General features: G+C 62.2%; 95 protein-coding genes and 1 other RNA gene (2 of these 96 only partly in view). 40 read left to right on the forward strand and 56 right to left on the reverse strand.

Annotated elements, in window-relative coordinates; translation table 11 throughout:
- From ACYAF3_RS02710 to ACYAF3_RS02765, 12 genes are all read right to left on the reverse strand, one after another.
- A protein-coding gene (locus ACYAF3_RS02710; protein ID WP_003085934.1) for an ABC transporter permease crosses the window boundary here: on the reverse strand, nucleotides 1-650 show its 5' portion. The gene continues 40 nt to the left of window position 1, outside the view; 650 of the gene's 690 nt are visible here — the first part of the coding sequence; the start codon lies at nucleotides 648-650; the stop codon falls past the left edge of the window.
- Between the two features lie 118 nt (nucleotides 651-768).
- Nucleotides 769-1,548, reverse strand: a complete 780-nt coding sequence (locus ACYAF3_RS02715) for an ABC transporter substrate-binding protein (protein ID WP_003085932.1) — start codon at nucleotides 1,546-1,548, stop codon at nucleotides 769-771.
- Between the two features lie 540 nt (nucleotides 1,549-2,088).
- A complete protein-coding gene (gene acs / locus ACYAF3_RS02720) occupies nucleotides 2,089-4,044 on the reverse strand; it encodes an acetate--CoA ligase (protein ID WP_003110260.1) in 1,956 nt (651 codons plus the stop codon).
- Between the two features lie 181 nt (nucleotides 4,045-4,225).
- Nucleotides 4,226-5,509, reverse strand: a complete 1,284-nt coding sequence (gene dctM / locus ACYAF3_RS02725) for a C4-dicarboxylate TRAP transporter large permease protein DctM (protein ID WP_003085927.1) — start codon at nucleotides 5,507-5,509, stop codon at nucleotides 4,226-4,228.
- Nucleotides 5,506-6,144, reverse strand: a complete 639-nt coding sequence (locus tag ACYAF3_RS02730) for a TRAP transporter small permease (RefSeq protein ID WP_003114245.1) — start codon at nucleotides 6,142-6,144, stop codon at nucleotides 5,506-5,508. The genes dctM and ACYAF3_RS02730 overlap by 4 nt, the downstream gene beginning before the upstream one ends.
- A gap of 48 nt (nucleotides 6,145-6,192) precedes the next feature.
- The gene (locus tag ACYAF3_RS02735) at nucleotides 6,193-7,188 is read right to left on the reverse strand and encodes a TRAP transporter substrate-binding protein (RefSeq protein WP_003114244.1); all 996 of its coding nucleotides are present in this window, start codon (nucleotides 7,186-7,188) and stop codon (nucleotides 6,193-6,195) included.
- 113 nt (nucleotides 7,189-7,301) lie between these two features.
- Nucleotides 7,302-8,129 (reverse strand): HpcH/HpaI aldolase/citrate lyase family protein, encoded by an 828-nt coding sequence (locus tag ACYAF3_RS02740; protein WP_003123245.1) that lies wholly within the window; start codon nucleotides 8,127-8,129, stop codon nucleotides 7,302-7,304.
- A gap of 10 nt (nucleotides 8,130-8,139) precedes the next feature.
- Nucleotides 8,140-9,342, reverse strand: a complete 1,203-nt coding sequence (locus ACYAF3_RS02745) for a CaiB/BaiF CoA transferase family protein (protein WP_016561592.1) — start codon at nucleotides 9,340-9,342, stop codon at nucleotides 8,140-8,142.
- A gap of 55 nt (nucleotides 9,343-9,397) precedes the next feature.
- On the reverse strand, nucleotides 9,398-10,750 hold the full coding sequence (locus ACYAF3_RS02750; protein WP_023083148.1) for an MmgE/PrpD family protein: 1,353 nt from the start codon (nucleotides 10,748-10,750) through the stop codon (nucleotides 9,398-9,400).
- Between the two features lie 38 nt (nucleotides 10,751-10,788).
- The gene (locus tag ACYAF3_RS02755; protein WP_003085915.1) at nucleotides 10,789-11,169 is read right to left on the reverse strand and encodes a VOC family protein; all 381 of its coding nucleotides are present in this window, start codon (nucleotides 11,167-11,169) and stop codon (nucleotides 10,789-10,791) included.
- Between the two features lie 14 nt (nucleotides 11,170-11,183).
- Nucleotides 11,184-12,344, reverse strand: a complete 1,161-nt coding sequence (locus ACYAF3_RS02760) for an acyl-CoA dehydrogenase family protein (RefSeq protein WP_003085913.1) — start codon at nucleotides 12,342-12,344, stop codon at nucleotides 11,184-11,186.
- A gap of 45 nt (nucleotides 12,345-12,389) precedes the next feature.
- A complete protein-coding gene (locus tag ACYAF3_RS02765) occupies nucleotides 12,390-13,217 on the reverse strand; it encodes an HTD2 family dehydratase (RefSeq protein ID WP_003085910.1) in 828 nt (275 codons plus the stop codon).
- Between the two features lie 116 nt (nucleotides 13,218-13,333).
- Between ACYAF3_RS02765 and ACYAF3_RS02770 the strand changes: the two genes are divergently transcribed.
- The gene (locus ACYAF3_RS02770) at nucleotides 13,334-14,230 is read left to right on the forward strand and encodes a LysR family transcriptional regulator (RefSeq protein WP_003145630.1); all 897 of its coding nucleotides are present in this window, start codon (nucleotides 13,334-13,336) and stop codon (nucleotides 14,228-14,230) included.
- Between the two features lie 133 nt (nucleotides 14,231-14,363).
- On the opposite strand, the gene ACYAF3_RS02775 is transcribed toward ACYAF3_RS02770, so the two are convergent.
- The gene (locus ACYAF3_RS02775; protein ID WP_003085907.1) at nucleotides 14,364-15,308 is read right to left on the reverse strand and encodes a LysR family transcriptional regulator; all 945 of its coding nucleotides are present in this window, start codon (nucleotides 15,306-15,308) and stop codon (nucleotides 14,364-14,366) included.
- A gap of 219 nt (nucleotides 15,309-15,527) precedes the next feature.
- Between ACYAF3_RS02775 and ACYAF3_RS02780 the strand changes: the two genes are divergently transcribed.
- Both ACYAF3_RS02780 and ACYAF3_RS02785 read left to right on the forward strand, forming a co-directional pair.
- Entirely contained in the window at nucleotides 15,528-17,723 is a 2,196-nt protein-coding gene (locus ACYAF3_RS02780; RefSeq protein ID WP_003105982.1) for an FUSC family protein, read from the forward strand.
- A gap of 268 nt (nucleotides 17,724-17,991) precedes the next feature.
- Entirely contained in the window at nucleotides 17,992-18,258 is a 267-nt protein-coding gene (locus ACYAF3_RS02785; RefSeq protein ID WP_003085904.1) for a DUF2790 domain-containing protein, read from the forward strand.
- A 217-nt stretch (nucleotides 18,259-18,475) separates the two neighbouring features.
- On the opposite strand, the gene ACYAF3_RS02790 is transcribed toward ACYAF3_RS02785, so the two are convergent.
- The gene (locus ACYAF3_RS02790; RefSeq protein WP_003105980.1) at nucleotides 18,476-20,035 is read right to left on the reverse strand and encodes a sigma-54-dependent phenylalanine hydroxylase transcriptional regulator PhhR; all 1,560 of its coding nucleotides are present in this window, start codon (nucleotides 20,033-20,035) and stop codon (nucleotides 18,476-18,478) included.
- Nucleotides 20,036-20,318: 283 nt separating this feature from the next.
- Here ACYAF3_RS02790 and phhA point away from each other — a divergent pair, with 283 nt between their 5' ends.
- From phhA to pbpG, 4 genes are all read left to right on the forward strand, one after another.
- Nucleotides 20,319-21,107 (forward strand): phenylalanine 4-monooxygenase, encoded by a 789-nt coding sequence (gene phhA / locus ACYAF3_RS02795; RefSeq protein WP_003105977.1) that lies wholly within the window; start codon nucleotides 20,319-20,321, stop codon nucleotides 21,105-21,107.
- A gap of 104 nt (nucleotides 21,108-21,211) precedes the next feature.
- Nucleotides 21,212-21,568: a 4a-hydroxytetrahydrobiopterin dehydratase gene (locus ACYAF3_RS02800; RefSeq protein ID WP_003085898.1), complete on the forward strand. Its 357-nt coding sequence runs from the start codon at nucleotides 21,212-21,214 to the stop codon at nucleotides 21,566-21,568.
- Nucleotides 21,565-22,764: an amino acid aminotransferase gene (locus tag ACYAF3_RS02805; protein WP_003105975.1), complete on the forward strand. Its 1,200-nt coding sequence runs from the start codon at nucleotides 21,565-21,567 to the stop codon at nucleotides 22,762-22,764. The genes ACYAF3_RS02800 and ACYAF3_RS02805 overlap by 4 nt, the downstream gene beginning before the upstream one ends.
- A gap of 313 nt (nucleotides 22,765-23,077) precedes the next feature.
- On the forward strand, nucleotides 23,078-24,016 hold the full coding sequence (gene pbpG / locus ACYAF3_RS02810; RefSeq protein WP_128669597.1) for a D-alanyl-D-alanine endopeptidase: 939 nt from the start codon (nucleotides 23,078-23,080) through the stop codon (nucleotides 24,014-24,016).
- A 22-nt stretch (nucleotides 24,017-24,038) separates the two neighbouring features.
- Here the strand turns inward: pbpG and arfB are convergent, their stop codons facing one another.
- The 4 genes from arfB to hppD all read right to left on the reverse strand — a co-directional run bounded on the left by arfB (nucleotide 24,039) and on the right by hppD (nucleotide 27,898).
- A complete protein-coding gene (gene arfB, locus ACYAF3_RS02815) occupies nucleotides 24,039-24,452 on the reverse strand; it encodes an alternative ribosome rescue aminoacyl-tRNA hydrolase ArfB (protein WP_003105972.1) in 414 nt (137 codons plus the stop codon).
- Between the two features lie 120 nt (nucleotides 24,453-24,572).
- Nucleotides 24,573-24,956, reverse strand: coding sequence for a lysozyme inhibitor (locus tag ACYAF3_RS02820; protein ID WP_003085889.1), 384 nt, complete (start codon nucleotides 24,954-24,956; stop codon nucleotides 24,573-24,575).
- 152 nt (nucleotides 24,957-25,108) lie between these two features.
- Nucleotides 25,109-26,527: an amino acid permease gene (locus tag ACYAF3_RS02825; protein ID WP_105579286.1), complete on the reverse strand. Its 1,419-nt coding sequence runs from the start codon at nucleotides 26,525-26,527 to the stop codon at nucleotides 25,109-25,111.
- Nucleotides 26,528-26,824: 297 nt separating this feature from the next.
- A complete protein-coding gene (gene hppD, locus ACYAF3_RS02830) occupies nucleotides 26,825-27,898 on the reverse strand; it encodes a 4-hydroxyphenylpyruvate dioxygenase (RefSeq protein ID WP_003106569.1) in 1,074 nt (357 codons plus the stop codon).
- A gap of 321 nt (nucleotides 27,899-28,219) precedes the next feature.
- On the opposite strand from hppD, the gene ACYAF3_RS02835 reads away from it, so the two are divergent.
- From ACYAF3_RS02835 to ACYAF3_RS02845, 3 genes are all read left to right on the forward strand, one after another.
- Nucleotides 28,220-29,008: an AraC family transcriptional regulator gene (locus ACYAF3_RS02835; protein ID WP_003106570.1), complete on the forward strand. Its 789-nt coding sequence runs from the start codon at nucleotides 28,220-28,222 to the stop codon at nucleotides 29,006-29,008.
- Between the two features lie 83 nt (nucleotides 29,009-29,091).
- Entirely contained in the window at nucleotides 29,092-29,265 is a 174-nt protein-coding gene (locus ACYAF3_RS02840) for a DUF1427 family protein (RefSeq protein WP_003106572.1), read from the forward strand.
- Nucleotides 29,266-29,290: 25 nt separating this feature from the next.
- Entirely contained in the window at nucleotides 29,291-30,250 is a 960-nt protein-coding gene (locus ACYAF3_RS02845; protein WP_003106575.1) for a quinone oxidoreductase family protein, read from the forward strand.
- A gap of 50 nt (nucleotides 30,251-30,300) precedes the next feature.
- Here ACYAF3_RS02845 and ACYAF3_RS02850 read toward each other — a convergent pair whose 3' ends face one another.
- From ACYAF3_RS02850 to ACYAF3_RS02880, 7 genes are all read right to left on the reverse strand, one after another.
- A complete protein-coding gene (locus ACYAF3_RS02850; RefSeq protein ID WP_003106577.1) occupies nucleotides 30,301-31,083 on the reverse strand; it encodes a TenA family transcriptional regulator in 783 nt (260 codons plus the stop codon).
- A 74-nt stretch (nucleotides 31,084-31,157) separates the two neighbouring features.
- Nucleotides 31,158-33,614 carry an EAL domain-containing protein gene (locus ACYAF3_RS02855; protein ID WP_014834094.1) on the reverse strand — a complete coding sequence of 819 codons (2,457 nt, stop codon included), beginning with the start codon at nucleotides 33,612-33,614 and terminating at the stop codon, nucleotides 31,158-31,160.
- Between the two features lie 294 nt (nucleotides 33,615-33,908).
- A complete protein-coding gene (locus ACYAF3_RS02860) occupies nucleotides 33,909-35,699 on the reverse strand; it encodes an ABC transporter ATP-binding protein (protein ID WP_003106581.1) in 1,791 nt (596 codons plus the stop codon).
- Nucleotides 35,692-36,294, reverse strand: coding sequence for a DsbA family protein (locus ACYAF3_RS02865; RefSeq protein ID WP_003140842.1), 603 nt, complete (start codon nucleotides 36,292-36,294; stop codon nucleotides 35,692-35,694). The genes ACYAF3_RS02860 and ACYAF3_RS02865 overlap by 8 nt, the downstream gene beginning before the upstream one ends.
- A gap of 39 nt (nucleotides 36,295-36,333) precedes the next feature.
- Nucleotides 36,334-37,272 carry an oxygen-dependent tRNA uridine(34) hydroxylase TrhO gene (gene trhO / locus ACYAF3_RS02870; protein WP_003085861.1) on the reverse strand — a complete coding sequence of 313 codons (939 nt, stop codon included), beginning with the start codon at nucleotides 37,270-37,272 and terminating at the stop codon, nucleotides 36,334-36,336.
- A 164-nt stretch (nucleotides 37,273-37,436) separates the two neighbouring features.
- Complete coding sequence (locus ACYAF3_RS02875) at nucleotides 37,437-37,742, reverse strand: BolA family protein (protein WP_003114234.1); 306 nt, start codon at nucleotides 37,740-37,742, stop codon at nucleotides 37,437-37,439.
- A gap of 13 nt (nucleotides 37,743-37,755) precedes the next feature.
- Nucleotides 37,756-38,304: a DUF2059 domain-containing protein gene (locus ACYAF3_RS02880; protein ID WP_003120754.1), complete on the reverse strand. Its 549-nt coding sequence runs from the start codon at nucleotides 38,302-38,304 to the stop codon at nucleotides 37,756-37,758.
- Between the two features lie 167 nt (nucleotides 38,305-38,471).
- Here ACYAF3_RS02880 and ACYAF3_RS02885 point away from each other — a divergent pair, with 167 nt between their 5' ends.
- The 5 genes from ACYAF3_RS02885 to ACYAF3_RS02905 all read left to right on the forward strand — a co-directional run bounded on the left by ACYAF3_RS02885 (nucleotide 38,472) and on the right by ACYAF3_RS02905 (nucleotide 44,218).
- Nucleotides 38,472-39,491, forward strand: coding sequence for a DUF2804 domain-containing protein (locus ACYAF3_RS02885; RefSeq protein ID WP_003114233.1), 1,020 nt, complete (start codon nucleotides 38,472-38,474; stop codon nucleotides 39,489-39,491).
- Between the two features lie 128 nt (nucleotides 39,492-39,619).
- Entirely contained in the window at nucleotides 39,620-41,014 is a 1,395-nt protein-coding gene (locus ACYAF3_RS02890; protein WP_003085854.1) for a class II fumarate hydratase, read from the forward strand.
- Nucleotides 41,007-41,630: an NAD(P)H-dependent oxidoreductase gene (locus ACYAF3_RS02895; RefSeq protein WP_003114232.1), complete on the forward strand. Its 624-nt coding sequence runs from the start codon at nucleotides 41,007-41,009 to the stop codon at nucleotides 41,628-41,630. The genes ACYAF3_RS02890 and ACYAF3_RS02895 overlap by 8 nt, the downstream gene beginning before the upstream one ends.
- Nucleotides 41,631-41,909: 279 nt before the next feature.
- Nucleotides 41,910-43,079 (forward strand): chitin-binding protein CbpD, encoded by a 1,170-nt coding sequence (gene cbpD, locus ACYAF3_RS02900; protein ID WP_003114231.1) that lies wholly within the window; start codon nucleotides 41,910-41,912, stop codon nucleotides 43,077-43,079.
- Nucleotides 43,080-43,255: 176 nt separating this feature from the next.
- Nucleotides 43,256-44,218, forward strand: coding sequence for a threonine dehydratase (locus ACYAF3_RS02905; protein ID WP_003114230.1), 963 nt, complete (start codon nucleotides 43,256-43,258; stop codon nucleotides 44,216-44,218).
- A 10-nt stretch (nucleotides 44,219-44,228) separates the two neighbouring features.
- Here the strand turns inward: ACYAF3_RS02905 and ACYAF3_RS02910 are convergent, their stop codons facing one another.
- From ACYAF3_RS02910 to ACYAF3_RS02920, 3 genes are all read right to left on the reverse strand, one after another.
- Nucleotides 44,229-44,648, reverse strand: a complete 420-nt coding sequence (locus ACYAF3_RS02910) for an MAPEG family protein (protein WP_003085846.1) — start codon at nucleotides 44,646-44,648, stop codon at nucleotides 44,229-44,231.
- A 253-nt stretch (nucleotides 44,649-44,901) separates the two neighbouring features.
- Entirely contained in the window at nucleotides 44,902-45,852 is a 951-nt protein-coding gene (trxB, locus tag ACYAF3_RS02915) for a thioredoxin-disulfide reductase (protein WP_105579287.1), read from the reverse strand.
- Nucleotides 45,853-45,985: 133 nt separating this feature from the next.
- Entirely contained in the window at nucleotides 45,986-46,585 is a 600-nt protein-coding gene (locus ACYAF3_RS02920; RefSeq protein WP_003085842.1) for a peroxiredoxin, read from the reverse strand.
- A 184-nt stretch (nucleotides 46,586-46,769) separates the two neighbouring features.
- Between ACYAF3_RS02920 and ACYAF3_RS02925 the strand changes: the two genes are divergently transcribed.
- From ACYAF3_RS02925 to ACYAF3_RS02950, 6 genes are all read left to right on the forward strand, one after another.
- Entirely contained in the window at nucleotides 46,770-48,725 is a 1,956-nt protein-coding gene (locus ACYAF3_RS02925) for a sensor domain-containing diguanylate cyclase (protein ID WP_003115193.1), read from the forward strand.
- 84 nt (nucleotides 48,726-48,809) lie between these two features.
- Nucleotides 48,810-49,550, forward strand: a complete 741-nt coding sequence (gene cysZ, locus ACYAF3_RS02930; protein WP_003116482.1) for a sulfate transporter CysZ — start codon at nucleotides 48,810-48,812, stop codon at nucleotides 49,548-49,550.
- Between the two features lie 377 nt (nucleotides 49,551-49,927).
- Nucleotides 49,928-51,940 (forward strand): ceramidase CerN, encoded by a 2,013-nt coding sequence (cerN, locus tag ACYAF3_RS02935; protein ID WP_003120759.1) that lies wholly within the window; start codon nucleotides 49,928-49,930, stop codon nucleotides 51,938-51,940.
- Between the two features lie 340 nt (nucleotides 51,941-52,280).
- Nucleotides 52,281-54,473 carry a phosphocholine-specific phospholipase C gene (locus tag ACYAF3_RS02940; protein ID WP_105579289.1) on the forward strand — a complete coding sequence of 731 codons (2,193 nt, stop codon included), beginning with the start codon at nucleotides 52,281-52,283 and terminating at the stop codon, nucleotides 54,471-54,473.
- A gap of 17 nt (nucleotides 54,474-54,490) precedes the next feature.
- Nucleotides 54,491-55,114 carry a phospholipase C accessory protein PlcR gene (gene plcR, locus ACYAF3_RS02945; protein ID WP_003122996.1) on the forward strand — a complete coding sequence of 208 codons (624 nt, stop codon included), beginning with the start codon at nucleotides 54,491-54,493 and terminating at the stop codon, nucleotides 55,112-55,114.
- A gap of 87 nt (nucleotides 55,115-55,201) precedes the next feature.
- Nucleotides 55,202-56,422 carry a glycosyltransferase family 4 protein gene (locus ACYAF3_RS02950; protein ID WP_003116486.1) on the forward strand — a complete coding sequence of 407 codons (1,221 nt, stop codon included), beginning with the start codon at nucleotides 55,202-55,204 and terminating at the stop codon, nucleotides 56,420-56,422.
- 3 nt (nucleotides 56,423-56,425) lie between these two features.
- Here ACYAF3_RS02950 and ACYAF3_RS02955 read toward each other — a convergent pair whose 3' ends face one another.
- The 5 genes from ACYAF3_RS02955 to ACYAF3_RS02975 all read right to left on the reverse strand — a co-directional run bounded on the left by ACYAF3_RS02955 (nucleotide 56,426) and on the right by ACYAF3_RS02975 (nucleotide 60,643).
- Nucleotides 56,426-57,385 (reverse strand): DegV family protein, encoded by a 960-nt coding sequence (locus tag ACYAF3_RS02955; protein ID WP_014603213.1) that lies wholly within the window; start codon nucleotides 57,383-57,385, stop codon nucleotides 56,426-56,428.
- Between the two features lie 190 nt (nucleotides 57,386-57,575).
- Nucleotides 57,576-58,688 carry an NADH:flavin oxidoreductase gene (locus ACYAF3_RS02960; RefSeq protein ID WP_003120762.1) on the reverse strand — a complete coding sequence of 371 codons (1,113 nt, stop codon included), beginning with the start codon at nucleotides 58,686-58,688 and terminating at the stop codon, nucleotides 57,576-57,578.
- A gap of 40 nt (nucleotides 58,689-58,728) precedes the next feature.
- Nucleotides 58,729-59,319: a TetR/AcrR family transcriptional regulator gene (locus ACYAF3_RS02965; RefSeq protein ID WP_003085819.1), complete on the reverse strand. Its 591-nt coding sequence runs from the start codon at nucleotides 59,317-59,319 to the stop codon at nucleotides 58,729-58,731.
- A gap of 150 nt (nucleotides 59,320-59,469) precedes the next feature.
- Nucleotides 59,470-59,952, reverse strand: coding sequence for a glutathione peroxidase (locus ACYAF3_RS02970; RefSeq protein ID WP_003109429.1), 483 nt, complete (start codon nucleotides 59,950-59,952; stop codon nucleotides 59,470-59,472).
- Nucleotides 59,953-60,157: 205 nt separating this feature from the next.
- Nucleotides 60,158-60,643: an FKBP-type peptidyl-prolyl cis-trans isomerase gene (locus tag ACYAF3_RS02975; protein ID WP_003085816.1), complete on the reverse strand. Its 486-nt coding sequence runs from the start codon at nucleotides 60,641-60,643 to the stop codon at nucleotides 60,158-60,160.
- Here ACYAF3_RS02975 and ACYAF3_RS02980 point away from each other — a divergent pair.
- From ACYAF3_RS02980 to ACYAF3_RS02995, 4 genes are all read left to right on the forward strand, one after another.
- Nucleotides 60,612-60,950, forward strand: coding sequence for a DUF3565 domain-containing protein (locus ACYAF3_RS02980; protein ID WP_003109430.1), 339 nt, complete (start codon nucleotides 60,612-60,614; stop codon nucleotides 60,948-60,950). The genes ACYAF3_RS02975 and ACYAF3_RS02980 overlap by 32 nt on opposite strands.
- Nucleotides 60,950-62,134, forward strand: coding sequence for an acetate kinase (locus tag ACYAF3_RS02985; RefSeq protein ID WP_003085814.1), 1,185 nt, complete (start codon nucleotides 60,950-60,952; stop codon nucleotides 62,132-62,134). Before ACYAF3_RS02980 ends, ACYAF3_RS02985 begins: the two co-directional genes overlap by 1 nt.
- 62 nt (nucleotides 62,135-62,196) lie before the next feature.
- A complete protein-coding gene (gene pta / locus ACYAF3_RS02990; protein ID WP_031756444.1) occupies nucleotides 62,197-64,311 on the forward strand; it encodes a phosphate acetyltransferase in 2,115 nt (704 codons plus the stop codon).
- Between the two features lie 126 nt (nucleotides 64,312-64,437).
- Complete coding sequence (locus ACYAF3_RS02995; RefSeq protein WP_003085811.1) at nucleotides 64,438-65,352, forward strand: acyltransferase; 915 nt, start codon at nucleotides 64,438-64,440, stop codon at nucleotides 65,350-65,352.
- A gap of 69 nt (nucleotides 65,353-65,421) precedes the next feature.
- On the opposite strand, the gene ACYAF3_RS03000 is transcribed toward ACYAF3_RS02995, so the two are convergent.
- The 3 genes from ACYAF3_RS03000 to oruR form a co-directional block, all read right to left on the reverse strand.
- Entirely contained in the window at nucleotides 65,422-66,135 is a 714-nt protein-coding gene (locus tag ACYAF3_RS03000; protein ID WP_031756441.1) for a YiaD family glycine zipper/OmpA-like lipoprotein, read from the reverse strand.
- 105 nt (nucleotides 66,136-66,240) lie between these two features.
- Nucleotides 66,241-66,882: an MBL fold metallo-hydrolase gene (locus ACYAF3_RS03005; RefSeq protein WP_003085806.1), complete on the reverse strand. Its 642-nt coding sequence runs from the start codon at nucleotides 66,880-66,882 to the stop codon at nucleotides 66,241-66,243.
- Nucleotides 66,883-66,983: 101 nt separating this feature from the next.
- Entirely contained in the window at nucleotides 66,984-68,003 is a 1,020-nt protein-coding gene (gene oruR / locus ACYAF3_RS03010; protein ID WP_003114220.1) for an ornithine utilization transcriptional regulator OruR, read from the reverse strand.
- Nucleotides 68,004-68,127: 124 nt separating this feature from the next.
- On the opposite strand from oruR, the gene ACYAF3_RS03015 reads away from it, so the two are divergent.
- Nucleotides 68,128-68,961 (forward strand): metal-dependent hydrolase, encoded by an 834-nt coding sequence (locus ACYAF3_RS03015; protein ID WP_003109433.1) that lies wholly within the window; start codon nucleotides 68,128-68,130, stop codon nucleotides 68,959-68,961.
- Between the two features lie 134 nt (nucleotides 68,962-69,095).
- On the opposite strand, the gene ACYAF3_RS03020 is transcribed toward ACYAF3_RS03015, so the two are convergent.
- Nucleotides 69,096-70,037 (reverse strand): alpha/beta fold hydrolase, encoded by a 942-nt coding sequence (locus tag ACYAF3_RS03020; protein WP_003085798.1) that lies wholly within the window; start codon nucleotides 70,035-70,037, stop codon nucleotides 69,096-69,098.
- 108 nt (nucleotides 70,038-70,145) lie between these two features.
- Entirely contained in the window at nucleotides 70,146-70,829 is a 684-nt protein-coding gene (locus tag ACYAF3_RS03025; RefSeq protein ID WP_105579291.1) for a TetR/AcrR family transcriptional regulator, read from the reverse strand.
- 87 nt (nucleotides 70,830-70,916) lie between these two features.
- On the opposite strand from ACYAF3_RS03025, the gene ACYAF3_RS03030 reads away from it, so the two are divergent.
- From ACYAF3_RS03030 to ACYAF3_RS03045, 4 genes are all read left to right on the forward strand, one after another.
- On the forward strand, nucleotides 70,917-71,795 hold the full coding sequence (locus tag ACYAF3_RS03030; protein WP_031756440.1) for a hypothetical protein: 879 nt from the start codon (nucleotides 70,917-70,919) through the stop codon (nucleotides 71,793-71,795).
- Nucleotides 71,796-71,856: 61 nt separating this feature from the next.
- Nucleotides 71,857-72,209: a transfer-messenger RNA gene (ssrA, locus tag ACYAF3_RS03035) on the forward strand.
- Nucleotides 72,210-72,453: 244 nt separating this feature from the next.
- On the forward strand, nucleotides 72,454-72,702 hold the full coding sequence (locus ACYAF3_RS03040; protein ID WP_031756437.1) for a helix-turn-helix transcriptional regulator: 249 nt from the start codon (nucleotides 72,454-72,456) through the stop codon (nucleotides 72,700-72,702).
- Nucleotides 72,699-74,204: a YfjI family protein gene (locus ACYAF3_RS03045; protein ID WP_031756435.1), complete on the forward strand. Its 1,506-nt coding sequence runs from the start codon at nucleotides 72,699-72,701 to the stop codon at nucleotides 74,202-74,204. Before ACYAF3_RS03040 ends, ACYAF3_RS03045 begins: the two co-directional genes overlap by 4 nt.
- A gap of 1,045 nt (nucleotides 74,205-75,249) precedes the next feature.
- Here the strand turns inward: ACYAF3_RS03045 and ACYAF3_RS03050 are convergent.
- Both ACYAF3_RS03050 and ACYAF3_RS03055 read right to left on the reverse strand, forming a co-directional pair.
- Nucleotides 75,250-76,413 (reverse strand): hypothetical protein, encoded by a 1,164-nt coding sequence (locus ACYAF3_RS03050; RefSeq protein WP_124124544.1) that lies wholly within the window; start codon nucleotides 76,411-76,413, stop codon nucleotides 75,250-75,252.
- 431 nt (nucleotides 76,414-76,844) lie between these two features.
- Nucleotides 76,845-78,059, reverse strand: coding sequence for a hypothetical protein (locus ACYAF3_RS03055; RefSeq protein WP_124124547.1), 1,215 nt, complete (start codon nucleotides 78,057-78,059; stop codon nucleotides 76,845-76,847).
- A 1,099-nt stretch (nucleotides 78,060-79,158) separates the two neighbouring features.
- Between ACYAF3_RS03055 and ACYAF3_RS03060 the strand changes: the two genes are divergently transcribed.
- Entirely contained in the window at nucleotides 79,159-79,503 is a 345-nt protein-coding gene (locus ACYAF3_RS03060; RefSeq protein WP_031756434.1) for a hypothetical protein, read from the forward strand.
- 171 nt (nucleotides 79,504-79,674) lie between these two features.
- Nucleotides 79,675-80,652: a hypothetical protein gene (locus ACYAF3_RS03065; protein WP_126624925.1), complete on the forward strand. Its 978-nt coding sequence runs from the start codon at nucleotides 79,675-79,677 to the stop codon at nucleotides 80,650-80,652.
- 3 nt (nucleotides 80,653-80,655) lie between these two features.
- On the opposite strand, the gene ACYAF3_RS03070 is transcribed toward ACYAF3_RS03065, so the two are convergent.
- Both ACYAF3_RS03070 and ACYAF3_RS03075 read right to left on the reverse strand, forming a co-directional pair.
- Nucleotides 80,656-81,270: a recombinase family protein gene (locus ACYAF3_RS03070; protein WP_031756431.1), complete on the reverse strand. Its 615-nt coding sequence runs from the start codon at nucleotides 81,268-81,270 to the stop codon at nucleotides 80,656-80,658.
- Between the two features lie 168 nt (nucleotides 81,271-81,438).
- Nucleotides 81,439-82,260: a hypothetical protein gene (locus tag ACYAF3_RS03075; protein WP_031756430.1), complete on the reverse strand. Its 822-nt coding sequence runs from the start codon at nucleotides 82,258-82,260 to the stop codon at nucleotides 81,439-81,441.
- A 140-nt stretch (nucleotides 82,261-82,400) separates the two neighbouring features.
- Here ACYAF3_RS03075 and ACYAF3_RS03080 point away from each other — a divergent pair, with 140 nt between their 5' ends.
- From ACYAF3_RS03080 to ACYAF3_RS03095, 4 genes are all read left to right on the forward strand, one after another.
- Complete coding sequence (locus tag ACYAF3_RS03080) at nucleotides 82,401-82,766, forward strand: hypothetical protein (protein WP_071557662.1); 366 nt, start codon at nucleotides 82,401-82,403, stop codon at nucleotides 82,764-82,766.
- Nucleotides 82,767-83,205: 439 nt separating this feature from the next.
- Nucleotides 83,206-84,411 (forward strand): Arm DNA-binding domain-containing protein, encoded by a 1,206-nt coding sequence (locus ACYAF3_RS03085; protein ID WP_023129095.1) that lies wholly within the window; start codon nucleotides 83,206-83,208, stop codon nucleotides 84,409-84,411.
- 56 nt (nucleotides 84,412-84,467) lie between these two features.
- Nucleotides 84,468-85,526, forward strand: a complete 1,059-nt coding sequence (locus ACYAF3_RS03090) for a ParA family protein (protein ID WP_023129096.1) — start codon at nucleotides 84,468-84,470, stop codon at nucleotides 85,524-85,526.
- A 252-nt stretch (nucleotides 85,527-85,778) separates the two neighbouring features.
- Nucleotides 85,779-86,324 (forward strand): hypothetical protein, encoded by a 546-nt coding sequence (locus ACYAF3_RS03095; protein WP_003158113.1) that lies wholly within the window; start codon nucleotides 85,779-85,781, stop codon nucleotides 86,322-86,324.
- Here ACYAF3_RS03095 and ACYAF3_RS03100 read toward each other — a convergent pair.
- Nucleotides 86,251-87,195: a phage integrase gene (locus tag ACYAF3_RS03100; protein ID WP_425048777.1), complete on the reverse strand. Its 945-nt coding sequence runs from the start codon at nucleotides 87,193-87,195 to the stop codon at nucleotides 86,251-86,253. The genes ACYAF3_RS03095 and ACYAF3_RS03100 overlap by 74 nt on opposite strands.
- Nucleotides 87,196-87,247: 52 nt before the next feature.
- Here ACYAF3_RS03100 and ACYAF3_RS03105 point away from each other — a divergent pair.
- A protein-coding gene (locus tag ACYAF3_RS03105) for an IS3 family transposase (protein ID WP_125728783.1) occupies nucleotides 87,248-88,386 on the forward strand; the annotation gives its coding sequence in 2 pieces (ribosomal slippage) (nucleotides 87,248-87,497 and nucleotides 87,497-88,386; 1,140 coding nt in all).
- 26 nt (nucleotides 88,387-88,412) lie between these two features.
- Here the strand turns inward: ACYAF3_RS03105 and ACYAF3_RS03110 are convergent.
- On the reverse strand, nucleotides 88,413-88,601 hold the full coding sequence (locus ACYAF3_RS03110; protein WP_123789325.1) for a plasmid mobilization protein: 189 nt from the start codon (nucleotides 88,599-88,601) through the stop codon (nucleotides 88,413-88,415).
- Between the two features lie 440 nt (nucleotides 88,602-89,041).
- Here ACYAF3_RS03110 and ACYAF3_RS03115 point away from each other — a divergent pair, with 440 nt between their 5' ends.
- From ACYAF3_RS03115 to ACYAF3_RS03125, 3 genes are all read left to right on the forward strand, one after another.
- On the forward strand, nucleotides 89,042-89,527 hold the full coding sequence (locus ACYAF3_RS03115) for a hypothetical protein (RefSeq protein ID WP_016851939.1): 486 nt from the start codon (nucleotides 89,042-89,044) through the stop codon (nucleotides 89,525-89,527).
- A gap of 42 nt (nucleotides 89,528-89,569) precedes the next feature.
- On the forward strand, nucleotides 89,570-90,175 hold the full coding sequence (locus ACYAF3_RS03120) for an MbcA/ParS/Xre antitoxin family protein (RefSeq protein ID WP_031756422.1): 606 nt from the start codon (nucleotides 89,570-89,572) through the stop codon (nucleotides 90,173-90,175).
- Between the two features lie 255 nt (nucleotides 90,176-90,430).
- Nucleotides 90,431-91,492, forward strand: a complete 1,062-nt coding sequence (locus ACYAF3_RS03125) for a type IV toxin-antitoxin system AbiEi family antitoxin (protein ID WP_003158572.1) — start codon at nucleotides 90,431-90,433, stop codon at nucleotides 91,490-91,492.
- Nucleotides 91,493-91,715: 223 nt separating this feature from the next.
- On the opposite strand, the gene ACYAF3_RS03130 is transcribed toward ACYAF3_RS03125, so the two are convergent.
- From ACYAF3_RS03130 to ACYAF3_RS03185, 12 genes are all read right to left on the reverse strand, one after another.
- On the reverse strand, nucleotides 91,716-93,524 hold the full coding sequence (locus ACYAF3_RS03130) for a hypothetical protein (RefSeq protein WP_023082742.1): 1,809 nt from the start codon (nucleotides 93,522-93,524) through the stop codon (nucleotides 91,716-91,718).
- Nucleotides 93,524-95,980: an AAA family ATPase gene (locus tag ACYAF3_RS03135; RefSeq protein ID WP_031756420.1), complete on the reverse strand. Its 2,457-nt coding sequence runs from the start codon at nucleotides 95,978-95,980 to the stop codon at nucleotides 93,524-93,526. Before ACYAF3_RS03135 ends, ACYAF3_RS03130 begins: the two co-directional genes overlap by 1 nt.
- Nucleotides 95,980-97,470 (reverse strand): hypothetical protein, encoded by a 1,491-nt coding sequence (locus tag ACYAF3_RS03140; protein WP_003158575.1) that lies wholly within the window; start codon nucleotides 97,468-97,470, stop codon nucleotides 95,980-95,982. The genes ACYAF3_RS03135 and ACYAF3_RS03140 overlap by 1 nt, the downstream gene beginning before the upstream one ends.
- Nucleotides 97,454-100,846 carry a DEAD/DEAH box helicase gene (locus tag ACYAF3_RS03145; protein ID WP_031756418.1) on the reverse strand — a complete coding sequence of 1,131 codons (3,393 nt, stop codon included), beginning with the start codon at nucleotides 100,844-100,846 and terminating at the stop codon, nucleotides 97,454-97,456. The genes ACYAF3_RS03140 and ACYAF3_RS03145 overlap by 17 nt, the downstream gene beginning before the upstream one ends.
- A gap of 6 nt (nucleotides 100,847-100,852) precedes the next feature.
- Entirely contained in the window at nucleotides 100,853-102,256 is a 1,404-nt protein-coding gene (locus ACYAF3_RS03150; protein WP_003158577.1) for a protein kinase domain-containing protein, read from the reverse strand.
- Nucleotides 102,257-102,261: 5 nt separating this feature from the next.
- Nucleotides 102,262-102,954, reverse strand: coding sequence for a PP2C family serine/threonine-protein phosphatase (locus ACYAF3_RS03155; protein ID WP_031756416.1), 693 nt, complete (start codon nucleotides 102,952-102,954; stop codon nucleotides 102,262-102,264).
- Nucleotides 102,954-103,625 carry a vWA domain-containing protein gene (locus ACYAF3_RS03160; protein ID WP_003158579.1) on the reverse strand — a complete coding sequence of 224 codons (672 nt, stop codon included), beginning with the start codon at nucleotides 103,623-103,625 and terminating at the stop codon, nucleotides 102,954-102,956. Before ACYAF3_RS03160 ends, ACYAF3_RS03155 begins: the two co-directional genes overlap by 1 nt.
- 134 nt (nucleotides 103,626-103,759) lie before the next feature.
- Complete coding sequence (locus tag ACYAF3_RS03165) at nucleotides 103,760-104,122, reverse strand: DarT ssDNA thymidine ADP-ribosyltransferase family protein (protein WP_071536664.1); 363 nt, start codon at nucleotides 104,120-104,122, stop codon at nucleotides 103,760-103,762.
- 191 nt (nucleotides 104,123-104,313) lie between these two features.
- Nucleotides 104,314-110,649, reverse strand: coding sequence for a DEAD/DEAH box helicase (locus tag ACYAF3_RS03170; RefSeq protein ID WP_031756414.1), 6,336 nt, complete (start codon nucleotides 110,647-110,649; stop codon nucleotides 104,314-104,316).
- A complete protein-coding gene (locus tag ACYAF3_RS03175; protein WP_128669589.1) occupies nucleotides 110,642-113,977 on the reverse strand; it encodes an STY4851/ECs_5259 family protein in 3,336 nt (1,111 codons plus the stop codon). The genes ACYAF3_RS03170 and ACYAF3_RS03175 overlap by 8 nt, the downstream gene beginning before the upstream one ends.
- Nucleotides 113,978-114,028: 51 nt before the next feature.
- Nucleotides 114,029-114,361 carry a hypothetical protein gene (locus tag ACYAF3_RS03180; protein WP_003158582.1) on the reverse strand — a complete coding sequence of 111 codons (333 nt, stop codon included), beginning with the start codon at nucleotides 114,359-114,361 and terminating at the stop codon, nucleotides 114,029-114,031.
- 20 nt (nucleotides 114,362-114,381) lie between these two features.
- On the reverse strand, nucleotides 114,382-114,784 hold the end of the coding sequence (locus ACYAF3_RS03185) for an AAA family ATPase (RefSeq protein WP_003158583.1). The gene runs 1,427 nt beyond the window's last position; the window shows 403 of its 1,830 coding nt (coding positions 1,428-1,830); the start codon falls outside the window, past its right edge; its stop codon occupies nucleotides 114,382-114,384.

Consider the following 114,784-nt stretch of genomic DNA (forward strand, 5'->3'; position numbering starts at 1 on the left):
TCGAGCAGGCGCAGCAACAGCAGCGACACGCTGGTCACCAGCAGGTACAGGCCGGCCACGGCGAGGTAGTAGGTGAACGGCTCGCGGGTCGCATCGGAGGCCTGCTTGGCCTTGAACATCATGTCCTGCAGGCCGACCACGGAAATCAGCGCGGTGGCCTTGACCAGCACCAGCCAGTTGTTGGTGAAGCCGGGGATCGCCAGGCGGATCATCTGCGGCACCTGGATGCGGAAGAACACCTGGCGGTGGCTCATGCCATAGGCGTAGCCGGCCTCGCCCTGGCCCTTGGGAATCGCCATGAAGGCGCCGCGGAAGGTTTCCGAGAGATAGGCGCCGAAGATGAAGCCGAGGGTGCCGACGCCGGACACGAAGGGATTCAGGTCGATGTAGTCGTCGTAGCCGAGTTGCGGGGCGACCCAGTTCAGCAGGCCCTGGCCGCCGTAGAAGATCAGCAGGATCAGCACCAGGTCGGGGATGCCGCGCACTACCGTGGCGTACAGGTCGCCGCACCAGGCCAGCCAGCGCACCGGCGACAGGCGGAAGGCCGCGCCCAGCAGGCCGAGGACGATGGCCAGGAGCATGGAAAGCAGGGCCAGCTGGAGAGTCAGCCAGGCGCCATCGACGATGGTCGCACCGTAGCCAGTGATCATCAAAACGGTACCTCTATGCAGCTAATGCAGCGCTAAAGCAGTGGCGTCCAGTCAATAAAAAAGTGGCACAAACAGCGCGAGGCGTCGCGGACGTTTGTGCCACCTCTGACGGATAGCGTCAGTTCGAACCGTAGACGTCGAAGCTGAAGTACTTGTCCTGGATCTGCTTGTACTTGCCGTTGGCGCGCAGCGCGTCGATGGCCGCGTTGAACTTGCCGGCCAGCTCGCTATCGCCCTTGCGCACGGCGATGCCGACGCCTTCGCCGAAGTACTTGGCATCGGTCAGTTGCGGACCGACGAAGGCGTAGCCCTTGCCGGCATCGGTCTTGAGGAAGCCGTCCTCGAGGTTCACCGAGTCGGCGACCACCGCGTCGAGGCGACCGGCCACCAGGTCCATGTTGGCTTCCTGCTGGGAGTTGTAGCGCACCACTTCGACGCCGGCCGGGGTCAGTTCGGCGGAGGCGTAGCGGTCGGCGGTACTGCCACGCAGCACGCCGGCCTTCTTGCCCTTCAGGTCGGCCTTGGGATCGTTGAGGCTGGCGCCTTCCTTCATCACGAAGCGCGCCGGGGTGTTGTAGTACTTGTTGGTGAAGTCGACCGAACGCTTGCGCTCGTCGGTGATGGTCATCGACGAGAGGATCGCATCGATCTTGCGCACCTTGAGTGCCGGGATCAGGCCGTCGAACTCCTGCTCGACCCACTTGCACTGCACCTTCATCTCTTCGCAGAGGGCATTGCCGATATCCACGTCGAAGCCTGCCAACTGGCCGTCCGGGGTCTTCAGCGAGAACGGCGGGTAGGCCGCCTCGATGCCGATGCGCACCGGCTTGTCGGCGGCGAAAGTGGGCAGGGAGAGCACGGACAGCGCCAGGGCGCCGAGAAGTGCGAGCTTCTTCATCTGGAACTCCTTCGAAGGGGATGGCATCGATTGGCAGGAGAAATAGAACCTTGCCCAGGCTGCCGACGGATATGCGTGATCACCGGCTCTTGCGCATGGCGCCTTCTCGTGGACAGGGCGCCAGCTGGGGTGAGCGGCATTCTAGCGACAGGCCGAAAGTGGTTATTTCTTCAATGCGACAACTAATTATAAAAGCACCGAAGAGGGCATTCGGCGATATTGACAGGCAGCGACATTTGTGCCCGGAAAGCGCGAAGTGTAATCAATGAGTAAAGCAAATCTCAAGCCATAAATTGCCAATTCCTTCTCCTTCAATGGCTTGGCCGCTACGACTCACCTCGACTGCTACCCCGTGTCGCACCTTGGCTGTGCGTGGCGTTTCCTCTCGCCCCAATTATGCGCAGGCGCGCATCACCGAAGTGTTACCGCCGCCCCATTCCCGGCGCGAGCCCATTCGAAACGCCCTCCTCCTCGGCCCGCGCCAAATGAAAGACCCCGCGCGGCTCGCACCGCGCGGGGTCGTTTCGGATCAGGCGGAAGTCAGGCGGCCTGCATCGAGCGATGGGTCTCGATCAGGTGCTGGACCACGCCCGGGTCGGCAAGGGTGGAGATGTCGCCGAGGGTGTCGTACTCGGCCGCGGCGATCTTGCGCAGGATGCGCCGCATGATCTTGCCCGAACGGGTCTTCGGCAGTCCCGGCGCCCACTGGATCACATCCGGCGTGGCGATCGGACCGATCTCGCGGCGAACCCATTGCTTCAGCTCCTGGCGCAGCGCCTCGCTCGGCTCGACCCCGGAGTTGAGGGTGACGTAGACATAGATGCCCTGCCCCTTGATGTCGTGCTGCATGCCGACCACCGCCGCCTCGGCGACCTTCGGGTGGGCGACCATCGCGCTTTCCACCTCGGCGGTGCCCATGCGGTGGCCGGAGACGTTGAGCACGTCGTCGACCCGCCCGGTGATCCAGTAGTAGCCGTCCTCGTCGCGGCGCGCGCCGTCGCCGGTGAAGTACATGCCCTTGAAGGTCTTGAAGTAGGTGTCGACGAAGCGGTCATGGTCGCCGAACAGGGTCCGCGCCTGGCCCGGCCAGGAGTCGAGGATCACCAGGTTGCCCTCGGCGGCGCCCTCGATCAGGTTGCCGAGGTTGTCCACCAGCGCCGGGACCACGCCGAAGAACGGCTTGGCCGCGGAGCCCGGCTTCATCGCATGGGCGCCCGGCAACGGGGTCATCAGGCAGGCGCCGGTCTCGGTCTGCCACCAGGTGTCGACGATCGGGCAGCGCGACTGGCCGACGGTCTCGTAGTACCACTGCCAGGCTTCCGGGTTGATCGGCTCGCCCACCGAACCGAGCAGACGCAGGCTGGAACCGTCGGCACCGGCCACCGCCGCCTTGCCTTCGGCCATCATCGCGCGGATCGCGGTCGGCGCGGTGTAGAGGATGTTGACCTTGTGCTTGTCGATGATTTTCGCCACGCGGGTCACGTCGGGGTAGTTCGGCACGCCCTCGAACAGAATGGTGGTGGCGCCGTTGGCCAACGGGCCATAGACGATGTAGGTGTGGCCGGTGACCCAGCCGATGTCGGCGGTGCACCAGTAGACTTCGCCCGGACGGTAGTCGAAGACCCGCTCGTGGGTCAGCGAGGCGTACACCAGGTAGCCGCCGGTGGTATGCAGCACGCCCTTCGGCTTGCCGGTGGAGCCGGAGGTGTAGAGGATGAACAGCGGGTCCTCGGCGCCCATTTCCTTGGGTGCGCAAGTGCTGCCGGCAACCTTCATCAGGTCGTCGTACCAGACGTCGCGGTGCTGGTTCCACTTGATCTCCGCACCGGTACGCTTGCAGACGATGATCTTCTGCACGCTGGAGGTTTCCGGGTTGGTCAGGGCGTCGTCGACATTGGCCTTCAGCGGAGTGCGCTTGCCGCCGCGCACGCCTTCGTCGGCGGTGATCACCACCTTCGACTTGCAATCGATGATGCGCCCGGCCAGGGCCTCGGGGGAGAAGCCGCCGAAGACCACCGAGTGGATCGCGCCGATGCGGGTGCAGGCGAGCATGGCGACCACGGCCTCGGGGATCATCGGCATGTAGATGGTCACTACGTCGCCGCGGTGCACGTCCTGCCCGCGCAGGGCGTTGGCGAACTTGCAGACCTGCTCGTGGAGCTGGCGGTAGGTGATTTCCTGGTGGTCGGCGGGATCGTCGCCTTCCCAGATGATCGCCACCTGGTCGCCGCGTTCGGCGAGGTGACGGTCGAGGCAGTTGTGCGACACGTTGAGGGTGCCGTCGGCGAACCACTTGATGTCCACGTGATGGTCGTCGAAGGAGGTCTGCTTGACCTTCTCGAACGGCTTGATCCAGTCGATCCGCTGGGCCTGCTCGCGCCAGAAGCCGTCGGGGTTGACGACGGACTGCTGGTACATCGTCTTGTAGGTGGCTTCGTCGGTGAAGGTCCGTGCCACCGCTTCCGGGTGCACGGGGTACAGGGATGCCGCAGACATGGCTTTAACCTCGGTACGTGAGTGTTGTTTTTGTTGTGCCCAGTTGTAGCGAGCGCACACCCCACGAACCATACGACCATGGTCTTACCACTGCGCGACAGCGCCGATAGTAGCTATAAGCCGCGCCGATCGTAGCCTTGCGCCAGCGGCGGAGCGCGTCCCGCGCCCCGCCGCCGCGACCTCAACTCATGCCCAGCAGGCCCGGCAGCCACAGCGAGATCAACGGCACGTAGGTCACCAGGATCAGGAACAGCAGCAGGATCATCAGCCACGGCAGCGCCGCGCGGATGGTCGCCCCCAGCGGCATGCCGGTGACCGCCGAAGTGACGAACAGGTTGAGGCCGACCGGCGGGTGTACCAGGCCGATCTCCATGTTCACCACCATGACGATGCCCAGGTGGATCGGGTCGATGCCCAGCTTCATGGCGATGGGGAAGAAGATCGGCGCCAGGATCAGCACGATCGCCGAGGGCTCCATGAAGCTGCCGGCGACCAGCAGCACCACGTTGACCATCAGCAGGAAGCCGATCGGGGTCAGGCCTTCCTGCACCACCCATTCGGTGATCTGCTGGGGGATCTGCTCGGTGGTCAACACGTGGGCGAAGAGCATGGCATTGGCGATGATGAACATCAGCATGATGCTCAGCCGCCCCGACTCCAGCAGCACCTTGGGACAGTCGCGCAGGCGCATGTCCTTGTACACGAACAGCGCGACGAAGGCCGAATACACCGCCGCCACCGCCGCCGCCTCGGTGGGGGTGAACAGCCCGGAATAGATGCCGCCGAGGATGATCACCAGCAGCAACAGGCCCCAGCCTGCACGGCGTGCGGCGGCCAGCCACTCGCGGAAGCTGGCGCGCGGCTGCGCCGGCAGCTTCTTGACCCGCGCGACGATGTAGATCACCACCATCAGGATCACCCCGAGCAACAACCCCGGAACCACCCCGGCGACGAACAGCTTGCCCACCGAGGTCTCGGTGGCGGCGGCGTAGACCACCATCACGATCGATGGCGGGATGAGGATGCCCAGGGTCCCGGCATTGCAGATGATCCCCGCGCCGAAGGCGCGCGGATAGCCGGAGCGGACCATGCCGGCCACGGCGATCGAGCCGACCGCCGCCACTGTCGCCGGCGACGAACCGGACAGCGCGGCGAACAGCATGCAGGCAAGCACCGCAGCGATCGCCAGGCCGCCGCGGATATGCCCGACGCAGGCATTGGCGAAGTCGATCAGGCGCCGCGCCACGCCACCGGTGGTCATGAACGCGCCGGAGAGCAGGAAGAACGGGATCGCCAGCAGGGTGTAGGCCTCGGAGGTCTCGAACAGCTTGATCGCCAGCGAGCGCACCGAATCCGGGCTGAACAGCAGGATCGTCAGGGCGCCGGACAGCCCCAGGGAGATGGCGATGGGCACGCCGATGAACATGAACAGGAACAGCAGCAGGAACAGGATCAGCACGGTCATGGACGGTTCTCCCCGGCCTCTTCGCCGGCCAGTTTGGAGGCCTCGGCGGCCTCGTCGGCGAGGCCCAGCCCGAGCTGGCGACCGCGCAACAGGTTGACGAGGATTTCCAGGTAGCGCAGCAGCACCAGGCCGAAGCCGACCGGCACCACCACCGCGATGTAGGCCTGGAGGATGCCGAAGTGGTCGAGGTCCTCGGCGCCGATGCCGGCGACGAACAGGGTCTTCACCCAGTCGTAGCTGGCGACCATGAACAGCCCGGCGTAGCCCAGGCAGCAGAGGCAGGCGAGTATCCCGATCAGGCGCTGCAAGGGACGCGGCGCCAGGCGCACCAGGGCATCCACCCCGAGGTGGCCGGCGGTGCGTACGCCGTAGGCGATGCCGAGGAAGATCAGCCAGCCGAACAGCGCCTTGGTCAGCGCGTTGCTCCAGGACATATCCTGGGCTACCCCGAGGATCGCGTCGCCCATCGAGTACAGCGGAGCCCGCAGTGTCGGCAGGCGGTCGCCGAGGTCGTAGAACAGGGTGAAGACGTTGGTCATCACCACATAGAGGAAGGTCACCAGCGTCATCGCCGCCAGCAGGAAGGCGATAGCGCCCTCCTCGAAGCGGTTCCAGACGCGCACGAGTCGATTCATCGCAGCGTTCTCCACAATGCCCCGCCCGGCCGGGCGGGGCCGGACGGGTCAATCGGGACGGTTGGAAGCTTCGGCGGCCTGGAGCAGATCGGCACCGACATTGCCGCGGAATTTCTGCCATACCGGCTGCATCGCCTGGCGCCAGTCGGCGCGCTGCTGCGGGCTCAGGGTATGGATCTCGCTGGCGCCACTGGCGAGGATGCGCTGGCGGGCGTCGCGGTTGAGGCGCTCGGCCTCGAGGTTCACCTGCACGGTGACCTCGTCCATGATCCGCTGCAGTTCTTCGCGGATGTCCGCCGGAAGGCCGTTCCAGAACTTCGCGTTGGTGATCACCATGTAGTCCACCAAGCCGTGGTTGGACTCGGTGAAATACTTCTGTACCTCGTTGACCTTCTGGCTCTCGTAGTTCGACCAGGTGTTCTCGGTGCCATTCACCACGCCGGTCTGCAAGCCCTGGTAGACCTCGGCGAAGGACATCTTCCGGGAGATCGCGCGGAGCTGGCGGAACTGCTCGTTGAGCACGTCGGACGCCTGCACGCGGAATTTCAGCCCGCGCGCGTCTTCCGGCTCCAGCAACGGGCGATTGGCGGAGAGCTGCTTCATCCCGTTGTGCCAGTAGGCCAGGCCGAGGATGCCCTTGCCCTGCATGCTGGTCAGCAAGGCGCGCCCCTGCGGGCTGCGCTGGAAGCGGTCGACTGCCTGGATGTCGTCGAAGAGGAACGGCAGGTCGAAGATCTGCACCTTGCGCGTGTACTGCTCGAACTTGGCCAGGGACGGCGCCAGCATCTGCACGTCGCCCAGCAGCAGCGCCTCCATTTCCTTGCCGTCGCCGAACAGCGACGAGTTGGGATAGACGTCTACCTCGACCCGGCCGCCCAGGCGCTGTTCGACGAGTTTCTTGAACAGCAGCGCGCCCTGGCCTTTGGGCGTGTTTTCCGCGACCACGTGGGAGAACTTGATGACGATCGGCTGCGCGGCATTCGCCAGGCAGGAGCCACCGATCGCCAGGGCGCACAACAGCGCCCGTACCATCGTCTTGAACATTTCGTGACCTCAGATTGTTGTTGTGCTTTCGAGGTATCGACGAGCCTGACGCAGCCGGCGCGTTCGGAGAATTCGCCATTGCTCAAGCCCGCGTTCGCGTCTGTCGAACGCGTTCAGCCACCCTCCCCGGCCCGCTCCAGCAGGCGTCGTGCGCGCCCCAGCACCGGCGCGTCGACCATCTCGCCGTCGACCACGAAGACGCCGGCACCGGAGGCGCCGGCCTCTGCCACCCGACGCGCCCACTCCAGTTCCGCGGGACTCGGCATCAATGTCTGGTGGATCGGCTCGACCTGGCTCGGATGGATGCACAGCAACCCGCCGAAGCCCATGTCGCGAGCGAAGCGCACTGCCTCGACCAGTCCGGCACGGTTCTGGATCGCCGGATAGACGCCGTCCAGCGGCGGCGCCAGGCCTGCCAGGCGCGATTGCAGGAGCAGTGCGTAACGGGCGTGACCGAGAATCTGTTCGGCTGCGTTGCTGCCGCTGTTGAGATCGAGGTCCAAGGCCAGGTCGAGGCTGCCGAAGGACAGCCGCTCGACCCCCGCGGCGGCGGCGATCTCGCCCAGCGCGGCAAGGCCGCGGGCACTCTCGACGATGGGCCAGACCGGCTTGCCGCTGGCCACGGCGGCGTGGCGCACCTGGGCGGCGCTCTCCACTTTCGGCAGGAGCAGGCCGATCACTCCGGCGTGGTCGCGGCACAGCGCCAGGTCGTCGGCATGCCCGGGATGCTCCGCCGCGTTGATCCGCACCAGCACCCGGGCTTCCGGCGTATCGACGAGGAAACGCCGGAGATTGGCCCGCGCCTCGACCTTCAGCCCCTCCTCCACCGCATCCTCGAGGTCGACGATGACCCGGTCGGCGCCGCTGGCAAGGGCCTTGGGGATCCGCTCCGGGCGGGTCGCCGGGACGAACAGCGCGCTGCGCACGATCTGTCGGTTCATGTCCGCCTCCTCATACCGTTCCGGTCGCGCGCAGGCGCTGGATATCGGCCGCGGTACAGCCCAGTTCGGCAAGCAGCGCGTCGCTGTCGCCGCCCAGCGCCGGCACCGCATCCATGCGCGGAACGAAGGCGCTGCTGCTGGCCGGCGGCAACAACGCCGGCAGGCGCCCGGCCGGGCTGTCGATGGAGGTCCAGCGTTGCCGCGCCTGTAACTGCGGGTGCGCCCAGACCCCGGCCATGTCGTTGACGTGGGCGCTGGCGATCTGCGCCTGTTCCAGGCGCGCCACCACCTCGGCGGCCGGCAAGGCGGCGAAGGCTTCGACGATCAGCGCACGCAGCTCTTCGCGGTTGGCCGAGCGCTTGAAGTTCGCCGAGAAGCGTTCGTCGTCGGCCAGCTCCGGGCGGCGCAGGACCTTGTCGCAGAAGGCCCGCCACTCGCGCTCGTTCTGCAGGCCGAGCATCACTGTGCCGCCGTCGCCGGCGGGGAATGGCCCATAGGGGTAGATGGTCGAGTGCGAAGCGCCGGCGCGCGGCGGCGGCGGCGCGTCCTGGTAGGCGTAGTACATCGGGTAGCCCATCCACTCCACCAGGCTCTCCAGCATCGACACGTCGATGCGGCTGCCCTCGCCGGTGCGCTCGCGCAGCAGCAGGGCCGAAAGGATGCTGCTGTAGGCGTACATGCCGGCGGCGATATCGGCGATCGAACAGCCGGCCTTGGCCATCTCGTTCGGCCCGGCGCCGCCGGTCACCGAAAGGAAGCCGCCCTCGCTCTGGATCAGCAGGTCGTAGGCCTTCTTCTTCTCGTAGGGACCGCCTTCGCCGTAGCCGGAGATATCGCAGACGATCAGTCGCGGGAAGCGCTCGCGCAACGCCTCGTAGGACAGGCCCAGGCGCGCGGCGGCGCCCGGCGCGAGGTTCTGCACCAGCACGTCGGCGCCGGCCAGCAGCTTCTCCAGCAACGGCAGCGCCTCGGCCTGCTTGAGATCGAGGCTGAGGCTCTGCTTGGAACGATTGGTCCAGACGAAGTGCGACGACAGGCCGTTGACCCGCTCGTCGTAACCGCGGGCGAAATCGCCGACGCCGGGGCGTTCGATCTTGATCACCCGCGCGCCGAGATCGGCCAGTTGGCGGGTGCAGAAGGGCGCGGCGATGGCGTGCTCCAGGCTGACCACGGTGATGCCGTCAAGCGGGCGCGGCTGGTGGGATTGCGTCATGGGTCGGACTCCCTGCCCTCGTCCGTCGAAGACGAGGTGCGGCTGGTTCGGTTGATCAGATCAGGGGCGTTACGGAAGGCGCCTGACGCAGGCCCCAGGCGCGCTGGATAAGGATCTCCGCCTCGGCGCCGGTGGCCGCGCCGGAAAACGCCAGCAGGCGGCGGAACTTGTCGGCCAGCTCGTCGCGGCTGAGGGTATTGCCGGGATCGCCCTTGGGTTCGTCGATGGCGGCGGTATGGCGCCGCCCCTGGCGATCGAGTACTTCGACCCGCCCGAGCCAGCGCTGCGGATAGTCGGCATCGACATCCGGGTCCAGGCGCATCTCGACCCGCTCGCGGAACGCTGCGACCCGCGGGTCGCTCAGCGCATGCCGATGGAACTCGCCGAGGCCGGCCTTGCCGTACACGGCGATCAGGCCCAGCACGGTGCCCATGGAGAACTTCGCCTGGTGCACGGTCTGCGGCTCGACCACCCGGCCGAGCACGTCGATGGCGCCCTGGTGGACCCGCGCGGTGACCGCGGCGATCTGCGAGTGATCGAGCCCTTCGCGCTGCATCAGCGCCAGCAGCGCGTCGGCCGCGGGATGGGTATGGCGGCACGAGGCGTGGAACTTGAACGAGGTTTCCAGCAACGCCCAGCGGCTGCCGAGGCGATCCACCAGGCGCTCGGGGTCGGCGTCGCTGGACATCCCGGCGGCCATCCCCTGCTCGCCTTCGAGGATGTGTCGCGCGCCGCTCAGGCCGTCGGCGGTGAGATAGGCGGCGAGCAGCCCGTCGGCGGCGGCCTTGGCGGTATGCAACTGCTTGGAATCGGCGGCGTCGCGGAGGAACTCCCAGAGCCCGGCGGCCTGGGTTCCGGCGCTGCCGAGCAGGTCGACGAAGCGCTCGCGGTCGAAGTCCATCAGCTTGCCCACCGCCACTGCCGCGGCGAGGGTGCCGACCGTGGCAGTGGTATGGAACACCCGGTAGTGGGAACGGCCGAGGAATTCGCCGATGCGGATGCCGGCCTCGTAGCCGGCCACCGCCGCGAGGATCAGCTCGGCGCCGCTGCGGCCGAGGTCCTGGGCCGCGGCCAGGGCAGCAGGGAAGACCACCGCCGCGGGGTGCAGCACCGAGCTGTTGTGCAGGTCGTCCTGCTCCACCACGTGGGAAGCCGCGCCGTTCACCAGGGCGGCGAAATACGGCGAGCTGCGCCGCCGGCTGGGCAGGATCTGCGCGCTACCGTCGGCCGGGCCCATGCGTTCGGCGTAGCGCTCGAACAATGGGATCGGATGCTGGCCCTTGCCGGCCAGCGCCGAGCCGAGCCAGTCGAGGAACAATTCTTCCATCCGCGCCAACACCGCCGGCGGCAGGTCCTGGTAGCGCAGGCCGGCGAGAAAGCCGGCGAGTTGCTGGGTGTAGTCGGTCATGACCAACGCTCTCTTGTAGTTGTCCCGAGGCACGCGGCCTACAGCGGGTTGCTCAGTTCGATCAGGTTCAGGTCGGGGTCGCGCAGGTACAGCGAGAGGATCGGCCCGCCGGCGCCGGTGCGCTGCACCGGGCCCTCGAGGATTTCCACGGCCTGCTGGCGCAGTTGCTCGGCCACCGCCTCGAGTGGCGTGGCGACGATGAAACAGAGGTCGGCGGACCCTGGCGTAGGTCGCTCGGCCTTGGGTTCGAATTCGCCCCCGGCCTGGTGCAGGTTGATCTTCTGCGCACCGAAGGCGAGGGCCTTGCGACCCGCGCCGAAGGTAACGGCGCGCATGCCCAGCACGCGGGTGTAGAAATCGATGCTGGCGTCGATGTCGCGGACGGTGAGCACCAGGTGGTCGAGACGGTCGATCTGCATGGGCGGCTCCCGCTTCAGAACGAGCGCGGCAGTTCGAGCAGGTGCTCGGCCACGTAGGACAGGATCAGGTTGGTGGAGATCGGCGCCACCTGGTACAGGCGGGTCTCGCGGAACTTGCGCTCGACGTCGTACTCGCAGGCGAAGCCGAAGCCGCCGTGGGTCTGCAGGCAGGCGTTGGCCGCCTCCCAGGAAGCTTTCGCCGCCAGGTACTTGGCCATGTTCGCGCTGGCCCCGGCGTTGAGCCCGGCGTCGTACTCCTGGCAGGCGCGCCAGCGCATCAGGTCGGCGGCCTCCACTTCGATGTGCGCCTCGGCGATGGGGAACTGCACGCCCTGGTTCTGCCCTATCGGCCGGCCGAAGACCACGCGGTCGCGGGCATAGTGGCTGGCCTTGTCGATGAACCAGCGGCCGTCGCCGATGCATTCGGCGGCGATCAGGGTGCGCTCGGCATTGAGGCCGTCGAGGATGTAGCGGAAGCCCTTGCCTTCCTCGCCGATCAGGCTATCGGCGGGGATCTCCAGGTTGTCGAAGAACAGCTCGTTGGTCTCGTGGTTGACCATGTTGGCGATCGGCTGCACGGTCAGGCCCTTGCCGATGGCCTCGCGCAGGTCGACGAGGAAGATCGACATGCCTTCGGACTTGCGCTTCACCTCGGCCAGCGGCGTGGTGCGCGCCAGCAGGATCATCAGGTCGGAGTGCTGGATCCGCGAGATCCACACCTTCTGCCCGTTGATCACATAGCGGTCGCCCTTGCGCACGGCGGTGGTCTTGATCTTGGTGGTATCGGTGCCGGTGGTCGGCTCGGTCACCCCCATCGACTGCAGGCGCAGCTCGCCGCTGGCCAGCTTCGGCAGGTAGAAGCGCTTCTGCGCCTCGCTGCCGTTACGCAGCAACGTGAACATGTTGTACATCTGCCCGTGCACGGTGCCGGAGTTGCCGCCGCAGCGGTTGACTTCCTCCAGGATCACCGAGGCCTCGGCCAGGCCCAGACCGGAACCGCCGTACTCCTCCGGGATCATCGCCGAGAGCCAGCCGGCGTCGGTCAGGGCCTTGACGAAGGCCTCGGGAAAACCGCGCTGCTCATCGATGCGGCGCCAGTAGGCGGCGTCGAATTCGGCGCAGAGGGCACGTACGCCCTCGCGGATCGCGTTCAGCTCTTCGCTGTTCGGATTCATCGGTGACTCCTCGATTCTTGTCGTTGGATGGGCGCTGGGGCCCTTTCAGTCGAATTCCACGTCGCCGCGCTGGGCCAGGCCGGCGCCATTGCCGACCCATACCTCGGCCTTGCCGGCAGCGAGCAGGCGGCCGCCGACCTCGAACGGCTCGGGACAGATCAGCGGGCGCAGGCCGCGATAGGCGAAGCGACGCAGGCGCGCCTGCGGATTGGCCCGGCAGAACGCGCGCAGGGCCAGGGTGGCGATCAGCGGACCGTGCACCACCAGGCCCGGATAGCCTTCGGCATCGGTGACATAGGGCCAGTCGTAGTGAATGCGGTGGCCGTTGAAAGTCACCGCCGAGTAGCGGAACAGCAACACCGGATCGGGCTCCAGCGCCTCGCGCCAGTCGCCCTCGGGCAAGGCCTCGGTACCGCCGAGCTTGGGCGGGGTCGGTTCGCGGTAGACGATGTCGTGCTCTTCGCTCAGCGCCAGTTGGCCGTCCTGGCGGTAGTCGTGGCGCAGGGTGACGAACAGCAGCGCGCCGCTGCGACCGTGCTTCTCCTCGACCCGGAGGATGGTCGAGGTGCGGCTGGCCTCGCCGCCGACCCGCAGCGGCTGGTGGAACTCCAGGCGCCCGCCGGCCCACATGCGGTTGCGATCGTCCGCCGGTGGCAGGAAACCGCCGCGCGCCGGGTGGCCGTCGACGCCGAGGCCGGCGGCCTCCACCGGGTCCTGGAAGAACGCCCAGTGCCAGAGCGGCGGCAGCGCTTCGCCGTGGGCCGGGGTCGGCTCGCCGAAGGTGGCGGCGATGCGCTTGACCAGGTTGCGGCTCAATTGATCGTGGGTTTCTTCCTGGCGACCGATCCAGGGGGCGAAAGCGGACTCACTCATGCGTGGCTTCCCATGACCTAGGGGGTGATGGGAGGAGAATGATAGGATGCTAGCGTTTTGAGAATTTGCAATTACGCAATGGCGCGTTCGGATTTGCCGAACGCCATGGAGTGCCCATGCATTTCGATCTCGCCGACCTGCGCCTGTTCATCCATATCGCCGAGTCGCCCAGCCTGACCCAGGGCGCGCGCCGCGCCTTCCTTTCCCCGGCCGCCGCCAGCGCGCGGGTCAAGGCGCTCGAAGGCCAGCTTGGCAGCCGCCTGCTGTACCGCGACAGCCGCGGCGTCGAACTGACCCCGGCGGGCCAGCGTCTGCTACAGCACGCGCGGCTGATCATGCGCCAGGTGGAATACCTGAAGAGCGAGTTCACCGAGTACGGCAGCGACGCCGCCGGGCATATCCGCATCTTCGCCAATACCACCGCGGTCACCGAATTCCTTCCGGAAATCCTCGCCGGCTTCCTCGCCGCTCGTCCCGGGGTCACCGTCGACCTGCAGGAACGCCTCAGCCGCGACATTGTCCGCGGCGTGCTGGACGGCTCCACCGACCTCGGCATCATCGCCGGGCCGGTGGCGGCCACCGGCCTGCAGGTCCTGCATTTCAGCACCGACCGCCTGGTGATGGCGGTGCCCCAGGGCCATCCGCTGGCCGGACAGGCCAGGGTACGCCTACGCGACACCCTGCAATTCCAGCATATCGGCCTGCCCGAGGGCACCACCCTGCACGCCTTCCTGTACGAACGGGTGGAGCAGATGGGCGAGCAGCTATCGCTGCGCATCCAGGTCTCCAGCTTCGAGGCGATCTGCCGGATGATCGAGGGCGGCGTCGGCATCGGCGTGATCCCGCAGTCCGCCGCGCGCCGCCACAGCCGGACGATGAAGCTGGCGACCATCGAACTCGACGAGCCCTGGGCGATCCGCGAGCGCAGCCTGCTGGTACGCGACCTGGAAGCACTGCCGAGTTGCCTGCGGGCGTTGATCGAGGAGTTGCAGAGGGTGGGAGACAGCCTATAGGGCGGATAACGCCCCTGGCGTTATCCGCGGGGCTCCGGAGAATCGGCGGACAACCGCCAGGCGGTTATCCGCCCTACGACTCCCGACAAGCCGGGGTGCGATCGTCGCGAAGGGCGCCGCCCACCACTCCCGCTCAGTTCGCCAACCCACCGCTCTCCGCCAGGCTGCGCTCGTCCGCGGCGAGCATCGCCGGCATGTGCTCGCGGAGGAACTCGACCCAGGTGCGGATCTTCGCATCCAGGTACTGCCGCGAGGGGTAGAGGGCGTAGACGTTGAGATGGAACAGGCTATAGCGCGGCAACACCCGCACCAGGCTGCCGTCCTTCAGGCCGTTGACCGCCGCGTACACCGGCAGCGCGCCGATACCCATGCCGGAGACCACCGCCTCGGTCATGGCGTCGGCGGTGTTGACCTGGAAATGCGTCTGGTTGATGCAGGCCAGTTCCTGGCCGTCGGGACCGTCGAACAGCCAGCGGTCCAGCGACATCACCGAGTTCACCAGGCGCAGGCAACGGTGCGCGGACAGCTCCGCCGGCAGCTTGGGGAAGCCATGCGCGGCAATGTAGCCCGGCGAGGCGCAGAGGATGCTGTAGGTCTGGCCGATGCACTTGGAGACGAAACCGGAGTCCGGCAGCTCGGGGGCGATCACCACGGAAATGTCGTAGCCCTCGTCGAGAATGTCGGTGATCCGGTTGGCCAGGGTCAGGTCGAAGCCAACCTCCGGGTAGGTCTCGCAATATTGCGAGATGGCCTTGATCAGGTAGTGCTGGCCGATGCCGGTCATCGCGTGGACCTTCAGCGTGCCCGACGGCCGCGCATGGGCGTCGCCCGCCTCGGCCTCGGCCTCCTCGATGTAGGCGAGTATCTGCTGGGCGCGCATCAGGTAGCGCTGCCCGGCTTCGGTCAGCGCGATGCGCCGGGTGGTGCGATGCAGCAGGCGGGTCTGCAGGTGGGCCTCCAGCTTGGCCACCGCACGGGAGACATAGGCGGTCGTCAGGTCCAGGCGCTGGGCGGCGGCAGTGAAACTGCCGGTCTCCGCGACGCTGACGAACGCGCGCATATTGAACAGGATATCCATCACGGCCCTCTAGGCTCTGACGCTTATGGCGCGTCTCTTTTCCACGCAACCCGGAGGACACCCCAAGGCGGCGCAGATTCTGTCACGAGTCAACCCACCTATTATTGCCTTTTGTGACAAAAATTTTTCACCTATCCGAGCTCTTATCCGCAAGCGCGGGCGCTCCTAGAATTCCCAGCCGTTTCGGCCTCCCCTCGCCGTCGTTCAGGATTCGCAGCAGTGCCCCGCGCCACCCGGAAAGGTCTCCCCCTGGTTCCACCGGCTCCCCTCGCGTTTTTTCCCAGCCCCGACGAATTGCGCCGCGCCCTGCTCGAATGGGCGCGTAGCGACGGCGTCGCCTGGGTCTTCGTGTTCAAGGCCCTGCTCACCGCCAGCCTCGCCCTGTGGCTGGCCTATCGCCTGGAACTGCCGCAGCCGAGCACGGTGCTGGTGACGGTCTTCATCGTCATGCAGACGCAGAGCGGGCAGGTCCTGGCCAAGAGCTTCTACCGCATCGTCGGAACCCTGATCGGCCTCAGCGTGATGGTCACTCTGATCGCCCTGTTCGCCCAGGAGCGCGTGCTGTTCCTCGCCTGCCTGGCGCTCTGGGTCGGCCTGTGCACCGCCGGCGCCGCGCGCTACCGCGATTTCCGCGGCTACGCCTGCGTACTCGCCGGCTACACCGCGACCATGATCGGGATTCCAGCCACCGCGCACCCGGAAGGCGCCTTCATGGCGGCGCTGTGGCGGGTCCTGGAAATATCCCTGGGCATCCTCTGCACCGGTACCGTCAGCGCCATCTTCCTGCCGCAGACCAGCGGCGCCGCCCTGCGCAACACACTCTACGGGCGCTTCCGCGACTTCGCCGGGTTCGCCGCCGAAGGCCTGCAGGGCAGCCTCGACGGCGAGCGCTTCGGCGAGCTCAGCGCGCGCTTCGTCGCCCAGTCCGTGGGCCTGGAAAACCTGCGCAGCGCCACTACTTTCGAAGATCCGCACATGCGCCTGCGCAGCGGCCGGCTGATTCGCCTGAACAACGAATTCATGGTCATGACCAGTCGCTTCCACGGCCTCCACCGCCTGCTCGAACGCCTGCGCGGGCGCGGGGCGCAGAATGTCCTGGAGGTCCTGGCGCCCTGCCTGGCGGAGCTTGCCGGGCTGCTCGCGCCGATTCGCGAACGGACGCCCACCGACGCCGACGCCGCGCGCCTGGCCGAACGCATCGAGGCCTACAAGCCGGAACTGATGCAGAACATCCGCCAGGCCCGCCAGCGCCTGGTGGAGCAGCGCCCCGGCGAGAACGACCTGCTGGATTTCAACACCGCTGCCGAACTGGCCTTCCGTTTCACCGACGACCTGCACAACTACGCCCTGACCCACGCTTCCCTGGCCGAACACCACCATGCCCGCGAGCAATGGAAGGAAAGCTTCGTCGCCCGCGCCAACCCGGTCGCCGCGCTGGTCGCCGGAGCGCGCAGCGCGCTGATGATCGGCCTGCTCGGCACGTTCTGGATCCAGACCTCCTGGCCCCACGGCGGCACCTTCGCCCTCACCGCGGTACTGATCTCGGCGCTCTCCTCGACCTCGCCGAATCCCGGCCGGTTGTCGCTGCAACTCACCCTCGGGACCCTCGCCGGGGCCTGCACCGGGCTGTTCGTGCTGCTCTACCTGCTACCCCACGTGGACGGTTTCCCGATGCTGCTCTGCTGCCTGCTGCCGGTCTTCGCGGTCGGCGCCCTGCTGCTCTGGCGGCCGCAGTGGAACGGCTACGGCGTCGGCCTACTGGTGTGGTTCTGCTTCGCCTCGCTGCCGGCCAACATGGCGCGCTACGACGCCCTGGCCTTCTTCAACGAATACCTGGCACTACTCTTGTCGATGGTCCTCGCCACGGTCGCCGCCATGGTGATCCTGCCGCCGAACCGGCCGTGGATGTGGAAGCGCCTGGAGCACGACCTGCGCGAGCGGGTGGTGTTCGCCATCAGCGGCAAGAGCAAGGGCCTGGTCTCCGGTTTCGAAAGCGGCACCCGCGACCTGCTGAACCAGGCCTACACCTTCTCCGCCGGCCGCCCGGACGTGCAACGCCGGTTGCTGGGCTGGATGTTCCTGGTGCTGGAGGTCGGCCAGGCGATCATCGAGCTGCGCCTCGAACAGCAACGCCTGCCCCAGGAGCCCTGCTACGCCGAACGCACCGCCTGGCGCCGGGCGATCCGCCTGATGGGCCGGGCGCTGATCCGGCTGTTCCTGCAACCCGGGCCGAGCAACCGCCAGCGCGCCCTGCACGCGGTGAACCAGGCGATCATGGCGGTACGGGCGGCGCCGGAGCCGCGCGCACCGCAGTTCGATACCTCGCCGCTGCGACGGGTGCTCAGCTACCTGCACTTCATTCGCAGCGCCCTGCTCGACCCGCAATCGCCCCTGGGCCAGGAAAGAAACCCGTGAGCCGGTCGCAAAGCCGCGGCGCAGAAGGCCACAGGGATATTGTTACCGATCCGTACAAGGTTCTTGTCTTGACTGAGTCTATATGTCGCAGCCTATCCCAACTTACAATAAACCCAACAGCCGAAGTTAACTCCCGTTGAACTTCGACTCCGCAACTTGATTGCAGACTTACTTACCCAGCCTTGTTTATCGAGTTGCCCCGGTGACCTGTCCGCCTGTCTTCCGACGGCAGATCGTACCCACTCAGAAACTACTCAGGTAAATAGTAATGAAGGCTTTCGCCCTGATGGCCCTGTTCGCCTGCTCGCCGCTGGTGATGGCGGCTGGCGCCCAGGATCAACCTGCCAGCCAGCAGGAAAACGCTGTTGAAGAATATGCCTATGGCATGCAACTGGATGTGGCTCGCGTTATATCTTCAACCGACACTTCCAATGCCTGCGGCATCGTTCCCGCACGCATGACCTACGAAGATTCGAACGGCCAGAAACATACCGTCGAATATCAGGTCTGGGGCAACGGCTGCACTGGCGGCTAAACTCTGCTCGACCTCCGGGTCGACCTCCGAAGGATCGCGCCACGAGGGGCAGCTCGCCCATCCGGCGCGATCATTGTGTACTCGGCGGCGACAATCCCGCCCCTCGGCGAACATCCTGGCCGTCCTCCCCACGCCTCATCGTGCTGCCGCCCTTTCACAAGGGCCGACGCCTCCACCGTTTCTTTCCCAGCCTGCAACAAACCGGCAAGCATGCCGCTCAGCCCTCGCCTTGCCCCACGCCATGCTGGCGCAGCTTGTTCGCCGCCGTGGTATGCGAAACGCCGAGGCGCTTGCCCAACTGGCGGCTGCTCGGATGTTCGCGGAACAGGCGCTCCAGCACCGCCTTCTCGAAGCGCCCGACGATGGCGTCGAGGTCTCCTTCCAGGGAAAAATCCCCCAGCGGCTGCGGCGCGCCGTAGTCCGGCAGGCGGATGTGCTCGGCCTTGACCGTTCCCCCTTCGCACAGCGAAACCGCCTGGAACAGCACGTTTTCCAATTGCCGCACATTGCCCGGCCAGTGGTAGCGTTCGAGACGTTCCAGCGCCTGCGCGGAAAGCTTCGGCAGGCCGCAGCCGATCTGCCGGCTGGCCTGGTCGAGGAAATGCTCGGCGAGCGGCGCCAGGCCATCCAGGCACTCGCGCAGCGGCGGGATGTGCAGCGAGAGCACATTGAGACGGTGATAGAGGTCCTGGCGGAATTCGCCCTTGGCGCAGAGTTCGGACAGGTCTACCTGGGTGGCGCAGATCACCCGCACGTCCAGGTACACCTCCTCGTCGCTGCCGACCCGGCGGAAACAGCCGTCCTGCAGGAAGCGCAACAGCTTGGCCTGCAGGCGCGGGCTCATCTCGCCGACGCCGTCGAGGAACAGCGTGCCGCCGGCGGTAAGCTCCAGCAGGCCGAGCTTGCCCTCCGGGCGGGCGCCCTCGAAGGCTCCCGGACCATAGCCGAACAGCTCGGTCTCGGCCATGGATTCCGGCAGGCCGGCGCAGTTCAACGCCATGAACGGCGACTGCCCGCGCGGGCTGGCCAGGTGGCAGGCGCGCGCCAGCAGCTCCTTGCCGGTGCCGGTCTCGCCCTCGATCAGCAGCGGCGCGTCCAGCGGCGCCATGCGCCGCGCCTCGCGGACCACCGCGGCCATTACCCGCGAACTCTGGAAGATACTGTCGAAGCCACGCAGCTCCTGCTTGCGCACATGGTAGATGCGCTCGCCGACGCGATCCGCGCGATGCAGGGTCAGCACCGCTCCAGCCAGCGCCTCGCTCTCGTCGTGCTCGGATTGCAGCGGCGCGATGTCGGCGAGGAACACGTCGCCCTTCACCTTCACCCGCAGCCCGTTGATCCGCGCCTTGTTGGCGCGCACCAGTTCGGGCAGGTCGAGGTCCTCCACATAGCGCGACAGCGGAATCCCCGGCACCTCGTCGACGCGCACGCCGAGCAACTGCGCGGCGGCACGGTTGGCGGCGACGATCTGCCCGCCCATGTCCACCGAGAGCACCGGGAAGTCCAGGGCGGCGAGCAGCGCGTTGAGTTCCAGGTGCCGGCGCTCGCTGGGCATCAGGCCGACGCGCTTGACCCCGAAGACCCCCGGCACCGCCTCCAGCTTGGGCCGCAACGACTGCAACTGGAGGTTGATCATGTTCGGACAGAGCAGGTAGATGGCGTTGCCCTGGTCGCCGCCGACTTCGCCGCGATTGACGTTGATGCCGTAGTCGACCAGCAGGTTGAGGATGTCGCGGAGGATGCCTACACGGTTCTGGCAGTGCACTTTGATACGCATGGCGTGGCCCGGTGTTGTCGTTCTGATGGGCTCGCGGCCGGTTTTTTAACTCCCGGCCGGAAATTTCCGTCAAGAATATGTGACAGTTAGACTCACCAGCAACAATGCCTGACCCAATGAACAGGCGACCCAGGCCAATTCGTAAGGAAAACTTTACGAAAACGCCGATTCCTCCCCGTTGCCCGGTCCCTATCCGGGGCTGCACGGACCGTCCCGACGCGGTATCGATAAGGCAACGACAACAACAAAGACCCCGCGGCCACAAGCCGCTCATGGAGTCCGTATGAAAACGACGCAGTACGTGGCCCGCCAGCCCGACGACAACGGTTTCATCCACTATCCGGAAACCGAGCACCAGGTCTGGAATACCCTGATCACCCGGCAACTGAAGGTGATCGAAGGCCGCGCCTGTCAGGAATACCTCGACGGCATCGAACAGCTCGGCCTGCCCCACGACCGGATCCCCCAGCTCGACGAGATCAACAGGGTTCTCCAGGCCACCACCGGCTGGCGCGTGGCGCGGGTTCCGGCGCTGATTCCGTTCCAGACCTTCTTCGAACTGCTGGCCAGCCAGCAATTCCCCGTCGCCACCTTCATCCGCACCCCGGAAGAACTGGACTACCTGCAGGAGCCGGACATCTTCCACGAGATCTTCGGCCACTGCCCACTGCTGACCAACCCCTGGTTCGCCGAGTTCACCCATACCTACGGCAAGCTCGGCCTCAAGGCGAGCAAGGAGGAACGCGTGTTCCTCGCCCGCCTGTACTGGATGACCATCGAGTTCGGCCTGGTCGAGACCGACCAGGGCAAGCGCATCTACGGCGGCGGCATCCTCTCCTCGCCGAAGGAGACCGTCTACAGCCTCTCCGACGAGCCGCTGCACCAGGCCTTCAATCCGCTGGAGGCGATGCGCACGCCCTACCGCATCGACATCCTGCAACCGCTCTATTTCGTCCTGCCCGACCTCAAGCGCCTGTTCCAACTGGCCCAGGAAGACATCATGGCGCTGGTCCACGAGGCCATGCGCCTGGGCCTGCACGCGCCGCTGTTCCCGCCCAAGCAGGCGGCCTGACGAGAAACGCCGCCGCCGCGGCTGACCCCGCGGCGGCCTTGTACTATGGTGGACGGGCACGGCCCGTCCGCCGCTCCCACATGCGACAACCAAGGACTCCCACCATGACCGCACTCACCCAAGCCCATTGCGAAGCCTGCCGCGCAGACGCCCCGCACGTCAGCGACGAAGAACTGCCCGTGCTGCTGCGGCAGATCCCGGATTGGAACATCGAAGTCCGCGACGGCATCATGCAGCTAGAGAAGGTCTACCTGTTCAAGAACTTCAAGCATGCCCTGGCCTTCACCAATGCCGTCGGCGAGATATCCGAGGCCGAAGGCCACCATCCGGGCCTGCTGACCGAGTGGGGCAAAGTCACCGTGACCTGGTGGAGCCACTCGATCAAGGGCCTGCACCGCAACGATTTCATCATGGCGGCGCGCACCGATGAGGTAGCGAAAACCGCCGAGGGGCGCAAATGAGTCATTTCGCCAAGGTCGCCCGCGTACCGGGCGACCCGATCCTGGGCCTGCTCGACGCCTACCGCAACGATCCGCGCGCGGACAAGCTGGACCTCGGCGTCGGTGTCTACAAGGATGCCCAGGGCCTGACCCCGATCCTGCGCTCGGTGAAACTCGCCGAGCAGCGCCTGGTCGAGCAGGAAACCACCAAGAGCTACGTCGGCGGCCACGGCGATGCGCTGTTCGCCGCGCGCCTGGCGGAACTGGCGCTCGGCGCCGCCTCGCCGCTGTTGCTGGAGCAACGCGCCGACGCCACCCAGACGCCCGGCGGCACCGGCGCCTTGCGCCTGGCCGGCGACTTCATCGCCCATTGCCTGCCCGGCCGCGGCATCTGGCTGAGCGACCCGACCTGGCCGATCCACGAGACCCTGTTCGCCGCCGCCGGCCTGAAGGTTTCCCACTACCCCTACGTCAGCGCCGACAACCGCCTGGATGTCGAGGCGATGCTTGCTGGCCTGGAGCGCATTCCCCAGGGAGACGTGGTGCTGCTGCATGCCTGCTGCCACAACCCGACCGGTTTCGACCTGAGCCACGACGACTGGCGCAGGGTGCTCGACGTGGTGCGTCGCCGCGAGCTGCTGCCGCTGATCGACTTCGCCTACCAGGGCTTCGGCGACGGTCTCGAGGAAGACGCCTGGGCGGTACGCCTGTTCGCCGGCGAACTGCCGGAGGTGCTGATCACCAGTTCCTGCTCGAAGAACTTCGGCCTGTACCGCGACCGCGTCGGTGCGCTGATCGTCTGCGCGCAGAACGCCGAGAAGCTCACCGACCTGCGTAGCCAACTGGCCTTCCTCGCCCGAAACCTCTGGTCGACCCCGCCGGCGCATGGCGCCGAGGTGGTCGCGGCGATCCTCGGCGACAGCGAGTTGAAGGGACTCTGGCAGGAAGAGGTCGAAGGCATGCGCTCGCGCATCGCCAGCCTGCGCATCGGCCTGGTCGAAGCCCTGGCGCCGCACGGCCTGGCCGAGCGCTTCGCCCATGTCGGCGCGCAACGCGGGATGTTTTCCTATACCGGACTGAGCCCGCAGCAGGTCGCTCGGCTGCGCGACGAGCACGCCGTTTACCTGGTCTCCAGCGGCCGGGCCAACGTCGCCGGTCTCGACGCGCGCCGCCTCGACCGCCTGGCGCAAGCCATCGCCCAGGTCTGCGCGGACTGAACCCTCACGGTTACCCTGAGCCGGCTGTGATGGCCGGCTTTTTTTCGCCCCAGCGAATGCCGCGCACTCCCGCCGAGGCGGCGGATAACCGCGTTGCGGTTATTCGCCCTACCGCACCACGACCTTGTGGGCGTAGGGCGAATAACGCCACAGGCGTTATCCGCCGAACCTCTCTGAACCGGGCCAACCATAAGTCAGCACTTTCAAAGCCCTACGTGCTTTTCCTACAAAAGAGCATAAAATGCTCAATTATGGGCACCAGTTCACACTGCGCCCCACGGCCCCCACTTTCTCGTCTTAGTGAGCAACGCACGTGAGAAACCGTCTCCTGTCACTGGTCACCCTGTTCCTGTCCCTCAGCGTTGCCACCGCGGTATCCGCCTCCCCGCCGCCCAAGGCCGGGCTGCCGCTGCAACAGGAGCTGGCGTCGGGCAGCGCGCTGGTTACCGACCAGAACACCGGCAAGGTGCTCTACTCGCGCAACCCCGACCTGGTGGTGCCGATCGCCTCGATCACCAAGCTGATGACCGCCATGGTCGTGCTCGACTCGAAACTGCCGCTGGACGAGGTACTGCCGATCGCCATCAGCGAGACCAGCGAAATGCGCGGGGTGTTTTCCCGGGTGCGGGTCGGCAGCCAGATCAGCCGCCGGGACATGCTCCTGCTCGCCCTGATGTCCTCGGAGAACCGCGCCGCCGCCAGCCTCGCGCAGAACTATCCGGGCGGCAAGAACGCCTTCGTCAAGGCGATGAACGCCAAGGCTCACGCCCTGGGAATGAAGAACACCCGCTACGTCGAGCCGACCGGGCTGTCGCTGCACAACGTCTCCACCGCTCGCGACCTCACCCGCCTGCTGGTGGCCAGCCGGCAATATCCGCTGCTCAGTCAGTGGAGCACCACTCCGGAGAAGACCGTGGCCTTCCGCCACCCCAACTACACCCTGGGCTTCCGCAACACCAACCACCTGATCAACAACAAGACCTGGAACATCCAGTTGACCAAGACCGGCTTCACCAACGAAGCAGGCCACTGCCTGGTGATGCGCACCACGATCAACCGCAATCCGGTCAATCTGGTGGTGCTGGACGCCTTCGGCAAGTACACCCACTTCGCCGACGCCACGCGCCTGCGACGCTGGCTGGAAACCGGCCAGGTCACTGCGATCCCGGCCGCGGCCAAGGCCTATCGCCTGCAACGCGACCGCGACCGCGAGCGCGGCCTCGGCCAGCCGGTGGCCCAGGCCGTACGCTGATCCGTCGCGAAGACCGGCCGGCTCAGAAATCCACCTTGCCGCGCCCGGCCTTCACCGCGCCGCGCTTGGCCTTGCCGTCCAGCCGGCGCTTCTGCGAGCCGCGCGTAGGCTTGGTCGGGCGCCGCGCCTTCTGCACCTTGGCCACGCTGCGGATCAACTCCGCCAGGCGCTCCAGGGCATCCTCGCGGTTCTGCTCCTGGGTCCGGTACTGCTGGGCCTTGATCACCACCACGCCGTCGCCGCTGATGCGCTGGTCGTTCAGTGCCAGCAGACGCTCCTTGTAGAACGGCGGCAACGAGGAGGCCTGGATGTCGAAGCGCAGGTGCACCGCGCTGGAGACCTTGTTGACGTTCTGCCCGCCGGCGCCCTGGGCGCGAATGGCATTCAGCTCGATCTCATGGTCGGGCAGGTGGACGGCATTGGAGATGATCAGCATGGGGCGGCACGGTGGACCAACGGGCTGCCAGCATAACCCCTTTGCCGAGCGGAAAAGCAGGCCAAAAGAAACCCGGCCGCGGCCGGGTTCCTTCATTTCGGCTAAGGCGCCAGGTCGAACTCAACGCTCCTTGCAGGCGACCCCGTCGGTGGGCTCGCCGCCCTTCCAGTCGCCGTAGAGGGTGGCTTCCTCGCCCTTGGTCCACCAGATGTACTGGCCGGCGGCGTACTTGGCGCCGGAGGCGGAAATCACATTGCTGAAGACCAGCGTCGAGTTGTCGCTGACCGGCACCACGGCAAGGCTGTTGTCGCCCTTGTTCAGGTACTGCACGGTGAACTTGCGACCGTTCTCGCACTTGTAGTCGACGCTGCGGGTATCCAGCTTGGCATCCCCCGGCAGGGCCAGGTAATCGACCTGGGCGGTCTGCTTGTCGTCGTCGCTGCCGCCGCAGGCGACCAGGACCACGGGAACGGCAGCCAGAAGCAGCCAGAGCGCTTTTTTCATGGAAATCCCTCTAACGAGAAAAAATGGCGCTGCCACTGTAGGAATTCGGCACCTGCCGCGTCAACGACAGGCGCCCCTAGAAAAAGCCTTGTGGGCCGCCGGGACACGCAAAGGAGCGCTCCCCTCTCCTCTGCGCGCCGGCGCCCCATCGATCACTCGGTGACCGGCTTCACCCGCAGGCCCGGCGTCGGCCGCGGGGCTCCCTTGAGTCGGTAGCAGGCCCACATCACCAGCAGCCAGACCGGGATGGCATAGACCGAGACCTGGATGCCGGGGATCAGCAACATGACGCCGAGGATGAACACCACGAAGGCCATGCACAGGTAGTTGCCGTACGGATACCAGAACGCGCGGAAGTGCGTGCGGGTGCCCTGGCGGTCCATCTGCGCGCGGAACTTCAGGTGCGCCATGCTGATCATCGCCCAGTTGATCACCAGCGCCGCCACCACCAGCGACATCAGCAGCTCCAGCGCCTGGTGCGGGATCACATAGTTCACCACCACCGCGAGGAAGGTCACCAGCGCCGATACCACCAGGGCGCGTACCGGTACGCCGCGCTTGTCGACCCTGACCAGCGCGCGCGGGGCATCGCCCTGCTCGGCCAGGCCGAGAAGCATGCGGCCGTTGCAATAGGTGCCGCTGTTGTACACCGACAGTGCGGCGGTGAGCACCACGAAGTTCAGCAGGTGCGCGGCGGTGCCGCTGCCGATCATCGAGAAGATCTGCACGAACGGGCTGCCGCTGTAGGCATCGCCGGAAGCGTTGAGGGTCTGCAGCAGGCTGTCCCAGGGCGTCAGCGAGAGCAGCACGATCAGGGCGCCGATGTAGAAGATCAGGATGCGATAGATCACCTGGTTGATCGCCTTCGGGATCACCGTCCTCGGCTTGTCCGCCTCGGCCGCGGTGAAGCCGAGCATTTCCAGGCCACCGAAGGAGAACATGATGATCGCCATGGCCATCACCAGTCCGCTCACTCCGTTGGGGAAGAAACCGCCGTGTGCCCAGAGGTTGCTCACCGAAGCCTGCGGACCGCCGCTGCCGCTGAACAGCAGGTAGCAGCCGAGCAGGATCATGCCGATGATCGCCACCACCTTGATGATCGCGAACCAGAACTCGGCTTCGCCGAAGGCCTTGACGTTGGCCAGGTTGATCGCGTTGACGACGACGAAGAACAACGCCGCCGTGGCCCAGGTCGGCACCTCCGGCCACCAGTAGTGGATGTACTTGCCGACCGCGGTCAGTTCCGACATCCCGACCAGGATGTACAGCACCCAGCAGTTCCAGCCGGAGAGGAAGCCGGCGAAGCCGCCCCAGTACTTGTGCGCGAAGTGGCTGAAGGAGCCGGCGACCGGCTCCTCGACGATCATCTCGCCGAGCTGGCGCATGATCATGAAAGCGATGAAGCCGGCGATGGCGTAGCCGAGGATCATCGACGGGCCCGCCGACTTGAGCACCCCGGCCGAGCCGAGGAACAGGCCGGTGCCGATGGCGCCGCCGAGGGCGATCAACTGGATGTGACGATTCTTCAGGCCGCGCTTGAGCTCGCCCGAATGCGGATGTTGGCCGTCCATTGAATTATCTCACGCAAGTGGAAATTTATTGTTGTCGGAGGCGAAACGGGGCCGTGCGGCTCAGGCGGCAGGCGCACGGCGGGCGCCATGCGGGGCGCGTGGCGGCGGGCGGTCGGCTGGGCGGAGGGAGGACTCACGGATCATGCGTCACCTGTTTGTTGTTGTACGTGACGTGAATGGGCCGCCAGGCTCGTGGCTCGGCGGTGCGGGCAAGGCTGGCGCGATCGGCGCCGCTGGAACGGAAACGCGGAGCGCAAGGAAAACCGCCAGCCCCGGAAGAGGCTGGCGGCAGCGGGATCAGATCACGCCGCGGCGAATCTGGTCTTCCTCGATGGACTCGAACAGGGCCTTGAAATTGCCCTCGCCGAAGCCCTGGTTGCCCTTGCGCTGGATGATCTCGAAGAAGATCGGGCCGATCACCGTGTCGGTGAAGATCTGCAGCAGGATGCCGTCGTCGCCCGGGGCGCCGTCGATCAGCAGGTTCAGTTCGCGCAGTTGCTCGAGCGGCTCGCCATGCCCGGCGACGCGGGTGTCGACCTTCTCGTAGTAGGTGTCCGGGGTCGACATGAACTTCACGCCGTTGTCGCGCAGCTTGCGCACGGTGGCATAGATGTCGTCGGTGGTCAGGGCGATGTGCTGGATGCCTTCGCCATGGTATTCGCGGATGAATTCCTCGATCTGCGAGGTATCGTCGGCCGACTCGTTGATCGGGATGCGGATCTTCCCGCAAGGTGCGGTCATGGCGCGGGAGAACAGGCCGGTGAGCTTGCCTTCGATGTCGAAGTAGCGAATCTCGCGGAAGTTGGCGATGCGCTCGTAGAAACCGGACCAGACGTCCATCTGGCCGCGCTTGACGTTGTGGGTCAGGTGGTCGATGTAGGTCAGGCCGACCGAGTTGTCGTTGGCGCTGCGGCCTTCGATGAACTCGAAGTCGACGTCATAGATGCTGCGGTCGCCGTAGCGGTCGACAAGATATAGCAGCGAACCGCCGATGCCTTCCAGGGAAGGGATGTTCAGCTCGCCGAAGTTGGCGTGGCTGCCCACCAGCTTGGCGCCCTGGGATTCGGCGTAGGCGGCGGCCTGGGAAGCGTTCTTCACCCGGAAGGCCATGGCGCAGGCGCTCGGGCCGTGCTTGAGGGCGAATTCATGGACATGCCCGGTCGGGCTGCCGTTGAGCACGATGTTGATATCGTTCTGCTGGAACAGGAAGACTTCCTTGGAACGATGCTTGGCGGTTTCGGTGAAGCCCATCATGTTGAACAGCTGGCGCAGCTGCTCGATGCCCTTGGCGTCGGGGGCGGTGAACTCGACGAATTCGAATCCGTCGGTACCGATGGGATTGTGCTGTTCGATCTTGGCCACGGCGTTCATCCGGCCTCCTCGTTGTTCTTGTTGAATGGACCGCCGCCGGTCCAGGCGGCCGACGACATGGGAGATGCCTTCATCTCACCCCGTGGCGGCGCGGCGGACAAGCCGTCGGCAGGGCCCGGCACAGGGCCTGGCGCAGGGTTTCTGGCAACTATTCCTTACGCGCCGGCGGCATGCATGGCGAACGCCCGGTCTTCGTAAAGTTATCTTTACAGTGCGGTGCGAAAAGCTGCCAGCAGCGCTGTCACGGCTGCGCTGAAAGCCGGCGCTGCATGATCGGCGTCAAGCGGTTAACCTGCGTCTTTCCTCCGCGACGGCATTCCCATGGCACGACCCGCCCCACCCGACCTGAGCGACAGCCGCCGGCCCCTGCGCGGCGTTGCCCGCAGCTATCCTGCCGGGCACCGCGTCGATGCCCACGAGCACGCCTGGGGCCAGGTGCTCTATGCGGTGTCCGGGATGATGTGGCTGGAGACGCCCGACGAGGCCCTGCCGGTCCCGCCGCAACGGGCGGTCTGGTTGCCTCCGGGCCTGCGCCATGCGGTGCGGGTCGCCTCCGAGTTGCAGATGCGCAACATCTACCTGAGCCCGGAACTCTCCCGCGGCCTGGAGGACCGCACCCTGGTGCTGGTGGTCGGCCCGCTGCTGCGCGAGCTGATCGTCAGCCTGGTGGAGCAGGAACGGCAGAGCGACCCCGACTACTATCGGGCGCTGGCCGATCTCGCCGTGCTCGAACTCGGCCGCGCGCGCCGTTCCAGCCTCCGCGTACCGCTGCCGGACGCCTCCGACAGGCGCCTGCTCGCGCTGTGCCAGGCGGTGATGGCCAATCCCTCCCTGGACATCGGCCTGGAGCGCCTGGCTGAAGACGCCGGGGCCAGCGTGCGGACCCTCTCGCGCCTGTTCCAGCGCAGCCTGGGCATGGGCTTTGCCGACTGGCGGCGGCAGGTGCAGCTGGCGACCGCCGCCGCCGCACTGATCGATGGCCGTCCGGTGGCAGGCATCGCCCATGCCCTGGGATATACGCCGAGCGCCTTCAGCGACATGTTCCGCCGCGAGCTGGGCGTCTCTCCCACCGAGTACAGGGCCGAGCATCACCAGCCGTTCCAGCCTTGACCGGTATTCGATAGCTATTGGCCGATAGATGTTTTTTCGGCCAACTAGACTGGCACCATCGTTCACCGTCCCTGTCAGCCGCCATGAACTACCTGATCTCCCTCGGCATCGGCCTGCTGGTCGGCGCGCTCTACGCCGTCCTCGACTTCCGCTCGCCGGCGCCCCCCGCCATCGCCCTGGTCGGCCTGCTTGGCATGCAGCTCGGCGAACAGCTTTTCCCCCTTGGCCGCGACCTGCTGCAGCAGTGGCTGCACTGATCGCCGCGACGACACGGAGCCCCCGATGAAAGCACTGCAATTCGACCGTACCGGCGACCTCGCCGCCCTCGAGCTGGTGGACATGCCCGACCCGCTTCCCGCCGCCGATGAGGTGCGGGTGGAAATCCGCGCCGCCGGGCTGAATCCGAGCGACGTGAAGAACGTCCTCGGCCGCTTCCCCTATACCACCCTGCCCCGGGTACCGGGCCGCGACTTCGCCGGGGTGGTGGTGGAGGGACCGAAGGCTCTGCTCGGCCAGGCGGTCTGGGGCACCGGGCGGGAGCCGGGATTCTTCCGCGACGGTAGCCACGCGCAGTTCCTGACCCTGCCGGCCGCCGGCGTCGCGCTCAAGCCGGAAAGCCTGAGCTTCGCCCAGGCCGCCAGTTGCGGGGTGCCCTACAGCACCGCCTGGGACGCCCTGCAACGCAGCCAGGTCAAGGCCGGCACCCGGCTCCTGGTAATCGGCGCCAACGGCGCGGTCGGCAAGGCCGCGCTGGCGCTGGCCAAGGCCCTGGGGGCCGAAGCGATCGGCGCGGTGCGGCGCGAGGAGCAACGCCAGGCGCTGGAAACGCAGGGCATCGCCGCGCTGCTGCTGGGCGAGCCGGCCGAACTGGCGGCACAGGTGGAAGGGATCTTCCCCGGCGGGGCCGAGGTGATCTTCGATACGACCGGTTTCTGGCTCGAGGCGGCGGTCCCGGCGCTGGCCGCCTTCGGTCGCCTGGCGATCATCGCCGCACCGGCCGACGGCCATGTGCGCCTACCCGCATTGAACCTGTACCGCCGCGGTGGCTCGGTGGTGGGGATCAACTCGCTGCTCTATGGCGTGGAAGCCTGCGCAGGCTTCCTCGACGCCTTCGGCAAGCTGTTCGACCAGGGCCGCCTGCCGCTGCCGGACGGGCTGCGGGAAGTCCCGCTGGAGCAGGGCGTTGAGCAGTACCGGGCAGTGAACGAAGGCACCTGCGAGAAGATCATCCTGGTGCCTTGAGGACCAGCGGAATCCCGGCAGAACACGCCGGGATTCCGCTGCGCGCAAGACTACTCCGCGCCGACCGCGAGCTTGCGGGCGCTGCGCGCCTCCTCCAGCTGCATGCAGCGCTCGAGGAACAGGTACATGTAGTCGTAGCTCTTGCAGATCGCGTCGCGCAGTTGCCGGCGCAGCTCGGCGCTGGGATTGGTGCCGGCCAGGGTGCAGATGATCTCCAGCGCCTCCCAGGGGTGGGCATCGTCGTACTGGGCGTGGAGCTTGAGCCACTTCATGGCGCGCTTGCGGCCTTCCTTGGGGAAGGCGTTTTCGTAGACGCCGTTCGAACAGACCAGCGCCGACCACTCGCCGGTGACGCCTTCGATGGCGTAGTTGGTGGCGGCCATGGCCACCGCCAGTGAGTCGCTGGCGCAGGTGTGCCAGCACCAGTGGCTGAGCGCGTGCAGTTCGGCCGGCACGTCTTGCGCCTGGATCTCGGCCAGGCTCACGCCGTGGGCCTCGGCCCAGTGCAGCCAGTAGTCGGCGTGGTTGAGTTCGACCCGAATGTTGCGCATCAGCCAGCGGCGCGCCATGTCTTCGCCGGGATGGCGGGCGAAACGGGTCTTCAGCAGGTTCTGCGACATGTACAAGGGGAACTGCTCGACCACCGGCCAGCCGCCGATCAGGTACAGGCGCATCAACGCCGGGCTCAGCTCGGCGTCGCGCATGCGCCGGTACAGCTCGTGACCGGAAACCCGGTCCTTGCTCGCCTGGCAGTCGACGATCAGTTGCTGCGCCCACTGCGGATAGCTTCCCGCCTCCTGCAAGGGGCCCGTACGGTCAAAGAACTCGCTCACACCCGTCTCCCTTCTCTTCTTGTCGGCAACGGCCTCATAGCAGCGAAACTACTCTTTCTTCGCCCCGCGGTCACCTACCGGAGGTTCTGTCCCAGGCTCGGCCACAGGCCCTGGGCATCCACTCCAGCCCCCGGAGGCTGGCGACTGAACGGCAGGGGCGCGCCGATGGCCAGGCCCTGGGCATAGTCGATGCCGATCTCGCGCAGCGCCTCCATCACTTCGACGGTCTCGACGAACTCCGCGATGGTACGTTTGCCCATTACGTGGCCGATATGGTTGATCACCTGGACCATGGCGCGATCGATGGGATCCTCGAGCATGTCCTTGACGAAGCTGCCATCGATCTTCAGGTAATCCACCGGCAGGTGCTTGAGGTAGATGAAGGACGACATGCCGGCGCAGAAATCGTCCAGGGAGAAACGACAACCGGTGTCCTTGAGTTCGTTGATGAAGCGGATGGCGCTGGCCAGGTTGGCAACCGCCACGGTTTCGGTGACCTCGAAGCAGATCGTCTGCGGCGGAATGCGGTAACGGGCGAACAGCTCGGTGAGGAACTGCAGGAACGACTCGTCGCCGATGGTCGCGCCGGAGAGGTTGATGGCGCAGGTGCCGATCGGCTCGGCGCGAGGGTCCTGGGCGCGCTCGACAAGGGTGCGGAAGGCATTCTCCACCACCCAGCGATCGATCAGCGTCATCAGGCCGTAGCGCTCGGCGGCGGGTATGAAGCTCAGCGGCGGCACCAGGCGCCCGCCCTCGTCGCGCAGGCGCAGCAGCAGTTCGACGTGCAAGCCCTCCTCCGCACCTTCGCCCAGCGGCACGATGGGCTGGGCATAGAGACTGAAGCGGTCTTCCTCCAGCGCCAGGTGGATGCGCTGGACCCAGGTCATCTCGCCGAAGCGCATCGATAGTTCGACGTCGTCCTGATGGAACACCTGGACCCGGTTGCGGCCCTTTTCCTTGGCCATGTAGCAGGCCATATCGGCGGAGCGCAGCGCCTCCTCGAGGGTCGAGATACCCGGCAGCAGGTGCACCAGGCCAACGCTGACGGTGCAGTTGAACGGCTGCCCGCTCCAGGTGAAGTGCAGGTCCTGGATGGTCTTGCGCAGATGGTCGGCGATCTCCACGGCTTTTTCCGCCGGACAGTTCTCCAGCAGGATGCCGAACTCGTCGCCGCCCAGCCGCGCCAGCGTGTCGCCCTCGCGCAAGCCTTGTTGCAGCAGGGTACAGACCTGGCGCAGCAGTTCGTCGCCGGCGGCGTGGCCGCAGGTGTCGTTGACCAGCTTGAACTGGTCCAGGTCGAGGAACATCAGGGCGTGCCGCCCGCTGTTGCGCTCCAGGCGTTCCAGCGCTATCTGCAGGCGATACTCGAACTCGCGGCGGTTGGTCAGCCCGGTCAACGCATCGTGGGTCGCCTGCCAGGACAGGCGCGCCATGTACTGGCGCTCGCGGGTCATGTCGTGAAGCACCAGGACCACCCCGGTGATCTCGCCGCCACGGTGGATCGGCGCGCCCACCAGGGTCACCGGCACGCTGCTGCCGTCGTGACGCAGAACCAGCTTGGAATGCTCGCGGCCGCCGTCGATCTCGCCGCTGAGGATCTGCTCGATCAGCAGCATGCCCTCCTCCCGCGAGCTTTCGTCGACGATCCGGAACAGCGACGCCAGGGGCAGGCCGCGGGCCTTGTCCAGCGTCCAGTTGGTCATCTGCTCGGCGGCCGGGTTGAGGTAGGAAATGCCCCCCTGGGTGTCGGCGGTGATCACTCCGTCGCCGATCGAGGCCAGGGTGATCTGGGCCCGTTCGCGCTCGGCATCGAGGGCGTTCTCCACTTCCTGGCGCTGCATCAGTTGCTGCCGGGTCCGCAGGAACGCCAGGAGGATGAGCACGCTGGCGGTGGTCAGGTTGGCCACCAGCAGCAGCCTGAGCAAGGCCCGCGAGCCCTCGCCGAGGGCGTCGCTGAAGGCCTTGGCAGCCGGCGTGACCTTCTCGTTGATCGCATGGATCTCGGTCTTCCACTGTTGCACCTGCTCGGCACTGGCCTGCCCGGTGCCGATGCCCGCGCGCATCTTGCCGGCGACGTCGATCAGTTCCATGACGTACTTGTCGCCCACCAGCCACAGCTCGATGGCGCGCTCGAAGTAACTGAAGTCGTGGAAGTTGCGGTACAGCCAGATGATCGCGGTAACGTCGTCGGCATGGTTGCCGCCCTTGAGGATGCCCTGGCGGGCCGCCTCGATGTCCGGGTCGGGCTGGTCCAGGGCAAGGCGCATCTCGCGGTCGCCGAGGGGGATCGCGATGGCCTCCTCGTAGCGGCGGAAGTCTTCGTCGGCGCGTGAGTCGGCATAGAGGGTGAGGTAGTAGATGGCATCCTTCTGGCCCTTCGACCAGAGGCTTTCGCCGCCGACATAGCTGCGCACCGCGGAGAGGACGTAGAGACTGCCGCCCGCCAGCATGGCCTGCAGCAGCACCACGACGATGAAGGGCCATACCAGGCCGAGCAGGCGGGGCTTGTCGAGAGTCCGGTTCTGCCTCATTCCATCTACCATTCAAACTGGCGCTAAGCGATCGGGCGCCGTCTCCGTCGCCCCTGACTGCATCACCTGTCGGCCGCTCAAGATCCCGTCGCAGAACTCCCGAGGCCTTGCCTGCCGGCAGCCACGACGCTGGAGGAGGCGGACACCTGGCAAACAGTAGGAGTCTAGTGGCTGTTTGCCGAACCTGCCCTGCACCTGGCGGAACAGACAGCGTTTTTTATTGCCGCAGCCAATAAAAACCGGATGTCTTATATGGAATATACGAGAAAAACCGCCAGGCGACAGCCTGGCGCCTCACATCTGTTGCAGATGTCCGTAGAGCCGGGCGTAGAGGCCGCCTTCGGCGATCAGTTGCTGGTGATCGCCGTCTTCGGCGATATGCCCGCCATCGAAGACCAGGACCCGGTCGGCCTGCTTCACCGCCGACAGCCGATGGGCCACGATCAATGTGGTGCGGCCTTCGAGGAAGTCCCCGAGCGCCTGGTGCAGGGCGTACTCGGTAGCGGCGTCGAGGGCCGAGGTGGCCTCGTCGAGGATCACCACCTTGGGCTCGGCGAGGATCATCCGGGCGATCGCCAGGCGCTGCCGCTGACCGCCCGACAGGCGCACCCCGGAACGCCCGACCACGGTGTCCAGCCCCTGCGGCAGGCGCCGCACGCCGTCGGCCAACTGGGCGATCTCCAAAGCCCGCCAGCAGGCCTGGTCACTGCGTTCGCGGCCCATGGTCAGGTTGGCCCGCACGCTGTCGTTGAACAGCGCCGGATGCTGGAGGACCACCGCGACATGTTCGCGCACGCAGTCCAGGCCGATTTCCTCCAGGGGCACCCCGCCGTAGCGGATGCTGCCGCGCTGCGCACTGTAGAGGCCGAGCAGCAGTTGCACCAGCGTGCTCTTGCCGCCGCCGCTGGCGCCGACCAGGGCAACCTTCTCGCCGGCGCCGATGTTCAGGTCCAACTGCTCCAGGACCTTGTCCTCGCCGTAGGCGAAATCCAGCCCGCGCACCTCGATGCCAACGGTCGTGCGGCCGGCGAACGGATCGCGCAGCGGCGGGTAGCGCGGCTCGTCGGCCCGCGCCAGCAACTCGTTGATCCGCTGCAACGCGCCGCCAGCGGCGTAGTAGGCGTATTGCAGGCCGAGCAGCTGTTCGACCGGACCGATCATGAACCAGAGGTAGCTGAACACCGCGAGCATCTGGCCGATCGACAGGTCCGAGAGCAGCACGGTGAGCATCGCCGCGGCGCGGAACACGTCGATGCCGAACTGGAACAGCAGGCCGCTGGCGCGCCCGGCGGCGTCGCTCTTCCATTGCGAGGCCACGGCGTAGTCGCGGACCTCCTGGGCGCGGTGGCCGAGGCGGCCGAGGAAATAGCCCTGGCGATTGCCGGCGCGGACTTCCTGGATCGCCTCGAGGGTCTCGGTGAGCGCCTGGGTGAAGCGCGCGGTGCTGTCGTTCTCGAGCTTCTTGAGATGCTTGACGCGCTTGCCCAGCTGCACCGTGGACCAGATCACCAGCGGGTTGAACAGCAGGATCAGCAAGGCCAGCTGCCAGTGCATCCAGACCAGGATCGCGGCGGTGCCGAGCAGCGTCAGCAAGGCGACCAGGAAGCGGCTGAGGGTTTCCCCGACGAACTTGTCCAGGGTATCCAGGTCGGTGACCAGGTGGGCGCTGATCGACCCGCCGCCGAGGGTTTCGTATTCGCCCAGGGCGATATGCCGGAGGCGCTCGATCAGACGCAGGCGGATGCGGTAGACGATGTCCTTGGACAGCCGCGCGAACAGCTTCGCCTGGAGCACGTTGAATACCAGCGCCGCCCCCCGCAACAGAAGGGTCGCCGCCAGCATCAGGCCGATGTAGCCGAACGCCACCTGCCAGTCGGCGGGCAACAGGCGGTCCATGAAACGCAGCGCGCCGTCACCCTTGCCGAGCAGCACTTCGTCCACCAGCAGCGGCAGCAGCAAGGGAATCGGCACGGTGCAGAGGGTGGCCAGCACCGCCACCAGGTTGGCGAGCAACAGGGCTTTCTTGTGGCGCAGTGCGAGTCGACGAATCTCCGCCCAGCTCAGGCGGTCTCCGCGCTCACTCATGCCGGCCCCGTTCCAGCCAGCGGCCGAGCAAGGGTGAAAGTTCGGCAAGCGGCTGGTAGCCGTTGGTGAGCAACGCCAGTTGGCCGTTGCGCTCGGCCAGCAGGGTCGGGAACCCGGCGATGCCAAGATCCTGGACCCAGGCGAAATCGGCGGCGGTGGCGTCACGCGCCTCGCCGCTGTCGAAGGCCGCGGCGAACTCGATGCGTGGAATTCCCACCGCTTCCGCCAGGTCGGCGAGCACCGCCGCCTGGGTGACATCGCGACCCTCGGCGTAGAACGCCCGCTGGATCGCCCTCACCAGCGGCCAGGCGCTTTCCTCGTCGAGGCTGCGCGCCGCCACCAGGGCCCGGCAGGCCGGCTCGGTGTCATAGACGAAGCCTTCGGGCAACGCGTCGTCGAAGCGGAACGGCTGGCCGGTGGTCTGCTGCACGGTCTGCCAGTGGCCGAGGATGTAGCCGCGGGTATTCGGGTCGAGCGCCGCGCCGTGGCCGGCGCGCAGGCCACCGGCTACCAGGTGGAAAGCGACGCCGTCGGCGGCCGCCTGCCGGGACAGCGCCTCGGCGACCGGGGCGAAGCCCCAGCACCAGGAACACATGGGGTCCATCACGTACAGCAGGCGGGCCTTGGCCAAGGTTCAGTTCTCCAGCGTGGACTGGCGCGGATCGCGACCGAGCGGGTGCGGCTGGTTGCGCTGCCGCGCCAGTTCGATCTGTTTCTGCCGCTCGCGGGCGCCGGCGCGGGTCTTCTCGCTCAGCGAGTCCCAGCAGTGCGGACAGCTGATGCCGGGCACGTAGTGCTCGGACTGGCGGTCCTCCAGCGAAACCGGGTTGCGGCAGGCGTGGCACTGATCGTACTCGCCCTCGCTAAGATCGTGGCGCACGGTCACGCGGTTGTCGAATACGAAGCAGTCGCCGCGCCACAGGCTCTGTTCCTGCGGCACCTCTTCGAGGTACTTGAGGATGCCGCCCTTGAGGTGGAAGACCTCCTCGAAACCGGCGCCGAGCATGTAGCTGGAAGCCTTCTCGCAGCGGATGCCGCCGGTGCAGAACATCGCCACCTTCTTGTGCCGCGCCGGGTCGTAGTGGGCCTTGATGTACTCGGGGAACTCGCGGAACGACCTGGTCTTCGGATCGACCGCGCCCTCGAAGGTGCCGATCGCCACCTCGTAGTCGTTGCGGGTATCGATCAGCAGGACTTCCGGATCGCTGATCAGGGCATTCCAGTCCTTCGCCTCGACATACTGGCCGACCTGCTTGTTCGGATCGACGCCAGGCACGCCGAGGGTGACGATTTCCTTCTTCAGCTTGACCTTGGTGCGGTAGAAGGGCTGTTCGTCGCAGTAGGATTCCTTGTGCTCGATATCGGCCAGCCGGGGATCGCTGCGCAGCCAGGCGAACAGCGCATCGATGCCTTCGCGGCTACCGGAGACGGTGCCGTTGATGCCTTCCTCGGCCAGCAGCAAGGTGCCTTTCACACCGTTGTCGAGCAGGGTTTGCAGCAGGGGTTCACGCAGCGCCACGTAATCGTCGAGAGTCACGAACTTGTACAGCGCCGCCACGACGATGGATGTCATGGGGATATAGCCTCCAGGTGGTCGCCCGCGTAAAGGGCGGACCGGAACGAAAAGCGCCACCCGCTGGCGCCATGGAAACGACAACGCCGGCGGAAGGCCGGCGCTGGGTGCGTAGTCTAGCGCAGCAGGGGCAGGCTCTGCACCCCGCCGCGACGGACGCCGTCTCAGGGTATGTCGTGCTTGCTCCCGCCGCGGCAGGTCGGCGAGGCCGGCACCGCAGCCTGGCTCCACTCCTCAGGGGTGAAGGTATGCAGCGCCAGGGCGTGGAACTCGCCCATCAACCCACCGAGGGTGGCATATACCTTCTGGTGCCGCTTCACCGCGTTCAACCCGGCGAACTGCGGGCTGACCAGCACCACCTTGAAGTGGGTCTCCAGCCCGCGGCTGTGCATGTGGCTCTCGTCGAGCACCTCGACGTGTTGCGGATCGAGGGGCTGCAGGGCGGTCTGGATACGGTCACGCATGCTCATCGCGAATCACGACTCACTTTTTCTTCTGGGCCGGCGCGGCGACGCCGAGTTCCTTGTCCATGTCGGCCATCAGCTTGTTCACCGGCTCGACGGCGCCTTGCAGCTTGGCCTGGGTCAGTTGGGCGGATTCGGCGGTCAGGCGCGGCATCTTCTCCAGCACCTTCTTGCCCAGCGGCGACTGGTAGAAGGCATTCAGGTCCTTCAGCTCGGACTCGGTGAAGTTGGTGGTGTAAAGCTTGATCAGCTCGGGCTTGATCTTGTCCCAGCCGATGGCGCGGTCCAGTTCGGCATTGGCCTTGGCCTGGTAACGCTCGAGAACCGCCTTCTTGCTCTCCGGCGCCTTGGCCTGGGCGAAGCGCTGGGCCAGCATCTGCTGCACCTGGGCATAGACCGGGACCGTCAGCTTGTCGGCATGGACCAGCTTGAGGAATTGCTCGGCCTGGCTGGCGGAATCGGCCATGGCCATGGAGCTGAGGCTGAGCAGCACGGCGCTGCCGATGAGGCGAAGACGGGTCATGGAAAATCCTTGAGGTTGGGTAGATGTGTCCGTGGGACCCGACATTCTGCGCCTAAGTTCGAAATCCGCTCAAGCGCGGCGCCGAATATCGGGAGAATCCTATCCGGCGCCCGCCCGCTCCATGCCGTCTACTATCAGTTCTGTAGTGGGTACTTGCCGCCTTCCTTCCGCAGCCGGCATGCTTGCGTCAGCCTGTCACATGGATGTGTTAGATGAACGGAACCGCCGCCGATACCCTCGCCGTATCGCCCCCGCCCCTGCGCAACCTCTGCGACGGCCACGGCCGGCTCGATCCCCGGGCGGTCGGCTGGTCCGCCCGGCCGCGGGTGCTCTGCCACATCCCCGGCCACTTCGGCCGGCGCAAGCGCTGGAACCACTGGTGCATCGTCAGCCCCGGCTGGATGCTCTCGCTGACCATCGCCGACCTCGACTACCTGACCTACGGCGCCGCCTATTTCCTCGACCTGGACAGCGGCCAGGCGGTAGCGCACACGCAGATCCGCTTCTTCGGCCTCGGCTGCCAGTTGCCCGACGAGCCGCAGGCCAGCCATGCCTTCGAGCATCCCCGCCTGCAATTGCGCTTCGACGAACAGCCCGGGCGCCTGCGCGTCACCGGCCAGGCCCCGGACCTCGGTGGCCTGCCGCTGGAGCTGGCGCTGGAAGTGCGACGACCGTCGCACCTGGAGTCGGTGAACCTGGTGGTGCCGATGGGCGAACACACCTTCCATGCCTGCAGCCGCCAGCTCGGCCTGCCGATCAGCGGCTGCCTGCAGCTCGGCCGCCGACGCTACGACTGCCAGGCGGGCCAGAGCTTCGCCGCGCTGGACTTCGGCCGCGGCGTCTGGCCGCTGCATACCTACTGGACCCGCGCCGCCTTCGCCGCCCCCGGCGGCATCGCCGGCAACTTCGGCACCGGCTGGACCGAAGCCAGCGACCTGCGCGAGAACGCCCTGTGGTTCGGCGGCAAGCTCAGCCGCGTGCTCGACGACGTGCACATCCGCGAGCCTCGCGACCCGCTGGCCGAATGGCGCCTGGACAGCGCCTGCGGTCGCGTCGAGCTGCTCTTCCGTCCCGAACAGCTGCACCAGGCGCGGCCCAGCGTCGGCCTGTTCTATGCCAATACCCGCCAGTGGTTCGGCCGTTTCAACGGCACCCTGCGCCACGACGACGGCGACTGCGTGCCGGTGGACGGCGCCCTCGGCTGGATCGGTTCGACCCGCGCGCGCTGGTGAGGCCGGCGGCGGGCAATCTATTTCCGACCCGCAGCGCGGCGAAAAATGCCCACGAGGAAGCGACGGCAGCGGAACCCAAGGCGGGAGCGAAGGCCTAAACTGCCGGATACGCACCCTGGAGAACACTCATGAGCCGGACCGAAACCGATAGCCTGGGCACCATCGAGGTGCCCGACGACGCCTACTGGGGCGCCCAGACCCAGCGTTCGCTGGAGAACTTCGCCATCGGCGGCCAGCGCATGCCGCTCGCCGTGATCCACGCCCTGGCGCTGATCAAGAAAGCCGCCGCGCGGGTCAACGACCACCTCGGCGAACTGCCGCCGGAAGTCGCCCGGCTGATCGAACAGGCCGCCGACGAAGTCCTCGCAGGCCGCCACGACGAACACTTCCCGCTGGTGGTCTGGCAGACCGGCAGCGGCACCCAGACCAACATGAACGTCAACGAGGTGATCGCTGGCCGCGCCAACGAACTGGCCGGCAATCCGCGTGGCGGCAAGTCGCCGGTGCATCCCAACGACCACGTCAACCGCGCGCAGAGTTCCAACGACAGCTTCCCCACCGCCATGCACATCGCCGCCGCCAAGGCCGTGCACGAACAATTGCTGCCGGCCATCGCCGAGCTTTCCGGCGGTCTCGCCGAACAGTCGGCGCGGCACGCCAGCCTGGTCAAGACCGGGCGCACCCACCTGATGGACGCCACGCCGATCACCTTCGGCCAGGAACTCTCGGCCTTCGTCGCCCAGCTCGACTACGCCGAGCGCGCCATCCGCGCGGCGCTGCCGGCGGTCTACCAGTTGGCCCAGGGCGGCACCGCGGTGGGCACCGGGCTCAACGCGCCGAAGGGCTTCGCCGACGCCATCGCCGCGGAAATCGCCGCCGAATCGGGCCTGCCCTTCGTCGCCGCGCCGAACAAGTTCGCCGCCCTGGCCGGCCACGAGCCGCTGGTCATCCTCTCCGGCGCCCTGAAGAGCCTGGCGGTGGCCCTGATGAAGATCGCCAACGACCTGCGCCTGCTCGGTTCCGGCCCACGCGCCGGCTTCGCCGAGGTGAAGCTGCCGGCCAACGAGCCGGGCAGCTCGATCATGCCCGGCAAGGTCAACCCGACCCAGTGCGAGGCGCTGTCGATGCTGGCCTGCCAGGTCATGGGCAACGACAGCACGATTTCCTTCGCCGCCAGCCAGGGCCATCTGCAACTCAACGTGTTCAAGCCGGTGATCGTCTACAACCTGCTGGAGTCCATCCGCCTGCTCGCCGACGGCTGCCGCAACTTCAACAAGCATTGCGTCGCCGGCCTGGAGCCGGACGCCCAGCGCATGGCCGACCTGCTGGAGCGCGGCCTGATGCTGGTCACCGCACTGAACCCGCACATCGGCTACGACAAGGCCGCCGAAATCGCCAAGAAGGCCTACGCCGAAGGCACCACCCTGCGCGCCGCGGCGCTGCAGCTGGGCTACCTGGACGAAGCGCAGTTCGACGAATGGGTACGGCCGGAGCAGATGCTGGAGGCCGGCCACCATGGTTGAAACCGCCAAGACCGGCGCCACCCCGCTGGAAGGCGACGGCAAGCGCATCCTGCTGATCGTCGGCTCGCCCAAGCGCAAGAGCTTCTGCCACCTGCTCGCCGAATGCTACGCCCAGGGCGCGCGCAGCAAGGATCACGTGGTGCGCGAACTGAAGCTGGGCGAGCTGGCCTTCGACCCGATCCTCCACGAAGGCTACGAACAGAGCCAGGTGCTCGAACCCGACCTGCTGGAAGCGCAGCGGCAGATCCACTGGGCCGAGCACCTGGTGTTCGTCTACCCGGTCTGGTGGGGCGGCCTGCCGGCGTTGCTGCAGGGCTTCTTCGACCGCGTCCTGCAGCCGGGCTTCGCCTTCCGCTACCGCGGCACCCAGGACAAGGACTGGGAGCAACTGCTGGGCGGGCGCAGCGCCGACCTGCTGGTCTGCCACGACCAGCCGCTGTCGCGGCTGCGCTTCCTCAAGGGCCCGCCGGCGCACCGGCAGATGGTGCGCAGCGTGCTCGGCGCCTGTGGCATCGCCACCCGCCGCCTGGAAGAGTTCGCGCCGATGCGCAGTTCCAGCGAGGAACAGCGCCAGGGCTGGCTGCGTCGCGCCGAACAGCTCGGCAGCCAGGTCTAGTTCCCTTCCCGCCCGGCTGCGGCCGGGCGCGGACACTGATCGTTCTGACAGGTCCGCCACCTTCCCGCCGGCTTCCCTTCCCCGCCCCCATGGCGGCCCTTTGCCTGCCTCTACCGGCTCACAGTGCGGGTGCCGACCGCTTTGCATTCCGCGACATCCATCAGGAATGGGTAGCGAATCTGACCGGCCCGTCACATTTGGTAGGGACCTCAAACCGGCACCGAGGGCTAGGATCAGCCCGCTTCGAAATGAATCCGGTTCTGGAAAAAAGGACTTGTCATGAAACACTACTCAGCCACCCTGGCACTCCTGCCACTCACCCTCGCCCTGTTCCTGCCCCAGGCAGCCCATGCCCACGGCTCGATGGAAACGCCGCCCAGTCGGGTCTACGGCTGCTTCCTCGAAGGTCCGGAGAATCCCAAGTCGGCCGCCTGCAAGGCCGCCGTCGCCGCCGGCGGCACCCAGGCGCTGTACGACTGGAATGGCGTCAACCAGGGCAACGCCAACGGCAACCACCAGGCGGTGGTCCCCGACGGCCAGCTCTGCGGCGCCGGCAAGGCACTGTTCAAGGGCCTGAACCTGGCTCGCAGCGACTGGCCCAGCACTGCCATCGCGCCGGACGCCAGCGGCAACTTCCAGTTCGTCTACAAGGCCAGCGCGCCGCACGCGACCCGCTACTTCGACTTCTACATCACCAAGGACGGCTACAACCCCGAGAAGCCGCTGGCCTGGAGCGACCTGGAACCCGCGCCGTTCTGCTCGATCACCAGCGTCAAGCTGGAGAACGGCACCTACCGGATGAACTGCCCGCTGCCCCAGGGCAAGACCGGCAAGCATGTGATCTATAACGTCTGGCAGCGCTCGGACAGCCCGGAAGCCTTCTACGCCTGCATCGACGTGAGCTTCAGCGGCGCCGTCGCCAACCCCTGGCAAGCGCTGGGCAACCTGCGCGCGCAGCAGGACCTGCCAGCCGGTGCTACCGTCACCCTGCGTCTGTTCGATGCCCAGGGCCGCGACGCCCAGCGTCACAGCCTGACCCTGGCCCAGGGCGCCAACGGTGCCAAGCAATGGCCGCTGGCGCTGGCGCAGAAGGTCAACCAGGACTCCACCCTGGTCAACATCGGCGTGCTGGATGCCTACGGGGCGGTCAGCCCGGTGGCCAGCTCGCAGGACAACCAGGTCTACGTGCGCCAGGCCGGCTACCGCTTCCAGGTCGACATCGAACTGCCGGTCGAGGGCGGCGGCGAGCAACCGGGCGGCGACGGCAAGGTCGACTTCGACTATCCGCAAGGCCTGCAGCAATACGACGCCGGGACCGTAGTGCGCGGTGCCGATGGCAAGCGCTACCAGTGCAAGCCCTACCCGAACTCCGGCTGGTGCAAGGGCTGGGACCTCTACTACGCCCCGGGCAAGGGCATGGCCTGGCAGGACGCCTGGACCCTGCTGTAACGCCCTCGACTGCCGCCCGCTCCGGGCGGCAGTCGTTTTCGCCGCCAGGCACCCGCCGCGAGACGGCGAATCCGCGCAACGGTACAGTCCCCCGGCGAAACCCTGGCTACGTGTGCCTGTTCAAGCTGCCGTGCGCTCCCTAGGCTGGTCCGACCACCAGCACGGGGAAACCACGCATGCCTTTTTCTCTCGCCGCCCTCCAACAGGCCGCCGCCATCGTCCACCAGAGCCTGCCGCCGACGCCGCAGATACGCTGGCCGCTGCTATGCGAGGCACTGGGTTGCGAAGTGTGGATGAAGCACGAGAACCACCTGCCGGTGGGGGCCTTCAAACTGCGCGGCGGCCTGGTGTATTTCCACCACCTGGCGCACCAGGGCGAGCGGCCGGCCGCCGTGATCAGCGCGACCCGCGGCAACCACGGCCAGTCGGTGGCCTTCTCGGCGAGCCGCTACGGCATCCAGCCGATCATCGTCGTGCCGCACGGCAACAGCCGCGAGAAGAACGCGGCGATGCGCAGCCTTGGCGCGGAGCTGATCGAGCACGGCGAGGACTTCCAGGCCTCCCGCGAATACGCCGCCGAGCGCGCCCGGCGCGAAGGCCTGCACCTGATTCCGGCGTTCCATCCCTGGCTGGTGGCCGGGGTCGCCAGCTACAGCCTGGAGTTGTTCGCCGCGCTGGCCGACCTTGACGAAGTCTACGTGCCGATCGGTATGGGTTCGGGCATCTGCGGCCTGATCGCCGCGCGCGACGCGCTGGGCCTGAAGACCCGCATCGTCGGCGTGGTGTCCGCCCATGCGCCGGCCTACGCCCTGTCGTTCGAGGCCGGCACGGCGATCAGCCACCCGGTCGACACCCGCCTGGCCGACGGCATGGCGTGCAGTACGCCGGACCCGAGCGCGCTGGAAATGATCCTGGCCGGCGCCGATCGTCTGGTGCGGGTCAGCGACAGGGAGATCGGCGCGGCCATGCGCCTGTGCTTCACCAGCACCCACAACGTCGCCGAGGGCGCCGGGGTGGCGGCGCTGGCCGCCGCCTGGCAGGAGCGCGAGCGCCTGAAGGGGCTGAAGGTAGGCCTGATCCTCAGCGGAGCGAACGTCGACCGCGAGGTATTCGCCGAGCAACTGGCCGCCGGCGACTGAGCCGGCGCCGCTAGGCCAGCCCCGCGAGGAGCAGCAGCCACCAGGCGAGCACCAGCAACTGCACGAAGAAGCCGGCAAAACGCAGCCAGACGAACAGCGCGGAGGTGCTGACCAGGTGCATCAGCGACTGGAACAGCCGGGCGCCGAGCACCAGTGGCGCCAACGGGTCGGTCAGGCTGCTCTGCCCGCTGGCGATCGCGTAGAGCAGCGCGCCGGCCAGCAGCGGCAGGTTCTCCACGCAGTTGGCATGGACTCGCACCAGCCGCTGGCCGAAACCGCCAGGCGTGTTGCTGCCATCGGCGGCGAAGGCGTTCACCGCCATCCGCCCGCCGAGTACCAGCAGGCCGCGCTGGCTGACCAGCAGGAAGACCAGCAACAGGGTCCAGGCGATCAGGCCGAGCAGGCAGATCGCGCTAGGGCTGAGAAACATGGATGACGCTCCTTCTATTGTGTTGTCGTGGGAAGGATGAAGCGTCTGGATTCTAGGCCGGCTAGAGCAATTGCTCTATTCGCAGTCCGCCGTCCTTAAGTCGTGTTCTGCCGGCACGCCGCTCGGCCCCGATGTACGCCGTCGGCGGATGCGTAACCGGACGACCCACTGCCCGCAGCCTTCCGAACGGACAAAGAAAAGCCCCGCCGAAGCGGGGCCTTCCTTGCACGCAGCACTCAGGGCTGTCTTCTCATCAGAGCGAATCGAGATAGCGCTCCACATCCAGCGCGGCCATGCAGCCGGCGCCGGCCGAGGTGATCGCCTGGCGGTAGACGTGGTCGGCCACGTCGCCGGCGGCGAACACACCCGGTACGTTGGTCGCGGTGGCGTTGCCTTCGCGCCCGCCGTTGACCACCAGGTAGCCGTCCTTCAGGGCCAGTTGCCCTTCGAACAGCGAGGTATTGGGAGTATGGCCGATGGCGACGAACATGCCATCCACGGCGATCTCCTCGCTGCCACCATCGCGGGACTTCAGGCGCACGCCGGTGACGCCCATCGTGTCGCCAAGCACCTCATCGACCTCGGCGTTGAGCTTGAGCACTATCTTGCCTTCGGCGACCCGCGCCTGCAGCTTGTCCTGGAGAATCTTCTCGGCGCGGAAGGTTTCGCGACGATGCACCAGGGTCACCCGGCTGGCGATGTTGGCCAGGTACAGGGCCTCTTCGACAGCGGTATTGCCGCCGCCGATCACCGCCACTTCGCGGTTGCGGTAGAAGAAACCGTCGCAGGTGGCGCAGGCCGACACGCCCTTGCCCATGAACGCCTGCTCCGACGGCAACCCCAGGTAGCGCGCGCTGGCACCGGTGGCGACGATCAGTGCGTCGCAGGTGTAGGTGCCATTGTCGCCGCGCAGGGTGAACGGCTTGCCGGCCAGGTCCACGGCATGAATGTGGTCGAAGACAATCTCGGTCTCGAAGCGCTCGGCGTGCTCCTGCATCCGCTGCATCAGTGCCGGGCCGGTCAGGCCGTGGGGATCGCCCGGCCAGTTGTCGACCTCGGTGGTGGTGGTCAACTGGCCGCCGGCCTGCATGCCGGTGATCAGCAGCGGCTTGAGGTTGGCGCGCGCGGCGTAGACAGCCGCGCTGTAACCGGCGGGACCGGAACCGAGGATGATCACTCGGGCGTGGCGGAGGGTATCGGGCATCTCGTCGGACTCCTGCCGACATCAGCGTCGGCGCGAATAAAAACGGGGCCACCAAAGCACATGGGGAAGGCTTGGAAGGAGCGGTCGCCCCGGGAAAAGGTCGGCCGGGCACACTTCGCGCCCGGCATCGGGATCACAGTGCCTCGGCGTTCTCGGCCAGGTACGAGGCCACGCCCTCGGCGCTCGCCTTCATGCCTTTCTGGCCCTTGCGCCAGCCGGCCGGGCAGACCTCGCCGTGTTCCTCGGTGAACTGCAGGGCCTCGACCAGGCGCACCATCTCGTCCACCTCGCGCCCCAGCGGCAGGTTGTTCACCACTTGGTGCTGGACCACCCCGGCGCGGTCGATCAGGAACGAAGCACGCAAGGCCACGCCGTCCTCGTGCTCGATGCCGTAGGCGCGGGTGATCTCGTGCTTGACGTCGGCGACCATGGTGAACTCGACCGCACCGATGCCGCCCTTCTCCACCGGCGTGCTGCGCCAGGCGTGATGGGTGAACTGCGAGTCGATGGAGACACCGACCACCTCGACGCCCAGCTCGCGGAACTTATCCATGCGGTTGTTGTGGGCGATGATTTCCGAGGGGCAGACGAAAGTGAAGTCGAGCGGCCAGAAGAACAGTACGACGTACTTGCCGCGCAGGCTGGAAAGCTGGAAGGCATCGACGATGGAACCGTCGCCGAGGACCGCGGCGGCAGTGAAATCGGGGGCTTGCTTGTTGACCAGTACGCTCATCGCGAGGCTCCTAGGAGGTTGGGTTGCGCCCGGCGACGCCAGGCTCCCGGAAGAATATGCAGCGCAGGTTACCCAGCCACGACGATGCATTGAAATGTCGAATTTCAATTCGCACGATAGAGTCAGCCTATGCTCTCAACCTGCGGCTAGACTCATGCTGTCGCCCATTACCCGTCCTCACCGCATGCCCCTACGCACACGCCTGCTCTGGCTGTTCCTGCCGTTGCTGGCCGCCAGTCTCGGCGGTATCTGGCTCTTGTCGGAAAGCATCCTGCTGAGCCGTTTCGACCGAGAGGACCAGCAACGCCTGCAAGAGGGCGCCACCGTCCTGCACAACCGGCTGGACTTCGAGTTGAAGCGCCACCTGGACATCGTTCGCACCTACGCCTGGTGGGATGCCAGCTACGACTTCATCCAGCGCCCCAACGAGACCTTCGAACAGGAAAACCTCGACCACGAGATGCTCGACGACCTGGGATTCGACTTCGTCCTGTTCCTCGACGACCGGGGTCACCTGCAACTGAAGCAGTGGTCCCCGCCCGCGCCCGACCAGCGCGTGCTCTTCGGCGCCCCCTCGGCGAGCGACCAGGCCCTGCTCGAGGCACTGCAGCAACGCGCCATCCGCCTCGGCGCGCTGGACTTTCGCGGACGCACCGACCACAGCCTGAGCGAGCTGCTGCTGGTCGACAACCTGCCGACCCTGCTGGTCAGCGTGCCTATCAGCAACAACCAGGGTAGCGCGCCGGCGAAGGGCGCGATCCTCGCCGGCTACTTCCTCGACCGGGAACGCCTGGCCAACCTCCGCGAACAGATGCAGGCCGACCTGCAACCGATGCCCAACATCGCCACCGACTCCACCTGGAAGCCGCTGCGCAGCCGCAGCGGCAGTACCCACAACCAGGCCCTGCTCAGCCCACGGCGGTTCATCGGCGAACATGTCCAGCAGGTCTCGGTGCAGTACCTGAGTTCCAGCGGCGAGCCGCAGCTGCGCTTCGACATCACCAAGAAACGCCTGCTCTACATCCAGGGCGAGAAGGCCATCAACTTCTTCCTCGGCGCCTCCCTGCTGGTCGCGCTGGGCGCTTTCCTGGTCGGCTACCTGGCCCTGGAGCTGTGGGTCCTGCGCCGGGTCCAACGGCTCAACCGGGAGGTCGCCGAAGTCGGACGCAACGCCCACTCGATACGCCTGAGCGACTTCGGCAACGACGAGCTGGGACAACTGGCGGGCGAGATGAACCAGATGCTCGAGCGCCTGGAACACAGCGAGGCGCGCGACCGGGCGATCCTCCAGTCGATGCGCGACGGCTACTTCGAAATGGACGTCGACGGCGTGATCCTCACCGTCAACCCCGCGCTCTGCCAACTGCTCGGCCAGACGCGCGAAACGCTGATCGGCCATCCCTACTACGAACTGCTCGGCGAAGACGACCTGGCGCGTGCCCGCCAACCCTTCCAGCGCGCCATGCAGAGCGGCGCAGGCAAGACCTTCGCCATCCCCCTGCAGCGCGCCGACGGCAGCCTCGGCTACTTCGAGGCCACGGTTTCGCTGATCCACGACCTGCAGGGCGAACTACGGGGCTACCGCGGCATCGTCCGCGACGTCAGCGACCAGATCGCCTACCAGCAGCAATTGCTGGAAATGGCCTACCGCGACCCGCTGACCGGCCTGGGCAACCGCAAGGCCTTCGACGAACAGCTCGGCCAGGCGTTGCTTCGCGCCGGCTCCGGCGGAAGCGAACTGGCGCTGCTGTACCTGGACCTGGACCGCTTCAAGGAGGTCAACGACCGCTTCGGCCACGACATCGGCGATGCCCTCCTCAGGACCGTCGCCGAACGGGTACGCAGCACCCTGCGGCAGCCGGACAAGGCCTACCGCCTGGGCGGCGACGAATTCGCCGTGCTCCTCGAGGACAGCCAGGAAAACAATCCGCAGCGCCTCGCAGAACGCCTGCTGGCGGCGCTGGTCCAACCGATCGCGCTGAATGGCGAACGCATCGACTTCGTCACCCCGAGCATCGGCATCGCTCTCTACCCGCGGCATGCCGGCGATGCCGAAGGACTGGTCCGTGCCGCCGACAGCGCCATGTACGAGGCCAAGCGCCAGCGCAACCACTATTGCCTGTACCAGGCGCCAGCCTGAAATGCGCGGTCAAACAGGCTCTGTCGCGGGCTTTCGCCAGTCTGCTAAGGTTTCAGCCCGCATCCCATCGGAGAACCATTCCCTATGCCAGCCCTGAGCGGCCCGCAATACCTCGGCGAAGGCCTGAAGCTGATCATGCGTCCCGGCCTGCGCCTGTTCGTGCTGATCCCCCTGACCCTCAACCTGCTGGTGTTCGCCCTGCTGATCGGCTTCGCGATGCAGCAGTTCAGCCACTGGGTCGACCTGCTGATGCCCAGCCTGCCCGACTGGCTGAGCTTCCTGCAGTACATCGTCTGGCCGTTGTTCGTCCTGCTGGTGCTGGTGATCGTGTTCTTCACCTTCACCATGGTCGCCAACATCATCTCCGCGCCGTTCAACGGCTTCCTCTCGGAAAAGGTCGAGGTGGTGGTTCGCGGCCGCGACGACTTCCCGCCGTTCAGCTGGGCCGAACTGCTGGCGATGATCCCGCGCACCATGGGTCGCGAGATGCGCAAGCTCGCCTACTTCCTGCCGCGCGCGCTGGTGCTGCTGGTGCTGAGCTTCGTGCCCGGGGTCAACCTGATCGCCACGCCGCTGTGGATCCTCTTCGGCATCTGGATGATGGCGGTGCAGTACATCGACTATCCGGCGGACAACCACAAGCTCGGCTGGAACGAGATGCTCGCCTGGCTGCGCAGCAAGCGCTGGGCGTGCATGGGTTTCGGCGGGGTGACCTACCTGGCGCTGCTGATCCCGCTGGTCAACCTGGTCATGATGCCCGCCGCCGTCGCCGGCGCCACCCTGTTCTGGGTCCGCGAGGAAGGCGAGAAGGCGCTGGTGAAATAAGCATGCGCCCGGTGTCCGCTGTCGGCATTGTCAGGCGGGCGTCAGCGCCCTGACAGCCGGCGTCGGGCACACTACGAATGCCCTCGGGAGCGTCGGCGCAGGCCGCAGCCGAGACCTGCGCCAGCCCTTGCAGACCGGCTCGACGCTGCCGAACCGACTGGCCGCCGGTGCCTCCCCACGCAGGCGGCCTTTTTTTACCCGCCTGCCTTGCCGTCCATGCAGGATGGCCGGCGCTCACCCCCTTCCTGTCCGCTACGCCCCCCTCGACTCCACCACCCTGGCACTACAGTGGCAACCAGGCGAAGCAGGCTCCGGCCCGCTTTCGATGACCACCGTCCCCAGCCCGCCCAGCGGCGGAAAACAAGAAGAGGGTCGCCATGTCACGTTCCGCATTCACCGCGCTCTTGCTGTCCTGCGTCCTACTGGCGCTCTCCATGCCTGCCAGGGCCGACGACCTGCCCTACCGCTTCGGCCTGGGCAAGGCGGACATCACCGGCGAAGCCGCCGAAGTCGGCATGATGGGTTACTCCTCCCTCGAACAGAAGACCGCCGGCATCCACATGCGCCAGTGGGCGCGTGCCTTCGTGATCGAGGAAGCGGCCAGCGGACGTCGCCTGGTCTACGTCAACACCGACCTGGGGATGATCTTCCAGGCCGTGCACCTGAAGGTCCTGGCCCGGCTCAAGGCGAAGTACCCCGGTGTCTACGACGAGAACAACGTGATGCTCGCCGCCACCCACACCCACTCCGGTCCGGGCGGCTTCTCCCACTACGCGATGTACAACCTGTCGGTGCTCGGCTTCCAGGAAAAGACCTTCAACGCCATCGTCGACGGCATCGTCCGCTCCATCGAGCGGGCCCAGGCCAGGTTGCAGCCCGGCCGCCTGTTCTACGGCAGCGGCGAGTTGCGCAACGCCAGCCGCAACCGCTCGCTGCTGTCGCACCTGAAGAATCCGGACATCGCCGGCTACGAGGATGGCATCGACCCGCAGATGAGCGTGCTCAGCTTCGTCGACGCCAACGGCGAGCTGGCCGGCGCGATCAGTTGGTTCCCGGTGCACAGCACCTCGATGACCAACGCCAATCACCTGATCTCCCCGGACAACAAGGGCTACGCCTCCTATCACTGGGAGCACGACGTCAGCCGCAAGAGCGGTTTCGTCGCCGCCTTCGCCCAGACCAATGCCGGCAACCTGTCGCCCAACCTGAACCTGAAGCCCGGCTCCGGTCCCTTCGACAACGAGTTCGACAACACCCGCGAGATCGGTCTGCGCCAATTCGCCAAGGCCTACGAGATCGCCGGCCAGGCCCAGGAGGAAGTGCTCGGCGAACTGGATTCGCGCTTCCGTTTCGTCGACTTCACCCGCCTGCCGATCCGCCCGGAGTTCACCGACGGCCAGCCGCGCCAGTTGTGCACCGCGGCCATCGGCACCAGCCTGGCCGCCGGTAGCACCGAAGACGGTCCAGGCCCGCTGGGGCTGGAGGAAGGCAACAATCCGTTCCTCTCGGCCCTTGGCGGGTTGCTCACCGGCGTGCCGCCGCAGGAACTGGTGCAATGCCAGGCGGAAAAGACCATCCTCGCCGACACCGGCAACAAGAAACCCTACCCCTGGACGCCGACGGTGCTGCCGATCCAGATGTTCCGCATCGGCCAGTTGGAACTGCTCGGCGCCCCCGCCGAGTTCACCGTGATGGCCGGGGTGCGGATCCGCCGCGCGGTGCAGGCGGCCAGCGAAGCGGCCGGTATCCGCCATGTGGTCTTCAATGGCTACGCGAATGCCTATGCCAGCTACGTCACCACCCGCGAGGAATACGCCGCCCAGGAATACGAAGGCGGCTCGACCCTCTACGGCCCCTGGACCCAGGCCGCCTACCAGCAGTTGTTCGTCGACATGGCGGTGGCGCTGCGCGAACGCCTGCCGGTGGAAACCTCGGCGATAGCGCCGGACCTGTCCTGCTGCCAGATGAACTTCCAGACCGGAGTAGTGGCCGATGATCCCTATATCGGCAAGTCCTTCGGCGACGTGTTGCAACAACCCAGGGAAAGTTATCGCATCGGCGACAAGGTGACCGTCGCTTTCGTGACCGGACATCCGAAGAATGACTTGCGCACCGAGAAGACTTTCCTGGAAGTGGTGAATATCGGCAAGGATGGCAAACAGACGCCCGTGACCGTTGCCACCGATAATGACTGGGATACTCAATACCGCTGGGAGAGAGTGGGTATATCTGCCTCGAAAGCGACTATCAACTGGTCCATTCCACCAGGGACCGAGCCCGGCCATTACTACATCAGGCACTACGGCAACGCGAAGAACTTCTGGACCCAGAAGATCAGCGAAATCGGCGGATCGACCCGCTCCTTCGAGGTGCTCGGCACCACTCCCTAGCGGGCTCCAGCCAAGGTTGCGAGATTCGCCAGCCAACTTTATGACGCATGAAAGTCGTCAAATAAAATGTGATTTAAACACATGAACAAGTGACCTTTCATTCAGCCGACAAGGGCATGGAACTCCATTTCCATGCCCTTTGTTTTTATCCCGAAAAACTTCTCAAGTTGTCGCTCAAGGTCATATCGAAGTCGCTTTCGGGATCAACCGATAAATTATCGCCATGAAACCATCGGCTCGCTGTATTCCCTGCCGGAAAAACAGCGAAGACGATTAATCATCTCGAAACAAGAAGTACGCAGATTGATGGAAATCAAAAAACCACCCGGGAAATAAAACGATGACCGAAAACTGGAAATTCCGCCGTCGAACCTTTCTCAAGCACGGCGCCCAGGCCGCTACCCTGGCCGGCCTTTCCGGGCTGTTCCCGGAGACGCTCCGGCGCGCCCTGGCCATCGAGCCGGACATCCGCACCGGAACCATCCAGGACGTCCAGCACGTGGTCATCCTGATGCAGGAGAACCGCAGCTTCGATCACTACTTCGGCCACCTCAACGGCGTCCGCGGCTTCAACGATCCTCGCGCGCTCAAGCGCCAGGACGGCAAGCCGGTCTGGTACCAGAACTACAAGTACGAGTTCTCCCCCTATCACTGGGATACCAAAGTCACCAGCGCCCAGTGGGTGAGTTCGCAGAACCATGAATGGTCGGCCTTCCACGCGATCTGGAACCAGGGCCGCAACGACAAGTGGATGGCGGTGCAGTACCCCGAAGCCATGGGCTACTTCAAGCGCGGCGACATTCCCTACTACTACGCCCTGGCCGACGCCTTCACCCTGTGCGAGGCCTACCACCAGTCGATGATGGGCCCGACCAATCCGAACCGCCTCTACCACATGAGCGGACGCGCCGCCCCCAGCGGCGACGGCAAGGACGTACACATCGGCAACGACATGGGCGACGGCACCATCGGCGCCAGCGGCACGGTGGACTGGACCACCTATCCCGAGCGGCTAAGCGCCGCTGGCGTGGACTGGCGGGTCTACCAGGAAGGCGGCTACCGCTCCTCGTCACTCTGGTACCTGTACGTCGACGCCTACTGGAAATACCGGCTCCAGGAGCAGAACAACTACGACTGCAACGCCCTCGCCTGGTTCAGGAACTTCAAGAACGCTCCGCGCGATTCGGACCTCTGGCAGCGCGCCATGCTCGCCCGCGGCGTCGACCAGTTGCGCAAGGATGTGCAGGAGAACACGCTGCCGCAGGTGTCGTGGATCGTCGCGCCCTACTGCTACTGCGAGCATCCCTGGTGGGGCCCCTCGTTCGGCGAGTACTACGTGACCCGGGTGCTCGAGGCGCTGACCAGCAACCCCGAGGTCTGGGCCAGGACCGTGTTCATCCTCAACTACGACGAGGGCGACGGCTTCTATGACCACGCCAGCGCCCCGGTGCCGCCGTGGAAGGATGGCGTCGGCCTTTCCACGGTCAGCACCGCCGGCGAGATCGAGGTATCCAGCGGGCTGCCCATCGGGCTCGGCCACCGCGTCCCGCTGATCACCATCTCGCCCTGGTCGAAGGGCGGCAAGGTCAGCGCCGAAGTGTTCGACCATACCTCAGTGCTGCGCTTCCTCGAACGCCGCTTCGGCGTCGTCGAGGAAAACATCTCGCCCTGGCGGCGTGCCGTCTGCGGCGACCTGACTTCGCTGTTCGACTTCCAGGGCGCAGGCGATACCCAGGTCGCCCCCGACCTGACCAACGTCCCGCAGAGCGACGCGCGCAAGGAGGACGCCTACTGGCAGCAGTTCTACCGGCCCAGTCCCAAGTACTGGTCCTACGAGCCGAAGAGCCTGCCCGGCCAGGAAAAGGGCCAGCGCCCTACCCTCGCGGTGCCCTACCAGTTGCACGCCACGCTGGCCCTCGACATCGCCGCCGGCAAGCTGCGCCTGACCCTGGGCAACGACGGCATGAGCCTGCCGGGCAATCCGCAGGGACACTCCGCTGCGGTATTCCAGGTGCAGCCGCGGGAAGTCGGCAATCCGCGCTTCTATACCGTGACCAGCTATCCGGTGGTCCAGGAAAGCGGAGAGGAACTGGGCCGGACCCTCAACGACGAACTCGACGACCTGCTCGACGCCAACGGCCGCTACGCCTTCGAGGTGCACGGCCCCAACGGCTTCTTCCGCGAGTTCCACGGCAACCTGCATCTCGCCGCGCAGATGGCGCGGCCCGAGGTATCGGTCACCTATCAACGCAACGGCAACCTGCAGTTGAACATCCGCAATCTCGGCCGCCTGCCGTGCAGCGTGACGGTGACGCCGAACCCGGCCTATACCCGGGAGGGCAGCCGTCGCTATGAACTCGAACCGAACCAGGCGATCAGTGAAGTGTGGCTGTTACGCAGCAGCCAGGGCTGGTACGACCTCAGCGTGACCGCCAGCAATACGGAAGCCAACTATCTCCGCCGCCTGGCCGGACACGTCGAGACCGGCAAGCCGAGCAGGAGCGATCCATTGCTCGACATCGCAGCGACCTGAAGCGAGGAGTCCATCGCATGAGACCTACCCTGACCTGGACCTTGCTGGCCCTGCTGCTCTGCGGCACGGCCATCGGCGCCGTCCTGTTGTTTTACCCATCGGAGCCGGCGCCCGTCGCGCCCTTCGCGTCTCCCCCGCAGGCCACACCGGCGGCAAAACCTTCCATTCCTTCCCGAGCCCCCGAGATGAATACAGCCACCGCTCCCGACAACCTGGAACAGCAACTCGGCGAGTTCGGCCGCAACGCCGGGCAGATGTCCGAGATCGAACGCAAGCAGGCCGCCGAAGGTCTGATCGAACAGCTCAAGCGCGAGGTGGCGGTCGGCGCCGATCCGCGCCAGACCTTCGAGGAGATCCAGCGTCTGACGCCCTATGTGGAGGCCGATGCCAGGCGCCGCGAGGCGCTCGACTTCGAGATCTGGATGGCGCTCAAGGACAACGCCTCCGTCCAGCAGCAAGCGCCGACGCCTGGCGAGGAAGAGCAACTGCGCGAATACGCGCAAGAGTCGGACAAGGTGATCGCCGAGGTGCTCGCCAGCGTCGACGGCGAGGAGCAGCGTCACGCCGCCATCGACGAACGCCTCAAGGCCCTGCGCAAGCAGATCTTCGGCGAGGAGAACCCACGCCTGCTGCAACGCTGAAATCCACGGCGCCCCGACCGGGGCGCCGTCACGCAAGCGTCACCAAAACTTCACATCCGCTACACGGCGTCGGTCGACACTGACGTCATGAGCAGACCTCTAAGCATCGCCCTGATCAGCGAAACCTACCCACCGGAAGTCAACGGCGTCGCCAATACCCTGGGGCGCCTGCATGCCGGTCTCCAGCAGCTTGGCCATCGGGTCCAGGTGGTGCGCCCGCGCCAGCCCGGCGACGACGGCCGGCGCAGCGACGCCGAGCTGGTGCTGACCCGCGGCTGGCCGTTGCCCGGCTACCCCGGCCTGCAATGGGGCATGTCGAGCCTGCACAAGCTGCTGCGCTGCTGGAAGCGCCAGCGCCCGGACGTGCTCTACATCGCCACCGAAGGCCCGCTCGGCTTCTCTGCCCTGCGCGCCGCGCGGCGCCTGGGCATCCCGGCGGTCAGCGGCTTCCACACCAACTTCCAGCAGTACAGCGAGCACTACGGCTTCGGTCCGCTGACCCGGCTGGTCACCGGCTACCTGCGCTGGTTCCACAACCGCACGCAGATGACCCTGGTGCCCAGCGGCAGCCAGCGCATGGAATTGCAGCGGCGCGGTTTCGAACGTCTCAACCTGCTCTCCCGCGGGGTCGACAGCCAACTCTTCCATCCCTCCCGGCGCGATCCCGAACTACGCCGGCGCTGGGGCCTGGGCGAACAGGACATCGCCGTGCTGCACGTCGGCCGGCTGGCGGCAGAGAAGAACCTCGGCCTGCTCGGCGGCACCTTCCGCGCGCTCTGCGCCGCCCATCCGCAGCTGAAGCTGCGCCTGGTACTGGTGGGCGACGGGCCGGAGCGCAGGCACCTCGAACGGGACCTGCCCGAAGCGCTGTTCTGCGGCGTCCAGCGCGGCGAAACCCTGGCCGCCCACTACGCCTCGGGCGACCTGTTCCTCTTCCCAAGCCTGTCGGAGACCTTCGGCAACGTGGTCCTCGAAGCCCAGGCCGCCGGCCTCGCGGTGGTCGCCTTCGACCAGGCCGCCGCCGGCCAGCACATCCGCCATGGGCACAACGGCGTGCTCGCCGCGCCGGGCGACAAGAGCGGCTTCGTCGAAGTCGCCAGTTGGCTGCTGGACGACCAGGAACGCCTGCGCCGGGTCCGTCTCAACGCCCGCCAACACGCCAGCCGGCAAGGTTGGGACAGTATCGTCGAGCACTTCCAGAACTACCTGGAAGACGCCTGCGCCAGTCCGCTGGTCCAGCCCGCTCGGTCGAAGCCCGAGCGGCCGCCGGCAGAGGATGGCGGGGCCTTGCCACGCAGCCGCGAGTAGCTCTCAGGCAAAGGCTTTCGGCGTGGCGATGAAGCCCAGGCTCATGGCCCCGGCGCCCAGATTGATGCCGCCGGTAGGGCTGAGCATGCCCAGGTGCAAGTGGATGTCGCGCTCGCGGCAGGCGTTCTCCAACGCGGCGAAGCCCGGCAGGTCGCGCAGCGCGGTCGGATCGCCGGCATAGCTGAGACCCAGTTGCGGTGCCAGCAGCTCACCCGCCTGTACCCGCGCCAGGGCATAGCCGAACAGCTTCTCCGCCGACTTCTCGAAGCTCGGCGAGAGCGCCACCGGTTTGTCCTCGCCATCGGCCAGGCTGAACACCGGCTTGACGTCGAGCAGCGAGCCCAACCCCAGCGCTGCGCCCTTGACCCGGTCGACGAAACCGCTGCGATCACCCTTCTGGAAGCCGCGCCGGCGCAAGTGGCCCAGGTCATCGGCGACCAGGTAGGTGCAGGTCTGCTGGCTGAGCTGTTCGAGGCGCGTACGCAGCGCGTTGGGGTGGCTGCCCTGCGCCAGCAGGCGCGTGCCCTCGGCCGCCAGGCAGGCGATGCCGGCGAACACCGAGTGGCTGTCGAGTACGCGCAGGGTGAAGGGACCGGCGATGCCGGCCGCGTGGCGGCGCTCGTGGTAGTGCTGGAGCAGGCCGAAGGAGGCCTGGGTGGCGTGCTCGAAGATCGGACTGCGCAGGCTGTCGACGGTGAGGCAGACCACGTAGTCGAAGTCGGTCACCAGTTCGTCGAGGAACCATTGTTGCAACTCGGCGGCGGAGAGCGGCTGGCTGCCGTCCTTGCTACCGACCTTGGCCAGGTGGTCGCGGTAGAAGCTCAGGGTGGTGTCGGGGTCGCGTCGATCGATGAGCCGCTGCTCGCCCAGGCGGATCCCGATCGGCATCACGCGGATGCCGTGGGCGGCGAGGAATTCGGGCGGCAGGTCGCAGGTCGCGTCGACCACCAGGCCGATACGCATGGATTCGCTCCTCTGGCCGTTTCTCGGCCTATTGTTGTGTTGGCGGTCATACAATGCCCGTTTCGGACTTTGAAGTCAGCCGGCCGCACGGCGGGTTTTCGGAAAAAATCACGGCCATGAAAAATCCCACCCCGAGGGGTGGGATCTGCTTGCCGGCGCGGCGCCGGGCCGGTGCGTCGCGGACGCGCCTTCAGACCAGGCTGGCCAGGGCCTCGCGGCTGAACGGCTTGATGTCGCCGATACGCCCCTCGCGGACCTTCACCGCCCACTCCGGATCCACCAGCAGCGCGCGGCCCACCGCGACCAGGTCGAACTCGCCCTTGTCCAGGCGCTCCACCAGGCCGTCGATGCTCGCCGGCTGCGCCACCTCGTCGGTTTTGCCGAAGAATTGCAGGAACTCGCTGCCGTCCAGGCCGACGTTACCCACGGTAATGGTCGGCTTGCCGGTCAGCTCGCGGGTCCAGCCGGCCAGGTTGAGTTCCGAGCCTTCGAACTCGGGAATCCAGAAGCGGCGGGTCGAGCAGTGGAAGATATCGACGCCGGCCTCCACCAGCGGCGCGAGGAACTCGCGCAGGCCCTCCGGGGTTTCCACCAGGCGCGCGGAATAGTCCTGCTGCTTCCATTGAGAGAAGCGGAAGATGATCGGGAAATCCGCGCCGACCGCCGCGCGCACCGCCCGCACCAGCTCGACGGCGAAGCGCGAGCGATTGGCCAGGCTGCCGCCGTACTCGTCGTCCCGCTGGTTGCTGCCTTCCCAGAAGAACTGGTCGATCAGGTAGCCGTGGGCGCCGTGGATCTCCACCCCGTCCATGCCGATCGCCTGGGCGTCGCGGGCGGCCTGGGCGAAGGCGGCGATGACGTCCTGGATGTCGGCCTTGCTCATGCCGTGGACCAGCACCTTACCGTCCTTGGCCTTCTCCATCGGGCCGTAGCCGGGCACGCTGGCGTCCGGCTCCACGCCCAGGCGCCGAACGCTGCCGACGTGCCAGAGCTGCGGAACGATGCGCCCGCCCTCGGCATGCACCGCGTCGACCACCTGCTTCCAGCCGGCCAGGGCGTCCTCGCCATAGAAGCGCGGCACGTTCGGATAGCCGTTGGCGGCCTTGTGGCCGACCGTTGTGCCTTCGCTGACGATCAGGCCGACGCCGGCGGCGGCGCGCCGGCGGTAGTACTCGACGACCTTGGCGTTGGGTACGCCGCCCGGGGAAAAGTTGCGGGTCATCGGCGCCATCACCACACGGGTGGGCAGCTCCAGGGCGCCGAGACGGAACGGTTGGAACAGGGCTTCTACGGGGGCACTCATGGACGGACTCCTGAGGGGGAATGGGAGGTTCGGGCAGGTATCAGGCGCGGAGCAGCAGCTCCAGGCGCGACATGAAAGCATTCAGCGGAGCGAGGCCGGCGCCGACCTTGAAGCGCGCCAGGGCGCCCTGCCAGGCGAAGCCGATGAAGCCGGCCAGGCTCGCGCAGTCCTCGTCGGCGGCCAGTTCGCCGGCCTCGCGCGCCTGCTCCAGGCAGTCCTGGAGGATTTGCGCGGAAGCCTGCAGGATCGACTCGACCTTGGCCGCGATCGGCGGCGACAGCTCGGCCATCTCGAAGCTCAGGCTGCCGATGAAGCAGTGGTATTCGGGCTTTTCCTGGCGGGCGAAGTGCTCCAGCAGCTCGCCGTAGTAGCGCAGCACCCGCTCGCGCGGGCTGAAGCGGCTGTCGCCGAGGGCCTGGGCGTAGCGCGCCAGGCGCGGCGCGTAGACGTGCTCCAGGGCCTGCTGGGCGAAGGCTTCCTTGCTGTCGAAGTAGTGATAGAAGGAGCCCTTGGGGATGCGCGCGGCCTGGACGATCTCCAGCACCCCGGTGCCGTGGTAGCCACGCCGGGTCATGACCTCGGAGCCCTTGGCCAGGATCAGTTCGCGCTTGTCGAGTCGGTTGCTAGTCATGGAACGAGAGAATATGACCGGTCGTCTCGTCCGCCCAACATTATCAACGGCGGTGATCAGGCGTTACAGGCAGGGGCTTATCGCGTTGCGTCATGAAGCGGCGCAAGACAGGAAAGGAAGCGGCGGGACGCGAACGCGTCCCGCGGGAGATCAACCCAGGGCCTTCTCGATGGCTTGCACCAGGGCCGGATCGTCCGGCGCCGTGCGCGGGCTGAAACGCGCCAGCACGCGACCGTCGGGACCGAGCAGGAATTTCTCGAAGTTCCAGGTGATGTCGCCGGGAAACTCCGCGCCCTCGCCCGCCAGCAGGCGATAGAGCGGATGCCGCGCGCTGCCGTTGACCTCGACCTTGGCGCTCATCGGGAAGCTGACGCCATAGTTCAGGCTGCAGAAGGACTGGATATCCGCCTCGCTGCCCGGCTCCTGCCCGGCGAACTGGTTGCAGGGCACGCCGAGCACCGCGAAACCGCGCTCGCGGTAGGTCTGGTAGAGATTCTCCAGGCCGGCGTACTGGGGTGTCAGGCCGCATTTGGAGGCGACATTGACCACCAGCAGCACCTTGCCCTTGAACGGGGAAAGCGGCAGGTCCTGTCCATCCAACCCCTGCAGGGTGAGATCGTGAAAGGCACTCATGACGTACTCCTTGCGCATTCAGCGACACAACGTGCCAAGCCCCGCACCGGGCAAGAACCCTGGCTGCGGCGCATCCCCAGGGACGGGGTAAAGAGCCCAGGCATGGCGCATGACGCGAAAGGCGCCCACAGGCGCCTTTCGCTATACCAGCTTAGCAGTTCCGCCGGCGGACGGCCCAGGCCATCAATCGGCGAATGAACGCCGATCAGTGGTGGTGACCGCCTTCGCCATGGATGTGGCCGTGGGCGATTTCCTCGGCGTTGGCCTCGCGCACGTCGACTACCTTGACCTTGAAGTTCAGGCGCTGGCCGGCCAGCGGATGGTTGCCGTCGACGGTCACGTCGTCGCCGTCGATGTCGCGGATGGTGACGATCTGCATGCCGCCGTCCGGAGCCGAGGCGTGGAACTGCATGCCGACTTCCAGTTCGTCGACGCCTTCGAACATCTCGCGGGTCAGGGTCGCGACCAGTTCGGCGCTGTATTCGCCATAGGCGTCTTCCGGCTCGATGGCGACGCTCAGTTCGTCACCGACGTTCTTGCCTTCCAGGGCCTTCTCCAGGCCGACGATGATGTTGCCGGCACCGTGCAGGTAGACCAGCGGCGCGCCACCAGCGGAACTGTCGATGACATCCCCGGCGTCGTTGGTCAGGGTATAGTCGATGGAAACCGCCTTGTTGGCCGCGATCTGCATGGTTCGAAACCTTTTCGATAAAGAAGATGAATGCGTAAGTGTACGTATCAATAGCCCCGAAAGCGACCGCGCCCCTGATGAACGGGGCGCGCGAGCGCCGTCGCGGGTGATTGATTTTCATCAGGACGAGGAAGGCCATTGGGTGGCAGTCTTGTCCTGTGGCCATACTCAACACCTGCGCCACCAACCGCCCTGGCAATCGCGCGCCTGGGTCCTTGACGAAAACGAGCGGCACAGACAGCTCGGCCGCGAATTTCGCTGCGGCTGGTGTGCCCGGGAAGAAGAAGAGCAGACCAAGGAGCAGTGATGCCCTCACGCAACATACTGGTGATCAACTGCGGCAGTTCGTCGATCAAGTTCGCCCTGGTCAACGAGGCCCACTCCCTGTTTCCCCTGCACGGCCTCGCCGAGCGCCTGGGCAGCCGCGATGCGGTGCTGCGCTGGAAGCGCGGCGGCGACAGCGACAGCCTGATGATTCCCAACGCCGACCACCGCGCCGCCCTCGCCCAGTTGCTGCCGATGGTGCAGAACGCCGCGGGCGGCAAGCTCCACGGCATCGGCCACCGGGTGGTGCATGGCGGCGAGCTGTTCACCCATGCCACGCGCATCGACGACCGGGTGGTCGAGGCGATCCGGGCCACCGCGCCGCTGGCGCCGCTGCACAACCCGGCCAACCTGCAAGGCATCGAGGCAGCGATGACGCTGTTTCCCAAGCTGCCCCACGTCGCCGTGTTCGACACCGCCTTCCACCAGAGCCTGCCGGAGCACGCCTACCGCTACGCCCTGCCGGAAGCCCTCTACCGCGAGCATGGCGTACGCCGCTACGGCTTCCACGGCACCAGCCACCGCTACGTCAGCCACCGCGCCGCGGAAATGGCCGGGTTGGCGGTCGGCGACAGCAGTTGGCTCAGCGCCCACCTCGGCAACGGCAGTTCGACCTGCGCCATCGTCAACGGCCAGAGCCTCGACACCAGCATGGGCCTGACCCCGCTGGAAGGCCTGGTAATGGGCACCCGCAGCGGCGACGTCGACCCCAACCTGCACAGCCACCTGGCGCGGACCCTGGGCTGGAGCCTGGAGCGCATCGACTCGATGCTGAACAACGAAAGTGGCCTGCTCGGCCTCTCCGACCTGTCCAACGACATGCGCACCCTGGAGCAGGAGCGCGAGCAGGGCCACCCCGGCGCGGCCCTGGCGATCGAGGTGTTCTGCTACCGCCTGGCCAAGTCCCTGGCGGCGATGAGCTGCGCCCTGCCGCAACTGGACGGGGTGATCTTCACCGGTGGCATCGGCGAGAACTCGCCGCTGGTGCGCGCCAAGACCGCCGCCCACCTGCGGCTGTTCGACCTGCGCCTCGACCAGGAGGCCAACGCCCGCTGCGTGCGCGGCGTCGCCGGGCCGATCCAGGCCGCGGGGCATCCGCGGGTACTGGTGATCCCGACCAACGAAGAGCGGCAGATCGCCCTCGACACGCTGGCCCTGCTCGACTGAACTGGATCGACGCCCCCGCCCAACCAGGCGGCGTGGCCAAACGCACGGCTTAAGGAGCCCAGATGCATACCTTCTTCATCGCCCCGACCGGTTTCGGCGTCGGCCTCACCTCGATCAGCCTCGGCCTGCTTCGCGCCCTGGAACGCGCCGGGCTGAAGGTTGGCTTCTTCAAACCCATCGCCCAACTGCATCCCGGCGACCTCGGCCCGGAGCGCTCCAGCGAACTGGTGGCGCGCACCCACGGCCTGGATACGCCGAAGCCGCTGCCGCTGGCCCAGGTCGAGCGCATGCTCGGCGACGGCCAACTGGACGAACTGCTCGAAGAGATCATCAGCCTCTACCAGCGCGCCGCCGCCGACAAGGACGTGGTGATCGTCGAAGGCATGGTACCGACCCGTCACGCCAGCTACGCCGCGCGGGTCAACTTCCACCTGGCAAAGAGTCTCGACGCCGAGGTGATCCTGGTCTCCGCGCCGGAAAACGAGACGCTCACCGAACTGACCGACCGTATCGAGATCCAGGCCCAGCTGTTCGGCGGCCCGCGCGATCCGAAGGTGCTCGGGGTGATCCTCAACAAGGTCCGCGGCGAGGCCGACGCGGCCGACGCCGAGGACGGCGTGGCGGACTTCGCCCGGCGCCTCACCGAACACTCGCCGCTGCTGCGCGACGACTTCCGCCTGATCGGCTGCATTCCCTGGCAGGACGAACTCAACGCCGCGCGCACCCGCGACATCGCCGACCTGCTCAGCGCACGGGTGATCAACGCCGGCGACTATGAGCAGCGCCGGGTGCAGAAGATCGTGCTATGCGCCCGCGCCGTGCCCAACACCGTGCAACTGCTCAAGCCCGGCGTGCTGGTGGTGACCCCCGGCGACCGCGACGACATCATCCTCGCCGCCAGCCTGGCCGCGATGAACGGCGTACCCTTGGCCGGCCTGCTGCTGTGCAGCGACTTCCCGCCCGACCCGCGGATCATGGAACTCTGCCGCGGCGCCCTGCAGGGCGGCCTGCCGGTGCTGTCGGTGGCCACCGGCTCCTACGACACCGCGACCAACCTGAACCGGATGAACAAGGAAATCCCGGTGGACGACCGCGAGCGCGCCGAGCGGGTCACCGAGTTCGTCGCCGGGCACATCGATTTCGAATGGCTCAAGCAGCGCTGCGGCACGCCGCGCGAGCTGCGCCTGTCGCCGCCGGCGTTCCGCTACCAGGTGGTGCAACGCGCGCAGAAGGCCGGCAAGCGCATCGTCCTGCCCGAGGGCAGCGAGCCGCGCACCGTACAGGCGGCGGCGATCTGCCAGGCGCGCGGCATCGCCCGCTGCGTGCTGCTGGCCAAGCCGGACGAGGTCCAGGCGGTGGCCCAGGCCCAGGGCATCGTGCTACCGGAAGGCCTGGAGATCATCGACCCTGACCTGGTGCGGCAGCGCTACGTCGAACCGATGGTCGAGCTGCGCAAGGGCAAGGGGCTGAACGCGCCGATGGCGGAGCAGCAACTGGAGGACAGCGTGGTCCTGGCGACCATGATGCTTGCCCTGGACGAGGTCGACGGCCTGGTCTCCGGCGCCATCCACACCACCGCCAGCACCATCCGCCCGGCGCTGCAACTGATCAAGACCGCGCCCGGCTACAACCTGGTGTCGTCAGTGTTTTTCATGTTGTTACCGGACCAGGTGCTAGTCTACGGCGATTGCGCGGTGAATCCCGATCCTTCGGCCAGTGACCTGGCCGAGATCGCCGTGCAGAGTGCCGCGTCGGCGCAGGCTTTCGGCATCCCGGCACGGGTCGCGATGATCAGCTACTCCACCGGCGACTCCGGTTCCGGGGTGGATGTCGACAAGGTTCGCGAGGCCACCCGCCTGGCGCGCGAGCAGCGCCCCGACCTGTTGATCGACGGACCCTTGCAGTATGATGCCGCCGCCATCGCCAGCGTCGGCCGCCAGAAGGCGCCGAACAGCCCGGTGGCCGGGCAGGCCACGGTGTTCATCTTCCCCGACCTGAACACCGGCAACACCACCTACAAGGCGGTGCAGCGCAGCGCCGATTGCGTCAGCGTCGGGCCGATGCTGCAAGGCCTGCGCAAACCGGTGAACGACCTGTCGCGCGGCGCGCTGGTGGAAGACATCGTCTACACCATCGCCCTCACCGCCATCCAGGCGGACGCCCAGGCCCCGGCCTGAAGGAACGCCGCCCAGTGGGCGGCACTGGCTTCGGCCAGGCACGAGGATGTGCCATGTGAACGGCGGGACCACGCCCCGCTCCACGCGCCCGGCCCTGGCCGGGCGCCTACGTACAAGGACTCCTTGATGCTGTCGTTTCTCCCCCATTTCCTGCGCGGCTCCCTGGCCGGCCTGCTGCTGGTGTCCAGCACCCTGTGCTGGGCCTGCCTGCTGTTCGGCATGACCCTGGTCAAGCTGCTCCTGCCGTTCGCCGCCGCCCAGCGCCTGTGCAGCAAGATCATGAGCCTGATCGCCGAAGGCTGGATCGCCTGCAACAAGGGCTGGATGAACCTGGTCCAGCGCACCCGCTGGAACGTCCAGGGCCTGGAGGGCCTGGAGTACCAACACTCCTACCTGGTCACCAGCAACCACCAGAGCTGGGTCGACATCCTCGTCCTGCAATACCAGTTGAACCGACGCATCCCGCTGCTGCGCTTCTTCCTCAAGCAGGAACTGATCTGGGTCCCGATCATCGGCCTGTGCTGGTGGGCCCTCGATTTCCCCTTCATGAAGCGCTACAGCAAGGCCTACCTGGCCAGGCACCCGGAGAAGAAAGGCCAGGACCTGGCGACCACGCGCAAGGCCTGCGCCAAGTTCAGCCGCATCCCGGTAGCGGTGTTCAACTTCCTCGAAGGCACCCGTTTCACCCGCGCCAAGCACGACGAGCAGCAGTCGCCGTTCCGCCACCTGCTCAAGCCCAAGGCCGGCGGTATCGCCTTCGTCCTCGACGCCATGGGCGAGCAATTGAAGACCCTGGTCAACGTGACCATCCACTACCCGGACGGCAGCCCGACCTTCTGGTGCCTGCTTTCCGGACGCCTGAAGGACGTCGTGGTGCGCTTCGAGGAACTGGAGATTCCGCGCCAGTTCGTCGGCAAGAGCTACGACCAGGACGCCGGCTACCGCGCGGAATTCCAGCAATGGGTCAACCAGCTGTGGGAGCGCAAGGACCAGTTGCTCGACAGCCTGCACCGCGAGTTTCCCGGTAACGCCAAGGCGTAGGACGAAGAGCGCCGACCAGCGCCCATGAAAAAGCCCGCCGAATGGCGGGCTTTTTCGTCCAGGCCGCGATCAGTACTGCGGCTGGGTCTGCGCCGGGCCCTGGGCGCCCGGAACCGGTCGCAGGTTGACCTCGACGCGCCGGTTCTGCGCGCGACCGTCGGCAGTGGAGTTGCTCGCGATCGGCTGGTCCGGGCCCATGCCGCGGGTGCTCAGGCGGGTGCCGTCGACGCCCTGGGCGGTCAGGTAGCCGGCCACGCTCTGCGCACGACGCTGGGACAGGTCCATGTTGTGCTGGCGGCTGCCGGTGCTGTCGGTGTAACCGATGATCTCGATGGTGTTCTGGTTGTACTGCTTGAACGAGTTCGCCAGGTTGTTCAGCGGCGCGTAGAAGCTCGGGGCGATGTTCGCCGAATCGGTGGCGAAGGTGATGTTGCCCGGCATGATCAGCTTGATGTCGTCACCTTGGCGCTGCACTTCCACGCCGGTGCCTTCCATCTGCCGACGCAGCTCGGCTTCCTGCTTGTCGGCGTAGTAGCCATAACCCGCGGCGGCCGCGCCGGCAACGGCAGCGCCGATCAGCGCGCCCTTGCCACGGTTGTTGTGGTCGATCGCGGCGCCGGCGACGGCGCCGGCCAGCGCACCCAGTCCGCCGTACTTGGCCGTCTTGCTCATGCCACCCTGGCTTTGGCTTTGCGTGTCGTAGGGGTTGTTGTTGGCACAACCGGCGAGCAGCGCCAGTGCGGTGACGGCTGCGGCCAGAGGCAGGCAACGGGAGGTGAACATGGGAAAACTACTCCTCGAGGTACTGAAACGCCCCTGCGTGAGGGGCGGCCGATATCTTAGAGCATAGCCAAGTGGCAAAATTCCCGATGCTCGGAAAAATCCTTTTCAGCCCCTGACGAAGGGGTTCTCGCGCATCTCTTCGCCCAGCGTGGTGTCCGGGCCATGGCCGGCGACCACCGTGGCGTCCTCGTCGAGGCTGTACAGACGCTGCCTGATCGAACGCTGGATCGCCGCCGAGTCGCCGCCCCACAGGTCGGTGCGGCCGATGCCACGGCGGAACAGGGTGTCGCCGGCGATCAGCAGCTTCGCCCGGGGGAACCAGAAACTCATCGAGCCCGGCGTATGCCCCGGCGTGTGCAGTGCCACTCCGCAACCGCAGGCCAGTTCCTCGTCGTCGGCCAGCCAGCGGTCCGGGGCCGGCACCGGCGTGTAGGGCACGCCGAACAGTTGGCACTGCATCTCCAGGTTGTCCCAGAGGAACTGGTCGTCCTTGTGCAGGTGCAGGCTGGCGCCGGTGCGCTTCTTCATCTCGCCGGAGGCGAGGAAGTGATCCAGGTGCGCGTGGGTATGGATGATGCTGACCACCTGCAGGCCGAGGCGGTCGAGGCGCTGCAGGATCAGTTCGTGGTCGCCGCCCGGATCGACGACGATGGCCTTCCTGGTCAGCGGATCGCCAATGATGGTGCAGTTGCACTGCAAAGGCCCGACGGGAAAGGTTTCGCGGATCAGCGCGGGGGATGTCGACATGCAAGACTCCGATCACGGTCGGCGCGGCAAGCGCGCCATGGATTTCTATGAAACGCCAAGAATGGCACATCCATCCGCTGCCGAGGATCGCCGGCGTCGGCTCAGGGCGCTTCGCGGTAGTCGCTGGGCAGCTTGCCGGTCCACTTGCGAAACGCCCGGCGGAAGTTCGACGAATCGTTGAAGCCGAGCAGCAGGGCGATCTCGTACAGCGGTAGCTGGGTGGTGGTCAGGTATTGCAGGGCCAGGCGCTTGCGCACATCGTCGAGGACCTGCTGGTAGGTGGTGCCCAACGACGACAGGTGCCGGCGCAGGCTGCGCCCGCTGGTGTGCAGTTCGCGGGCGGCCTGTTCGAGATCGGGGAAGTCGCCGGGACGCGCCAGCAGCAGGCGGCGCACACGGGTCAGCAGGCCTTCCTGGACGTCCAGGGTGGCCAGCAGCGCCTCGCACTGCTGCTCGCACATCTGCACCGTGGCCGGGTTGGCCAGCGCCATCGGTCGTTCCAGGTACTCGCTGGGCATGCTCAGCCAGTGCCAGGGCTGCTCGAACTCCGCGGCCACCCCGAACACCTCGGCGTAGCGCCGGGCATGGGCCGGCGGCGGATAGGCGAAGCCGACCCGCACGTCCTGCAACGGCTCGCCGACCAGGAAGCAGGCGATGGAATACAGCGTCGCCATCAGGCCCTCGGCGGCGAACACCGAAGCGGCGCCCAGCGGCATCGACTCCACCGCGCGCAACTCGGCGCGGCCGTCATCGAGCACCAGTTCCAGTTCGTAGGCCAGGCCGAGCACCCGGTAGTACTTGAGGGCGAACTGGATGGCCTTGCCCAGGTTGGCGCTGGACAGCACCGCGTAGCCGAGGATGCCGTGGGCGGAGACGTTCAGGCGCTGGCCGAGCACCAGCCCCAGCGCCGGCTCGCCGCACAGGGCCTGGGCGCTGTAGGTGAGCTGGTTGAAGTCGAGGAAGGACAGGCGGCCGTTCGGGCTGTCCAGCACCTCGGGACGCACCCGCGCAGCGTCGAACAGCGCCTGGCGGGATACGCCGTACTCCGCGACAAGATCGAGGAGTGCCTCGGCATAGGCCACCGGCACCAGTTCGGCGGTGAAATTGAGCGGTTGTTTCATGGCTGTTTATTGTTCTGACCGCTGGCCGGATATGACCGGAAAGTTGGCAGAAGATAACCTTGTGAGGCTATCCCCCGCAAGCGATAGTCGATCCCATGGTCCTTCACCATCACAGGGAGCCGCTATGGCCAGCACCACCCCCGAAGGTCTGGAGATCCGCCCGCGTCATCTGGACTTCGACCTGCCCGATCCGATGCCGCGCCATTGGCACAGCGGCGACGCTTTCAAGACCCACATGTTCAACGCCATGTCGGTGCTGTTCCCCGATGGCGAGCGCTTCTTCATCGACTCCGTGCGCCACTACCGCGAACGGGTCGAGGACCCGGCGCTGAAGCAACAGATCCGTGGCTTCATCGGCCAGGAAGGCCACCACAGCCGCGAGCACCTGGTCTACAGCGACCGCCTGCGCGCCCTCGGCTACGACATCGACCGCCTGGAAGGCGGCGCCAAGCGGCGCATCCGCTTCGCCCAGCAGAAACTGCACCCGTCGCGGCAACTGGCGGCCACCGCGGCCCTGGAGCACCTCACCGCGATCATGGCCGACGGCCTGCTGAGCAACCCCAGGTGGCTGGAAGGCGCCGACCCGACCATGGCCCGCCTGTGGCGCTGGCACGCACTGGAGGAAACCGAGCACAAGGCGGTGGCCTACGACGTGTTCATGCTGGTCAACGGCAAGGCCAGGCTGCGCCGCCGGGCGATGGTCCAGGGCACCTTCTTCTTCGCCCTCGACACCACCAAGGGCCTGGTCCACATGCTCAAGCGCGACGGCCTGCTGTGGAACTTCAAGGTCTGGCGCGACGGCATCAAGTGGCTGTGGGGCAAGGACGGCGTGTTCCGCTCGCTGGTGGGCGTGTACCTGGACTTCTACAAGAAGGACTTCCACCCCTGGCAGCACAATAACCTGCACCTCATCGAGCAGTACCGCGACCAGTTCGAACCGGAACCGAAGGCCGCCTGACCCTCCTCGCCGCCCCTCCGCGCCGCGAGAGGGGCATGCATCGTTTCCCTGCCCTGCCTGGTATTTCGGCCCTTCGTCCACGCATTAAAAAGCCCGCGACTGACCAGCGCGGGCTTCTTCATGACGGCCTGGGATCAGGCCATCAGGAAGCGCAGTGCATCCGCCGCGGTCTGCTCGGGAATCTCCTCCATGGGGATATGCCCGACGCCCGGATAGGTCTTCACCTGGATCCCCGGCAGGTCGCGTTGCCACAGCGGTACGTGCTTCGGCGAGATCCAGCGGTCGCGTTCGCCCCACATCAGCAGGGTCGGCGCGACGATCCGGGCGATGCGTTCGCCAGAGGTGCCGAGTTCCTCGCGGTTGACCTTCAGCAACACGCGGAAGATCTCCATCATGCCCTTGCGGTTGCCCGGGCGGCGGCTCAGATCGTAGTAGCGGTCGACCACCCCCGGCTTGATCCGCCCCGGCTCGCCATAGACTTCCTTGATGCCCTGGGCGATCAGCGCTCGCGGCATCCACAGCGGCATCGCCAGGGTCGAGCCGGGCAGCGCCGCCGAGGCGATCATCCACGGCACCTTGCGCATCTGGTAACCGGCCGGGTCGATCAGCACCAGCCGCTCCACCCGCTGCGGCTGCGCCAGGGCGAAGTTCCAGGCGATATAGCCGCCCAGGGAGTTGCCGGCGATCGAGGCCTTGTCGATCTTCAGGAAATCGAGCAACTGGCCGAGGATCGCCACCATGCGCTCGCCAGAGTAACGGCTGTCACGCCCCGGCCCGGTCAGGCCGAAGCCCGGTACGTCGAAGCGCACGATGCGGAAGTACGGCGACATCGCCTTCACCCAGTCGTCCCAGGTGTGCAGCGAGGCCACTACGCCGTGGATCATCACCAGTACCGGCTTGTCGCGGCTGCCTTCGTCGCGGTAGTGCAGCGGGAAACCGTCCAGCTCGATGAAGCGCGAGCCGCTGGACGGTGCGGCGTAGCGTTCGCGCAACGACTCCAGCGAGAGAGAGCCGAAGCCCAGGCGGGCGAATCCGACCGCCAGCGGCGGTTGCAGCAGATAGGGTGTCGCGGACATGGACGCACGTCTCCCGTCTTGTTGTTATGACAGGGCATCAGAGCATGGCCACGACGGACTGCGAGCCCAACCTAGGTTCTGTAGGCGCGAGCGGCGACTGCCCGGCTGTTACCCTTGCAATCTCGTCGGAGCCTGGATGCGGGGACAGAGCGTACCCACCAGCAGGTCGCCGAGCACCCGCTTGACCCGCGGCAGCTCCAGCGGGTCGCTGGCATTGAGCAGCTCCAGCGAAGCCGCCTCCATCGCCCAGATCAGCACCCGGTAGGTCAGCGCATCGTGGGCCGCGCCCTGGGCGCCCAGGCGCTCGGCCCACAGCTCGATAATCTTCAGGTGCGCGCGCTGCCGGTGCGCCGCCAGCGGCGAGCCGGCATGCAGGGCCTCCTCCTGCATCATGCGAATGATCGGACCGACCGCCAGGTGGTAGTCGAAGAACAGCGAGACCATCGCCCGCAACCAGTCCTCGTCGCTGCCGGCCTCGCTGCGCAGCCCGCCGAAGCGCGCCAGCAGCAATTGCACGGCGCTGTGGTAGATGCTTTCCAGCACCTCCAGCTTGCCGGCGAAATACTTGTAGAAAGTCCGCCGCGAGACCCGCGCCGCCTCCAGCAAGTCGTTGACCGTGGTCTCGGCGATCCCCTTGCGGGTGAACACCGGGATCGCCGCGAGCTGGATGTTGGTCCGTTGCAGATGCCCCACCAGCGGCCCCTCGCCCTGCGCCGCCTGGCGCGCCAGCGCGCCGTAGCCGCCGAGATCCTCGAATACCGCCTGCAAGCCGTCCCACTGCGCCGTTGCCATCCCGTCCGCCCCAATCGAAGCGCGGGGTGACGGCGGCCCCGGCCATCGCTAACCTAGGCCGATCCACGCGCCCCGCAAGGAAAGTCCGTGCCGACCCTATCACGCCGCCTGCTCTGGCCGCTGGCCATCCTTTTACTGGTTCTCGGCCGCCCGCTCGCGGCCGCCGACCTCTACTACCTCGGCCAGCGCATCCCGGACATCCAGAAGCCCTGGGACAGCCACGACTACCAGGTGCTGATCGACGCCCTGAAGAAGATCGAGGAAACCCAGAAAAACGCCCTGCCGCGACGCAGCGGCGAATTCACCGGGCCGCTCTACCTGCGCATGGTCAGCGAGGAAAACTTCCGCCCGCAGCTGAACATCTACAGCCCATTGGAGATCCGCCAGAACGAGGCCCGCGAAGTACTGTTCAAGCTCAAGGAGCTGATGCGCCTGTACTTCGACTTCCGCGCCGCCAAGCAGCCCTACGGCGCCGAGGCGCTGGGCCTGATGAGCTACTCGCTGCGCGAGCAGTCGATCCTGTTCACCCTCACCGTCGAATTCTGGATGACCCTGTCCCAGGCCGAGCAGCGCAACCCCGCGCGCCTGCAGGGCATGCAGGAAACCAAGGCGGCCGCGGCGATGCTCACCGGCAGCGCCCTCGACTACCTCGGCCTCACCGCCCAGTTCGAGCGCCAGGACCTGGTGCTCTACTCCGCCGAACTGGCCAAGGAAATGCCCGAGCTGTTCATCCACCTGCCCGCCCCGGTGCGCGCCCAGTTGCTGGAACGCATCGCCGCTTTCGCCAAGGACCACCCTTACCCCGAGGTCCGCGACAACATGCGCGCCCTGCAACCGGTGTTGCAGGCGATCCAGGCCGACGTGGAAAAACAGCTGGCGCCCGGGCGGAACGCCAAGGCACCGGACAAACCCCTGGACCTGAGCCCGCCTCCGGAGGGGAAACCCAGCGGCGTCAAAGGTTTATGAGCGGCGGATTGGACTCTCGCAGCCCTTTGCCGTAGACTGGTCGTCGACCTGTCAAGGTTTTGGGGCCGATTAGGATTCGACGCCGGTAACAAAACTTGAGGGGCATGCCGAGCTGGTAGCAGAACTCGTAAATTCGCTGCTGCAAACTTATAGTTGCCAACGACGACAACTACGCTCTAGCTGCTTAATGCGGCTAGCAGTCGCTAGGGGATGCCTGTAAACCCGAAACGACTGTCAGATAGAACAGGATCGCCGCCAAGTTCGCTGTAGACGTAACGGCTAAAACTCATACAGCTCGCTCCAAGCACCCTGCCACTCGGGCGGCGCGGAGTTAACTCAGTAGAGCTGGCTAAGCATGTAGAACCGATAGCGGAGAGCTGGCGGACGGGGGTTCAAATCCCCCCGGCTCCACCAAATAATCCTTACAAATCAGGCACTTAGCGAATCTCGCAAGTGCCTTTTTTGTGCCTAAATGGGTTGTTTTGGCTCGGTAATGCCAGCTTTATGACAGCCTTCATAGCCCATTCCATATCTGCGGCTATGCCCCCATCGCATCAACCGTGATTGCGTTTTCCGACGATTTTTCGGTTTGAAATCGAGCCACAGCGGTCTGGCAGGGGTATTAAATCTGTGTCGGCTTACACACAGAGACCCACACATGCCGACACATGCCCCCAAGAAGTACCTGATCAGTCACGCCTCCCTGCAGCACTGTTTTGACAAGAGCCGCTCTGGCCTCGAGAAGCTGCGCGAAAGCGACCCCAGCTTCCCTCGCCCCATCAAGTTTGGCCCGAGCAAACAGGCTGGCGTTTACTTCGTTGTCGCGGAGGTGGAAGCCTGGCTGGAGAGCAAGATCAGCGAGCGTGATGGAGACACTCGGGCTCTCTCTGAGAGAGATGAGAAATGACCACACACGAGCAGATACCGTCGTTCTTGGCGGAAATGCCGGAGGCAGCACGTGCTTCGTATCTGAATCCAAGCATCGTGCCAAAGCCACTGCCGAGCGGATTGGCCAGGGTTATGCCCTGGCGTGAAGAGCTACTGCCTGCTGTTCTTCAAGAATACGTGCGGGATGTCGCTGAGCGTACCCAGTGCCCGCCGGATTTTGTTGGGGTCGCGCTTGTAGTTGCTGTCAGCGCCGTGGTCGGGCGCAAATTCACCATCCATCCGAAACAGCATGATGATTGGACTGTCGTTCCCAACCAATGGGGAGTCATCATTGGACGACCGTCTGCGATGAAAACGCCAGCGCTCAAGCAAGCGCTTCGTCCCTTGGACGCATTGGAGACAAGAGAGCGAAATCAGCACTCCATGGCGTTGGAGGAGTACAGGACCAACAGTGAGCTGCGCGACATCGAGCGCAAGGCTGCTAAGAGCAAGGCCACGAAACTTGTAGGCAGCGGCGACAAACTTGGAGCGCGGGAGGAACTCACCAAGGTTTCAAGTGATGTGCTGCCTCCAGTGCAGCGTCGTTACACCGTCAACGACTCAACGGTAGAAAAGCTCGGTGAGCTGCTCAACGAAAACCCAAACGGCCTGCTGCTAGTACGTGACGAGCTCGGGGGCTGGCTCGCAACAATGCAGAGTGAGGACGGCTCAGTGGCACGCGCTTTCTACTTGGAGTGCTTCGATGGCAATGGCTCATTTACCTACGATCGCATTGGCCGAGGCACCCTGTTCATCGAGTCATGTTGTTTATCACTGATAGGCGGAATTCAACCCTCACGAATCGCATCCCTGGTGAACGCCGCAATCAGCGGCGAAGTGGATGACGGCCTGATTCAGCGCCTACAGCTCGCCGTCTATCCCGACGACATCCGTGAGTGGCGTCTGGTTGATCGCTGGCCAAACCAAGCTGCCGCTGAGCAAGTGAAACAGGTTATTGACTACCTCGATCAGCTACCATCCAAGCCTCGTACTACGCTCAGGTTCAGCCCAGAAGCACAGGAAATGTTTAACGCCTGGTATACGCGTCATATGCAACAAAGCCGGAGCGAAGAATTTCACCCAGCATTGCAATCCCATTATCTAAAAATGCCACAGACCATTGCAGGGTTGGCCCTACTCTTCGAACTTGTCGAAAGTAGACAGAGAGCCGTGGGCACAGAGTCCACGTCCCGGGCCATTAACTGGGCGAGCTACCTGATGAGCCATGCCTTGCGACTCTACGGCGCAGCTATCAACGCCCCACTACTCGGTGCCAGGCTGATCTTGGAGCGTCAGCGGAAATTACCCGAACCGTTTACCCCACGCGAGGTGCGTCAGAAGGACTGGATGGGATTGGGTTCACAGGACGCTGTGAACAACGCACTCGCAGTTCTGGCTGAACACGATTTAATCATTGGCTACGAGGTGGCCGGAGAAAAAGGTGGCCGCCCATCAACACGCTACATCTGGCGAAAAACGTAGCCTAGCCCCAACCTGTTTACCAAAAAGGCCGGTAGGGCAGCCTACAGAACCTACGAAACTAAGTTCTGTAGGTTTTGTAGGCACCCATTTCCTGGTTGGGATAAGTAATCAGCGCCCAAATGGACGTACCTGAGCGCTTGGGGCAGCTGCCAGTGCTTGCGAAGCGGCGCTCTGAATCTGTCGAATCAGGCCGGAATCGGCCAAAAGCAGACCACCCGATACGTCTAGAAAGCCAGCGGTGATTCACTTCCCTGCAAGATTGGGCCAGACTCTGCTTGTGAGGTTGGAGATTTCCATTCGTCCACAAGGACAGGAAACGGTCCAGCCAACACATAAATAAATCCATTCCTCCCCAGTGCCAACCATGTCAATTACTCTCGATCTTGAATACAAACCTCTCCATACTTTTAGTAAAAACCTAGTAAAAATAAAATACATTCAACACATCCAACAGGACTTAACAGATAGCGACGCTAAGAAGCTCGAGCTAAAAATACATTTCCTAAATCAATCATACGTATTCCAGTTGATCGCTTTTTGGCAAGTGTTTATCGAAGATCTTGCGAAGTATGGCTTTCGGCAAATCGAAAAATCTGAAGGTAGCCGCATATTAAAAACCATCGCAAAAAACAAACTCGACGAATCGCTAAATAAATTCAATACGTCAAATACGCGCCCTAGGTATAAGTAAAATTTCAGATCATTGGCAATCGCAAGAATTCACAAGAAATGAAGCAAACACAACGCTAAGCAGGCTTTTGGAAGCAAGACATAAAATCGCGCATGAAGGCACGGCATCAATCCCACTTTCCTATAAAAACAACTTCGAAAAAATGGAAATCTTAATGAAAATCGCCGAACTTACCGAGCAGGCAGTTCTTGAAGAATTGAAAATAGCTCTCGGGCACGAAAACTAACTGGGAATCCCCAAGACTTTCGTAGGTACATTTGGACTTGAAAGGGGACAGATTTATTTATTCACTAGACTACATTAGGAATAAATAGACCTGCCAATTTTTCGTGTTTTTTTTGCGCTAAACAGTGCTCAGTGAACCTGTCGGACCAGCGACGAAAGGTTTACAATAAATGCGTGCTTATTCTTTCCGGAAATGCCCGCCTCCGTTGACGCGAACTTGGTATATTGGCCGTCAATGTCTAATTCTACGAGTATTTGTTGGTACTTATTGGCTCGCATCTTCCGAATGTAATCCCAGTTGGACTTGCCTGTATCTTTCACGTAGTCGCTATTCATTGCTGGCTTGAAGTAGTTTATAAGCTCCGCTTCGCACGCTGAGGTCGCATCTTCCTTTTTTAGCTTTGTTTGATTGACGGTTCCATTTGCAATGTCTATTTTTTTGAATCCAAATAGATGAACTATGAGGGATTCACCATCATTCCTTAAGAATTTTGATTCTAACTCTTGCAATTTCTCATGAGGCAAAAGTCGCTCAAAAGGTTCTCTGTTGGTTTTTCCGATATATAGTATTTCCTGCACCCCGACATCGACATCAAATATGTTGATAACTTGATCCACCGTTAGCCGTGAAGCCAGAGCTTCACCACCGCCAGGAAGTTGACTAAAATCAACTTTTTTTAACCTTTCCGTATCCCAGTCTGCGTCATGAAGTTCCCGTTGGCGGCGGTATACTTCCGGATTTTCGGTCTTCATTTGCTCGACTTCGGCATTGTTAACAATACTTCTTAGAAGGGGATCGTCGATCGTTATCTCGTATGCGGTCTTGTGAGAGATTTTCACTTCCCTTGCGTACGCCCACTTCATTAAGGTGAAGCCTAAAGACGATAGTGCTTTGATTGTAGCTAGTGATCTGCCAAACTTATACGCAGCGCGACTCAGGCGTGACTGAGGGCGATAGTAGTGGCATAGAGTATATTTAAAGAAATGCTCTACGCTTTCGAATTGAGGGGCGATGTGTTTGACTGAATACAGTGTGTATATGTGCGGGAACACAAAGCGGTAGGTTTTGTGCTCTCCAGATGGGTCGCCAACAATGATTGTCGTCTGTATCTGGCCATCTGAAGTAACTCGAGTTTGCCTTGTGTCGAACCGGATTTTGCACATTTTGGTTATGAAATATATGTCTGCGTTTTTGTAATGGTGATGAGCCGCGCGGAGCTTTCCGTCTTCCCCATACATCTGATCTGGTATTAGGAACATCCACGTAGGGCCACCAAGGTAAAAAGTTTTCATTACGCTCCCTTGTTACTGCTTGTGTAGTTAATAGGGACAGTTTTCAAAAAAGGAGGTCGGATGTATCTACGTTGACGGGATCCGACCTAGGGGTAGGATCTTGGCAAAGAAATAAATCTGTCTCGGTTTTTTACTAGGTTCGCATGTTGATCAAAAAATAAACCCATCCACTTTGCTGTTAGTCTAGGATATGGCTGGGGCGAGAATCATGGGCTTTGCTAGTTCGCCGCGCTACTGAAAGAACGCGAAAAAAACGGGGATAGACCACATTTTACTCAAGCCATAATCGTGGTCTGCCCCCGATTGCTTCATCAATGGAAGGCTCTAAGTGATGCACCAAGCTACTTCGTCCACTGTGCGTACGCTGCTGCTGCTTTTGCAGGAACTGACGAAACATCTATGAGTTGCACTAAGGTTTTGTATCTATTAGCTCAGGTCGCACTGATTTTAAGCCTTTCATTCAAGATCCCTTTTTTTACCGGAAGGCTGAGCATTATCTCGACCTCGGCAGGAGAGAATCCTTTGATCATTTTGTGAAAGTATGGGACTGCCGCGTTTGACACTCCATACGGATTTCCGGTGGCACAGGTCAGGACCGTTTCTACGAGTTCATCCTTGACTGTGTCGGGAACGGCAACCTGCTGTGATAACTGCAACAACCGTTCAGCAAAAGACGGCTCGTTATAAAAATTATCGAAGGACTGATGCACAGTCATTAGTCTTTTGCACGCATTGGAAAGCAGCGAGTGGACCTCATGCTCTCCGAGCAAGGCGAGCATTCCCAATTTTTCGAAGAACTGCTGAGACGCTTTATGCCGTTTTTCATCGCCCTTCGCTATGTAGTCGTGATGGCGGTTTATTAAGTCTGATCGGGCTTTGGGTGTGAAGTGGGGGGCGAATTCGGCAGCTACAGAAAGAGCATTGACTCGGCCTTCCTCGTTGCTAGCGGGGTCGCTGTATATGCCATGGAGGGAACCGAAAATAAGATACTGTTGAGCTTCATGAGTCTGCCGGATTCGATGAACCCACTGGTCCTTCTGCTCTCTGGAAAATTTTCCTCCTTTGATTGCAGCCATAAAGGCAGCGAGGTTGACCCCAATCAGATTGTGCTCATTGCCGAGAGCATACTTTGCACATCGGTTTGCAAATCCGATAAATTCATGGTCGTCAATTTTTCCAACGACGGGGTGTGCTGCCGAAAAATTGTTCCGGATATCTCGGCACTGATCTAAAAAGAAATATCCGTCCTCGGTGATCAGGTTCAGCTTCAAGCACAAGTTAAGCAGTTCGGCATCCTTTAGATCGAGTAGCGCCTGTTCATCGAATGCTGTTTTTCCGGTGATTTGTTCGACCACGTTCAGACCAAAGCGTTTTACTTTTTCCCGCAGCTCAATTATTGAACAATTCCAGACATAGTTGATTGCACTGTCGAAGAGCCCAGACGCGACGGCGACACACATGCGAGCCATCCCTTCGGTTCGAAGAGCAGGTGGGATTTTTTTCAGAATTCCCGGAAGATTTATCCATGCGGTTTCTATCTCACCTGGCGAGGCGAGAATATCCCGGGGAACTCCTAGGGCTTTGGTCAATTGATCGAGGACAGGCAGCGTATTCGCTGCAATTGCAGGCAGGTGTACGTCAGTCATCTGGGTCCTTCCTTGTCACAACGATGAGAAGATAAAGCCGTTGAGCGTAGCCGTCGACGCTACTATTTTGATATTGGCCTGTCTACCGACCGTCATCTTTTGGCCGCACGCAGCCACCTTCGGCGGCCATTCTTGACCGGCTCGGTCTATCGATCACTATCTGACGATCATGAACGCACTTCACCATCGTCATTCGTTGCCCATTCACCGTACTGGTGCGCTCAGTAAGACACACCGTCATCTGCCGTCCGTTTCTCGTCGCAGCCGGCGCGCTGCACTTACACCTTTGGTGCCGGATCGTCATCTGACGCTGGTTTGTCGCTACCACTGGGTCTTCCACGCGAACAGATTACTCCCTCAGGAGCGACAGCATACTGACATCACCCCTTCACAATGATAATTGGCTGGAAAGAAACTCGTAAAACCGCTGAAGCCCAGTATTCATGAGGCTTACAGCCACAACCCCCCTTCCCGACACCCCTTCACAACGCCAATTGCCCAGCTAAAGGCCGTGAAAACGCTGAAACCCAGTATTCATGAGGCTTGCGGCCACAACACCCCTTCCCGACACCTCTTGGCGACACCCCTTCGCAGCGCCAATTGCCAGGGCGACACCCGTTAATAATCAAAAATCCAGCAACGATGCGGGCTGCAGCCACGACACCCCTTCACGCCCCCTTCCAGCAAATCGGTAAGGTTCTCTATGGGAGGTGAAGCGTCAGACTCCCATAAGCAATAGATGGGAGGTGAGCCCAATTTTTTACGATGTGTCGCGAAGCGGATTTCAGGGCCACCCAAAAACATCAGATCAGCCACTTGGGTTTTCCGAGGTCGAGGGGAGACTGGGCTCGACTTTGATGCCCATCAGCACGGGAGAAGAACATGGACCGGTTTGAACTACTAATCTATTCAGTGTTCGGCGTGCTCTGCGCCTTGGGGGTAACAGCCACGATTGGTTACAGGATAGCCGCTTACCTGGACAAGCAGCACGACAACAGCAAACACAGCGGAACACGCCCGAACTCAACTGCCGATTAATTGGATCAAGTGAGCGATCAGGCCACGTTTAAGCACGTGCACAGTAAAGGAGGATGACAGCGTGAGCAAAGTCGAATGCCAGTGCTGTAAGAGGATGATGGTTCCGAAGGTGATCACCAGCGCTCCGCTTTACCTGAGCGGAGTTCCCCTAGGGGGTGGTGATCCTGAGTCATCTGTATGCCCCTTCTGTCTGTCGCCGAAGTGGATGCTCACCGAGCGCCAGGCTATGGCCGCAGGTAGGGCCAACGCTGAGTTCTACGGCATCATGGCTCTCGCCCTAGTAAACATCGTTGCCTTCGTCCGTTTCGGCGAACTGGCGGGCGGGATAGCGCTCGCGGTGTCAGTCGCAACCGTTTTCATGCGCGACAGGATGATTCGAGCCCTCCGCCGTCGCCAGGGACGTTAATCGAGCCAGTGCAATCCAGGCGACCTAAATACCGCTTGGGTAGTTCGTACCGAGGCCACTGCTACTGGCTGCACGTAGAACTACTTCGCTAGTTGCGTCTAGAATGTCTGGCTTACTCGTATATCAGTGGATAGGTATCGAATGGACAATGTGCGGGATATCGAGGAGCGCATGATTAGCTTCCTCCGAAGCCAAAACCACGTGACGCTTCTCGACGGTCATGTCGCTCAGCCTGATAAAGTCAAGATTGCCGATTATCTGTTTTTCAACGGGCAAGCGGTTGTCGAACTCAAAACGCTGAAGATTGATCCGAGAGATAAGATTTTGGACGGTGCCAAAGCGCTAATGGAGTCTGACGATTTTCCGCTGATCTTTGGCGAGTATGACCTCGAAACCGCGATAAAGAACACGCCAGGAGGACAAGAGCATCTGGACAAAATTTTCTCTAACGCAACTAGGATGGTTGAGGGGGTGCTTAGAAATGCCAAACAACAGATTGCCTCATCGAAAAGGCTATTGAGCCTTGATCCCGACACCCCAGGGATCGCGCTGATATTGAATGACACCGTTGAAAGTATTCCTGCCTCTCGACTCGCTGACAAGTTCAGCTCCCGGCTCATCGGTGACGGCAAAGAGCCAAGCCGATTCTCGGAGATTGATTTTATAATTTTGATCCAAACTACCTACCGGCTACAGCAAAGTGGTGGTATATCGACACGCCTGCCGACCTTTATTATAAGCAACCCCTTCAATGCTCATCGCCATCATAAAATTGAGCAAGAAATTCAGTTTTTTCTGAAAGCTTGGGCACATTCGCAAGGTCACAACTTTGAAAGTACGAGCGAAACCTCTGCCCTCCAATTTGAGCACAACCACGGCCCTCGCCTTGGCCCTCAGTCTTTACAGGAATTGGTAGAAGCACAGTACCGGGCACGCAGATATATGAGCGAATGGAGCGAAGATAGACTGATTGCCCATGGCAAGGATGTGATTCACAAAATGCTTCCAATATTTCTCATAGACGCGGAAAAGCCTTCAGAAGCCGACGCTCATTTCTACATAAAGCAATTTATTGAGTTGCTTGAAGAAGGTCGGATACGGGGGTTTGACTTGAGGAAAGTGTTGAAAGAGATCTCTAAGGCCAAATAGTTACTATTTTTCTATCGCTTTGATTCGGTGGACTGTGGTAGTAGAGCAATTGGCATGTCTGGCCGTCGCGCGTATGCCTAGGCCGGCCTCCAATAGCTCCTTCACTCGCTTGTGTAAATCGGCATCGACCGGGCGTCCTTGGTATTTGCCGGCCGCCCTGGCCTTTTCAATACCTTGGGCCTGACGCTCTCGCCGCTGCTCGTAATCCTTGCGGGCAATAGCTGCCATCATTTCCACAAGCATTGAGTTGATGGCCCCCAGCATCCGGCTAGTGAACTCGTCGCCCTTGGTGTCCTGCATTCCTTGGTGACTGGTAGGCAGGTCAAGCGCCACGATGCGCAGGCCCTTGGAGTCGATGGCGGCTTTGAGCTTTTGCCAGTCCTCAACCGGGAGGCGCGAAAGGCGGTCTATAGATTCCACCAGCAGCACGTCACCCTTGCGGGCATCCTTGAGCAGTCGCAGCAACTCAGGTCGATCTGAGGTGGCGCCGCTGGCGTTCTCCAGGTACACGCTCGCAATCATCTTGTTATGGTCGCTGGCGAACTGCTCGAGCGCGGCCCGAGCGCGACCGGCGTCTTGTTCTTTGGTGGAGGCTCGGAGGTATGCGCGGATGAACATGATGAGTGCCTGTATCAGTTAGGGCCTTCTACTAATAATGTTTCACTTTGGGTGTTACTTATCAAGCGAGGAGCTCGAAAAAGACAAAACAAGCCTGTATCTGGATAGGCATACCCAAAAAGATCGCCGCGGATTTGCGAAAATCCACAGCGATACATTCCAGCAGAATTATTTCCCTATGAAGTAGAAAACTCTGCCCTGATTGAAGATTGCCGCAGGGATCGAGTTTTTCCTCAGACGCTGGCCAGGGTGGTAGATGTAGAACCACTCCGGCAGATGCTGCGATGCAAGCAGCATGGCTTCCGACGTTGTCATGTCGTTCTTGTAGGCATCTAGCGTGAACTGGTTGTCACGTATGAATATCGGCCCGTAGCTGAGTGGCGATCTCAGAAAGCTCGGCGATTTAGCAATCTCTTCCCTGTATGCAATCGACCGCTCCGCATAGCTGTCTGCCAGGGATGCATAGCTGAGTTGATGACCATCAGGATATTTACCGGTCTGCATTGGCAACTTCGATAGTCCATTGGCAAAAACTCTCTTGCGAGCCTCTTCGACCTTACGCAATGCGAGAGCAGACGCAGCCTCCGGCGAGCTTGCCTGGTCAGCAGGTACCCACGCTACAACCTGAGTTGCACGCACCGGATCGCTCGAGCCACCCAACAGCATCAAGCCCAAGCCAATTCCCGCAGCTGCGCCACCACTCAAGCTTGTAGGTGGCGAAGCGAAGCTAACCGCGCTTAATCCAGCATCCCCGACCATTGTTCCAGAGCCGCTGGCTGGGCTCGCTCTATCAACTGCCCCTGCCAACTCGATTGGAACGTCACGCTGCCCTGAAATCCCCATGGCGGTCAGAACATGCATAGCATCCGACCATTCTCTCGGCTCGGGAAGCTGCGCAGTGCTAGTCCCCCGGGTGCTAGAACACCCAACCAGAAGAGCTACTGTCGCGACCAGCAAGCCGATTCGGATCGTGGTTGATTTGTTACCCATGGCGCCACTCCCTGTTTTGATTGCCACAGCTTATGAAGGCCCTCTGGAAACCCAACTGCATCTGTACTCGATTGTGCCGGCTTGGGTTTTCCATGACCTGGCATAGGGTGCTATGCAACTCAATGCACCGGAGATCTACCATGGAATTTCGTCACCTCGGTAACGGGCAGACGTTTCCTCCCATAGCACCCAACGGCCGGATTTACGCCGTACCTGTTACAAAGGAAAACCAAGTAGAAATTTTTTGCCTGACATCTGGAGGAATTGTTGGATGCGGTCTGACGGCCAACTGGGCTGATATCACTGGCGCCTACTACGACGATGAGTCTTGGGAAATCATCCTTCGCAATTACATCGGCAGGGGAATGCGCTTCCGGCGGGGAGTGCCCTGCGGAATCGTCGAAGACGGCCACAAAACTCTCAAAACCAATATCCAAGGGTTCGCAATTCCAGTTTGCGTAATGAACCGCATCGCATTTGAGCAGAAAAAGCTGCACCCGACGTGACTTTGGCCTTGGGCGTTGAGAGCAGCCGACAATCTAGTTGCGTCATGCGGCTTGTGCATGCCCTTGGTTGGGGGATTTCCAACTTCTAATTTCCGTCGATTTTGTTGCCTGAAAGCGAAACACAAGTCTGGGAGCCGTCCGTAGGCTGTATCCGAGTAGTCAAAGGGAGTCGGATATGAGCAACAGTACCGTTAGACGCTGCTTACGCGAGCAAGCCGAGAACGACAAATCGATACGTGGCCGCTGCGCACTCGCTACCCCTGAATAACCAGGACTGACGACTCATGCGCTACGTAACCGTCAGGAAATTTGCTGCCGAGTCTGGCTACAGCGAGGACGCGATCCGCTCCAAGATCCGCGATGGTGTATGGCGGCTTGGTGAGATTTGGTTGAAAGCGCCGGACGGCCGGACGCTTATCGATATGGAAGGATATGAAACATGGGTAGAGGCGGGAGTGGGGTCAGGGCAGTCTCAGACTCGAGCATCGAGATCACGTTCATGTTCCGGGGTGTTAGGTGCCGCGAGCGCGTTGCGCTCAAGCCCTCCGCCACTAATCTGAAGAAGGCCCAGCAGCACAAGGCGGCGATCGAGCATGCCATCGCCCAGGGGACGTTCGACTATTCCGTCACGTTCCCTGGCTCTCCCCGGGCCGCCAAGTTCGCACCGGAAACCAGCCAGGAAACGGTTGGTGGATACCTGACCAGGTGGCTGGAGGCAAAGAAGAAGCATATCTCCAGCAGCACCTTCGAAGGCTATCGAAAAATCGTCGAGTTGCGGCTCGTTCCTGCCCTGGGCCACCACCTTGCCCTCGATCTTAAGCGGAAGACGATCAAGGGCTGGCTGGACAAGCTGCAGGTCGGTAACAAGACGCTGAGCAATATTCAGAGCTGCCTGCGGTCCGCCCTCAACGACGCGGTCGACGAGGAGCTCCTGGACACAAACCCGCTTGCCGGCTGGACATACGCCCGAAAGGAAACTCCGCCGAAAGATGACGACGTGGACCCGTTTACGCCAGAAGAGCAGCAGGCGATTCTGACCGCCCTGAATGGCCAGGCCAGGAACATGGTGCAGTTCGCGCTCTGGACTGGACTCCGCACAAGTGAGCTGGTCGCACTGGATTGGGCCGACATCGACTGGGTACGAGGAGAAGTGATGATTAGCCGGGCCATGACTCAGGCGGCAGGTGGAGAGGCCGAGGTAACCAAGACTGCCGCTGGCCGGCGGTCAGTGAAGCTGCTGCGACCCGCCCTTGAAGCGCTGACCGCGCAGAAGGCGCATACATTCTTGGCTGATGAAGAGGTCTTCCAGAATCCGCGCACGCTTGAACGCTGGGCTGGCGACCAACCGATCCGCAAGACTATGTGGCATCCCGCGATGAAGAAGGCCGGGGTTCGGTATCGTCGGCCGTACCAGACTAGGCATACCTACGCTTCCATGATGCTCTCAGCGGGAGAACACCCTATGTGGGTAGCGAAACAGATGGGGCACAGTGATTGGACTATGATTGCCCGCGTCTATGGGAGATGGATGCCATCGGCGGATTCTGATGCGGGATCGAGAGCGGAGCATGTCTGGTTAGAGAGCTATGGCAGGGATGGAGAGCACTCAAACCTCCCACGGCCCACATTTTCACTGAAGATTTAACAGTAATAGCCAAGCATGGTTTAGCATGCACGCTATCGAACAGACTGGAGGCAGCAATGGCAATTTACGCACTTTGGAACAACAAAGGAGGGGTGGGAAAGAGCTATCTCACGTTCCAAATCGCCTCCGAGTACGCGATTCAGCACCCCGACAAGCGGGTGCTGGTCATCGACGTGTGCCCTCAAGCGAACTCTTCATCAATGATCCTAGGTGGGATTGAGGATGGAGAAAATGCGCTAAACACCATCCACTCGGCCAGCCCACGCAAAACGATCTCGGGCTACATCGAAGATCGGATTCTAAGCCCCTACGTCAATCCAAATACCGGTGCCAATTTCGTAACACAGGCTAGCTCCATAAACCACGACGTCCCAGACAACCTTTATTTAGTTGTTGGAGATGAACAGCTTGAAATACAAGCCTCAAGGGTGATGTCCGCCACATTCCCAGGTCCTCAGGATGCCTGGAGAATTGTTCATACTTGGCTCAGCGACTTGATCAACGACATCGCAAACAGCTGGAATCAAACTGATTACACAGTATTCATTGATTGCAATCCAAGTTTCTCAGTGTATACAGAGCTTGCGATGTCCGCAGCTGATAGACTTCTGATCCCCTTCTCGGCCGATGGCTCCAGCAAGCGGGCTGTTCGAGCCGTGCTCTCCCTCGTTTATGGTATTGCGCGCCAGCCTGGCCAGCAACAATCCGAATTCTTCCTCAACACCGGAAGATATCGGATGAGCTTCCCAGACATATATATGTATATTGGCAATAGGCTGACTCAGATGAATCAATCATCTGCTGCCGCATTCAAAACTGTGGTAAACGAGATTGGTGACGAAATTTACGATGTATGGAGAGCGAATCCTAACCTTTTCTGCATCCACCCCAACGGCACGGCAATCCCCAACACCAAAAAACTTTTCAAAGCAATGTTCCAATACGAAGTCAATGATGCTAATTCAGCTTCTGTAGTATCAGGTGCGATAGGAACCCCCATCTCGACGCTACGAGCAGGGCAAGCCAACGTTCTGGGCAAAAGTGTGACTGTCAATCAGAGCCAGCTCGATAAGCAGGTTCCAAACCTAGTGGATCTTGTTACCGCCATCGAATGACAGCTTAATGGCAGCATTGGCCAGTCAGCCCGCGCCAGCTCTAGGCTGGACGCGGGTTCAAATCCCCCCGGCTCCACCAAACGCAAACGATAAGCCCCTGATTTTCCTAGTGAATTTCAGGGGCTTTTTGCATTCAACCCACTGCTGTCGAAAAAGTGTCGAGCGGAACCTGAAATGATCGAGCACATCAGTTAGCCACAGATCGTTTTCGCCACTAAAATTAGCAAACCACCGACCAGGGGAGAGGACGGCGTGAGGTACGAAACGGACTGGGAGCGATGGGCCCGGCAAGTCAATGACAGCATCAACCACCTTGGGCAGCACATGGACCAGTTCCAGACCTTCAAGAATCGGTACGAGTTGGACAAGCAAATCGAAGCTGCGCAGCAGCTAAATGACAAGCACATCGCCGCCGCCTTCAATTACACCAACTTGATTCTTGTCGCTGGCTATGCGGGCTTCTTCGCCTTTTGGTCAACGCTTTCAGAAAAGGTGCCCACCCTTCTATTCTCTATCACCGGCCTGCTAATCCTTATTTCGCTAGTTCTCTTCATTAGCTGGGAGCTAATCAAGATGTGCTGGGGAGCGCTCCACATGCGCAAAGTGGACCGTATCTTGGCCGGTCAGAAAGGCCCCCACGTGATAGCACAATACGATGCTGCCCACGTCGACTTTGAACGCAGATCACATCGGGTGTGGATTTTCTTCCTAATCCCGACAACCATCACAGGTCTGGGAGCGGCTTGCGGTTTGATAGGCTACTTTGCGCATGACCTTTGGGTACAAGTATTGAGCTAGTACCCTGACTTATCGAGCGGCCCAAACCTGATCGCATCTTGCAGATGGTCGGGAGATAGATGCGCATGGTCATGGTCATGGTCATGGTCATGGTCATGGTCAGAGTGGAATGCCCCAGGATTTTCTGAAGAGTGAGAATGTTGCCCCCATTCATCATGAAATGACTGGCGAAGGTATGTCGTAGGGCGTGGCTCGCCTGCCCTTTCGGTAGCCGAATTGTGGTCCGCTCTAGGGCGCGGCGGAACGAGGTAATACAGGACGAGAACAGGCCGTGCGTTCGCCAATGCACCCTGATCTTGTCGGCCAACTCGGTGGGGATCGGAACGTGGCGCACCCTCCCCGACTTCGTTCCGGCATAGGTCACGACGTTGCCCTGTAGCCGTTGTGGAATCAGCTTTTCCGCCTCAGACCAACGGGCCCCCGTGGCAAGACAAAGCAATGTCACCAGTTCCGTATGGGGGTTGTCACTGCCGCTGCGAATCGCTTCTAGCAACTCCGTGATTTGTTCTGTCGTCAGCCAAGAAAGCTCACGCTCTTGGAGCTTTAAAGGTTTCACCCCTACCAACGGGTTGGCATAGTCAATCTGGCCCAGGTCTTTCAATTCGTTGAATACGGCCCGCACATAGCCCAATTCGTTATTCAACGTCTTCCCGGATATCCCATTCTCTAGCCGTTTGCGGCGCAGTTGCGCATAGCTAGACGCATCGAGTGCAGCCCCTACCGGATCACCCAAACGAACCGTCAATTGCTGGAGCTTCGACAAGCGCCGCTTTCCATCGCGCAGGGAGTGGCCGTGCAGTTCATACCAAAGCAGGACCAGTTCAGAGAATCGGCGCCGATCTTTCGGTTTTGTGACCTGCCCCCCCCCGATTTCAGTACCACGTCAAACTTAGTAGAGTCCGTTTTCCGAGCAGGAGACGGCAGTGAAAAAGCGTTTTACCGAAGAGCAGATTCTCGACTTCCTCAAGCAGGCGGAGGCCGGTGTGCCGGTGAAGGAACTGTGTCGCCGACACGGCTTCAGTGATGCCTCGTTCTACACCTGGCGGGCCAAGTTTGGCGGTATGACCGTGGCGGACGCCAAACGGTTGAAGGATATTGAACTGGAAAACAGCCGATTGAAGAAGTTGCTCGCCGAAGCCCACCTCGACATCGAGTCGCTGAAAGTGGTCGCCCGGGGAAAAGGGTAAGCCCGACAGCACGGCGGGAGGCGGTGCAGGAGATGCAGGCGCGAACCGGCATCTCCGAGCGTCGTGCCTGTCAGTTGATCGGGCTGTCCCGCTCGGTGTTGCGCTACCAGCCGCGAGCCCGTGTGCAAAACACCGAGCTGCAAGCCCAACTGGTGGAACTGGCCCAAGAGCGCCGGCGCTTTGGCTATCGCCGCCTGCACATCCTGCTGCGGCGTGCTGGCGTGCAGGTCAACCACAAGCGGATCTATCGCCTGTACCGCGCTGCCGGCTTGATGGTGAAACGGCGTCGCCGCCGCCATGGCGTCGCGGTGGAGCGCGAACGTCTGAGTTTGCCGAGCGCACCAAACCAGGTCTGGTCGATGGACTTCGTCTTCGATGCACTGAGCACCGGGCGGCGGATCAAATGCCTGACGGTGGTCGATGACTTCACCAAGGAGTCGGTCGGCATCCTGGTGGAGCACGGTATCAGCGGCTTTCGCGTCACACGGGCGCTGGACGAGATGGCGCGGTTTCGCGGCTACTCGCAGGCGATCCGCACCGACCAGGGGCCCGAGTTCACCGGCAAGGCACTCGATCAATGGGCCTATCAGCGCGACATCAAGCTGAAGCTGATTCAGCCTGGTAAGCCCACGCAGAATGCCTTCATCGAGTCGTTCAACGGTAAGTTCCGGGACGAATGCCTCAATGAGCACTGGTTCTGTTCGCTGGCCGAAGCGAGAATCCGCATCGCGGCCTGGCGGCGGGATTACAACGAACACCGACCGCACAGCGCGATTGGCAATCTCACCCCGGCAGAATTTGCTGCAAGTTGGCGAACTCGCCAGCAGCAGCTGAAGCAGGAAAAATTAATATCAACCCCAGGGCCTACTAACTAGGCAGCGGTACTAAAACTGGGGGCAGGTCAGATGCGGGACAAGTGATTGATCGACTCAGCGTCCCAGACTGGAATCGGCGGAATGATTTCGCGATCCAGCGCGGCCCGGACCAGCCAATCGGCAACGCTGAGATGGAGACCACGTGCTTTGGCGGTGATGATTTTCTTGTCGTGAGGAGTTATTCGGAGGCATAGCCTCGCTGTTTTTCTATCCATGATAAGCACCTTGTTATTATTTTTATATCAATGCTATTGACGTATTAAGTACGCCTTTCTTTTTCAAGCGAAGCGCCGAAAAAGCGAGCCGCGTTGGTAGGAACGAAGTGACGTACAACGCCTTTGCTCGCAATCGCGCGGCCTCAAATAAAGTATCTCACAGCTAAACCTGCGAAAAACGCCGACAGGGAAACTTGGTCGTTTTCCAGGGAAATTCTGGTCATTTACCCCCAGGTTAGTCACCTTTTGTGAGCGCTACTGTCGTCGAGTGTCTTTCCCATTCAGGCCTTCCTTTTCCAAATTTGGACACCTAACGTCCGAATTCGACCATGCCATTCCGACTTCGGCCGCGCGTGGCCATACGCGGTAGTCGTCTGCCGTATTTGGCTCATTGCCACCGAAATCGCCGAAGAAAAACCGAATTGGGAAAGGAGGTGCCAATGGCCCAGCTACGTATGATCAATGAACCTGGACTGGTCGAGCAGGTGCAATCCAGCCTTTACGAGGCCGGAATGATCTCCCTGACAGAAGTCAGAGACTGCATCTCGAACCCCAGGATCCGGGACTTCTACGTGAGGGATCTCGACGCATCGGGTCTTCCGCTCGCCGGTATCAGTGCCCTGAGTGAAATCAGCATGCTGGCGGACAACTGGCAGAAAACCTATGCCATCAGCCTTGATGGCTGGCGAGACAGGCAGGGGTCGCTTCAGCTTGTCGATGGCTTCCACTTCCGGGACCCGAGCATCTCGATCGTGCAGGTCTGGTATTGCGATCCACTAGAGATTCACTCGCACGAACTGAGCTGGCTGCTCGCGCTGGCAGTGTCATTCACCGATTGCGAATTGCGTCGCTGCGAACGGACCTGCGGGGCGATCAACGAAGTACTCCTACCCCATGGCTTTGCGCTGGAGGACTCCTGGTTCTGAGAGCAGCACGAATCACCTAGCTCTTGAGTGAGGGAAACACCTATGGACAAAAACCTGGAATCCATCCTGTGCTCACAGTACCCCAAGCTTCTCCCTGCGCAGGGGCACGGATGCCTTCAGTTATTCGGCTTCGAATGCCAGGACGGATGGTTCGGTCTGATCTACGCGGCATGCGATTTGATACAACAGCACATCGATCACACAGGTTCGGAACAGGCCATTGCCTCACAGATAAAGGAAAAATTTGGTGGGCTTCGTTTTTATTACCACGGAGGCGATGACTACGTCGCAACTATGGTGGATCTGGTGGAAAGGCTGTCGGAGTCCATCTGCGAGCTATGCGGAGCCCCAGGCTGCATCCACGAACGCGATGGCTGGCTTAGCGCTCGTTGCCAGCACCATGAGAAATACAGTGAAACGTCACCGCCAGACTCGAGCGCCTGGCTCAGGCAAGGGGAATCACTGACTGAGGTACTGGAAGCAGCACTCGCGCTCTTCGCCCTCAACTCAACCCAAACATCGCGCTGGTTGGTATCGCCAGCCAGAGCCTTTGGTATGAAATCTCCTGTCGAACAACTGCAAGAGCACAACGGCTTTCATGATGTGATGACCCTGATCGGGCGGATTGAATATGGAGTGCTCCGGTAATCGAATCCGCTTGGCCAACCATCAGATCAACACCAGCCAGTCTGTATCGATTGGTGATGCATAGCAGTCACGAAGCAATGCCGACGCCAAGGGATGACTACCCCAAGGTGTCTGCTACAACATGGACTTCTGACCTAAGCGTCGCTTTATTAGCTCTATTGCATTGATTAGCTGTACAGCTAATCAATCTGGATTACAAAATCTGCGATGGCACACTCCGTGGTTAGACACCAGCAGTCCCACTTCGAACGAGAGATGCTTGAGCTAGTCAGGCAGGCCCTGACAAAGGCTTTCGGCAGAAGCGTTCAAGCAGAATCCAGATCCACGATCATTACCTCTGCTCACTCCATTAGCCTGCTCAAGATCGACTGGGATGGGGAACCCGCATTTGTTGCGATTGAGGTCATCCGAACTGCCTATCCCCGAGATATCCATGGTGTGCTGTGGCGCCTTGATGCACTGGAGTTGGCAATGCCAGGGACTCTCATAAAGCTGATCGCCGCGGCGCATCTCAGCCCCGGAGCGAAGTCAACACTCAAAGACAAGGGCTACGCCTTCTTCGAACGCAGCGGAAGTCTTTTTCTGCATACGGAAAAAATGCTCATCAATATCGAGTGTCCGTCCACGTCGTCAGCCCGCTCACACTCAATTGATCTATTCACAGAAGCCCGTGAAAGGGCTGTACATGGACTGCTCAAAAACGCCTCTCAATGGATGGCAGGCGCAGACCTCGCAGAGCAAGCACGGACCTCCACATACACCTGTTCCGTCGTGCTACAGGAACTGGAACGTCGAGAGTGGTGCGAATCTCAAGGTGCAGGTCGAACTAAACGGCGCAGGCTCGTTCAGCCTGGAAAGCTACTGGATGAGTGGGCTGAACATTGGCGGCAGCGAGACGTAAACAGAAGCCGCTGGTACACCTTCGTCGAACATCCTCGCCTGCTGATCGATCGGCTTAGCGAGCTGGTAAAGGAATCTGGCGTTGACTTTCCTTGGGCCTTTACCGGGGCAGCGGCAGCAAACATCTACGCCCCTTTGCTCACCCATGTTGATTCAGCTGAAATCATCGTTCCACCTGGGTATGCGACTATTCTGGGGACAACACTTAATATGAAACCCGCGCCGAAAGGCAGCAACGTCACGATCGTCGAGCGTGGTGGCGCCAGCCTGCAGTTTCGAGAGTGCTCCCCCTTGCATTCCCCCTACTTCGCCAGTCCATATATCCAGTACCTCGATCTGCTCGATGGGCGTGGAAGAAATAAAGAACTGGCAATCCATCTCAGAGAAAGACTGGAGCAAAAATGGGTGACAGCCTAAGCCTGTGACCTGGAAAACATCATCACGAGGTTTCAATCCACGCCCTCCCGCACGGAGTGCGACCAAAGCTCGATGCCCAGAAGGCCTGGGCAGTCTCCCAAACATGTTTTGGCGACACCTCAAAAGCATGCAAGACGCTGATCACCTACTACTGGAGCAAGGTATTCATCTACCCCTTCGCTCATCTGTCAGTATTAGAGAGACTGAACAAACGACATCATGACTATATCTGCATTGAAAATGCTCTACGCCCCAAGGTAAGAAATTCGGCTCGCCCGGAAACATTTTGTTCAAATACGAATCGGCCGTCTTGCTGTCGCAGGTAGCGCTGAGTGCCACATCCCTCGCAGTTTGTCCGGAAGCCAGCAGGGCTCTGAAAAACTAGATCCGCTTTGGCTTTACAGACTGGGCAATTTTCCAAGGCAAGTATTTCTTGGTTGAGCTGTTCCAGTGCTAGCCCTTGCCGAGTTGAGTTAGCTGCAATCAAGGCATTTTTCAGCAATTCAATGGACTCTGCAGGCACGATCTCCCGCACCTCCAGAGCATGGGCCTGATGGTCAACATGTACCCCCTGGATACCGTCTGCCAAAGCCAGCACTTTGACCGGGATTTTGGTGAGCGGCTGGCTGTACGACAGCAGCACCATGCGGTACAGCGCCTGATCGACGAGCAGGCCAAAGCGTTCCACGCAGTACATATCTGATGGCGACAGAGTAATCCAGTGCCCCTGATATGCAGACTGTTGAGGCTCCTGCCCAATAGCGGGCCATGCGATGAACCTCTCCACAGGGAGATGCTGAAGCCCCTCCGGCCAAGGCACGTCGGTTAGCCAGGGCACTACGGTGAGCAGAACGTCCTCAGCAGCATGCTCACTTGAGGCGGCGCTCACCAACTGCCACTCCAACCCGCTCTGCTGGAGACGTATGCGTCTACCAGCCCATGTGCCCTCGACTTGCCCATGCAGATACGGACGTAGCGCATGGCGCAGAACCAGGCCGGCATAACGAGAATAGGCATTTGCCAGATACTGGTTCTGCCTGAATCGCTCCTCAGACGTCGCGCGATTAGCTACCGTCGTCTTAGCCAGAAGATCCCAAAGAATCGCCAAATGCCGGTAATGCGGGTCATGGCTGAGGATGTTGGTCAGATGCAGCGCGCCTGTAACCTGCGCCTGCCGGCTAACCAGCAGGTACAAGCCACTTTGCTGCAGCCCCGAAATGGTTCGGTGCAGACGCTGAAGAGTCCCTAGCGTTTCGCTTAAAAGCTCAGAAACCTTGCTGGTTGCCACTTGGTCAAATGTCATTCCCCAGAGTCGGCAAACCTCGTGAGAAAGGCGAAAATCAACATCCTCAGACCGATAGAACTTCAGTGCCTGGTCCAATGTTGCCTGCAAGCTCTTCAGTGCTGACAGCCGCCGCTGCAAATGACGCTCAGTTTCGTCCAGCAACCGGGCATAAACGCGGTTTTCATAGATGCCGTAATCATCCTCGCTAAATCGCGCTAAAACCTTCTTGGGAATCACACCGCTCAGTGTCTGCCGCTGCCAACACTCCGAATGTGATGCCAGATACACCAGAGCGCCTTTGGCCAGGCGCCGTGCCCGCGCGACATCGGCCACCTCATCCTCGTAGTGAAGATCCAGGCGCGGCCGCTGAGATATCTGATGCAGATGCCCTTGTTGCACCACATCAATCAAACGCTCCTCAAAGGGCAGCAGATGGCTCTGAGCATCAATGATCGCAGCCGGCATCAACGGCGACATCAATGAAAACTGCAGCATGTCGGCATCGATGGTTGCTATGGCTTTGCACAGCAGCTCTGCTGCCGTAGCCTGTGCCTGCTGCGGTAAAACAAAGGACCGTACCTCACCACCCAACTGGCACCGCTCACCGCCATCACTCACCAAAACACCTGAAAAAGCAGGTGTGTGCCCGTTGAAGGCTGGGCCACTGGCTGCAAGCTCATAGCGCCCCGGCTCGATTACAGGCGGTAGCTGACGACATTGTTCCCCTGTGAGTCGATCAAGCCACATCAGTTACGGCCTTCCAGGCGTCGAACATCTGCATCCAGCAACTCGAGGGACTTTCCCGGCTCCCCATCAAGACCAGCCTTGATCCAGAAAGTCTCCAAGGCGTCCTTCAAGCTTCGGACTGCGTCAGTACCAATGTTGTAGCGACCAGTGACCTTGCCCGAACGCATGACCCGAGTAGACAGCAAATGATCCAGCGCCTCGCCTGAAGAGGCGCCGCTTGCCAGCATCACCGGGATGAAGTCCAGCGCCTGCTTCTCAAAACGATTGCCCCACCCAAGCGCAAATTGGCTACCCAACTGCTCAGTGAAAGCGTCCCGAGTCATGCGCTGTATCAACTCCACGACCTCCGCCTTTCGCTCCGTGCGAGCTCGAACAAATGCCTTGCGAAGGGAACGATAGGAGTAACTCGCCGGCGCCATTTTCTTGATATCAAAACGATGATCCTGCTTGGGCAGAGTCATCACATGAGCACGGTCGTAGGTCTTGTCAGCCAGTTCATTGGTGGTTTCATCGTGGTTGGCCGTGCCAATGAACCAGACATTCTCAGGAACCAGAATCTTGCGCCCCTCATGAAGCTTGGCTGGAGCATTTGGTAGGGCTGTCTCGGACAGACTGATCAAGCGCTCGTCCCGATTGTTCTTCTCCAACGCGGAGAGGAACTCGGCGAAGTACTGCTCGGGGCGAGAAAGATTCATTTCATCCAGCAGGATGACGTTACAGGTGTCCTCCCAGCGTGGCGTCTGAGCTTTGTACAGAGCCTGCAGGCAGTCCTTCTCGTAAAAGCGCCGCTCAAAAGCGTTGTAATGGCCCAGCAGATCATCGCGATCACGCCAGCCCGCCTGCACAGTAATGTCTGTACAGAAGCCCCCCATGGCCTTGGCAAAGGCCTTGGCCAGACTTGTTTTGCCAGTTCCGCTGATACCCTGAAAGACATGCAATTGGCTCATGGCCAAGCCACCCAGCAGCACGCGAATATCTTCGAGGGGATAGAACAGCTCTACATGCTCTTCTGCTGTGGCAATCCGGTGCTGCAGCTCCTCGGCAAACAACTTGAGATCCGGCACGGCCTCCAACTCCATGCTGGCGCGATAGTCGCGGTGAGAGTCCATGAGCGACATGGCTGGGAAAGGCGTGTGGGTTTTCTGTGCGTTGGTGAGCTGCTCGATTCGGCTTTCAAGATCATCGATATGCACAGCCAGCGTATTCTTGTGCTGCTCTAACACACGCTTCTCCCGCGCTACAGCCTCCAGCTCAGTCGATGCAACACGCTTGATGCTCAGCTCTCGCCGCAGATCATCCAACTCGGGTCTCAGCGTTGCGATATCTCGCTCAAGATCAGCCTTGCTGCTGCGCAGATATTCATTTTCCCGCTGCAACTCGGCTGTGTCCGACTGCTCCAGCGAGCGTTTAAGGGCCCTATTTTCCTGCCGCAAGCTCTCAAGCTGTTCCAGAATCTCTGCAGCCGACTGCTCACCCAGCACTTGCTTGAGCTCCTGAATATCCGCCAGTTGTTCTTTCAACCCCTCAGCTTTGCTCCAGGCGTTGTCACGCTGACGCTCCATCCTGGAAATAGATTGCGCATGGCTCGCACGCTCCGCCTCCATTTCAGTAGCGATACGTTGCTCCAGGTCGCTCTCTGCAGCCTTGATTTCAGCCCACTCACGATCCAGCCTGCTACGTGCACGATCAAGCTCTATCTTCCGCTGCTGGATTTCATGCTCACGCTGATCCAACTGCCTGGTGCGTTCGGCCTCCGCCTCAGTACAGTTGAACTTGACCTCGGCCAAGCGCCGAGCGACCTGACTGAGCTCGCCATCAAGTTGGCGTTTTTCATCCTGCAACTGCTGTAGATGAGCTTCATGCTGCTGCGTCAGTTGGCGCTGTCGCTTTTCAAGCTGGCGTAGCGCATGCTCGTTCTGCTCGGCGTATCCAGCTTCTGCGTTTGCTTCACGCAAGTTCAGAGAACGTTCGGTATCCAGCAGCTCCGATTTCTTTCCAGCAAGTAGTGCTTGTTCACTTGCCAGTTCAGCCTTTTCATTCTCCAAAGCAGCGCTTGCCTCCTCAAGCGCTTGCTGCTGTGTCGCAAGTGCTTGCTCCCTTACTTCAGCAGTTAAGGCGAGCTGGTTAGCCGCCTCCCAGCGCTCGGCATATTCGTCGTGCAGATGCTCCTTGAACCTCACCAGCTCTTTGCACACATTCGCAAACTGCTCAATCCATCGTGCAAGATCGGTGTCCCCGTCGCCCCGGAAACGTTCACACACGCTGCGTAACCAATCCGGCTCAACCTGGATATCAAGGCTCATACCAAACGACCGGTACACCTTGGAGGCGCTCTCAAATGAAGCACTCCAGACAGGGATCTGCTTCTCCAGCGAAGGACGTGGCACTCCTCCTGTGGCAGTTGCAGCCGCGGGCATCTGCTGAGGACCAAACTTGTTTGAGCTCTTCTTCGCCATTACATCCATTCCTTAAAACATGCTGTGAAGCTCAGGGCGTACTGGATACTGTCCAGCGCCATACGGCTGGTGAGTTGAGTTTTTTCTCTTCCGGTAAAACTGCTCTGGGCGTGGCTACTCCGATTACGCAAATCCGCGAGCTCCAATAGCTTCGACAACTGCAGCTCACGAGTACCCAGCACCTTGAGCGGATGCTGCGGCGTATTAAGAGTGCCCATGGCTGCGGCAAAAGTGAGCGCCTTAAGCGAGGACTCAGGCTTTGAGCAAGCCCAGATAACCTGATCAATCTTCTGCCTAGCCAGCAGCCTGATGACATCCTCCGTGAATGCAGGGATCTGCAGCGCTGAGAGAATCCGCTGATTAAGCTTCGGATCGGGCCGTTGCTGTTTTGGTAGCTGTCCTACGTCCGCTGGATACGTGCGAATCAGCCACTGCATGACGACTTCCAGCAGCTTCTGGCACTCCATCAGCGCCGCGTCCAACTCTTGGTCGTGGCTGTCACCTTGATGGAGCTTCTCCTTGCGCACGAGCAGTGCAGCCAAATGACGCTTGATATCAGGCTGGCGCTCCACCCAGGGGAACTCAATCAGGACCTGCAGCTCAGTCTGCTTGCGCAATGCTTCCAGCCACTGTTCAACGCTTTGATTGTCAGCTCGCGCTATACCCACCAATGGCTCCAGGCGAGCAAGCAGATTTGCGTCACTATCAATTACCCGCCGAAGCGTGGCTTGCAGCCACCAGGCATTTTCACGTAGCTCAAATGGATCCTTGACCGCCCACAGGTCACCACCATCGTCATCAGCCGTCACCCAGACAAGAGCCCGCGCAGATTGCGGTGCATCATCCAGTCGCTGCACACCCTGCAAACTGATCTGTTTCGGTAGTTGGTTGCCGTGACCCAGCTGCTGGTTGGCGCGATAGTCTTCGCGATAATCCCGATAGGCCAGCGTCAGGGACTCATGATCGAGTGGAGGCAGATCACTTATCCCGCTCGCGATCATGAATGGCCTGATCGTCTCCCCGGTCTTTCTTTCCCCCAGAAATTCCGGGTACCGGGCCAGCGGGTCTCTTGGCTCGAGCTGGTTTAGCTGAGCAACCAGGCGCGGCCAGAACTGCCCCGTCAGCGCGTCTTGGAGCAAATAGCCGGCTTTCAGGTTGGCCTCGTCTATCTCCTCGTCGTCTAGCAGACGGTCACCCGTGGCTGTCAGGGCCTGAGCATTCTCCACCAGCCAGCCATTACTAACGCCCTGAGCCAAGATCAGCTTGATCAGGTTCTGGTGAAGCCCGGTCAGCTCGGCGATTGTCTCATCGCGGACAGTGCGTGCACGAATCAACCCAAGCACCGCACGCTGAAACAGATTCAACTGCGGTCGTTTGGCGTCGGGGTATAGCACTCGATGCACTAGCACAGGCCAGAGCACCGGCCTTTTCTTGCCCCTCGGGGCGGGACCGAACCTGAGGTATGTGCCGGTTTCAACGAAGGCTGCCATGCTCACCTCCACACATCTGGTAGAAGGCCGCCAATGCCGGCACCGCCTCTTCCGCCTCGGGACTGGTTGCCAGTGCCGCGTCACCCACGCAAATCAGCATTTGCCGTTGACGGCTCATAGCCACGTTCATTCGGTTCGGCAAACGCAGGAAGCCAAACTGGCGATTCAATTGCTTCTCACGATCGTCGGCTGCATCGTCGCAGGCTTGCCCAGGCCTTGCCTGCTGGTAGGTACGTACGCAGGACAGCAAGACGACATCAAACTCCTTGCCTTGAAAGGCGTCGACTGAGCCCACACGCAGTCGCTCTTCGAGGCTGACTGAGCCATCGCCTCGCACCTTTTTGGCCCATTTGAAATGCTCGTGCGGCTCATAGGCGCCGTTGCGGCGCTCCATCAACGCAACACCCTCTATCCGCTGCTGAGCGAGCTTCTCCATGATCAGATCACGTTGCGCCGCATAGAAGGTGATGATGCCAATCGAGAGGCTGCCACCTCCGGCATGCATCAGCCTTACCACCTCTTCAGCAATGCGCTGAGCCTCAATATCCCTGACTCGGCTCGTCCCGCGGCGCTGATCCTTGCCCTGGGCAACAGGTACGTCGATCCATTGGCATACCCGGCCTCGGTAGTACGGCTCACGCTCCCCTAGAGCAGCCAGCAAATCCTGGGAGAAGACAAAATCTTCCGCAGCCCTGCCGGAGCGTACCGCCCCTAGACCAACAGCCTCGTAGAACTGTTTGCTGACGAAATCCCCCAATATGGGATGCATGCGGAACTGGGTATCCAGCATCACGACCCGGCGAATCGTGTCCTGTTTCTCCAGGTCTTGCAGCTTCACGCGCATGCGCTCGAACAGGCTGGAGCGAAAAGCCGCCAGTTGCAGCTCGGTCAGCTCGTGCTCCTCCTGTAGTTGCCCTTCAATGTCAGGCTCGAGCATGTGCGGCAACTGCCGGTCATCGCCCACCAGGACGATGCGCCGCTTGGCCATGGACATCGGCACAAACAGATCCAGAGGGTTGGCGCGGGCGGCCTCATCGATCACCACGGTGTCGAACTCAATATCGGAGCTATCCAGACCAGCCACTGACTTCAGACTCGCCATCTGCCGGCCTGCAGCTTGCTGACAGGTTGCCCCCACCACCATGGAGTACTCGTTAACCACAGCCTGAGCAGCATTGCGGTCCATCGCCAGGCTGTCGACGAGCTGCTCCAGCACCCAGGCTACGCCCTGCTTGCGCTGGCGCAGTTTGCTCTCCAGATGCCTGTCGACTTCATCAAGCAGAGCCTGCCCCTCAGGGTCCGCCTGACGCCTCAATTCCGTAGGTCGGTAATCGGGCAAATACTGTTCGAGTAGGCGACCCTGGCACTCCGCAAGCGCATGCAGGGTCGATTCCGCCGGGTGCGAGCTATCCGCAGCGTCTTGCAGCAATGCCAGCAACTCGGCGCTGCAACCTTGGCCACGACGCTTCAACCAGCTGAGCAAATCCCAGGCTCGATCGGGGCCATCGTCAGCGAATGAGGAGGTCTCGACACGTAACGCTCGAATGCGTCTCAAGGCTTCTACATCCGGCCGGCTCTCGGCGGAACTTGGCGCCTGCTTTTTTAGTTGCTCGATATGGTCCTCAAGCTGACTTTCCAGCCTGGGCGGCAATACCAGACCGCTTTGCTCCAGGCCTCGCAGTCCGTCCAGAATGCGGTCGAACACTTCCACTTGTTGAGCTGGCGATGCGCCGACAACTCGAGCCAGCGCCAATCTGGTCGACAGATCCCTGATGCGCTCCAGTTCCGGGTACTTGCTGTACTCCGTGGTAATTTTTTCCTGCAAATGGGCCACATGCCGCTCAAGCCAGGGATCGATCAGCGACGCCTCATCGCTCACGCTGCGCTTACCGCCCACGCGCGCGCCAGGTAAGCCGAACACATCGCTGCGATCCAGAGCGTTGTCTACGGCATCGTGCTGAAAGCTGCTGATCAGGACCTGCGCGGCAATGTTCCGCTCTTCTGCCTCCTCAGCCAGACGACGCTGCAATGCCGCGATTACCTGCGTTTTGCCCGTACCGGGTGGGCCAATGATGATGGCTAGGTCTGGTGTATTGAGTGCAGCATCCAGGGCCAGGGCCTGCTTCTCTGTTGGCTTGCCCCCCTTGAAGGTTTCCTGCGCATAGGGCGTAAGCCCTTTGATGGGCCGGCGCCGGGCCGCCGGCACCGCAACGCCCTCCAGAAGCCACTTCAACTGCGACAGCCGCTTGCCCGAGTCAATGGATTGTTTGGCCGCAAGGCGCCTCTTGCCTACGGAACGCTGGCCTGCCAGTGAGAGGTAGAGCCAGCCCTCAGCCTGTTTCGGGCGAACATCGCGCCGGTTTGAGGCAGTCTTGAAGACAACACAGTCAGGCTCAAAGCGTACGGTGCCGCGCGGCGTGCTCGCGGCTGCCTTCGCCTCGTCGGTGGTCAGCTCTTCAGCCCAGTCGGGCCGCTCAGTACCCAGGTCGAACTGGGTGTCGCTTGGCAATTCGAGATCGCGCCATCGCTGACGAAACTCCCGGTAGTCGTCCTGCGATTTCGGAGTCAGACGCCAGACGTTTTCACGTCCATCTTCCCCTCCATCACATTGCACGAAACGCAGTGAGCGCAGGGTCTCGGCCTGCCGCAATGCACTCTGCCATTCCTTGTCGTTGTAGAGATTCCACAACTCCAAATAACTGGCACTGTCGCGCAGCGCGGCATCCAGCAACGCCTGCTGACTGGCGCTATTGAGAACAGCGGCAACGGAGGCATCACAAAACGCAAACTGGCCGATCAGCAATGAGAATGCACCATCACGGCGAGAGTGGCGGGTAAGGCGTTTGATCAGCAATCCACGGTCCTGCCGTTGCTCCACATCGGCGCGCCAACCCTTGCCCAGCAGTTGGAAGCCTCCTTTGGAGGCGCTGTTGCTAAAGCGCGCGACGGTGAGCCAGTCCCCCTCGGCCAGCCCACGCACCAGAAACTGCTCCGCGAACCATCGGCAAGCAAGGTCGATGCTCTTATCGGCGATTTCCTGCTTGCCGTAGAGATCATCTGCGATCAGCTCGTCTATCCCCAGTTCAAGCTGCATGGCGGACACTTCGACTGGTGCGCAGTACTGCACCAGCAGCTTGCTGCCCTGTTTGCTGGTCAGTAGCCAGCGGCTCTGATCGCGCATTACCAGACGGCTAAATAGACCATGGTCAGCCGGAGCGCAGTTGACCCTGACACGTGAGTCGCCCTGAACCGCCAGCCACTCATCCTGATAGCTCTGGAGGAAGATCGCCTGGCCGGCCAGGAAACCGTCGATACGCTCATCCGTAGAGAGAGCCAGAACATCCTCGGACAGCATGGGAAAGTCTTTAAGTTCCATACGCCATCACCACCTGAACTGCCAAATGACATGGGACTCTTCCAAGTCGCCTACATGGATCTGGTAAGGCTCCTCGTGCTGTCCACGCAGACTTTCCTTAAGCCCCTGGTAGCGCTCAAGAGGCTTCTTCGCCGCCCCCCGCTGTAGATGCAATTTGCTTTGGGACAGGGGGTGAATACCGAGCCCCTGCTCGGTGTACTCGATGCGGATATGGTCGGCAGGCCAACGGTCATAGCTGAACGTTGGCATCAGGCGCTTGAGTTCCAGATTGCCTCCCGGCTGCAGCCATACCTTGCGGCCAGTCGCCATCAAGTTGCCTAGCTCATCAGACTGACTCTCACCTTCTACCGGTAGAGCAATGAACTCCTGGAGCAACACCAGCCGGTTATCGGCAGGCTCGTCGCAGAAAAAGCATGACGCGTCATCGAGTGAGTCAAGCTCCACAGGCAGCAAGGTAGTGCCACCACAACTTGCGCAGCAATAAAGGCGCTCGTCAATTTCCGCCAGCGCCTCAAGCCACTCGGCCATGCTCGGCCGCTCGCTGGCGCGATGCCGCCCCTGCTCGAAGCAGCGGCTGAAGAGCACAGGCAGCCGACTGTGCTCAATCAGTTGGATGGGCAGGTTGGCAAAACACTGATTGGCATCGTCCTGCACGTCATAAATCCAGGGATGCTCACCACGCAGCGCAGCCTCTTCTTCCTCGGGTTCACCTTCGCTGACCAGCTCGCCCTTGAAGGGGTGGTTATGGGTCAGCAACTGGTAAGCGATGACCGCAAAACTCCAGCTGTCCGTCAGGCTGGACAGCAGCGCATCACCGCGCACCACCTCGGGCGCCCCATAGTCCGCCGTATGCACGGTCAGACCGCCATGCGCTTCCAAGCTGATGTTGTCGCAGTCAATCAGCCAGGTTTCTGCGTGGGCAGTGTCATCCGACACGAAGATATTGCTCGGGGATAGATCGCCGTAAAGCATGCCGCGCGCATGCAGTTGGTTCAGTGTTCTGGCCAGTTGGCTCAAAATACGGATACGCCGCCGAAGGCCACCCTGCCGCAGATAATCGGCAGACGCCTCATCTTCAGCATTGATGAAGCTGTCGAGCAGGCTTTGCAACGGAACCAGACCGTCCATCAGTTCCATTACATAGCCGAAGCGCGGCTCCGCCAGCAGCGCCAGTGGCCTGGCCAGTTTCAGATCACTGAGGTTCTGACGAATCAGCCAGGCAATATGCCGATGCCAGCGCTGGCGAGCTTGCGCATCCTTGTTGGTAAAGCCCTTAATCAGGGCCTGGGGGTACTGAGTTCGGTAGACGATACCCTGTCCTCCCCGGCTCATTTCCTCTCTCAGCTCATAAACCGAGCCTTTGGTGTCCTGCACCACACGCTTCTGCTGCGCTGTCGTAGTCGCGGTCATCTGCTTCAATCCGTTCTGAAAATTCCAGCGATGGTCTTGTCGTCACCATGACGAGGTGTGGACCAGCCGTGCAGCTCTCGCGTCAGCCACTGGCGCATACGGCGCTTGCTGCAACGCAACTGGCGCTGGTAAATCGCATCGAAGAATGGCTCCAACTGCTCCGGAATCAGGTCATCAGAGATGCCATCCGTGATCAGCAACACGCCATCACCCGGGAGACTCAACACAAGGTCGACGCTGCAGCCATCCTGAGAATCCGCCTGCACCAAAGTAGTGGTCTGATTTCCGAAGCCTTGGCGCCGCTCAGCCAGCGCCGTGAACACACCCTGGCTTCTAACCAGCAACAAGCCATCCCCAACCTGACCAGCCACACCTCGCCCGGAGGCATCCACCCGAGCCCACAGACAGGTCGTTTCGTGGTCCCTGTAACAGTCACCAAAGTGAACCAGCCAGGCATCACGCAAGACCGGGGCAACCGTGCCATGCGGCATGTCTTGTCGCTGACGGGCTAGCTGCCTGAACAGCTGGACGGCTTTACGGGAGCCAAGATGACTAAGCGGACGGCTGCCCAACCCATCAGCCACGGCAATGCACCAACCGCCGCGTAGACCGCTGACGCACAGAGCATCCTGATTAGGCGTGCCATTGAGCTGATGCGCGGGACCTCGCACCGAAGCTCCGCCTGCCAGCAGGCGCATCAGAACTCCCAGTCTTGATCGTCAGCGCTGGGGATCTGCAAGGGCGTCGATTGATTAGGTGTAGCCGACTGGCTGCGCGCACTGACGCTCATGGTCACTGCCCGGAAGAAACGGTGAATGTCTCGGGCGTTCTCGGCATGGAACAGCGGCGCCTCAGGGTCATTGGCGAAGTCGCTGAGCATGACCTCCTCCGCATCGGCGCCGATGGCCATGGCAAAGCGAGTGGCCTTGGAGGAGCGTTCGCCATTGACCAGGCGAGCAAAGGGACCCTGCCAGTCATCATTGGGATAACCATCAGAGACCAGCACGATCACCGGCTTGTAGGCGCGGGAAGGGATGCTGTCCTTGTCTTCGATCATCTCGCTGGCCAGCGACAGGGCACCGCCCAGCGGGGTCATGCCCTCTGCCACCAGCGGTGTGAAACTTTGCAGTTGGTGGGCCGGGGTCAACGGCAGGTTCAGCTCAGCCTGGCTGCCGCCAAAGGTGATCACACTGACCTGGATCTCTGCACGCAGACGGCTCTCACCGGCAAAACTGCTGATCATGTCCTTGAGCCCCTTGTTCAGGGCTTCGATCTTTCCATCGACCGACATGCTGCCACTGGTGTCGGCCAGCACGATGATCGGCAGCGGGCGAGCGGTTTGGACCTGGAATTTTTTGAGTTCAGACATCTGTACTTTCCTTGTTGATTACTAGGTGACATTCACCACTAAGCGCATTCCATGCCAACTTTAGAAATTGGCTATTAATCAATTACTTAAGAAACGCATCACGAAATCGATAGCATCCGAATCCATAAGGAAATTTATGAAAATGCAATATTTTTTACTTTCCCGTTGATAGCAAGGCGGCGGTTAGAGCAACGAAACCTGCACCGGTGTTGACACACGTCTGGGCGCGAGAGCGAAAGATTGGGATTTCTGGGGATCAGGTATAATAGTACGTAATCATGCAAACAGCGCTGAAAAACCGGCTCGTGCCTGTTGGCTCGCCGAGACTGTACCTCCTGATCCGAATAGTCTCGAACGTGCAGCCCCTGCTCCATTGCAGTACTGCGGGACACAAGGCCATGCTTGCGTACCCTCTGGAAGTTCTCCAACGGCATCATGTAGTACAGACAAGGCGGCAAGCCGGACATGGGCGCCATCCCATCGAGCATGGACAGCATTAACTCACTGCTCTTCGCGATCTTTGCAGTATTCACGCCGCACCACCTTGTGCAACGAAATCACCGCACCACCAATTGCAGCGAGATTCTGTTGCCATATTGGGATTGAATAAGACGATGTGACCCGCCTCGTCTGTCCTAGACGCGCTCCCCCAAAAATCGCCCCCTTCTCCGCACCAAATCAGTCTCAATTAGCTCTTTAGCTCGACCAACACGTCCGTCGCCCACTTCTGCTCAGAGTTTTGTATCCGTGCGGTTTCAACTATCCTGGCCATGTGCATGAGTTGATCCTGGGCAGCCAGATCAAAGTCAAACCACATGTCGCTATGCGAGCTAAAGCGAACCTGCCAATAGGCCACTCCTTGGTCGAACCGGACCTTCAGCGTCCTGCCGTCTTCAAACTCAAGCTCCAACCTACGGTGATGAGGGATTTCGCGATTCGACGACTCCACAATCAGTTCAACTTGATGCCCAACCATTGCCGACAGCCAATTGCGTGAAAAGAACTCGAAATCGTCCTGATTGGCCCAGTCGTCGAAGGCTTTACGACCTTGCAGCCGACCTGATTTGAATAGCGTCTTCACCTGCACAACCGCATCCGCAGAAATGCGGCTCTTCAGATCTTTCAGAACCGCACCCAGGATCGTAACTACCGCGGGGTTCTGAATGTAACGATCTGAGTAGGTCAGCCTGTTGATCTTCGCAGTCGCAATCACGTCAGCAACTTGCTGATCTCGAGCGCCAAGCAGCTCCCAGAAACGCTCACCGAATTGCAGCAGCGACCCATTGAGTTCCTCGTGGATTGATATGTCGACGATCGCTACCTTGCCGAAGGAGTCGCTCGCTGCACTGGAAAGGTCCATCACCTGCCAGCCAAACTCCGGCTGACTCTTCGAGAGTACGACTAGCTCATCACTTTGATGCCAGCTACGGCCTGGAACAGTTGCCACGAGGCTGCGCGAGGCCAGCGTGACAACTTCGCTCTCTTTAAACACCTGGGCAACGAGATGCTCACCTGGCTCAGTGATCGCATTCCCGACGTTTACTCCAAGGTCCGACAGGCGCTGGAGATCCTGCACAAGAACCCCATCAGTGATATCTGCCGGGACGAGCAGCTCAACAGTCAGCTCGTCGGCCAGAACATAGGCCTGAATCGCCTTACGAAACTGTGGAGCAAGAAGATCCCACTCTGCCACATCACCAGAGGCCACTAGAGTAATTCTCTTTGCACCCTCGTTGATCAGCCGGCGCAGAACGCTCTCAATGCTGCCAGGCGCATACTGGCCATCGGCGAATGAGAGTTTGTTTTCGGCGGTCAAACCCACGTGATGAATGAAGTCTGGGCCCAGCCAGTCGAGCGCTGCCTTGCGATCCAGCTTGTCGTGATCATGCCGTGTTTGGGAGTCCAGCAGGCACTCACTACAGCCAGTTTCACAATGCTTGCAATCGAGCTTCTTCACCATCCCCCGCAGCAGCTCCTCGACATGCAGCGGCGCGCTAGTGGCAAAGCCCGCACCACCGCTGATTACGTCGAAAAGCTGAAGGACGCGAATGGACTGTCCACTTGGCAGTTTGCTTGGCCGAGTTGCATAACCCAATTCGGAAGCAGATACGCCCAGTATCTCGGCCAGCGCAGCCCGCAAAGCCACTGCTAGCGTCATGGCAATTGCACTTCCCTGCGCTGAGTCTGCAATGAACTCCCCGCGCACGGGATGGTGCAAGGTGAGTTCAAACACATCAGTAGTAGCTACAGCGCCAAGGCTCACACTAGGAAGAATGCTCCCGCTGCCCTGGCAGGGAAGGCGCTTGTTGTTCTGATCTTTGTCCTCTTTGGTCGGGCGTGGCGGATAGTGCTCGCCAGACGGCGACAGGTCTCGCGGGAACCCGCTATCCGGTTGCATGGACTCAGCTCGACCACAACTCATGCACAAGGCATAACCTGTTCCGTGCTCGCCCGAGCTGTGATGGAAGACCTTTCCATCCGCACCATAAGCCATTGCCCCAACCGCCGGGTTTGGCAATGGAGTCTTGTTGGCGTTGACGAAAACCCAGGCGGTTTCAACTGGGATGAATTTCTGATGCTGGATGTCATTGGAGGCCGACTCATAAGCATCGGTGACAAAACCAGAGGGCTGCAGGACCTTGCGAATGTTTTGGGGCTTGATCAGTGACTGGCAGTCGACATTGCTGCAAGTCAGCTCATCGGTCTTTATCAACCCCTCCTCATAGTCCAGAGCGCCACAGACATCGCAACGCCACGCAATGTCCATTTTCTGCGCTTCTTTGCTATCAGCATTGAGGTTATGCCAGTGGAGGGAAACGCCGGCAGACCTGAACACCCGGCCATCCAGAACGATTTCTGCACCAGGAGCGTACTCGCGAATGGCAATCGACAGATTGCGTGACGGCAGCCCCTTGTAGCGGGATACGTTGTCCTCGCGATCGTGCTTCAACTTTTTCCCTGCGTCCTGCTCGCGGATGTAATCCTCAATCGTGAAGTTATCGAAGTTCACCACGTCGGTAGGGAAGCCATAACCAGGCAGGAAGGTACGCGCAGCAAGATCCCGCAACAGATACTCATTGCAGTGGCGAGCCTTTTCAATCTGGAGACGCTTCAGATAGGGGCTGTTGGCTTTCGCGTGCTTCTCCTCAGAAAGTAAGAAGCGATAGCTCTTCAGCCAACGACTCTGCAGCGGCTTGATCGAATCGATTGAACGACGGCGCAGCTGAGCCGGGTCCACACCGACCAGAGCTGTGCCTTTCACCAAGTCTTTGAGCGCGTCGTCCAGATCGGAGACAACTTGTCCCAGCCGCTCAATGAATCGGTCACATTGTGAGAGACCGTGCTCATCGTCGTAGAACCACTGCGTATTCAGACTGGTTTTCTCAGTCTGAGTGAGCCCAACCACATTGCAGAGAAAGTCCGCCAACAGTAGCGAGTTGATGTGCCGTTGTACGAGTCGCTCGGAGTTCAATGCCACCACTGGCGCGGGGATCCTGGTCTCGAACGGCCAACTCGGATTGGCGAAAACCTGCTGATCATGCGGGTTGTTCTTACAAAGCGTGTAGGTAATCGCCCTGGATTCCTTGCTTCGCCCCGCGCGACCGGCACGCTGCAGGTAGTTGGCCGGGTGCGGTGGTACATTGTTCATGACCACAGCAGAAATACCGCCAATATCTACGCCCATCTCCATGGTGGTGGAGCAGTTCAGAACGTTGAGCTGCCCCTTCTTGAACATCTCTTCATAGGAGCCGAGGCGTTCAGAAGACTGCTGGGCCGAGTGCTCCGCTGTGCGGTAATAGAAGCCACCTTCCACTACCCGATCATTGATATCCGTCCACAGGTTCCGTGCTCGTAGATCGCTTACAAGAGGATCATTCGCCACCAGGTTTCTAACTCGCGCAAGTCCCGGCGCATAGTCGTCCTGAGAACGGTCAAACTCCCACAGGTCAGGTAGCTCAATCGGCTCTGCCTGATAGCTCTCGCGCTGCTCTTCAGTCAACTGAGAGAAATCCAGGTGAGCGGGTAGGTAAGGCGTAAAGCCTTTGAAGGTGGTATCCAACAGCTTGTTGGTAACTGGACAGACATAGGCCCGGTCAACCAACGAGAACAGCATGTGCTCTCTGGGTAGGTAGTACCGGTTTTCGTCAGCCTTCAGCGCTGAGCCCGGTCTGGCCAACTGCAACCAGGCAGCTCTTAGCCAAGCATTGACCAGATCAACGTCGGCCGTGTTAGCCGGGTTCAAACCAGCGCCAAGCAACAATAGTTTGATCAGGCGCTGGGAATGGTTGCCATTGCGGATCTGAGGCCAGCGCTTGACCCGGATCTCATCCGCTTCTTTCGACTCGGGATTACGCAGACTCTTGGCAGAAAAACGGCTACCGATCCAACTCAACCAGCCCTCATCGACCTGAATATAGCTGTTCTCCCGAACATGAAAGTCCAGCGCCACCTTTAGGAAGTCACGCCAATCATCGAGCGTCAGACCTTTCTGCCCCCAGTACGCCGGCACTTCTTGGACCTTATCCATGCCAACGTATGCGACCTTCACCAGCCCTTGGGTTTCCAGACTGTTCTGCCGTTTCGGGCGGCGCATAAACTCGCGGAACAGCAACATTTCCGCCAGCTTGTAGGGGCCATCATGGTCCCGGAAGATCTCGGGCTTCTGATACTTGTTGTAAAGCAGCATCGAGCCTTTCAGGTCTGCCTTCTGCTTGAGCTCATTGGAGAGCTCCGACCAAGCTAGAGAAACTAGCGTCGGCCTAACTTTCGCTCCAGTTGCTGAAGCTAGCATGGCTGTAAACCGTGTAACTTTTTCCTCCGCGGCCCTGACTTCCTCCTTGATACCAACGCTGCGGTATAGCTCTACTTCCTCTTTCGCCTTGGCGATTAATTGTTGCAAAACCGACGGATCGATGCGGCTGGAATCTACCTGAGAGCTGGCCTGGCTCCGCTGGTGCCAGCTCAAAATCTCCACGACAAGTCCGCGCAACCTGCTGCGCTCCGCCTCCTGTTGCATACGTACAGCCATGCGCGCCGTGCCCTGGCGGCTGTCCGTAAAGGTAATTAGCCGACGGCCTCTGCCAGGCAGAGACTGCGGACCGTGCTCCGGCGTCTGATCTTCCTCTTGATAGTCTTGACAGTATTCAAGGACTGTCGGCACGGCATTGGCTACATAGAAGGGTCCGCCCAGCATTGCGCGGCGGAAAGGAGAAGCTCCGTGCAGCCCACTAAATCCACAGCTGTTGTGGCTGCACTTGGCATCAAGATCTCTAACCCCAAACCGTACCCGTTCAGCTGAAACAGCTGCGAATGAACCAGCGAACTTATCGACCTCAACGGGGATGTATGCGCTGCCGGCATTTTCGAACGAGCAAAGCACCAGCGGTGTCTTGACTGAAAGTACCCCTGAGCCACCAGCCCCCGCATCTTCCTCAACAGGTGTTTCAGTCTGCAGGGAAAATTCATCGCCACCAGAGCTTTCCCACTGGATCAGCTTTCCGTTCTTATCCCGCGCCAACAGATGCGGCTCATTGCAGTCATTGCAGAACGCCAACTCGAATACCGGGCTGCCACAGCTGCAGGTTTGCCTCTGATTGGCGTAGACATAACCAAAGGGCCAGTTTTGTTGCAGCGCCGTTCCGGACTTTGCTGAGCAGCACTTGTCAAAGCAGGCCCATAACCCGTGAGTTGTGCGCTGGAAGAAGTGCGCCCGCAGCTTCAGAAACGCCGGCTCACTGGCTGAAAGACGAGTGCCTGAACACACATCCAACCAACGTAGTATTTCGTCCTGTGACAGTGACCACCCACCTTCCTGACGCATCTGGCTGACCATCTCGGTTAGCTTCAACGGCTTGGGGGTGGTCACCAGCAGATTTCTCAGTGCTCGGGCTTGCGGAGAATGGACCAGGGCCTCGTATCGATCCGGATGAACCTCTGGATCGTCCGCAATTACAGGCGGCATGGACTCGAGCGTATCCAGAGCAACCAGCGTTTGTTGACAGGGGGCAAGAGGAGGAATGACCCGGTTACCCCCCCAGACATCAATCTGCGTAACCGGCCCCCCCGACAGATCCGAGAGAAACTGCTTCAACTGTCCTGCAGCGTCCTCACCGGCAATAGTCGCAGAGGTCGCCACAAAGCGGACATCCTTAGGCGTAACGCCGAAGGCTGTCATCACCCGTCGCAGCTGCAATGCCAATTCAGCCGCCTGGGAACCCACGTAAGTGTGAGCCTCGTCCAGAACAATCCAGCGCAGCGATTTCTGCTCTCTGGAGATTCTTACGATGGGCGCATCGACCTGGCGCACCATTATGTATTCGAGCATGGTGCCGTTGGTGACCAGAATAGGCGCCGGTTGCGTACGCATCAGCTCGCGCGACAGAATTTCGTTAGGCTTTAGGCTCTGCTCGCTGCGCACATTCGCCTGCAACTCCGGTGTATTGCCGTTGTACAGGCAATAGCGAATGCCGCTTCCAAAGCTCTGAGTCCAGGCATTCAAACGTTCGCGCTGCGAGTTGATCAGGGCGTTAAGTGGATACAGGAACAGCGCCCGAACCCCGACCAGCGGCTGACGAGCTGCGTCACGGTACTCGCGATAAAGATCCTCCAGCACCGGCACCATAAAGCATTCGGTCTTACCCGAGCCGGTACCACTGGTGACGACCACCGAATGCTTCTTCTCTAGCAATGAGCGCCAGCTGGCCAACTGGTGGGTGAAGGGTTTCCAACTCGCGCCAAAGCGGTAACGCCCATTCGCCTTGCCATCGAGCGAGGCCACGATCTCCTTGCTCAGCAAGTGCTCCTTGCTCGCCAGTTGCTCCATGGTGAACGCCGACTCTTCCCAGCTGAAGGTCTGCTCAAACACGGGTGGCGCCAGGAATGCACCCTCTTTCCCGCACTCCGCGCGCATCAGACTTTCCAGGTGCTCACGCAAGTCCGGATCGGTAATGCTCAAGATACTCAAGGTGGACTCAGTGGCACGGGAAAGCGCCTGCTCGACTAGCCCAGAGAAATACTTATCCATTAACCGACTCTGCCTTCTGCATATCCATGACGCTGTTCAACAAGCAATATTGATAGATCGAGTTGAACCACTTCGAATCGAAATCGCGGACCTGGCGCAAGAAGAAAATCGCCTCGACGCCATCCGCAAACGCATCTGTGAACCGAGCCTTGCCACAGGCGACCGCAGCGGCGAATACCGGTAGATAGAGCACCGCATTGCGGTAATCCATTTCCGACCTGAAGGCAATCACCGAGCAGCCTTGGCTGCTGTGCCAACGCTCCAGCCGCTTGCCGCCGAACTCCGGCCACTTTGCCTCACTGCGCTCGCGAATCAACTCAAGGTACCAGCCATGCAGGACACTCTTGAAAGTCGCTAGCGGCACCTTGATCTCTGGGCCAACAGGCTTGCCAGAAAGGAAGCGCTGCACACTCTGCCCGTAGGCTGAATAGGTTTCCCCCAATCGCGAAAACATTCGTCCGATCAGAGCATCAATGGCTTCCTCAGCGACCCCTTTCACCTTAAGGAATGCAGCGAAGCGCTTGGCCGCAAGATGGATTTCTGTAATGGGAAGAAACTCCCAGAAAATCGGAAACTCAGTCTCCAGCCGGCCAAGGAATGTCGCCTCCATTTCAAACTTGAAAAGTGCCATCGCCAACGCGCGGGTGTGCCCTACCAGAGCCTTCCAGACCTCGAAGGTCGCCAGGGGCAGATAGCCGTACCCTTCATACAAGGCCCGCAAGAACTGCCAGCCGCTATGCATAGGGTTAACCGCCATGGCATCCAACACAGGCGTGAAGGAGCTAACAGGTGAAGCATGATCGAAGGTCAACACTGCCTTTTGCAGACTCTGGATTCCATCGCTCGGCGCCAACGGCTTCCATCCACCAGCGATAAATAGCGGCCGGAACGATACAGATGAGCCCGATTTGGGCAACACCAGCCAGGGACCATCCCTTTCAACAGCTATCGGTAACTCGAAGTCGCCGGTGGGCACACCTTCGCTGGTGCGGGAACGGAGCGCGATGGAGCTACGCATAGGATCATGCAACAGCATCAACACCGGTTCGGGAATGGCGTCGGCGCCATCGTGCAGATTGGCAGCACACAGCATCTGACGGTCGCGATCCAGTTGCATCTCCGTCGAATACCTACGGATGCGGTAACTGGTATCCTGACCGTTACCGAACACCCGCAACTCGACGACCTGATCAATGCCCGACTGAAGCGAAAGCAGGTCAACAATCTGTTCACGGATATTGAACAGACTGAGCTCCAGCGGCTTTTCGGCCACCGTGTAGGTCCAGCTGTAACAAGCATTCCTGGCCGCACTACCCCTGAGGGTCAGCTCAAGGCTAAAACGGGTTGGTGCGCCAGCCCGGCCAAACAGATACAGACGCGCCCCCAACAGGTCGTCGACACTGAGATCGCGTTTCAGATGTTTGCCTGTGCCATCAAAGGCCAGAAAACCCGAGTTGGGAAACGGCAGGTCAATCTCCACTGGGTCAGCCATCAAGCTGGGGGTAACTGAAAGGCGGACCCTGACTGGAGGAAAGCCCTTTGCCGAGAGCCTAAGCTCGGTGTGATCCTCACGCTTTACCTGCTGTACCTGCAGACTGTCGTCAACAATCTGGAGCAGGCAGCGCTGCCGGGAATGCACCAAAATGCTCCCCTGCCCCGGCTTCTCACCACTGCGCAGCTCAACACGGAAATCCGTCGGCAAGATACCCACCCTGCGACGTAACAGGGCGTTGCCACTGCGGTTGCGCACCGACACATATTGGGTACCGAGTACCTCCTGCAACAAGCCGCTTCCCGGCTGTTTGCCGGCAACGTACAGGTCACCGCCCTGCTGTTGCAGTTCCCCAGCAGCGGTCGGCCACTGCACACGAGGCAGACCGACAAAGGTCAGAGCGGGCTTGGTCGGCCAGTCGATCTGGGTACCAGCCAGTTCCAGCCCCAAGCCCATACCAACCGCATGTCCCGTGCGTATCCGGTAGAGTTCATCACTCTCAACCTGGAACTGCGCCTTGCCCTGAACCTTTACCGTATGCAGCGAAAAAGCCGGTGCCATATCGCTGAAGATGGCTTCCTCGCCCTCTGCAGCCATGTTCAACTTCCCACCTTCGGGCAGCACCAGCAGCAGCTCTTCACCAGCCGTATTGAATGAAGCCTGACCGCATAGCTGCCAGTGATCATTCACTGGCTCGAAACCCAACGGTACTTCGCCAAGGGCCACTGCACTGCCCTCTATCGGCTGGGTGGCGATCAGCATGCCACCTGCCATAGCCACCAGGCTCAGTTGGGCACTGCAATCCTGCCGCTTTCCGATCACCTCACGAAGGCGCAGCCGGATATGGGCAACACCGTTGTCGACCAGCGCGTAGCCGGGTCCAAGCGCAGCAATCGCCTGTCCATCTTCGACAATGGCCAGCTCAAAACGGGTGGTAGATGGCTGCGTCGTCAGACGAAGCACCACCTCCTCCGGCATCGAGACCTGAACCTTGAGCACATCCGGCTGCGCCTCATGCCAAAAGTGTCGACAAGACCATCCAGTCGCATCCCGGCGTCGCTTTTTGCCCTCAATGGTCGCAGTCTTTAAAAGACCATTGAGGAGTTCGCTGCCAGTCTCGTTATCCAGAGGCAGAGGGAACAATTCACGCCACTTGGGGTTCAGAGCATCCAGGCGGACGACGGGCTCATCCGCCTGCGCCAGCCCATAATTCCGGACCAGAGCCACAAGCTCATCGACCATACGCGCAATCAGTTCGATCGACGTACGTGAGGCAAACACCTGAGGAAGACTGGCCTTTTCCAGTTGCTGCTCCACCTGCTGTAGGGTGTTGAAGCCCAGCAGGTGCCACTGGTCGTACTGCCTTAGCAAGCGGTCAAACAGCCACTGGAAGCGGCTGCCTCCCTCGCGCAATACCTGAAAGGGCAAGCCCCCCTCACCAAACAGCGACCCTAGAAAATCCCGATGACCCGCTTCGTAGAAATGAAGGGGACGTTTCCAATACCCCTCCAACCCTTTAGGGATGACCTTGCTTAGCTCTCCCGGCGACAGATTAAATCCCAGAGTTTTCCAGATCGGGTCCCAGGTCCAGGCATACTCACTGCGGTACTCACGGCGATACCACTCCGAACCAAAAAGTACCAAACAAGCACAGGCTGCCGGGTCCTTTAACGCCGCATCAAAGCCCCCAAACTCACGGAGCAAATGCTGCAGCTCTCCGTACTCTTCGAGACTGCAGTGGTACGCATAGAGTCCGCGCTGATCAGGCGCTGAAAGCCCACGACGCTGGAGAAAGCGTCCCAGCCAGGACGAGTACTTAATTACGGAGTACGACATGAACAACCTCCCTGATTGAACCACCCACTCCTAAACGCAATGAGACAGACCTCAGGACAGCGGAACCCAATCCCCCTCTCCGCTCCCTGAACTGATTGACCTGATCATCCGCTCAACCGCAGGTCGCTCTATATACTGGGGATTTCCGGCACGGTAGCGGTCTTGAAAATAGTCTTGCCCACGACGGGTCAATCTGTACCCCTCGGGCACGCGTTCGATCCAACCTGCGTCCAAGTGAGTCTGAAAATTCCCCAGGAACCGCTTCAGCGGGAATGGCTTTCCCTGATCCATTTCCGTGACTTCGAGAATGGCCGCCATGTAAGTCCATAGGCGTTGCCCGGAGGGGGTGGTTGAAAGCTTGTAGAGATGATTGTTGCCTTCCATTCTTTGCTCCTTTCACGCCATCAGGCAGCCAACGCCAGCAGGTTCTCGATTAGCTCTTTCAGCTCTGAGCGTTGCTCACCGCCCTCCTGATACATCGAGCTCTGAAGGATCTGCTCAGCAGTCATCAACGGCCAGAACCTGTCGATCACATCATCCGCTTTGACACGCACCGCCTGGCCGATGATTTTCTTAGCGTCGCAGGTGTCGGTGAATGTCACTCTGACCCCGGTTTGAGCATCAATCATGTCAGGGCACAGGTAGTTCTCGATTTCCCGTTTGCGCGTCGAATAGAAGGGGCGCCCGCGGGCTTCGACTTCCTGTTTTCGCTTTGCGATAGAAGCGACCTGCTCCTGGCTGCCGCCGATGTCGGAGTCCAGGAACACACACCAGGGTAGCCCGAGGTCATCGGCAAGATTCAGGGTG

The sequence above is a fragment of the Pseudomonas sp. TZ252 genome, assembly GCF_056110345.1.

Excerpts from the sequence above, each read along its gene's own strand:
- cysZ (WP_003116482.1), top strand. The coding sequence starts at position 48,810 with ATGCCAGCCCTGAGCGGCCCGCAATACCTCGGCGAAGGCCTGAAGCTG.
- cbpD (WP_003114231.1), top strand. The coding sequence starts at position 41,910 with ATGAAACACTACTCAGCCACCCTGGCACTCCTGCCACTCACCCTCGCC.
- ACYAF3_RS02885 (WP_003114233.1), top strand. The coding sequence starts at position 38,472 with ATGAACGGAACCGCCGCCGATACCCTCGCCGTATCGCCCCCGCCCCTG.
- ACYAF3_RS02770 (WP_003145630.1), top strand. The coding sequence starts at position 13,334 with ATGCATTTCGATCTCGCCGACCTGCGCCTGTTCATCCATATCGCCGAG.
- ACYAF3_RS02880 (WP_003120754.1), bottom strand. The coding sequence starts at position 38,304 with ATGTCGGGTCCCACGGACACATCTACCCAACCTCAAGGATTTTCCATG.
- ACYAF3_RS03015 (WP_003109433.1), top strand. The coding sequence starts at position 68,128 with ATGGCCAGCACCACCCCCGAAGGTCTGGAGATCCGCCCGCGTCATCTG.
- ACYAF3_RS03005 (WP_003085806.1), bottom strand. The coding sequence starts at position 66,882 with ATGTCGACATCCCCCGCGCTGATCCGCGAAACCTTTCCCGTCGGGCCT.
- ACYAF3_RS03000 (WP_031756441.1), bottom strand. The coding sequence starts at position 66,135 with ATGTTCACCTCCCGTTGCCTGCCTCTGGCCGCAGCCGTCACCGCACTG.
- ACYAF3_RS02980 (WP_003109430.1), top strand. The coding sequence starts at position 60,612 with ATGGAAACCGCCTTGTTGGCCGCGATCTGCATGGTTCGAAACCTTTTC.
- ACYAF3_RS03120 (WP_031756422.1), top strand. The coding sequence starts at position 89,570 with ATGGACAAAAACCTGGAATCCATCCTGTGCTCACAGTACCCCAAGCTT.
- ACYAF3_RS02800 (WP_003085898.1), top strand. The coding sequence starts at position 21,212 with ATGACCGCACTCACCCAAGCCCATTGCGAAGCCTGCCGCGCAGACGCC.
- ACYAF3_RS03050 (WP_124124544.1), bottom strand. The coding sequence starts at position 76,413 with ATGAAAACTTTTTACCTTGGTGGCCCTACGTGGATGTTCCTAATACCA.
- ACYAF3_RS02985 (WP_003085814.1), top strand. The coding sequence starts at position 60,950 with ATGCCCTCACGCAACATACTGGTGATCAACTGCGGCAGTTCGTCGATC.
- ACYAF3_RS02765 (WP_003085910.1), bottom strand. The coding sequence starts at position 13,217 with ATGAGTGAGTCCGCTTTCGCCCCCTGGATCGGTCGCCAGGAAGAAACC.
- ACYAF3_RS03025 (WP_105579291.1), bottom strand. The coding sequence starts at position 70,829 with ATGGCAACGGCGCAGTGGGACGGCTTGCAGGCGGTATTCGAGGATCTC.
- ACYAF3_RS02920 (WP_003085842.1), bottom strand. The coding sequence starts at position 46,585 with ATGAGCGTACTGGTCAACAAGCAAGCCCCCGATTTCACTGCCGCCGCG.
- cerN (WP_003120759.1), top strand. The coding sequence starts at position 49,928 with ATGTCACGTTCCGCATTCACCGCGCTCTTGCTGTCCTGCGTCCTACTG.
- ACYAF3_RS02955 (WP_014603213.1), bottom strand. The coding sequence starts at position 57,385 with ATGCGTATCGGCCTGGTGGTCGACGCGACCTGCGACCTGCCGCCCGAA.
- ACYAF3_RS02895 (WP_003114232.1), top strand. The coding sequence starts at position 41,007 with ATGGTTGAAACCGCCAAGACCGGCGCCACCCCGCTGGAAGGCGACGGC.
- ACYAF3_RS02750 (WP_023083148.1), bottom strand. The coding sequence starts at position 10,750 with ATGACCGACTACACCCAGCAACTCGCCGGCTTTCTCGCCGGCCTGCGC.
- ACYAF3_RS02760 (WP_003085913.1), bottom strand. The coding sequence starts at position 12,344 with ATGAATCCGAACAGCGAAGAGCTGAACGCGATCCGCGAGGGCGTACGT.
- ACYAF3_RS02825 (WP_105579286.1), bottom strand. The coding sequence starts at position 26,527 with ATGGACGGCCAACATCCGCATTCGGGCGAGCTCAAGCGCGGCCTGAAG.
- plcR (WP_003122996.1), top strand. The coding sequence starts at position 54,491 with ATGAGACCTACCCTGACCTGGACCTTGCTGGCCCTGCTGCTCTGCGGC.
- phhA (WP_003105977.1), top strand. The coding sequence starts at position 20,319 with ATGAAAACGACGCAGTACGTGGCCCGCCAGCCCGACGACAACGGTTTC.
- ACYAF3_RS03045 (WP_031756435.1), top strand. The coding sequence starts at position 72,699 with ATGACCACACACGAGCAGATACCGTCGTTCTTGGCGGAAATGCCGGAG.
- ACYAF3_RS02940 (WP_105579289.1), top strand. The coding sequence starts at position 52,281 with ATGACCGAAAACTGGAAATTCCGCCGTCGAACCTTTCTCAAGCACGGC.
- ACYAF3_RS02845 (WP_003106575.1), top strand. The coding sequence starts at position 29,291 with ATGAAAGCACTGCAATTCGACCGTACCGGCGACCTCGCCGCCCTCGAG.
- oruR (WP_003114220.1), bottom strand. The coding sequence starts at position 68,003 with ATGAAACAACCGCTCAATTTCACCGCCGAACTGGTGCCGGTGGCCTAT.
- ACYAF3_RS02755 (WP_003085915.1), bottom strand. The coding sequence starts at position 11,169 with ATGCAGATCGACCGTCTCGACCACCTGGTGCTCACCGTCCGCGACATC.
- ACYAF3_RS03165 (WP_071536664.1), bottom strand. The coding sequence starts at position 104,122 with ATGCTGTCCATGCTCGATGGGATGGCGCCCATGTCCGGCTTGCCGCCT.
- trxB (WP_105579287.1), bottom strand. The coding sequence starts at position 45,852 with ATGCCCGATACCCTCCGCCACGCCCGAGTGATCATCCTCGGTTCCGGT.
- ACYAF3_RS02975 (WP_003085816.1), bottom strand. The coding sequence starts at position 60,643 with ATGCAGATCGCGGCCAACAAGGCGGTTTCCATCGACTATACCCTGACC.
- ACYAF3_RS02835 (WP_003106570.1), top strand. The coding sequence starts at position 28,220 with ATGGCACGACCCGCCCCACCCGACCTGAGCGACAGCCGCCGGCCCCTG.
- ACYAF3_RS02965 (WP_003085819.1), bottom strand. The coding sequence starts at position 59,319 with ATGACTAGCAACCGACTCGACAAGCGCGAACTGATCCTGGCCAAGGGC.
- arfB (WP_003105972.1), bottom strand. The coding sequence starts at position 24,452 with ATGCTGATCATCTCCAATGCCGTCCACCTGCCCGACCATGAGATCGAG.
- ACYAF3_RS02735 (WP_003114244.1), bottom strand. The coding sequence starts at position 7,188 with ATGTTCAAGACGATGGTACGGGCGCTGTTGTGCGCCCTGGCGATCGGT.
- ACYAF3_RS03040 (WP_031756437.1), top strand. The coding sequence starts at position 72,454 with ATGCCGACACATGCCCCCAAGAAGTACCTGATCAGTCACGCCTCCCTG.
- ACYAF3_RS03130 (WP_023082742.1), bottom strand. The coding sequence starts at position 93,524 with ATGTGGCTTGATCGACTCACAGGGGAACAATGTCGTCAGCTACCGCCT.
- ACYAF3_RS02730 (WP_003114245.1), bottom strand. The coding sequence starts at position 6,144 with ATGAATCGACTCGTGCGCGTCTGGAACCGCTTCGAGGAGGGCGCTATC.
- ACYAF3_RS02960 (WP_003120762.1), bottom strand. The coding sequence starts at position 58,688 with ATGAGTGCCCCCGTAGAAGCCCTGTTCCAACCGTTCCGTCTCGGCGCC.
- ACYAF3_RS03110 (WP_123789325.1), bottom strand. The coding sequence starts at position 88,601 with ATGGATAGAAAAACAGCGAGGCTATGCCTCCGAATAACTCCTCACGAC.
- ACYAF3_RS02890 (WP_003085854.1), top strand. The coding sequence starts at position 39,620 with ATGAGCCGGACCGAAACCGATAGCCTGGGCACCATCGAGGTGCCCGAC.
- ACYAF3_RS02745 (WP_016561592.1), bottom strand. The coding sequence starts at position 9,342 with ATGACGCAATCCCACCAGCCGCGCCCGCTTGACGGCATCACCGTGGTC.
- acs (WP_003110260.1), bottom strand. The coding sequence starts at position 4,044 with ATGTCTGCGGCATCCCTGTACCCCGTGCACCCGGAAGCGGTGGCACGG.
- ACYAF3_RS03065 (WP_126624925.1), top strand. The coding sequence starts at position 79,675 with ATGATTAGCTTCCTCCGAAGCCAAAACCACGTGACGCTTCTCGACGGT.
- ACYAF3_RS03125 (WP_003158572.1), top strand. The coding sequence starts at position 90,431 with ATGCTTGAGCTAGTCAGGCAGGCCCTGACAAAGGCTTTCGGCAGAAGC.
- ACYAF3_RS03135 (WP_031756420.1), bottom strand. The coding sequence starts at position 95,980 with ATGGCGAAGAAGAGCTCAAACAAGTTTGGTCCTCAGCAGATGCCCGCG.
- ACYAF3_RS03020 (WP_003085798.1), bottom strand. The coding sequence starts at position 70,037 with ATGTCCGCGACACCCTATCTGCTGCAACCGCCGCTGGCGGTCGGATTC.
- dctM (WP_003085927.1), bottom strand. The coding sequence starts at position 5,509 with ATGACCGTGCTGATCCTGTTCCTGCTGCTGTTCCTGTTCATGTTCATC.
- ACYAF3_RS02790 (WP_003105980.1), bottom strand. The coding sequence starts at position 20,035 with ATGCGTATCAAAGTGCACTGCCAGAACCGTGTAGGCATCCTCCGCGAC.
- ACYAF3_RS03085 (WP_023129095.1), top strand. The coding sequence starts at position 83,206 with ATGGGTAGAGGCGGGAGTGGGGTCAGGGCAGTCTCAGACTCGAGCATC.
- ACYAF3_RS03155 (WP_031756416.1), bottom strand. The coding sequence starts at position 102,954 with ATGCGCCTGCTGGCAGGCGGAGCTTCGGTGCGAGGTCCCGCGCATCAG.
- ACYAF3_RS03055 (WP_124124547.1), bottom strand. The coding sequence starts at position 78,059 with ATGACTGACGTACACCTGCCTGCAATTGCAGCGAATACGCTGCCTGTC.
- ACYAF3_RS03170 (WP_031756414.1), bottom strand. The coding sequence starts at position 110,649 with ATGGATAAGTATTTCTCTGGGCTAGTCGAGCAGGCGCTTTCCCGTGCC.
- hppD (WP_003106569.1), bottom strand. The coding sequence starts at position 27,898 with ATGAACGCCGTGGCCAAGATCGAACAGCACAATCCCATCGGTACCGAC.
- ACYAF3_RS02775 (WP_003085907.1), bottom strand. The coding sequence starts at position 15,308 with ATGGATATCCTGTTCAATATGCGCGCGTTCGTCAGCGTCGCGGAGACC.
- ACYAF3_RS02855 (WP_014834094.1), bottom strand. The coding sequence starts at position 33,614 with ATGAGGCAGAACCGGACTCTCGACAAGCCCCGCCTGCTCGGCCTGGTA.
- ACYAF3_RS02740 (WP_003123245.1), bottom strand. The coding sequence starts at position 8,129 with ATGAACCGACAGATCGTGCGCAGCGCGCTGTTCGTCCCGGCGACCCGC.
- ACYAF3_RS03070 (WP_031756431.1), bottom strand. The coding sequence starts at position 81,270 with ATGTTCATCCGCGCATACCTCCGAGCCTCCACCAAAGAACAAGACGCC.
- ACYAF3_RS02875 (WP_003114234.1), bottom strand. The coding sequence starts at position 37,742 with ATGAGCATGCGTGACCGTATCCAGACCGCCCTGCAGCCCCTCGATCCG.
- ACYAF3_RS02970 (WP_003109429.1), bottom strand. The coding sequence starts at position 59,952 with ATGAGTGCCTTTCACGATCTCACCCTGCAGGGGTTGGATGGACAGGAC.
- ACYAF3_RS02925 (WP_003115193.1), top strand. The coding sequence starts at position 46,770 with ATGCCCCTACGCACACGCCTGCTCTGGCTGTTCCTGCCGTTGCTGGCC.
- ACYAF3_RS03080 (WP_071557662.1), top strand. The coding sequence starts at position 82,401 with ATGGAATTTCGTCACCTCGGTAACGGGCAGACGTTTCCTCCCATAGCA.
- ACYAF3_RS02910 (WP_003085846.1), bottom strand. The coding sequence starts at position 44,648 with ATGTTTCTCAGCCCTAGCGCGATCTGCCTGCTCGGCCTGATCGCCTGG.
- ACYAF3_RS02805 (WP_003105975.1), top strand. The coding sequence starts at position 21,565 with ATGAGTCATTTCGCCAAGGTCGCCCGCGTACCGGGCGACCCGATCCTG.
- ACYAF3_RS03180 (WP_003158582.1), bottom strand. The coding sequence starts at position 114,361 with ATGGAAGGCAACAATCATCTCTACAAGCTTTCAACCACCCCCTCCGGG.
- ACYAF3_RS03075 (WP_031756430.1), bottom strand. The coding sequence starts at position 82,260 with ATGGGTAACAAATCAACCACGATCCGAATCGGCTTGCTGGTCGCGACA.
- ACYAF3_RS02950 (WP_003116486.1), top strand. The coding sequence starts at position 55,202 with ATGAGCAGACCTCTAAGCATCGCCCTGATCAGCGAAACCTACCCACCG.
- ACYAF3_RS02785 (WP_003085904.1), top strand. The coding sequence starts at position 17,992 with ATGAAGGCTTTCGCCCTGATGGCCCTGTTCGCCTGCTCGCCGCTGGTG.
- ACYAF3_RS02995 (WP_003085811.1), top strand. The coding sequence starts at position 64,438 with ATGCTGTCGTTTCTCCCCCATTTCCTGCGCGGCTCCCTGGCCGGCCTG.
- ACYAF3_RS02860 (WP_003106581.1), bottom strand. The coding sequence starts at position 35,699 with ATGAGTGAGCGCGGAGACCGCCTGAGCTGGGCGGAGATTCGTCGACTC.
- ACYAF3_RS02840 (WP_003106572.1), top strand. The coding sequence starts at position 29,092 with ATGAACTACCTGATCTCCCTCGGCATCGGCCTGCTGGTCGGCGCGCTC.
- ACYAF3_RS03145 (WP_031756418.1), bottom strand. The coding sequence starts at position 100,846 with ATGGAACTTAAAGACTTTCCCATGCTGTCCGAGGATGTTCTGGCTCTC.
- ACYAF3_RS02905 (WP_003114230.1), top strand. The coding sequence starts at position 43,256 with ATGCCTTTTTCTCTCGCCGCCCTCCAACAGGCCGCCGCCATCGTCCAC.
- trhO (WP_003085861.1), bottom strand. The coding sequence starts at position 37,272 with ATGACATCCATCGTCGTGGCGGCGCTGTACAAGTTCGTGACTCTCGAC.
- ACYAF3_RS03175 (WP_128669589.1), bottom strand. The coding sequence starts at position 113,977 with ATGTCGTACTCCGTAATTAAGTACTCGTCCTGGCTGGGACGCTTTCTC.
- ACYAF3_RS03160 (WP_003158579.1), bottom strand. The coding sequence starts at position 103,625 with ATGTCTGAACTCAAAAAATTCCAGGTCCAAACCGCTCGCCCGCTGCCG.
- ACYAF3_RS03150 (WP_003158577.1), bottom strand. The coding sequence starts at position 102,256 with ATGACCGCGACTACGACAGCGCAGCAGAAGCGTGTGGTGCAGGACACC.
- ACYAF3_RS02865 (WP_003140842.1), bottom strand. The coding sequence starts at position 36,294 with ATGTGTTCCTGGTGCTGGGGCTTCGCCCCGGTCGCCGAGGCGCTGTCC.
- ACYAF3_RS02715 (WP_003085932.1), bottom strand. The coding sequence starts at position 1,548 with ATGAAGAAGCTCGCACTTCTCGGCGCCCTGGCGCTGTCCGTGCTCTCC.
- ACYAF3_RS03140 (WP_003158575.1), bottom strand. The coding sequence starts at position 97,470 with ATGGCAGCCTTCGTTGAAACCGGCACATACCTCAGGTTCGGTCCCGCC.
- pta (WP_031756444.1), top strand. The coding sequence starts at position 62,197 with ATGCATACCTTCTTCATCGCCCCGACCGGTTTCGGCGTCGGCCTCACC.
- ACYAF3_RS02820 (WP_003085889.1), bottom strand. The coding sequence starts at position 24,956 with ATGAAAAAAGCGCTCTGGCTGCTTCTGGCTGCCGTTCCCGTGGTCCTG.
- ACYAF3_RS03090 (WP_023129096.1), top strand. The coding sequence starts at position 84,468 with ATGGCAATTTACGCACTTTGGAACAACAAAGGAGGGGTGGGAAAGAGC.
- ACYAF3_RS03115 (WP_016851939.1), top strand. The coding sequence starts at position 89,042 with ATGGCCCAGCTACGTATGATCAATGAACCTGGACTGGTCGAGCAGGTG.